108 protein-coding genes (2 of these 108 running past the window's edge) are annotated in these 113068 nt (G+C 68.5%); 54 read left to right on the plus strand and 54 right to left on the minus strand.

Going from position 1 to position 113068, the window contains the following annotated elements:
• Positions 1 to 1166 carry the final stretch of a DUF4062 domain-containing protein gene (locus HII28_RS10360; RefSeq protein ID WP_170025326.1) on the plus strand. It extends 1543 nt beyond the left edge of the window, so the window shows 1166 of its 2709 coding nt (coding positions 1544-2709); the start codon falls outside the window, past its left edge; its stop codon occupies positions 1164 to 1166.
• On the opposite strand, the gene HII28_RS10365 is transcribed toward HII28_RS10360, so the two are convergent.
• On the minus strand, positions 1153 to 1857 hold the full coding sequence (locus HII28_RS10365) for a hypothetical protein (protein ID WP_170025327.1): 705 nt from the start codon (positions 1855 to 1857) through the stop codon (positions 1153 to 1155). The genes HII28_RS10360 and HII28_RS10365 overlap by 14 nt on opposite strands.
• Before the next feature lie 71 nt (positions 1858 to 1928).
• Here HII28_RS10365 and HII28_RS10370 point away from each other — a divergent pair, with 71 nt between their 5' ends.
• The 7 genes from HII28_RS10370 to HII28_RS10400 all read left to right on the plus strand — a co-directional run bounded on the left by HII28_RS10370 (position 1929) and on the right by HII28_RS10400 (position 9038).
• Positions 1929 to 2768, plus strand: coding sequence for a TetR family transcriptional regulator (locus HII28_RS10370; RefSeq protein WP_170025328.1), 840 nt, complete (start codon positions 1929 to 1931; stop codon positions 2766 to 2768).
• An 80-nt stretch (positions 2769 to 2848) separates the two neighbouring features.
• On the plus strand, positions 2849 to 3526 hold the full coding sequence (locus HII28_RS10375) for a TetR/AcrR family transcriptional regulator (protein ID WP_170025329.1): 678 nt from the start codon (positions 2849 to 2851) through the stop codon (positions 3524 to 3526).
• Positions 3523 to 4356 carry a hypothetical protein gene (locus tag HII28_RS10380; protein ID WP_240977324.1) on the plus strand — a complete coding sequence of 278 codons (834 nt, stop codon included), beginning with the start codon at positions 3523 to 3525 and terminating at the stop codon, positions 4354 to 4356. The genes HII28_RS10375 and HII28_RS10380 overlap by 4 nt, the downstream gene beginning before the upstream one ends.
• A complete protein-coding gene (locus HII28_RS10385) occupies positions 4353 to 6248 on the plus strand; it encodes a YhgE/Pip domain-containing protein (RefSeq protein WP_170025330.1) in 1896 nt (631 codons plus the stop codon). Before HII28_RS10380 ends, HII28_RS10385 begins: the two co-directional genes overlap by 4 nt.
• Before the next feature lie 211 nt (positions 6249 to 6459).
• Positions 6460 to 7239 carry an SDR family oxidoreductase gene (locus tag HII28_RS10390; RefSeq protein WP_170025331.1) on the plus strand — a complete coding sequence of 260 codons (780 nt, stop codon included), beginning with the start codon at positions 6460 to 6462 and terminating at the stop codon, positions 7237 to 7239.
• Positions 7240 to 7322: 83 nt separating this feature from the next.
• Positions 7323 to 8174, plus strand: coding sequence for a metallophosphoesterase (locus tag HII28_RS10395; RefSeq protein WP_170025332.1), 852 nt, complete (start codon positions 7323 to 7325; stop codon positions 8172 to 8174).
• 108 nt (positions 8175 to 8282) lie between these two features.
• The gene (locus HII28_RS10400) at positions 8283 to 9038 is read left to right on the plus strand and encodes an SDR family oxidoreductase (protein WP_170025333.1); all 756 of its coding nucleotides are present in this window, start codon (positions 8283 to 8285) and stop codon (positions 9036 to 9038) included.
• A 106-nt stretch (positions 9039 to 9144) separates the two neighbouring features.
• Here HII28_RS10400 and HII28_RS10405 read toward each other — a convergent pair whose 3' ends face one another.
• Positions 9145 to 9795 carry a TrmH family RNA methyltransferase gene (locus HII28_RS10405; protein ID WP_170026074.1) on the minus strand — a complete coding sequence of 217 codons (651 nt, stop codon included), beginning with the start codon at positions 9793 to 9795 and terminating at the stop codon, positions 9145 to 9147.
• A 276-nt stretch (positions 9796 to 10071) separates the two neighbouring features.
• Between HII28_RS10405 and HII28_RS10410 the strand changes: the two genes are divergently transcribed.
• Entirely contained in the window at positions 10072 to 10872 is an 801-nt protein-coding gene (locus tag HII28_RS10410; RefSeq protein ID WP_170025334.1) for an HAD-IIA family hydrolase, read from the plus strand.
• A gap of 45 nt (positions 10873 to 10917) precedes the next feature.
• Positions 10918 to 11514, plus strand: coding sequence for a GNAT family protein (locus HII28_RS10415; protein ID WP_170025335.1), 597 nt, complete (start codon positions 10918 to 10920; stop codon positions 11512 to 11514).
• A 10-nt stretch (positions 11515 to 11524) separates the two neighbouring features.
• On the opposite strand, the gene HII28_RS10420 is transcribed toward HII28_RS10415, so the two are convergent.
• On the minus strand, positions 11525 to 12286 hold the full coding sequence (locus tag HII28_RS10420) for a hypothetical protein (protein WP_170025336.1): 762 nt from the start codon (positions 12284 to 12286) through the stop codon (positions 11525 to 11527).
• Between the two features lie 58 nt (positions 12287 to 12344).
• On the opposite strand from HII28_RS10420, the gene HII28_RS10425 reads away from it, so the two are divergent.
• Positions 12345 to 13385 (plus strand): hypothetical protein, encoded by a 1041-nt coding sequence (locus HII28_RS10425; protein ID WP_170025337.1) that lies wholly within the window; start codon positions 12345 to 12347, stop codon positions 13383 to 13385.
• Positions 13386 to 13457: 72 nt separating this feature from the next.
• Positions 13458 to 14252 carry a class I SAM-dependent methyltransferase gene (locus tag HII28_RS10430; protein ID WP_170025338.1) on the plus strand — a complete coding sequence of 265 codons (795 nt, stop codon included), beginning with the start codon at positions 13458 to 13460 and terminating at the stop codon, positions 14250 to 14252.
• A gap of 54 nt (positions 14253 to 14306) precedes the next feature.
• Here the strand turns inward: HII28_RS10430 and HII28_RS10435 are convergent, their stop codons facing one another.
• Complete coding sequence (locus HII28_RS10435; RefSeq protein WP_170025339.1) at positions 14307 to 16376, minus strand: hypothetical protein; 2070 nt, start codon at positions 16374 to 16376, stop codon at positions 14307 to 14309.
• Complete coding sequence (gene pyrE / locus HII28_RS10440; RefSeq protein ID WP_170025340.1) at positions 16376 to 16924, minus strand: orotate phosphoribosyltransferase; 549 nt, start codon at positions 16922 to 16924, stop codon at positions 16376 to 16378. Before pyrE ends, HII28_RS10435 begins: the two co-directional genes overlap by 1 nt.
• Before the next feature lie 263 nt (positions 16925 to 17187).
• Between pyrE and HII28_RS10445 the strand changes: the two genes are divergently transcribed.
• From HII28_RS10445 to HII28_RS10475, 7 genes are all read left to right on the plus strand, one after another.
• On the plus strand, positions 17188 to 19122 hold the full coding sequence (locus HII28_RS10445) for a DUF2207 domain-containing protein (protein WP_170025341.1): 1935 nt from the start codon (positions 17188 to 17190) through the stop codon (positions 19120 to 19122).
• Between the two features lie 123 nt (positions 19123 to 19245).
• On the plus strand, positions 19246 to 20097 hold the full coding sequence (locus HII28_RS10450) for an exodeoxyribonuclease III (protein ID WP_170025342.1): 852 nt from the start codon (positions 19246 to 19248) through the stop codon (positions 20095 to 20097).
• Between the two features lie 343 nt (positions 20098 to 20440).
• Positions 20441 to 23206 carry an FtsX-like permease family protein gene (locus tag HII28_RS10455; protein ID WP_346769326.1) on the plus strand — a complete coding sequence of 922 codons (2766 nt, stop codon included), beginning with the start codon at positions 20441 to 20443 and terminating at the stop codon, positions 23204 to 23206.
• On the plus strand, positions 23203 to 25611 hold the full coding sequence (locus tag HII28_RS10460; RefSeq protein WP_170025344.1) for an FtsX-like permease family protein: 2409 nt from the start codon (positions 23203 to 23205) through the stop codon (positions 25609 to 25611). The genes HII28_RS10455 and HII28_RS10460 overlap by 4 nt, the downstream gene beginning before the upstream one ends.
• Positions 25608 to 26849: an ABC transporter ATP-binding protein gene (locus tag HII28_RS10465; RefSeq protein WP_170025345.1), complete on the plus strand. Its 1242-nt coding sequence runs from the start codon at positions 25608 to 25610 to the stop codon at positions 26847 to 26849. Before HII28_RS10460 ends, HII28_RS10465 begins: the two co-directional genes overlap by 4 nt.
• Positions 26846 to 27529 carry an ABC transporter ATP-binding protein gene (locus tag HII28_RS10470; protein ID WP_170025346.1) on the plus strand — a complete coding sequence of 228 codons (684 nt, stop codon included), beginning with the start codon at positions 26846 to 26848 and terminating at the stop codon, positions 27527 to 27529. Before HII28_RS10465 ends, HII28_RS10470 begins: the two co-directional genes overlap by 4 nt.
• A gap of 267 nt (positions 27530 to 27796) precedes the next feature.
• Positions 27797 to 28351: a hypothetical protein gene (locus HII28_RS10475; protein ID WP_170025347.1), complete on the plus strand. Its 555-nt coding sequence runs from the start codon at positions 27797 to 27799 to the stop codon at positions 28349 to 28351.
• Between the two features lie 53 nt (positions 28352 to 28404).
• On the opposite strand, the gene HII28_RS10480 is transcribed toward HII28_RS10475, so the two are convergent.
• The 4 genes from HII28_RS10480 to HII28_RS10495 form a co-directional block, all read right to left on the minus strand.
• Positions 28405 to 28803, minus strand: a complete 399-nt coding sequence (locus HII28_RS10480; protein ID WP_170025348.1) for a VOC family protein — start codon at positions 28801 to 28803, stop codon at positions 28405 to 28407.
• Positions 28796 to 29629, minus strand: coding sequence for a phosphosulfolactate synthase (locus HII28_RS10485; protein ID WP_170025349.1), 834 nt, complete (start codon positions 29627 to 29629; stop codon positions 28796 to 28798). Before HII28_RS10485 ends, HII28_RS10480 begins: the two co-directional genes overlap by 8 nt.
• Before the next feature lie 93 nt (positions 29630 to 29722).
• Complete coding sequence (locus tag HII28_RS10490) at positions 29723 to 30472, minus strand: HAD family hydrolase (RefSeq protein WP_170025350.1); 750 nt, start codon at positions 30470 to 30472, stop codon at positions 29723 to 29725.
• A 51-nt stretch (positions 30473 to 30523) separates the two neighbouring features.
• Positions 30524 to 31441: an AEC family transporter gene (locus HII28_RS10495; RefSeq protein ID WP_170025351.1), complete on the minus strand. Its 918-nt coding sequence runs from the start codon at positions 31439 to 31441 to the stop codon at positions 30524 to 30526.
• 80 nt (positions 31442 to 31521) lie between these two features.
• On the opposite strand from HII28_RS10495, the gene HII28_RS10500 reads away from it, so the two are divergent.
• On the plus strand, positions 31522 to 32337 hold the full coding sequence (locus HII28_RS10500; RefSeq protein WP_170025352.1) for an alpha/beta fold hydrolase: 816 nt from the start codon (positions 31522 to 31524) through the stop codon (positions 32335 to 32337).
• 143 nt (positions 32338 to 32480) lie between these two features.
• Here HII28_RS10500 and HII28_RS10505 read toward each other — a convergent pair whose 3' ends face one another.
• Positions 32481 to 33317 carry an SDR family oxidoreductase gene (locus tag HII28_RS10505; RefSeq protein WP_170025353.1) on the minus strand — a complete coding sequence of 279 codons (837 nt, stop codon included), beginning with the start codon at positions 33315 to 33317 and terminating at the stop codon, positions 32481 to 32483.
• Between the two features lie 310 nt (positions 33318 to 33627).
• Complete coding sequence (locus HII28_RS10510) at positions 33628 to 35064, minus strand: FAD-dependent oxidoreductase (RefSeq protein WP_170025354.1); 1437 nt, start codon at positions 35062 to 35064, stop codon at positions 33628 to 33630.
• A gap of 214 nt (positions 35065 to 35278) precedes the next feature.
• Between HII28_RS10510 and HII28_RS10515 the strand changes: the two genes are divergently transcribed.
• Complete coding sequence (locus HII28_RS10515) at positions 35279 to 36595, plus strand: aminotransferase class I/II-fold pyridoxal phosphate-dependent enzyme (protein ID WP_170025355.1); 1317 nt, start codon at positions 35279 to 35281, stop codon at positions 36593 to 36595.
• 242 nt (positions 36596 to 36837) lie between these two features.
• Here HII28_RS10515 and HII28_RS10520 read toward each other — a convergent pair whose 3' ends face one another.
• The gene (locus HII28_RS10520) at positions 36838 to 38025 is read right to left on the minus strand and encodes an aminotransferase class I/II-fold pyridoxal phosphate-dependent enzyme (protein ID WP_346769266.1); all 1188 of its coding nucleotides are present in this window, start codon (positions 38023 to 38025) and stop codon (positions 36838 to 36840) included.
• 277 nt (positions 38026 to 38302) lie between these two features.
• On the opposite strand from HII28_RS10520, the gene HII28_RS10525 reads away from it, so the two are divergent.
• Complete coding sequence (locus HII28_RS10525; protein WP_170025357.1) at positions 38303 to 39160, plus strand: SAM-dependent methyltransferase; 858 nt, start codon at positions 38303 to 38305, stop codon at positions 39158 to 39160.
• Between the two features lie 70 nt (positions 39161 to 39230).
• Here the strand turns inward: HII28_RS10525 and HII28_RS10530 are convergent, their stop codons facing one another.
• A complete protein-coding gene (locus HII28_RS10530) occupies positions 39231 to 40706 on the minus strand; it encodes a pyridoxal-phosphate dependent enzyme (RefSeq protein ID WP_170025358.1) in 1476 nt (491 codons plus the stop codon).
• 317 nt (positions 40707 to 41023) lie between these two features.
• On the opposite strand from HII28_RS10530, the gene HII28_RS10535 reads away from it, so the two are divergent.
• From HII28_RS10535 to HII28_RS10545, 3 genes are read left to right on the plus strand one after another with little or no spacing between them, the layout of a single operon-like run.
• Entirely contained in the window at positions 41024 to 42235 is a 1212-nt protein-coding gene (locus HII28_RS10535) for an LLM class flavin-dependent oxidoreductase (RefSeq protein WP_346769267.1), read from the plus strand.
• The gene (locus HII28_RS10540) at positions 42232 to 43419 is read left to right on the plus strand and encodes an LLM class flavin-dependent oxidoreductase (protein ID WP_170025360.1); all 1188 of its coding nucleotides are present in this window, start codon (positions 42232 to 42234) and stop codon (positions 43417 to 43419) included. The genes HII28_RS10535 and HII28_RS10540 overlap by 4 nt, the downstream gene beginning before the upstream one ends.
• On the plus strand, positions 43416 to 44792 hold the full coding sequence (locus HII28_RS10545) for an NtaA/DmoA family FMN-dependent monooxygenase (RefSeq protein WP_170025361.1): 1377 nt from the start codon (positions 43416 to 43418) through the stop codon (positions 44790 to 44792). Before HII28_RS10540 ends, HII28_RS10545 begins: the two co-directional genes overlap by 4 nt.
• A gap of 270 nt (positions 44793 to 45062) precedes the next feature.
• Here HII28_RS10545 and HII28_RS10550 read toward each other — a convergent pair whose 3' ends face one another.
• The gene (locus tag HII28_RS10550) at positions 45063 to 45329 is read right to left on the minus strand and encodes a helix-turn-helix transcriptional regulator (protein ID WP_170026075.1); all 267 of its coding nucleotides are present in this window, start codon (positions 45327 to 45329) and stop codon (positions 45063 to 45065) included.
• An 84-nt stretch (positions 45330 to 45413) separates the two neighbouring features.
• On the opposite strand from HII28_RS10550, the gene map reads away from it, so the two are divergent.
• The gene (gene map / locus HII28_RS10555) at positions 45414 to 46172 is read left to right on the plus strand and encodes a type I methionyl aminopeptidase (RefSeq protein ID WP_170025362.1); all 759 of its coding nucleotides are present in this window, start codon (positions 45414 to 45416) and stop codon (positions 46170 to 46172) included.
• Positions 46173 to 46292: 120 nt separating this feature from the next.
• Here map and HII28_RS10560 read toward each other — a convergent pair whose 3' ends face one another.
• The 8 genes from HII28_RS10560 to HII28_RS10595 form a co-directional block, all read right to left on the minus strand.
• Positions 46293 to 47327, minus strand: a complete 1035-nt coding sequence (locus tag HII28_RS10560; protein ID WP_170025363.1) for a transporter substrate-binding domain-containing protein — start codon at positions 47325 to 47327, stop codon at positions 46293 to 46295.
• A 56-nt stretch (positions 47328 to 47383) separates the two neighbouring features.
• Entirely contained in the window at positions 47384 to 48127 is a 744-nt protein-coding gene (locus HII28_RS10565; RefSeq protein ID WP_346769327.1) for an amino acid ABC transporter ATP-binding protein, read from the minus strand.
• Between the two features lie 77 nt (positions 48128 to 48204).
• A complete protein-coding gene (locus HII28_RS10570; RefSeq protein ID WP_170025365.1) occupies positions 48205 to 49173 on the minus strand; it encodes an amino acid ABC transporter permease in 969 nt (322 codons plus the stop codon).
• 130 nt (positions 49174 to 49303) lie between these two features.
• Complete coding sequence (locus HII28_RS10575; RefSeq protein WP_170025366.1) at positions 49304 to 49879, minus strand: GNAT family N-acetyltransferase; 576 nt, start codon at positions 49877 to 49879, stop codon at positions 49304 to 49306.
• A gap of 82 nt (positions 49880 to 49961) precedes the next feature.
• Complete coding sequence (locus HII28_RS10580; protein ID WP_170025367.1) at positions 49962 to 50408, minus strand: carboxymuconolactone decarboxylase family protein; 447 nt, start codon at positions 50406 to 50408, stop codon at positions 49962 to 49964.
• 161 nt (positions 50409 to 50569) lie between these two features.
• A complete protein-coding gene (locus HII28_RS10585; protein ID WP_205864621.1) occupies positions 50570 to 51364 on the minus strand; it encodes a DNA alkylation repair protein in 795 nt (264 codons plus the stop codon).
• 51 nt (positions 51365 to 51415) lie between these two features.
• Positions 51416 to 52999: a multicopper oxidase family protein gene (locus HII28_RS10590; protein WP_170025368.1), complete on the minus strand. Its 1584-nt coding sequence runs from the start codon at positions 52997 to 52999 to the stop codon at positions 51416 to 51418.
• Entirely contained in the window at positions 52996 to 53520 is a 525-nt protein-coding gene (locus tag HII28_RS10595; RefSeq protein WP_170025369.1) for a hypothetical protein, read from the minus strand. The genes HII28_RS10590 and HII28_RS10595 overlap by 4 nt, the downstream gene beginning before the upstream one ends.
• Positions 53521 to 53593: 73 nt before the next feature.
• Here HII28_RS10595 and HII28_RS10600 point away from each other — a divergent pair, with 73 nt between their 5' ends.
• Positions 53594 to 54019 (plus strand): MarR family winged helix-turn-helix transcriptional regulator, encoded by a 426-nt coding sequence (locus HII28_RS10600; RefSeq protein ID WP_170025370.1) that lies wholly within the window; start codon positions 53594 to 53596, stop codon positions 54017 to 54019.
• A 599-nt stretch (positions 54020 to 54618) separates the two neighbouring features.
• Here HII28_RS10600 and HII28_RS10605 read toward each other — a convergent pair.
• Positions 54619 to 55467, minus strand: coding sequence for a phospholipase (locus HII28_RS10605; RefSeq protein ID WP_346769268.1), 849 nt, complete (start codon positions 55465 to 55467; stop codon positions 54619 to 54621).
• 518 nt (positions 55468 to 55985) lie between these two features.
• On the minus strand, positions 55986 to 57074 hold the full coding sequence (locus tag HII28_RS10610) for an ionic transporter y4hA (protein WP_170026078.1): 1089 nt from the start codon (positions 57072 to 57074) through the stop codon (positions 55986 to 55988).
• Between the two features lie 113 nt (positions 57075 to 57187).
• Here HII28_RS10610 and HII28_RS10615 point away from each other — a divergent pair, with 113 nt between their 5' ends.
• From HII28_RS10615 to HII28_RS10625, 3 genes are all read left to right on the plus strand, one after another.
• Complete coding sequence (locus HII28_RS10615; protein ID WP_170025371.1) at positions 57188 to 58117, plus strand: PD40 domain-containing protein; 930 nt, start codon at positions 57188 to 57190, stop codon at positions 58115 to 58117.
• Positions 58118 to 58218: 101 nt separating this feature from the next.
• Positions 58219 to 59403 (plus strand): hypothetical protein, encoded by a 1185-nt coding sequence (locus HII28_RS10620; protein ID WP_205864622.1) that lies wholly within the window; start codon positions 58219 to 58221, stop codon positions 59401 to 59403.
• Positions 59404 to 59596: 193 nt separating this feature from the next.
• Positions 59597 to 60961 (plus strand): DUF6421 family protein, encoded by a 1365-nt coding sequence (locus tag HII28_RS10625; protein ID WP_205864885.1) that lies wholly within the window; start codon positions 59597 to 59599, stop codon positions 60959 to 60961.
• Positions 60962 to 60986: 25 nt separating this feature from the next.
• Here HII28_RS10625 and HII28_RS10630 read toward each other — a convergent pair whose 3' ends face one another.
• The 6 genes from HII28_RS10630 to HII28_RS10655 form a co-directional block, all read right to left on the minus strand.
• On the minus strand, positions 60987 to 61184 hold the full coding sequence (locus HII28_RS10630; RefSeq protein WP_170025372.1) for a hypothetical protein: 198 nt from the start codon (positions 61182 to 61184) through the stop codon (positions 60987 to 60989).
• 53 nt (positions 61185 to 61237) lie between these two features.
• Positions 61238 to 61858, minus strand: coding sequence for a VOC family protein (locus HII28_RS10635; RefSeq protein ID WP_170025373.1), 621 nt, complete (start codon positions 61856 to 61858; stop codon positions 61238 to 61240).
• A gap of 137 nt (positions 61859 to 61995) precedes the next feature.
• Complete coding sequence (locus HII28_RS10640; protein WP_170025374.1) at positions 61996 to 62766, minus strand: ABC transporter permease; 771 nt, start codon at positions 62764 to 62766, stop codon at positions 61996 to 61998.
• Positions 62759 to 63574: an ABC transporter ATP-binding protein gene (locus HII28_RS10645; protein WP_170025375.1), complete on the minus strand. Its 816-nt coding sequence runs from the start codon at positions 63572 to 63574 to the stop codon at positions 62759 to 62761. Before HII28_RS10645 ends, HII28_RS10640 begins: the two co-directional genes overlap by 8 nt.
• Positions 63575 to 63730: 156 nt before the next feature.
• On the minus strand, positions 63731 to 63928 hold the full coding sequence (locus tag HII28_RS10650) for a hypothetical protein (RefSeq protein ID WP_170025376.1): 198 nt from the start codon (positions 63926 to 63928) through the stop codon (positions 63731 to 63733).
• Positions 63925 to 64836: an SPFH domain-containing protein gene (locus HII28_RS10655; RefSeq protein ID WP_240977325.1), complete on the minus strand. Its 912-nt coding sequence runs from the start codon at positions 64834 to 64836 to the stop codon at positions 63925 to 63927. Before HII28_RS10655 ends, HII28_RS10650 begins: the two co-directional genes overlap by 4 nt.
• A gap of 129 nt (positions 64837 to 64965) precedes the next feature.
• On the opposite strand from HII28_RS10655, the gene HII28_RS10660 reads away from it, so the two are divergent.
• Together HII28_RS10660 and HII28_RS10665 are read left to right on the plus strand one after the other, a co-directional pair.
• A complete protein-coding gene (locus HII28_RS10660; protein ID WP_170026080.1) occupies positions 64966 to 66033 on the plus strand; it encodes a low specificity L-threonine aldolase in 1068 nt (355 codons plus the stop codon).
• A gap of 107 nt (positions 66034 to 66140) precedes the next feature.
• Complete coding sequence (locus tag HII28_RS10665) at positions 66141 to 67598, plus strand: L-serine ammonia-lyase (protein WP_170025377.1); 1458 nt, start codon at positions 66141 to 66143, stop codon at positions 67596 to 67598.
• Between the two features lie 62 nt (positions 67599 to 67660).
• Here HII28_RS10665 and HII28_RS10670 read toward each other — a convergent pair whose 3' ends face one another.
• Entirely contained in the window at positions 67661 to 68254 is a 594-nt protein-coding gene (locus tag HII28_RS10670; RefSeq protein ID WP_170025378.1) for a TetR/AcrR family transcriptional regulator, read from the minus strand.
• 287 nt (positions 68255 to 68541) lie between these two features.
• Between HII28_RS10670 and HII28_RS10675 the strand changes: the two genes are divergently transcribed.
• The 4 genes from HII28_RS10675 (at position 68542) to HII28_RS10690 (ending at position 73126) form a co-directional block, all read left to right on the plus strand.
• A complete protein-coding gene (locus HII28_RS10675; RefSeq protein WP_170025379.1) occupies positions 68542 to 70074 on the plus strand; it encodes an MFS transporter in 1533 nt (510 codons plus the stop codon).
• A gap of 124 nt (positions 70075 to 70198) precedes the next feature.
• Entirely contained in the window at positions 70199 to 71008 is an 810-nt protein-coding gene (locus HII28_RS10680; protein ID WP_170025380.1) for an aminoglycoside adenylyltransferase family protein, read from the plus strand.
• Positions 71009 to 71238: 230 nt separating this feature from the next.
• Positions 71239 to 71829, plus strand: coding sequence for a nitroreductase family protein (locus tag HII28_RS10685; RefSeq protein ID WP_170025381.1), 591 nt, complete (start codon positions 71239 to 71241; stop codon positions 71827 to 71829).
• Between the two features lie 271 nt (positions 71830 to 72100).
• Positions 72101 to 73126, plus strand: coding sequence for a hypothetical protein (locus tag HII28_RS10690; RefSeq protein ID WP_170025382.1), 1026 nt, complete (start codon positions 72101 to 72103; stop codon positions 73124 to 73126).
• 36 nt (positions 73127 to 73162) lie between these two features.
• On the opposite strand, the gene HII28_RS10695 is transcribed toward HII28_RS10690, so the two are convergent.
• The gene (locus tag HII28_RS10695; RefSeq protein ID WP_170025383.1) at positions 73163 to 74830 is read right to left on the minus strand and encodes a DHA2 family efflux MFS transporter permease subunit; all 1668 of its coding nucleotides are present in this window, start codon (positions 74828 to 74830) and stop codon (positions 73163 to 73165) included.
• A gap of 64 nt (positions 74831 to 74894) precedes the next feature.
• On the opposite strand from HII28_RS10695, the gene HII28_RS10700 reads away from it, so the two are divergent.
• Entirely contained in the window at positions 74895 to 75308 is a 414-nt protein-coding gene (locus HII28_RS10700; protein ID WP_240977328.1) for a MarR family transcriptional regulator, read from the plus strand.
• A gap of 51 nt (positions 75309 to 75359) precedes the next feature.
• Here HII28_RS10700 and HII28_RS10705 read toward each other — a convergent pair whose 3' ends face one another.
• The 4 genes from HII28_RS10705 to HII28_RS10720 all read right to left on the minus strand — a co-directional run bounded on the left by HII28_RS10705 (position 75360) and on the right by HII28_RS10720 (position 77601).
• Positions 75360 to 75863, minus strand: coding sequence for an SRPBCC family protein (locus HII28_RS10705; RefSeq protein WP_170025385.1), 504 nt, complete (start codon positions 75861 to 75863; stop codon positions 75360 to 75362).
• Entirely contained in the window at positions 75860 to 76213 is a 354-nt protein-coding gene (locus HII28_RS10710; RefSeq protein ID WP_170025386.1) for a metalloregulator ArsR/SmtB family transcription factor, read from the minus strand. Before HII28_RS10710 ends, HII28_RS10705 begins: the two co-directional genes overlap by 4 nt.
• A gap of 73 nt (positions 76214 to 76286) precedes the next feature.
• Positions 76287 to 77066, minus strand: a complete 780-nt coding sequence (locus HII28_RS10715; protein ID WP_240977329.1) for an SDR family oxidoreductase — start codon at positions 77064 to 77066, stop codon at positions 76287 to 76289.
• A 43-nt stretch (positions 77067 to 77109) separates the two neighbouring features.
• Complete coding sequence (locus HII28_RS10720) at positions 77110 to 77601, minus strand: FBP domain-containing protein (RefSeq protein WP_170025387.1); 492 nt, start codon at positions 77599 to 77601, stop codon at positions 77110 to 77112.
• 411 nt (positions 77602 to 78012) lie between these two features.
• Here HII28_RS10720 and HII28_RS10725 point away from each other — a divergent pair, with 411 nt between their 5' ends.
• On the plus strand, positions 78013 to 78444 hold the full coding sequence (locus HII28_RS10725; protein ID WP_170025388.1) for a hypothetical protein: 432 nt from the start codon (positions 78013 to 78015) through the stop codon (positions 78442 to 78444).
• Positions 78441 to 78932 (plus strand): GNAT family N-acetyltransferase, encoded by a 492-nt coding sequence (locus HII28_RS20235; RefSeq protein WP_170025389.1) that lies wholly within the window; start codon positions 78441 to 78443, stop codon positions 78930 to 78932. The genes HII28_RS10725 and HII28_RS20235 overlap by 4 nt, the downstream gene beginning before the upstream one ends.
• Here HII28_RS20235 and HII28_RS10735 read toward each other — a convergent pair.
• Complete coding sequence (locus HII28_RS10735; protein ID WP_170025390.1) at positions 78868 to 80298, minus strand: MFS transporter; 1431 nt, start codon at positions 80296 to 80298, stop codon at positions 78868 to 78870. The genes HII28_RS20235 and HII28_RS10735 overlap by 65 nt on opposite strands.
• Before the next feature lie 163 nt (positions 80299 to 80461).
• Here HII28_RS10735 and HII28_RS10740 point away from each other — a divergent pair, with 163 nt between their 5' ends.
• Together HII28_RS10740 and HII28_RS10745 are read left to right on the plus strand one after the other, a co-directional pair.
• Positions 80462 to 80968 (plus strand): MarR family transcriptional regulator, encoded by a 507-nt coding sequence (locus HII28_RS10740; RefSeq protein WP_170025391.1) that lies wholly within the window; start codon positions 80462 to 80464, stop codon positions 80966 to 80968.
• A gap of 148 nt (positions 80969 to 81116) precedes the next feature.
• Complete coding sequence (locus HII28_RS10745) at positions 81117 to 81935, plus strand: PHB depolymerase family esterase (protein ID WP_170025392.1); 819 nt, start codon at positions 81117 to 81119, stop codon at positions 81933 to 81935.
• Positions 81936 to 82032: 97 nt separating this feature from the next.
• Here the strand turns inward: HII28_RS10745 and HII28_RS10750 are convergent, their stop codons facing one another.
• The gene (locus HII28_RS10750) at positions 82033 to 84189 is read right to left on the minus strand and encodes an AAA family ATPase (protein WP_170025393.1); all 2157 of its coding nucleotides are present in this window, start codon (positions 84187 to 84189) and stop codon (positions 82033 to 82035) included.
• Positions 84190 to 84459: 270 nt separating this feature from the next.
• Between HII28_RS10750 and HII28_RS10755 the strand changes: the two genes are divergently transcribed.
• From HII28_RS10755 to HII28_RS10765, 3 genes are all read left to right on the plus strand, one after another.
• Positions 84460 to 84855, plus strand: a complete 396-nt coding sequence (locus HII28_RS10755; protein ID WP_205864623.1) for a nitroreductase family deazaflavin-dependent oxidoreductase — start codon at positions 84460 to 84462, stop codon at positions 84853 to 84855.
• A 316-nt stretch (positions 84856 to 85171) separates the two neighbouring features.
• Positions 85172 to 86557, plus strand: coding sequence for an FAD-binding oxidoreductase (locus tag HII28_RS10760; protein WP_170025394.1), 1386 nt, complete (start codon positions 85172 to 85174; stop codon positions 86555 to 86557).
• 122 nt (positions 86558 to 86679) lie between these two features.
• A complete protein-coding gene (locus HII28_RS10765) occupies positions 86680 to 87255 on the plus strand; it encodes a hypothetical protein (protein WP_170025395.1) in 576 nt (191 codons plus the stop codon).
• Positions 87256 to 87267: 12 nt separating this feature from the next.
• Here the strand turns inward: HII28_RS10765 and HII28_RS10770 are convergent, their stop codons facing one another.
• From HII28_RS10770 to HII28_RS10780, 3 genes are all read right to left on the minus strand, one after another.
• Positions 87268 to 87657, minus strand: a complete 390-nt coding sequence (locus tag HII28_RS10770; protein WP_240977330.1) for a VOC family protein — start codon at positions 87655 to 87657, stop codon at positions 87268 to 87270.
• A gap of 107 nt (positions 87658 to 87764) precedes the next feature.
• Positions 87765 to 88274 (minus strand): ACT domain-containing protein, encoded by a 510-nt coding sequence (locus tag HII28_RS10775; RefSeq protein WP_170025396.1) that lies wholly within the window; start codon positions 88272 to 88274, stop codon positions 87765 to 87767.
• Positions 88275 to 88316: 42 nt separating this feature from the next.
• Entirely contained in the window at positions 88317 to 89288 is a 972-nt protein-coding gene (locus HII28_RS10780; RefSeq protein ID WP_170025397.1) for an alpha/beta fold hydrolase, read from the minus strand.
• A 79-nt stretch (positions 89289 to 89367) separates the two neighbouring features.
• On the opposite strand from HII28_RS10780, the gene HII28_RS10785 reads away from it, so the two are divergent.
• Positions 89368 to 89826, plus strand: coding sequence for a MarR family transcriptional regulator (locus HII28_RS10785; protein ID WP_170025398.1), 459 nt, complete (start codon positions 89368 to 89370; stop codon positions 89824 to 89826).
• Positions 89827 to 89910: 84 nt separating this feature from the next.
• On the opposite strand, the gene HII28_RS10790 is transcribed toward HII28_RS10785, so the two are convergent.
• From HII28_RS10790 to HII28_RS10800, 3 genes are all read right to left on the minus strand, one after another.
• Positions 89911 to 90264: a VOC family protein gene (locus HII28_RS10790; RefSeq protein WP_170025399.1), complete on the minus strand. Its 354-nt coding sequence runs from the start codon at positions 90262 to 90264 to the stop codon at positions 89911 to 89913.
• A 15-nt stretch (positions 90265 to 90279) separates the two neighbouring features.
• A complete protein-coding gene (locus tag HII28_RS10795; protein WP_170025400.1) occupies positions 90280 to 91074 on the minus strand; it encodes an isocitrate lyase/phosphoenolpyruvate mutase family protein in 795 nt (264 codons plus the stop codon).
• Positions 91075 to 91326: 252 nt separating this feature from the next.
• Positions 91327 to 92364, minus strand: a complete 1038-nt coding sequence (locus tag HII28_RS10800; protein WP_170025401.1) for an alkaline phosphatase family protein — start codon at positions 92362 to 92364, stop codon at positions 91327 to 91329.
• 318 nt (positions 92365 to 92682) lie between these two features.
• Between HII28_RS10800 and HII28_RS10805 the strand changes: the two genes are divergently transcribed.
• From HII28_RS10805 to HII28_RS10815, 3 genes are read left to right on the plus strand one after another with little or no spacing between them, the layout of a single operon-like run.
• On the plus strand, positions 92683 to 93279 hold the full coding sequence (locus tag HII28_RS10805; RefSeq protein WP_170025402.1) for a DUF1992 domain-containing protein: 597 nt from the start codon (positions 92683 to 92685) through the stop codon (positions 93277 to 93279).
• 51 nt (positions 93280 to 93330) lie between these two features.
• A complete protein-coding gene (locus tag HII28_RS10810; RefSeq protein WP_170025403.1) occupies positions 93331 to 94287 on the plus strand; it encodes an ABC transporter ATP-binding protein in 957 nt (318 codons plus the stop codon).
• Entirely contained in the window at positions 94280 to 96073 is a 1794-nt protein-coding gene (locus HII28_RS10815) for an ABC transporter ATP-binding protein (protein WP_170025404.1), read from the plus strand. Before HII28_RS10810 ends, HII28_RS10815 begins: the two co-directional genes overlap by 8 nt.
• A gap of 140 nt (positions 96074 to 96213) precedes the next feature.
• Here the strand turns inward: HII28_RS10815 and HII28_RS10820 are convergent, their stop codons facing one another.
• Positions 96214 to 96840 carry an alpha/beta hydrolase gene (locus HII28_RS10820; RefSeq protein ID WP_170025405.1) on the minus strand — a complete coding sequence of 209 codons (627 nt, stop codon included), beginning with the start codon at positions 96838 to 96840 and terminating at the stop codon, positions 96214 to 96216.
• 100 nt (positions 96841 to 96940) lie between these two features.
• Here HII28_RS10820 and HII28_RS10825 point away from each other — a divergent pair, with 100 nt between their 5' ends.
• Complete coding sequence (locus HII28_RS10825; protein ID WP_170025406.1) at positions 96941 to 97510, plus strand: class I SAM-dependent methyltransferase; 570 nt, start codon at positions 96941 to 96943, stop codon at positions 97508 to 97510.
• 217 nt (positions 97511 to 97727) lie between these two features.
• Positions 97728 to 99155 (plus strand): argininosuccinate synthase, encoded by a 1428-nt coding sequence (argG, locus tag HII28_RS10830; RefSeq protein WP_170025407.1) that lies wholly within the window; start codon positions 97728 to 97730, stop codon positions 99153 to 99155.
• 85 nt (positions 99156 to 99240) lie between these two features.
• Here argG and HII28_RS10835 read toward each other — a convergent pair whose 3' ends face one another.
• From HII28_RS10835 to HII28_RS10875, 9 genes are all read right to left on the minus strand, one after another.
• Entirely contained in the window at positions 99241 to 99630 is a 390-nt protein-coding gene (locus HII28_RS10835) for a PLD nuclease N-terminal domain-containing protein (protein WP_170025408.1), read from the minus strand.
• Positions 99631 to 99743: 113 nt separating this feature from the next.
• A complete protein-coding gene (locus tag HII28_RS10840) occupies positions 99744 to 100964 on the minus strand; it encodes a glycoside hydrolase family 3 N-terminal domain-containing protein (RefSeq protein ID WP_205864624.1) in 1221 nt (406 codons plus the stop codon).
• 128 nt (positions 100965 to 101092) lie between these two features.
• Complete coding sequence (gene gap / locus HII28_RS10845; protein WP_170025409.1) at positions 101093 to 102094, minus strand: type I glyceraldehyde-3-phosphate dehydrogenase; 1002 nt, start codon at positions 102092 to 102094, stop codon at positions 101093 to 101095.
• A gap of 249 nt (positions 102095 to 102343) precedes the next feature.
• Positions 102344 to 103333: a helix-turn-helix domain-containing protein gene (locus HII28_RS10850; protein WP_170025410.1), complete on the minus strand. Its 990-nt coding sequence runs from the start codon at positions 103331 to 103333 to the stop codon at positions 102344 to 102346.
• Between the two features lie 106 nt (positions 103334 to 103439).
• Complete coding sequence (locus HII28_RS10855) at positions 103440 to 103916, minus strand: hypothetical protein (RefSeq protein WP_170025411.1); 477 nt, start codon at positions 103914 to 103916, stop codon at positions 103440 to 103442.
• Positions 103917 to 104002: 86 nt separating this feature from the next.
• Positions 104003 to 104803, minus strand: coding sequence for a cupin domain-containing protein (locus HII28_RS10860; RefSeq protein WP_170025412.1), 801 nt, complete (start codon positions 104801 to 104803; stop codon positions 104003 to 104005).
• Positions 104800 to 105759, minus strand: coding sequence for an endo-1,4-beta-xylanase (locus HII28_RS10865; protein ID WP_170025413.1), 960 nt, complete (start codon positions 105757 to 105759; stop codon positions 104800 to 104802). The genes HII28_RS10860 and HII28_RS10865 overlap by 4 nt, the downstream gene beginning before the upstream one ends.
• The gene (locus tag HII28_RS10870) at positions 105756 to 106931 is read right to left on the minus strand and encodes a Gfo/Idh/MocA family oxidoreductase (protein ID WP_170025414.1); all 1176 of its coding nucleotides are present in this window, start codon (positions 106929 to 106931) and stop codon (positions 105756 to 105758) included. Before HII28_RS10870 ends, HII28_RS10865 begins: the two co-directional genes overlap by 4 nt.
• On the minus strand, positions 106931 to 107983 hold the full coding sequence (locus HII28_RS10875) for a PmoA family protein (RefSeq protein WP_170025415.1): 1053 nt from the start codon (positions 107981 to 107983) through the stop codon (positions 106931 to 106933). The genes HII28_RS10870 and HII28_RS10875 overlap by 1 nt, the downstream gene beginning before the upstream one ends.
• Positions 107984 to 108199: 216 nt before the next feature.
• Here HII28_RS10875 and HII28_RS10880 point away from each other — a divergent pair, with 216 nt between their 5' ends.
• The 4 genes from HII28_RS10880 to HII28_RS10895 all read left to right on the plus strand — a co-directional run.
• Entirely contained in the window at positions 108200 to 109216 is a 1017-nt protein-coding gene (locus tag HII28_RS10880) for a LacI family DNA-binding transcriptional regulator (protein WP_170025416.1), read from the plus strand.
• Between the two features lie 402 nt (positions 109217 to 109618).
• Positions 109619 to 110581, plus strand: coding sequence for an ABC transporter permease subunit (locus HII28_RS10885; RefSeq protein WP_170025417.1), 963 nt, complete (start codon positions 109619 to 109621; stop codon positions 110579 to 110581).
• 128 nt (positions 110582 to 110709) lie between these two features.
• Complete coding sequence (locus HII28_RS10890; protein WP_346769328.1) at positions 110710 to 111534, plus strand: carbohydrate ABC transporter permease; 825 nt, start codon at positions 110710 to 110712, stop codon at positions 111532 to 111534.
• Positions 111535 to 111658: 124 nt separating this feature from the next.
• Positions 111659 to 113068, plus strand: partial view of an extracellular solute-binding protein gene (locus HII28_RS10895; RefSeq protein WP_170025418.1) — the 5' portion only. The gene runs 273 nt beyond the window's last position; only the first 1410 of its 1683 coding nucleotides appear in the window; it begins with the start codon at positions 111659 to 111661; its stop codon lies beyond the right edge, outside the window.

The raw sequence follows: 113068 nt of genomic DNA on the forward strand, positions 1-113068 counted from the left end.
GCTCGCTGGTGAGGCAGCACGAATCCGGCGGGCATCCGTCGTACTCGATGCTCGTCACCGTGCGGGAGTACGCACTCGAGAAGTTGAGGGAATCGGGCGACGAGACGACGATGCGCGCAGCGCACGCTCGCTACTACCTCGCGCTCGCCCGACGCCTCGGACCCGAGCTCAAGGGCGCCGGGCAGGAGGATGCGCTCGCCCGCCTCGAGCGCGAACGCGCCAACCTCCGCGCCGCGGTGCGCGACCTCGTCTACACGGCCCAGTATGACGACGCGACCGAGTTCGCCTGGAACCTCCTCGTGTTCTGGTGGATCGGCGGGTTCTTCGGCGAGGTGCGCGTGTGGATGGAGGAGATCCTCGACTCGGGGGCCGAGCTCTCGGAGCGAGCGACCAACATCGCGCGGTTCTACGTGTTGTGGATGCGCATGTGGCAGGCGCCGACATCAGACGTCGTCGACGGTCTCGAGGAGGTGCGTGAAACGTTCGAGCGTCTCGGCGACGAAGCCGGCACGGCGGTGGCGCTGGGCTGCACCGCGATGACCCGGGCGCAGATCCAGGACTCCGACCGCGCGACGGCGAAGGCGGACCTCGAGCGCGCGATCGCGCTCTTCCAGAAACTCGGCGACGGCTGGGGCGAATCCGTCGCCTGGGTCACGTTCGGACGCATCGACATGCTGGAGGAGGATGACGCCGCCGCCCTCGAGCATTACCAGCGCGGCGCCGAGGTGTCCCGTCGCACGCACGACCCGTTCGCCATTACCATCACCGAGCACCACATGGCCCGGCTGCTGCTGTTCCAGGGTCGGCTCGACGAAGCGGAGCCGGCGTTCGCCGACGCCGCCTACGTCTCGGCGACGCTCGGCCATCTGGAAGGTGCCGCGTACGGCATCGAGGGCCTCTGCGCCATCGCGGCGGCGCGCGGGAACGCGGAGCGCGCCGGGATTCTCGCGGGCGCAGCCCAGGAGCTGCGACAGAAGTCCGGCATGTACGACGCCCCGATGTTCGTCTACCACCCGCGATACCTCGCGCCGTTGCGCGAGGCCTTCCCCGACCTCATGCACGACGCGGAGGAACGCGGCCGGCGGATGTCGGCCGCCGAGGTGATGCAGTTCGCCCTCGATGCCGAGCGCGGCGCTGCCGCCGCGGCGAGGCTCAGCGCGCCGTAGCGGCGGGCCTCCGCCGAAGTATCGCGATGCCGACGGCGGCCAGCCACAGAGCGGCGATGCCGTTGAACATCGCGACGGCGCCCCATCCGTTCGAGGCGTAGAACTCCGACGAGTTGTAGCCGAAGAACATCGACGGCACTCCTGCGAGGTGCAGCACGGCAACGGCGAACGACGACCAGCCGACCCAGCGCGGAAGAGCCTGCGTGCGCAGGACCGCGTACCCGAATGCGAGTCCGAAGACGAACAGCATCAGGTGCGAGATCGATCCGTAGAGCAGGTAGGTGGGCACGGTGCGGGTCGGATCGATCATCTCTGTTGCCTTGATCGCGCTGCCGCCTTCGAGCCCCTTGGCGACCATGTCGATGATCGTCCACGCAACCCCCGCGGTTCCGGCCACGGTTCCGAACCACTCGTAGCGTGCGTCGGCTCGCGCGATCAGGAACCGCACACCGGTCATGAAGACGAGGAAGAGCGTGAGCGCCAGGAAGTTGAAGAGCGTGCGGGTGAGGATCAGCCCATCCGGCATGGGCGAGCCCGTCTCGACCCCGCATACGGCCGGATCGCAGGCCGGCACCACGAAGTACAGCGGCAGCTCTGCCATCGCGAAGACGGCGCCGAGGATGGCGGAGATGCCGATCCAGCGGCGCGCGCTGTTCGGAAAGTGAATCTGTGTATGGGATAAAGTGTTCATACCACGCACAGTAATTCATAACTGTGTAAGCCGTCTACTGTTTTCTCCAGAATCCTGAGATGATGCCTGACATGGCGTCACGAATCGGAACCGGCGGCAGAGCGACGAGGGGATCGGAGCCGGCCGCTGGCTCTGGCCCGTCTGCGGATCCCCAAGCGCCTGCCGGCCCCGAAGCGATGGACCGCGCGGCGCTTCCGACGAGTCTCGCGGCGGCGTGGGGTGTCGTCGACGCCGAAGGCAGTCGAGGCCCGAAGCCGGCGCACAGCGTCGAGGAGATCGTCGCCGCGGCAACCGAACTGGCGGACGCCGACGGCATCGCTGCGGCATCGCTGCCCAAGGTCGCCGCGCGTGTCGGGGTCACGGCCAACGCCCTCTATCGCTATGTCAGCTCGAAGGACGAACTGATCGTGCTGGCGGCGGATGGAGCGTGGGGCGACCCGCCGACGCTGCCCGGCGGAGACTGGCGCGCCGCCGCTTCCGCCTGGTCGCACCGATTGTTCGAGCGGTTCCTCGCCCGCCCGTGGCTGCTGGACGTGCCGACGACCGTCCCCTTGACGCCGCACAACGCGGCGTGGCTGAACGCTCTGATCGCGGCGCTCGCACCGACGGGCATGACGTCGAAGGAGCTGCTCAGCTGCGCGTATCTGCTGGACAGCCACGCGAGGTACGACGCGAATCTGCGGCGCAACATCCCGACGCCCGCGGCGTTGCGCGGCTCCGGTCCCGAGCGACAGCGCACGGCGAATGCGGTGCGCTCGTTCCTCGACCTCCAACTGCGATCCCGTGGCCTGAACGCCGTCGCGGACGTGATGGACGATCCCGCCTTCCTCGCCGACAAGCCATCCATGGACGGTTTCGAATTCGGCCTTGCCCGAATCCTCGACGGGATCTCCGCGCACGTCGCACGGTGATCCCGCGCGTTCGCCCATTGAAGCCTGAGCATCCGCCGACCTAATGTGCACATGGCTGTGCAAGTTAGTACACTGGATGCATGTCCACCGTCACCGAGGCATCCGCACGCGCCAGGGCTCCCCGCAGGGACGCCGCCGAGAACCGGTCCGCTCTGCTCGAAGCGGCCGTGCGCGTGCTCAATCGCGACATCGACGGGTCGCTCGAGACCATCGCCGCCGAGGCCGGGCTCAGCCGCCGGGCGGTCTACGGTCACTTCGCGACGCGTGACGACCTCGTGCGAGAGGTGCTCGTACGAGGAGCGGCGCGCATCGGGGCATCCATTCTGCCGATCGAGCATGCGGATGCCCGCATCGAGATCGCCCTCTACGGCGCGACCCTCTGGCGCGAGGTGCAGCACGCGAGCGTGACAGCCGAGTTCGCCGTGCGCGGCCCGCATCAGGAGCTGGTCGGACGCGCGCTGGAGCCGGCGCGGGCGAAGCTGCGCGCCACCGTGCGGCGCGGTGTACGCGAGGGGGTGCTGCGGCGAGACATCCGTGTCGATCCGCTCGCCAGGCTCATCGAACGAACCGCCATCGACGTGCTCACGGAGGCCACGCACGCGGGTCTCAGCGACCGCGCGGGCCACGAACTCGTCATGATCACCACACTGAGCATCGCCGGCCTTGACTGGCGCGACGCCGACGAGCTCGTCGCCACGGCGCCCGAACTCGCGTTCCATCGAGCCGCACGTGGCGCCGAAGGCGAGGTCGACGCATGAGGATCTCGCTCAACGCCGTCGCGAAGCACCCTGCCCTGAACGCCGTCACACTCACCTACGGCACGGGCGAAGCCGTGCTCGCCCGTGCGGAGACCGAACAGCGCCCAACGGTCCTCGGCCTCATCGCCTCCGGTCGCATGAAGCCGGCAAGCGGCACCGTGCTGCTCGACGGCGAAGCGGATGCCGGTGCCGTCCGTCGCGCGATCGCCCTCGTCGACGCACCAGCCGTCAGCGACCCAGCGCCCAATGTCACGGTCGGTGGCGTTGCAGCGGAAGAGCTGATGTTCGCCGGGATGCCCTCCGGCCCACGCGCGGTCAAGCGCATCCTGGCGTCGCTCGGGCTGGCCGAGCACGCGCGGGACTCGATCGGACAGGTTCCGCCGCGGGTGCGCATCCGGCTGCTCGTCGAGCTCGCGCTGCTCCGCGACGGCGTTCGCGGCATCGTGCTCACGTCTCCCGACCGGCACGGCGGCGACCCCAATGCGTGGTGGCAACTGGCGCTCGAGGTGGCCGGCCGCGGATACGCCGTGCTCGTCATCGCCGGCGACGCCTCCGCCGCCGCGATCGCGGCCAGCTCGCTCGTCGCGCGCCTCGAGACGCCGTGGGAGGCGCCGGATCCCGACGACGACCCCACCCGCGACGACTCCGACTCGTCGCTGTACGACGACACAGCACTCTTCGACCTCCCCGACGTGATCACCCGGCCCGTGCCGGTGATGCGGAGGGATCCCGACATGCACACCCGCAGAGGCACCGACGATCCGGCGCCCGCTGCTGCGACGACCGATGCGCCCGTATCCGGCGACGCGTCCGAATCGAGTGACGAATGAAAGTCCCCCAGATGATCGCGGCCGAACTTCGCCGCCTCACCGCCAGCCGCATGGCCACCATCGCGCTCCTCGCGCTGATGTGCGTTCCGGTCATCTACGGCGCCCTCTATCTCTGGGCCAACCAGAACCCGTACGCGAAGCTGGACCAGATTCCGGCAGCGATCGTCGTCTCCGACACGGGTACGACCGTCGACGGCAAGAGCGTGAACTACGGGCAGAAGGTCGCCGACCAGCTCGTGGAGGACGGCACGTTCGACTGGCATGCCGTCTCCGCCACGACGGCGGCGAAGGGCCTGAACAACCAGAAGTACGACTTCGCGATCACGCTCCCCTCCGACTTCTCCCGGCAGCTGGCGAGCGCGTCGACGACCACGCCGCAGAAGGCAACCGTCACGCTCACCACGAACGACACGAACAGCTATCTCGCGTCCACGATCGGGCAGCAGGCGGCGCAGACCATCAAGGCGTCGATCGTGCAGGAGGTCAATCACGAGGCGGCGAGCCGGTTCCTGCTGGCCCTGGCGGACATCCGTTCGAGCCTCTCCGACGCAGCGGATGCCGCTCGGCAACTCGCAGACGGCGCCGCGACAGCGCACACCGGGGCCGCCACGCTGGCGGACGGCACGGCGCAGCTGACCTCGGGGTCGGCCTCGCTCCGTGACGGCCTCAACACGCTGGCCACCCAGACATCCGACCTGCCGTCGCAGACCGCGCAGCTCGCGAACGGCGCCCAGCAGGTGGCCGCCGGTAACGAGAAGGTCGCGGCCGTCGCCGATCAGGCGGGATCCCTCGCGCAGCAGGCGGCGGATGCCGTGCCCTCCGTTCGTGCCCAAATCATCGCCGACCTTCAGGCGAAGGGCGTCGACCAGGCGACGATCGACCAGGTGATGGCCCAGCTCGATCAGCTCGGCACGAAGGTGACCGACGGCAACCAGCAGGTGCAGACCGCCGTCGGCCAGCTCGACCAGCTTTCGAGCGGATCGCAACAGTTGGCGGCTGGGGCGTCGCAACTGGCGGCATCCGCTCCCGCACTCAGCGGCGGCATCCAGCAGGCGGCGAGCGGTGCGTCGCAGCTCGCGGACGGATCCGCCCAAGCCGCGACGGGCGCAGCCTCGCTGCGCGACGGCCTGAGCACGCTCGCCGACGGCACATCGAAGCTGCAGGACGGGCTGGATGCCGGAGTGCAGCAGATCCCGGCGACCACTGCATCCGAGCGCGCGGCGCAGGCGAAGACCATCGCCGACCCGGTGGCGCTGAAGAACTCGAAGGAGGCGAGCGCCGGCACCTATGGCGCCGGTCTCGCGCCCTTCTTCATCGCACTGTCCGCATGGATCGGCATCTACGCGCTCTTCCTCATCGTGAAGCCCGTGTCGCGTCGCGCGATCACCGCGCTGCGCACTCCGCTGCGGGTCACGCTCGCCGGGTGGCTCACGCCGGCACTGCTGGGAATCATCCAGATGATCGGGCTGTACGCGATCGTCGCTGGTGCGCTGCACTTCGGCGTCAGCAACCCGTTCGCGACGTTCGGGCTCATGGCGCTCGCGTCAGTGACGTTCGCGTCGATCATCCTCGCGCTCAACGTCTGGCTGGGCAGCGTCGGGCAGTTCCTCGGCCTCGTGCTCATGGTGCTGCAACTGGTGACCGCAGGCGGGACCTTCCCGTGGCAGACGCTGCCGGGGCCGCTCGCCGCGCTGCATCACGCGCTGCCGATGTCGTATGCCGTCGACGGCATACGACAGACGATGTACGGCGGCAACGCGAGCCTCGCGGTCGGCGACGCGCTGTTCCTGCTGGCCTGGCTCGCGGTGGCGCTCGTGCTCACGGCCATCGGCGTGATCCGGATGACGCACCGCCGCACCCTGCGCGACCTGCAGCCCAGCCTGATCGGCTGAGCCGGACCGCGGCTCACGACGCGCGACGTCAAGGACCGCGTCCCGCCAACCCGAAACGTCGAATCATGCGACGCCGGAGGGATGGGGACCACGCTTTCTGACGTTTCGAGCCCGCGCGTCACGCGAGCTTTCGCAGACCGAGCGAGATGGCGGCGACATCCGCGTACGGACGATGGTGGCCCCGCGGGGCGCGTCACGTTAGCGTGGCCCGATGAGATTCGACGACAGAGTGGCCGTCGTGAGCGGCGGCGCGAACGGGATCGGCTGGGCGACGGTGGAACGGCTCCTCGACGAGGGGGGTCGCGTCGCGATCCTCGACCGTGAGCCGGAGGCCGCCGCTGCGAAGGTGACGGAACGCACGGAACGGGATGCGACCACGTCGGACCGCGCGGCCGTGTTCGAGTGCGACGTGATGGATGCGGCATCCGTCGACCGCGCCGTCTCCGGGGCGCTCGACCGGTTCGGACGCATCGACGTGCTGGCGGCCGTCGCAGGCGGCGACCACTTCGTCGACGACGAGCTGGACGAGGATCACTGGAACGAGATCGTCAGTCTCAATCTGCACGGGCCGGTGCGTCTCATCCGTGCGTGCAGGCAAGCGCTCATCACCTCGCGGGGCGCCATCGTCATGGTGGGCTCGGTGAACGGCGTCGCTGCGTACGGTGAGCCGGCATACGGGTCAGCCAAGGCCGGCCTCACGCTGCTGGCCAAGAACCTCGCCGTCGACCTCGGGCCGGCGGGTGTGCGCATCAATGTCGTGGCACCCGGCACAGTCCGCACGCGAGTGTGGGAAGGGCAGGGCGGACCGGATCGGCTGGCCCCGCTCTATCCGCTCGGCCGTGTCGGCGAACCAGCCGACATCGCATCGGCCATAGCGTTCCTCGCCTCCGACGACGCGTCATGGATCACGGGGGTCACCCTCCCGGTCGACGGCGGCTCCCTCGCCGGCCCGCTCGTCGTGATGGACCACCTGCTGGGCTCCCAGGAGTGAGCCGCGTGGATGGGTCGGACGCGGACGCTGCCTGAGCTGCTCGCCGAACCCACAACGTCGGCAGCCGTCGATAGTGTGGCCGCGTGACGGCATCACATCGGGCGAGCGCCGACCTCAGAATCCTGCACATCAGCGACACGCACCTGTACGGCGACGGCACGCTGCACTACGGCATCGTCGACACGACGGCCGCGCTCGAGCGGGTACTGGCCGCCGCATCCGAGGTGGTCGGCATCGATGCCGTCGTGCTCTCCGGAGATCTCAGCGAGGACGGCACCACGGCCTCGTACGAGAAGCTGCGCGACCTCGTTGCGCCCTGGGCGGCCGAACGCGGGGCGGAGGCGGTGTACGCGATGGGCAACCACGACCATCCGGATGCATTCGCCGAGGTCCTCGGCGACCGCACCCGGGTGCACACGCTCGGCCACCACCGCATCGTCACACTCGACTCGTCGGTGCCCGGCGCCGCATACGGATCTCTGGATGCCGCCCAGCTCTCCTGGCTCGAGGGCGTGCTGGCCGAGCCGGTCGATCTCGGAACGGTGGTGGTCGTCCACCATCCGCCGACCCGCGCCGTCACCCCGCTGCTGCGCCGCCTCGAGCTCGATGATCCGCACGCCCTCCTCGGGGTGCTGGACGGCAGCGACGCGCGGCTTGTGCTCAGCGGGCACTACCACCATCCGCTCGTCACGCTGGAGCGCGGGATCCCGATCGTCGTGGCGCCCGGAGTGACGAACACGTCCGATGTGACCACACCAGACGACATCGAGCGGGCGCGGGTGGGCGCCGGATTCGCGCTCGTCGATCTGCCGGCATCCGGTGCACCGAGGGTCTCCGTGGTGCGGGCGCCGAGCGCCCAGGATGGCGAGCTGGTGTTCGAGCTCGATGCCGACGGTATCCGCCAGATCGCGGAATCGTTCGGGCGGTCGGAGTGAGCGGTCGCCATTCTTCCGGCTCGCGTAGGCCGTTGGTCACGAAAGCGCTGCCTGCCTTGTCGATATGAGTGGTAGCACGTGCGTGCCACCGAGGGAGGAAGGGAATCGATGAGAATCGCTGTCGCGGGCGGAACCGGGACCGTCGGACTACACGTGGTGGAGGCGCTGAAGGTTCACGGTCACGAGCCCGTCGTGCTCTCCAGAGCCACCGGGATCGACCTCGCCGCCGGGACCGGCATCGATGAGGCGCTGCGCGGAACGGATGCCGTCATCGACGTCACCTCGACCGGATCCCAGTCCGCGAAAGCCGGCGTCGCCTTCTTCGGCTCGGTGACCCGCAACCTGCTGGCCGCCGAGAGGCGCGCGGGCATCGGCCATCACATCGCGCTCTCGATCATCGGCGCAGCGAAGATGGACGCCGGATACTACGCGGGCAAGGCGGCGCAGGAGCGCATTCTCATGGCGCTGCCCGGTGGATGGAGCATCCTGCGGGCGGCGCAGTTCCACGAGTTCGCTCAGCAGATGGCCACCCGCATGCGGTTAGCAGGGGTGCACGCGGCGCCCGTGATGAACTGCCAGCCGGTCGCGGCATCCGAGGTGGGTGAGGCACTCGCCGAGATCGCCGTCGCGGCGCCGCGCGGTTTGGACACCGACCTCGCCGGGCCGCGAGAAGAGAAGATGACCGACATGGTGCGCGAGTACCTCAGGGCCGTCGGCGACAAGGGCCCCGTGATCAACGTCTCCCTGCCCGGCGCGTTCGGCCGAGGGCTCCGAGACGGCTCGATCCTTCCCGGGCCGGATGCCCGCCTCGGCACGCAGACGTTCGCCGAGTGGATCGCGGTACAGGCATCGGCCAAGGTCTGACGCTCCGGGCGTCGCGGCGGAGGTCGCCTGAGGTCTCAGGCAGCCGACGGCCGAGACGGCGGTCGGCGCTTCCGTCGCGGGAAAAAGCCAGAAATGGCCTCCTCTTTCAGCTCCAGCGCGAATGCTGCACGATCCAGGCGTGCATGGCGATGGCCGCGGCGGCCGACGCATTGATCGATCGGGTGGATCCGAACTGCGCGATCTCGACGATCGCATCCGCTGCCTCGATCGCCTCGGCCGAGAGGCCTGGCCCCTCCTGCCCGAACAGGAGGACGCACCGCTCTGGCAGCTCGAACGTCTCGATCAGGACGCTTCCGGGAACGTTGTCGACCGCGATGATCGGCATCCGCTCCTCGCGCGCCCACGCCACGAGGTCCGCAATCGTCTCGTGATGCACCACGTGCTGGTAGCGGTCGGTGACCATGGCACCGCGCTTGTTCCAGCGACGACGACCCACGATGTGCACGGTGTGGGCCAGGAAGGCGTTGGCGCTGCGCACGATCGAGCCGATGTTCATGTCGTGCTGCCAGTTCTCGATGGCGACGTGGAACGGATGCCTATGGGCATCCAGCTCCGCCACGATCGCCTCGATCCGCCAGTAGCGGTACCGGTCGACGACATTGCGCGTGTCGCCGTTCGCGAGCAGCTCCGGATCGTAGCGCTCGTCTGCGGGCCAGGCATCCCGTCCGCCAGGCCACGGACCGACGCCGTGGGTCGACTGCTCGTGGGTGGGAGCGTCGGTCGAAGACGGGGGCAGCGCGCGGTCGGGACTCGGATCCTCAGGATCGACGTCGTTCAGCACGTGCTTCAGACTACGGAGTCCGCGCGCCGATGCCGTGGGCGTCGCACTCGCCGTGCGGAGCGTGCGACCGCGTCGTGTCGCCACTGCTCGCCGAAGTCTCTGCGCGAGCGTTGCCACGTCGGGCAGCCCGCGTAGGCGAGCGGGCACCGACGGTGGCTATGGTGAGGCCGCCGAAACGAGGCGGACAACGGGCGCGGATACCCTTGAGGGACCGCATCCTGGAGGACGAACATGGCGAACCGCGACGAGATCGAGTGCTGGCTCACCGACATGGACGGCGTGCTCGTTCACGAGAACGAGGCGCTGCCGGGAGCCGCCGAGCTCATCCAGCAGTGGCGCGACACCGGCACGCCGTTCCTGGTGCTGACCAACAACTCGATCTTCACGCCCCGCGACCTCGCCGCGCGGTTGCGCACCTCAGGACTCGACGTGCCGGAGGAGGCGATCTGGACATCCGCTCTGGCGACCGCCGCGTTCTGCAAGTCGCAGATGCCCGGCGGCAGCGCGTTCGTGATCGGCGAGGCCGGCATCACGACGGCGCTGCACGAGGCCGGCTTCATCCTCACGGAGACGAAGCCCGACTACGTCGTGGTCGGCGAGACCCGCAACTACTCGTTCGAGGCGATCACGAAGGCGATCCGGCTCATCGGCAACGGTGCCCGCTTCATCGTGACGAACCCGGATGCCACTGGCCCGAGCGCCGACGGACCGCTTCCGGCAACCGGTGCCATCGCCGCACTCATCACCAAGGCGACCGGACGCGAGCCGTACGTCGTCGGCAAGCCGAACCCCATGATGTTCCGCTCGGCGATGAACAAGATCGGCGCCCACTCCGAGAACACCGGCATGATCGGCGACCGCATGGACACCGACATCGTCGCCGGCATCGAGGCAGGCCTGCACACGGTGCTCGTGCTGACCGGCATCAGCGACCAGAGGGAGATCGAGCGGTATCCGTTCCGCCCGGGCGAGGTGCTCGACGGTGTGTACCAGCTCGTGTCCACGGATCCCGTGGAGACCGACGCGATCTGACTCTGGGCGTCAGGACGGAGGCTCGGCGTCCACTAGCGTTTCGCCATGACCCGTTTCGCGGACAGCGTCCCGCTCACCGGCAGCATTGCGACCCTCGAGCCGCTCACTCTCGATCACGCCGAGGGACTCGGCCGTGCGGCGTCCGACGGCGAGCTCTGGAACATCTGGTACACGACCGTGCCGCGACCGGAGGAGATGGCGACCGAGATCGAGCGTCGGCTCGCTCTCCAGCGCGAGGACAGCATGGCGCCATGGGCGATCCGTGACTCGCGAAGCGGTGACCTCGTCGGCATGACGACGTATTGCAACATCGCGCAGGAGAACCTCCGGGTGGAGATCGGCTACACCTGGATGGCGCAGTCGGCGCACGGCACGGGCATCAACGCCGACGCGAAGCGGCTGCTGCTCGGCCACGCGTTCGACACTCTCGGATGCAACGCCGTGTACTTCCACACGCACTGGCACAACCGCCAGTCGCGCGCGGCCATCGAACGTCTCGGCGCCAAGCAGGACGGCGTGCTGCGCAGCTACCAGGTCTACAAGGGCATCGTGCGCGACACCGTGACGTTCTCGATCCTGAACAACGAGTGGCCCGCCGTTCGACAGGGGCTGGACGCCCGGATCGCACGGCACGCGCGCTGAATCGGTATCCTCAGCCCGACACGACGGCGTCGGGCCAGGGGAACCCGTCGGGATCCGCGGTGATCGCAGCGTGCATCCGCTCCTCGTCGTTGCCGCGCACGAGGTCGCGGAACGGAAAGTCGGCCGGCTCGACGAGGAGCGTCGCCGCCGGCAGGACGGGGACGGCGGATGCCGACTGCCGAAGCGTCACGGTGAGTTCACCGTACTCGAGGCACTCGTCGGGCTCGAAGCTCGTCGCTGGAAGCAGGTAGACGGCACCCGACTGCCACGGCGAGTCGGCGAGACCCACGGCATCCATCGCGAAGTACCAGGCGCGCAGGCTCGATCCATCTGGGCCGCCCGCGATGTCAGCCGCCATGTTGACGATCCTGCGCGCCTTCGCCCGGTCGATGGTGGCGTAGAACAACGGCCAGATGCCGTCCGTCGCGGCGTAGATCGCCATCCGGTTGCCGAATTCCCGCTGGTCGTTCGACTGGCGTGGCACGAACTCCGCGATGTCACGGTCCGCCGTGCCGTGCAGCACGAAGCGCCCGCTGTCCACAGCGTGCTGCAGGAACAGCCACTTGGGCGCGTCGAGGGCGTAATCGATCACGGTGACATCACTGTCCCGGTCGATCTGCGCGAGCAGGTCATCGAAGTCTGCACGCTCGGCGTCCGTCGCCGAGGTCTCGGGCATCGTCAGCATGAAGTCGGGGAGTCGCACGCCACGATCCTGCCAGCGACGCACGTCGTGCCGCACGGCCTGGTATCCGCGACCGGTGACGAATGTCATGGCACCCCAGTGACGGATGCCGCATGTCGGCCCTGCCCTGCGGCGGGACGCTTGCGGCATGAAAACGTTGCTGCACTCGTTGTCCCTCGCCGTGGCATCCGGCCTGACGGCCGAGTTCCTCCTCGGCGACCAGTATCTGGGCGGCATGGCGCCGGCCGGTCAGCAGATCGCCCAGATCATCCTGTTCACGGCGTTCTACGGATCCGCCGCGATCCTCATCCGCGAGCTCGCGCGGCGGGCGCGCGCCGGATGGCCCGGCATCCTCACTCTTGCGCTGGCGTTCGGAGTCCTCGAAGAGGGCGTGATCACGCAGTCCCTCTTCAACCCCGGATACGTCGGAGCCCACATGCTCGACTTCGGCTTCGTGCCATGGCTCGGCACGGCCGGCCCGTGGCTGATCTACGTGCTCACCCTGCACGTCGTGTGGAGCATCGGCTCGCCGATCGCCGTCATGGAGGGTGCATTCGGGCGCCGCTCGTGGATGCGCTCAGGATGGCTCGCCGTTCCTGCCGTGCTCTTCGTGCTCGGCGCAGCCGCGATCTTCTTCGTCTCGGTCGCCGCCGGAGGCTTCATGGCCAACGGGGTCCAGCTCGGCGTCTGCGTCGCCATCGCGGCCGTGCTCATCGTCGTGACCTTCACCGTGCTCCGCGGTCGAACGACTTCGGACGGCGACCCGCTGCCTGTCACGCGGTCGCGCCGGAGGTCGACGGTCCGTCGCGGCTTCGGGGCAGGAATCGCGGCCGGATTCGTGCTCGGCTCCCTCTTCCAGCTCACGTCGCAGATCCCACACACCGTGTCGCCGTGGGTGCCCGTCGTGCTCCTGGTCGTCATCATCGTTGCCGGCATCGTGTTCGCGTACCTCGTGCGTCCCGATGCCGTAGGCATGGGCTCCGGCGCGATCCTCACCTACTGCTGGGTCGGGCTCTCCCGGGCTGTCCAGACCGGACCAGCCGCCGTCATCGAGCAGGTGGTCCTGGTGCTGATCACGCTGGCCGTCCTGGCCATCGTCGCGGTGCGGCACCTGCGGGCGACGGGGTCCTCAGAGGCCCGGGCGCCTGAGAGCGGCTCGCCTGAGGTCGCGAACGACGCCCGCGCGTGAGCGCGGGCGCCGCGGGTTCGAGACCGGTCATCGGGACTTGTCACTGCCTGCTCTCTACGGAACGCTGGGACGATGACAGGGGCGTTCTCGGGCTGGACAGCCGATCAGTATGCGGCCCATCGGCGAGATCTTCCCGAGATCGTGGTGGCCGATCTGGTATCGCACTTCGGTCTCGACCTGGCATCGAGCGTGGTCGACCTCGGCTCCGGCACCGGCCAGGCGATCGCGCCCCTCAGCCGGCGAGTGGGCGTCGGCATCGCGATAGAACCCGAGCCCGACATGCTTCGGCGGCTGCGCGAGCGTACGGATGTCGGCAGCAACGTGTTGACGATCCTCGGTTCCGACCACGACCTGCCGCTGTTGCGCAACGTGCTCGGCGACCGGCGCGTCGATCTCGTCACAGTGGCGAACGCATTGCACTTCATGGATCCGGCAGCCGTCTTCGCGGATGCGCTCTCGGTGCTGCGTCCGGGCGGCGGCATCGCCGTCATCTCCCACGGCTGGCCTCTCTGGCTGGCCGACAGCGACTGGTCAAGGGCCGTAAGGGCATTCCTCGAACAGTGGCTCGGCCACGGGACCGCCAGGACCTGCGGCCTGGACGAGCAGACGCTGCACGAACGAGAAAGCCTGCTGACGTCGACGGGATTCGTCGACGTCACGGTGTCACGTCACGAATACACGACCGAGGTGACCCCCGACTACGTCGTCGGCAACCTCGCTTCCGCACTGTCGGATGAGCAGGTCCCCGCTGCACGCCGCAGCGAGTTCGAGGCCGGAGTCCGCACCGCACTCGCGCAGGGTGCGGGATCGCTGCCGCTGGAGGAACGCGTCCCGATCGTCGTGCTGGCTGCGCGAGCCCCGTCCTGAAGCGGGCGGCCCTTCGCCAGTGCGCGCCGCACCCGGCCCGCTCCACGGCGGCCGCTACTGCGGGCCGGATCCCTGGAGGCTGCCGGTGATCGGCTGTCCCGACGACCGGTTCACGAAGCAGAAATACGAGCGCTGGCCGGCCTTCCACTGCTTGTCCGTGACCGGGTAGCTGCCCTGGAGCTGGGCGTCGTCGTACTGACCCGCGGCATCGAGGTTGAGCACGCCCGGGCGGGAGCAGAGGGCGTTGATCTGCCCGGCGAGCGCATCCGCTCCGGGATATGCGGCATTCGCGTCAGTGGAGAACACGCCCGTGTAGACCATCTGGGCGGCGTGCGCCGTTCCGCAGTCGACGACAGTGAACGTGTCGGCCCAGGGAGTGGTGAACGGATCGATGCACTCGCCGCCGCGCAACGAATCCCACGGATGCTTCCCCGGCGCCTGGGGTCCGGTTGCGGCGGGCGTCGCCGTCGGTGTCGGGGTCGGGGTGGCGGTCTTCGTCGCGGTCGGCGTCGGCGATGGCGTCGTCGCGGGATGACTCACCGAGCGCCCCACGATGAAGAGCGCGATGAGCAGCAGCACGAGCAGCATGGCCCCGGCGACGATCAGCATGATGCGCTGGGCGCGCGGGGACGGACCTCCGGCGTCCTCGTCGTGGTCGCCCGGTCCGGCTGCTCCGCCCGAGCCGCCCGACGACCCGCCACCGGATCCGCCCGATGCCCCACCGCGGGACGATCCAGAGCCGCCGGATGCACCTGAGCCGCCGCCGTCCGCCGAGTCCCGCCATCCGCGGCCCCGCCGGTACGCCGAGTCATCGCCCTGCGCGTCGGAGGCGGCACCTGTCGCGGACGCGCCGAACGCGGATTCGGCCCCGCCCGCACCGAGACCGGCAGCCGCTGCGGCAGCGCCGCCTGCCGCAGCCGAGGCGCCCCACGGCCATCCCGGCGTCGGCACGGAGTCGGCCTCCGGCAGGTCGTAGGCGGCTGCCTCGCTCGCGGATGCCCCTGGCAGGGCCTCCGTGATCGACGTGGCGGTGATCGCGGCGAAGAGATCCGTCGCGGTGAGTTCCTTGGGCTCGCGCGGCTGATCCGCTTCGTCTGTCGTGGCGTCACGATCAGCGACGTCCTCGGTTGCGGAGGCCCACTGCGCGACATTCTGTCCGGCCGATTCCTGACCGTCGGCGTCTGGCCCGACGATCTCGTCCTCATCGCCGAAGAGGTCACCGAACAGTGACCACGACGACGAAGCCGCCGGCTGGGCGGCATCAGGGGCGGGATCGTTGGAAGCGGGCCACGCGGATGTCTGGTCCGGCGCGCCTGCAGCTGGTGCGGCATCCCACGGGAAGGCCGCCGTCGGCGGAACGACGGGCGGCGCGGCCGGCGGGACGACCGGAGGCGTGGCCTGCGGCAGCGACGGCCACGCCGGCTGCACGGGAGGCTGCGGCGCGGCAGCCGATGGATCCGGCTCTGGCGACCGACGCGTGGCGACCCACGGAAGCGACACGGTGCCCGGCGCGGGCTCGGGCTGCGTCGATTCAGGCTGCGCAGGCTCAGGCTGCGTCGGCTCGGGCCTCCACGGTTCGATGACAGGAGGCGTCGGAGGCACGATCTGCGCGGGAGGCGCCGGCGGTTCGGCCGGTGCCTGGGCCGTCGGCTGCTCGTACAACGGGGGGACGTACGGCGCCAGCGGCACCGACGGCGGCACCAGGCCGCGGTGCCTGCGATCGTCGTGGGTCGATGGAACGGAGGGATCGGATGCCGGATGATCCTGTTCGGCGCCGGACGTCCCGTGGATGCGCGGGTCGGGCGCCTCGTTCGGCGTCAGGCCCCAGAAGAAGCCGCCGCCCTCTGCCGGAAGGTTCGCGTCCCCGCCGCGCGGCGCAGGCGCCGGTCGCGGAGGGATCGGCATCGACAGTTCGGGGATGTCGTAGTTCGGCGGCGCCGCCCGGGGATCCGGTAGGTCGGGCCGCCGCTGCGAGGAGACTGGCGGGGGAGCCGGGAACATCGGCTCGAGGCCATCCGCTTCATCGTCGATGCCGAGATCGTCGTCGACGTCGCCGAACAACGACGAGAAGTCGTCGTCGGGTTGGTCGGACTCGTTCGGCCCGTGGAGGAAGCGGCCTGCCACTATGAGAGTCCCAGGTCGTCCAGTCCGATGGCGGCGAGGTACGGGTAGCCGGCCTGCTCGATGACTTCGCGAGCACCGGTGTTGCGGTCGACGACGACGGCGACGGCCGCGATCTCCGCTCCGACCTTCTTCAGGGCCTCGATCGCCTTGAGCGGCGAGCCGCCGGTGGTCGACGTGTCCTCGAGCACGATCACGCGCTTGCCTTCGAGCTCCGGGCCCTCCACCTGCTTGCCGCGGCCGTGGTCCTTCGGCTCCTTGCGCACGACGAACGCGTCGTACGCGAGCCCCCTGGCGGCGCCCTGGTGCAGCACCGCCGCAGCGACCGGGTCCGCTCCCATCGTCATGCCGCCCACCGCGACCACGTCGGGCACGTCGGCGATGAGGTCGAGCATGACCTGTCCGATGAGCGGGGCGACGCGGTGGTCGAGACTGACCTTGCGCAGGTCGACGTAGAAGGAGGCCTTCTTTCCGCTGGTCAGCGTGAAGTCGCCGTGGAAGACGGCCTCGTTCGAGATGTGGTCGATGAGCTGCTGGCGGGTGTCGGTCACGGAGAACCAGATTACCGGCGACTGAGGTGAGAGAAGACTGAGCTTGCTCGGTCTTCCGAACCGATGGAGTCGGTGAGTGGCTCAGCCGCGATACCGGCGACTGAGGTGAGATGAAGACTGAGCTTGCTCGGTCTTCCGAACCGATGGAGCGATGAGCGACGGTCCTGTGGACCGTCGCCGCGACGCCAGCGCCGTGGCGGCTACGCCGGCACGGTTGCCATGCGACGTCTCGGCCATGGACTGAGCCCCTATACCCTGGGGCGATGCAGCATCGCCTCGTCCGGCTGGTCGGCTCCGCAGCTGCCGTGATCGCACTCGTCGGGCTCGGCACGGCGGTGGGTACGACGATGTCCGCGGTGCCGGCGCGCGCATCCGTCCCGGCCGTCGCAGCGAACGCCACGTCGTCGAATGGCGGCGCCGCCCACGCGCTCGGCGGCACCGTTCGGCCGTTCGCGGACGACCCAGTCACCGCGCTCACCGTCGACCGTTTCGACTCGGTCTTCGACCTTCACCGGGATGCGAACAGGAACTCGTCGATGACGGTGAAGGAAACCATCGCCGTGCGGTTCCCGGACACCGACGTCAATCACGGCATCGAGCGCGCCATTCCGCAGTACGTCGGGGACATCCCGCTCGACCTCCAGGTGGAATCCATCACGGATGCCGCAGGCACGGATCAGCCGTACGTGACGGCCGACAGCACCTCGGCCGGCTACGGCGACGACATGACGGTGCTGCGGATCGGCGACAAGGACACGTACGTGCACGGGGCGAAGACGTACGTGATCACGTACACGCTGCAGAACGTGGTGCGCCACTTCCCGAACACGGACGACGCGGAACTGTACTGGGACGTGAACGGCACCGGATGGAGCTCGCGCATCGGCGAGGCATCCGTGCGCATCAATCTCCACGACGGTACTGCGGACGGGCTGAACGGCAAGAGCGCCTGTTATCCGGCCGCCTCGGAGACGTCGGCTTCGGATTCGCCGTGCGTCATCCACCGTGACGGCGACACCTTCACCTCCAGCGTGCAGGGCCTGAACTCCTACTACTCGCTGACCGTCGCGATCGGATTCGAGAACGACGCGTTCGCCGAGCCGCCGCACGCCACTCAGCAGTGGCAGTGGACCGTGGTGCCGTGGCTGTTCTTCATCCCCCTGCTGGCCGCGCTGGTCTGGGTGATCTACCTGCGCGTCGGGCCCTTCCGCGACGCCAAGGGCCGCGGCATCATCGTGCCGGAGTACGACGCACCGCGCGGAGTGTGGCCGATGCTCGCCGCCGACTTCCTGAAGAAGGGGGGCACCGCGTTCGCTGCGGAGCTCGTCGGCCTGGCGGTGGGCAAGTACCTCACCATCTCCGAGAACACGGATGCTCCCACCACCGAGCGTTACACCCTCACGCTCACGAACACCGACTGGTCCGCCCTCGACGACTCGGAGATCGCCCTGCTCGGCGCCCTCTTCCCGAGTGCGACGGTCGGAAATCAGCGGATCCTCGACCAGAAGAGTCAGGCGCTCGGCGACGCGATCGCCGCGCAGCGGGCATCCGCTCCCCGCAGGGTCACCGAGCTGGGGCTCCGCGCACGGCCGAAGAACCGTCCCAACCGCTGGGTCCGCCTGGGACTCGTGCTGCTCGTCGTGCTGCCGATCGTGCACCTCGTGCTGGCAGGCTTGAACCTGGCCGGCGTCTGGTGGGTCGCGCTGCCCGACATCGCGGCGACGCTGTTCGCGATCGTCCTCCTCGTGCTGAGCTCGCCACGGCTGCGGATCACCGACAAGGGCGCGGAGGTGCGCGACCATCTCAAGGGTCTGCGGGTGTACATCCAGTTGGCTGAGAAGGATCGCCTCGCGTTCCTGCAGAGTCCGAAGACCGCTGAGCGGATCGACGTCGCCGACTCGGGCGCCGTCATCAAGCTGTACGAGAAGGTGCTGCCGTACGCGATGGTGCTGGGCATCTCGGAGCAGTGGGTCAAGGTGCTGCAGGATCGCTATGCGACGACGGGCGATTCGTCGCCTGACTGGTACGCAGGGCCGTCGCCGTTCCTCACGCTCGCGCTGTGGTCGAGTGCGGTCTCCAGCTCGGAATTCGCCACAACCCCCGCGTCCACGAGCAGCAGTTCGAGCTCGTTCGGCGGCTCAGGAGGCGGCGGCTTCTCCGGCGGCGGTGGAGGCGGCGGAGGCGGAGGCGGCTGGTAAGCGGCCATCGCCCGCGCAGGGCAATGGCCGCCAGTCGAGGTGCGGTCAGGGCACGACCCTTCGACTCGGTTGCGCCTCACTCCGGCGCTCGGTGTGTCGTCGGCAGCCGATAGATTGATCGGCATGCGTGTGGCCACCTGGAACGTGAACTCCGTGCGCGCCCGAGCGGGTCGTGTCGTCGATTGGCTGGTGCGTGAAGACGTCGATGTGCTCGCCATGCAAGAGATCAAGTGCAAGCCGGAGCAGTTCCCGCACGAACAATTCGAGGCCGCCGGCTATGAGCTGGCCACCCATGGCCTGAATCAGTGGAACGGGGTCGCGTTCGCCTCCCGTCTTCCGATCGAGGACGTCGTCACCTCCTTCGACGGCATGCCCGGCTTCGCGAAAGGTCAGGAAGGTTCCGACCTGCCGCAGGAAGCGCGGGCTATGGGCATCACCGTCGCCGGGCTTCGTCTGTGGAGCCTCTACGTGCCCAACGGGCGCGCACTCGACGATCCGCACTACGACTACAAGCTGGACTGGCTGGCGACGCTCGCGGCCGAAACCCGCGGCTGGCTCACCCAGCATCCGGACCAGCCGCTGGCGCTGATGGGCGACTGGAACATCGCCCCGACGGATGCCGACAACGGCGACCCGACGGTGCTTCCCGGTGTCTCGACCCACATCTCCGCGCCGGAGCGCGCCGCGTTCGACGAGTTCCTCTCGCTCGGCCTGTCCGACGTGGTGCGGCAGTATCAGCCGGAGGGCTTCACGTACTGGGACTACAAGCAACTGCGTTTCCCGCGCAACGAGGGCATGCGCATCGACTTCATCCTGGGATCGCGGCCGTTCGCCGACCTCGTGACGCACGGCAGCATCCACCGCAACGAGCGCAAGGGCGATGCCCCGAGCGACCACGTGCCGGTGCTGGTCGACCTCGACCTGTCGCTGAACGGCCCCGGTGAGGACGAAGACCGCCCGATGATCTTCGGCTGAGCGCGCGCGCTGGAGCTAAGAGCGGAGGCCATTTCTGGCCTCCGCCGCGACGCCAGCGCCGACCGTCGTCTCGACGGTCGGTTACCTGGAGGCCACAAGCGCCTCCGCCGCGACGCTTCCTCTTGCACGGCCGGACCGCGGAACGACGCCGCCCCAGAACCGGCTCGTGCGGCCCCGCGCCGACCGGACCAGAGCGCCCTGACGCGCTCCGGCAGACAAGCGCGTCCGCTCTCCTGAGCACGCGGGTGAGCAAGGGTTTTCGGTCCCTAGACCGAGGGCTAGACTCAGGCGGATTCTGCCTGATCGCCCCCGCAGTGGTGCCCACCTCTTGCCTGCTCGCGTGATGGTCCGAGACGAGGAGATGGCCATCAGCGGCGAGCCATTCTGGCGGGCGCGTTCTGCGCGGCGCCGGCCCCTGCTCCTTGCGATCGGCGCCACGGTGTTCGTCCTGGCCGCGCTTCTCTCGGCCGCGGCCGGCCTGTGGGGGCGGGCGCCGACATCCGAAGTGCGCCACGCACTGACGAGCGCGTCGTTCACCGAACGTTCGGAGACCGTGACGGCGCACGAGTCTCGCGTGACCGCTGCGCAGCGCGATCATGTGGATGCCGTCATCGCGCGGGACTTCGGATCCGCGCCCGTGCACGTTGCACGCACGACCTCGGGCGACGCGCTGCGCTGGACCGTCACGCCCGTCGCGTCGAAGGTGCTCCCCTCCGATCTGGCCGCACTGCAACACGGGTTCACCGTCTTCGGACCGAACGTGGACGACGCGCTCACGCCTGCCGGCGGGGCGACCACGATCGGATCCGGCGCCACGACCATCGCCACCATCGCGCAGGCGGTGCAAGTGGTGGAGCAGACGATCGTGGTGCCGCTCGGGATCCTCGCCGTCGCCGGCGCAGTCGCCGTCGCCATGCTCGGGCACCTCCTGGTCGTGGCGCGCACGACGGAGGATCGCCTGCTGAGGCTTCGCGGCGCATCCCCTGGTCGCATGGTCGGTCAAGCGCTGCTCGAGGGCGTGGCCGTCGCGGTGCCGTCGGTGATCGCCGGCGCGCTCGTCGCTCAGCTCGCGCTCGCACCTCTGCTCGGTTTGCCCGTCGGCGTCGCCGAGGTGGCCGTCCCGCCGCTCGCGGCGCTGGTGCTCGCTGTGCTCGCGCTCGTCGCGACGGCCGTGCCCGCCGCCGTCCGTCCGCTTGCAGGAGACGACGCACGGCGGCGAGGCGCGTCGACGGTGGGCTTGATCGCGATCGTTCTCGTCGTGCTCGGCGCCATCTGCACCTGGCGATATCAGGAGGCGGCGGATGCCGCATCCCTCATCCGCGACCCGCTCGCCCTCGCCGCTCCCACCGTGGTGCTCTGCGCCCTGGCCGCCGTAGCGGCGGCGCTCCTCGCACCCCTCGGACGTCTCGTGGCTGCACGTCTCGCCCGCGGGCGGGAACTCGGCACCGCGCTGACCGGCAGGCAGATCGCACAGAGCTCGGGGATCCTCGCGGCCCCGGTGTTGCTCGTCGCGCTGGCGGTGGCCACCGGGACGCTCGCCGCGGGCGCGACGGCAACCTCGGAGTCGTTCCTCGACGACGCCGCACGGCTCGCCAACGGCGGAGCGGCCCGGATCACCGTCTCGGGCGACCCGCTGCTCTCCAGTTCCCAGGACCTGCTGCCAGCGGGCCTTCGCCGCGCGGCGAGCGGGGATCCGTCGTCGGCGCCGGTGGCGCCGGTACTGCGCTCTTCCGGCATGATCAGCAACGTCGCGACCGGCGTCGTCGGGGTGCGGGCATCCGAACTGCCGACGATCGTCCCGGTGAACGAGCGCCGCCTGGACTCGGCAGGCATCGAATCCGCCATCGCGTCGCGCACGCTGCCCGGCGTCGTCCTCGGCTCGGCGGCCACGTCCGGATCCACGTTGACGGCGGCACTGGAGTCGTCGGGCACATGGGCGACCGGCACGCCTGCAGCGTCTGCGCCGACGGCGACGATCACGCTCTGGGTCGTCGATCCCGCCGGCGATGCCGCTCCCGTCTCGCTGCCGCAGACACCCGTCGGGGGCGACAACACCCTCTCGGTTCGACTGCCCTCCGGCGGGCCGTGGACGGTGGCGGCAGCCGACGTCGGCGTGCAGTCGGACGTCATCGCGACCAACGTCACCGTCGCCTTGAAGGACCTGAAAGTGGATGGCAAAGCGGTCGCCACGTCGTCGGCGAAGTGGGCGGCGCGCCCTGACATCTTCGGCGACCGGGCCTCGACCAACACGACGACCACGATCGGTGCCGGCCTGCCCATGGTGGATCCGGAGTCCGTCGGCGGCGAACTGGTGCGTGTGATGCCGGTCGGACCCGCCAGCGCACCGGTCGCGATCAGCCAGAGCCTCGCGGACCAGACCGGGCTCAAGGTCGGCGACACGACGGCGGTCGACGGTCAGGTGGCGAGCTTCACCGCCAAGGTCGCGCGGATCATCCCGGTCGTGCCCGGCACCAGCGGCAGCGCGGCGATGCTCGCCGATCTCCCTTTACTGCAGGCGGCGTACTTCGCCGGGTCCCAGCAGCCGCCGACCGTGCTGGAGGCATGGACGGCGGATCCCGTCGTCGACCGTGCGGGCTGGGGCCTCCACGGCGTGACGATCACCCGGCCGTCTACTGTGCTCGAGGCGGGATTCGTGCGGGCATCTGCGACGGCGTTGTGGCTCGCAGCCGCCGGAGCCGCCGCGTTCGCCGCGCTGACGGTGGCCGCCACCGTGGCGGCGCTGCAGCGCGACCGCCGACCGGAGATCGAGGTGCTGCGCACGCTGGGCGTCGAGTCGAGACGCCAAGCCGGCATCAGGGTCGCTGAGTCCGGCGGTGCCGTCGCGTTCGCGCTCATCGCCGGCGGACTGGCAGGGATGCTCGCCACCCCCTTGATCGCTCCGGCCGTCGCACGCACGTCGGCGCCGGCCGCACCCGATGCGCTGCCCGTCGGCATCGCGATCGACGGGCTCGGCCTCGCGATCCTGGTCGGTGCACTCGCCGTCGCCGTCGCCGGTCTCCTCGCCGGACAGTATCGGCTCACACGACGAGCAGCCGAGGGCTCACGCGGCGCTGACGGCACGAACGACCTGCTGGGGGGAGTGTCGTGAGCGGGGAACGGGCATCCGCGTCCTCCGCAGCGACGGAGACGCTCGACCCGCACAGCCAGGAGAACCGCTCCACGGCATCGGCCGCCGAATCATCACGCACCCGATCGTCACGCACACGTGCACGCGCGAAGTCGTCCCGTCGCGCTCCGAGCGACCGTTCGTTGTTCCGCCGCTCACTGGGCGATCAGGCGGCCAGGCTCACCGTGCTCGGCGTGCTCGTTGCGGTGATCGCGCTCGCGGCCGTCGGAGCGCCTCGGCTCACGGAGCGCCTCATCGACGGCAACCTGCGGCACACCGTGTCGTCGGCATCCGCGCCGTCGCGCGACCTGATCTCCGAGATCGATGCTCAGCACCGGCTCCCGTCGAACTCCATCACCTCGGAGTACACGATCGCGCCGACCTGGAACGCGATGCCCGCCACCCTGCGTCACACCACGTCGAGCATGCCGTCGGAGTTGCGGGACATCGTCGGATCCGGCCGGTATTCCGGCATCGCCAGCCCCCTTCAGGGCGGTGGACTCGACCCGGGTTTCACCGCGTCGAAGAACCCAGGCGCACCCTCGGGCGGGCAGATCCTCTCCGTCGAGGCGTATCCGGACCTGAAGGCGGATGCCGCACTCGTCTCCGGCCACTGGCCTCAGACATCCACTTCGGCGAAGGCCCCTGTGGAAGTCGTGATGACGGCCGACGCCGCAAGCGCCCTGCACTGGCGCCTCGGGGACACGCAGCACATCTCCCACACCCCGTTCGACCGGGTGGTGAAGCTGGTGGGAACGATCCGCCCGCGTCAGACGGACAGCGACTACTGGTCCCTGGACACGACGCGAGCGCGTCTCGTCGTGCAGACCGACAACGACGGGCAGCAGTTCCGCCGGGCCGTGATCTGGGTGGATTCCGACTCGTGGGGCGATGTCGGTGGGCAGTTCCCCGGCAACAGCATCGAGTCCTGGTTCCCTGTGGACGGAAACGCCGTCGCGCTCTCCACGCTGTCCGACCTGCAGACCGGACTCGAGCTGTTCCTCGCCAATCCGGCGCCCATCAACGACGGCACCCAGGACGGCCACGTGCTGCGCTTGTCCTCGTCGCTGCCGGCGATCCTCTCCGCGTTCTCGGTGACGGCGCTCGCTTCGTCGTCGATCGTTGCGCTGACGATGGCGGCGTCCGCCGGCGTGGCGCTGCTGACGCTGCTGCTCACGGTGCGACTCCTCGTGGGGTCGCGGGCATCCGTACGCAGCCTGATGCGCACCAGGGGCGCCTCACTCGCCACACTGGGCTCGCTGACCGCCGCCGAGCTGGCCGTCGCGGCTGTTCCGGCGGCTCTCGTCGGAGGCGTCGCCGGGATCGCGTCGGTGGCGATTCCGGTCGGCGTGCATCCGTCCGTCCCGTTCGCGTTCGGCGCCCGGGAGGTGCTCACCGTCGCGGTGTGCGCCCTCATCGCACCGGTTGCGGCGGCATGCTTCGTGCTGGCCGCCGACGGACTCCCGGCTGCCGCGAAATCGGCGGCGCGACGACTCAGCTGGATCGGCCAGGTGGCCCTCGTCGTCCTCGCGGCCGCAGCCCTGGTCGTCGTCGTCGAGGGCGGCGCGGCGAGCGGCGACTCGTCCGTCGATCCGCTCGTCGTCCTGACGCCTCTGCTGCTCGCACTCGCCGGCGCCGCCGTCGTGCTGCGACTCTTCCCTCGGCTCGTGCGGTTGCTGCGCGGCGGCCTTCCCGCACGAGGCAGGGCCGCCTCCTTCGTCGGCCTGACCGAGGCGAAGGCCACGAGCGGCGTCGCCTGGATGGTCACCGCCGCCGTCGTCGCCACGAGCATGGGAGTGCTCTCCGTGGTGCTCGTGACCAGCGCCATGGGGGTCACGGTCGCGACCGGCGACACGACCGCGTCGAGCCGGTCGAGCACCGCCCCGATCATCGTGCCGGGACTGCTCGGCATCACGATCGCAGGCATCGTGCTGAGCATCGTATGCGCTGCCGCCGCCTTCGCTGCGTCATCGGTGGCGGATGCCCGTTCCCGACGCCTGCGGACCGTCACCATGCGCGCCCTCGGCTTCGACCGTTCGGCATCAGGAGTCGTCGCCGCGTGGCTGACGGTTCCCGTCGCGATCGTCAGCGTCGTCGTGGGATGCGCGCTCGGCGTGCTCATCGCGATCCCGACGCTGCCCGCGATCGTTGCGACCGGATCCGGATCCGCAGCGACCGTGGTCATCGGCTGGGTTCCCATCCTCGCGGCTGCGGGATCCATCCTCCTGCTCGCCATCGCCGCCGGCGTGGTGCCGGCACTGGCCGATCGCCGGGCGACGCGGGGCGACGGGGACAGGACAGGGCGAGGCGCCGCATCCGGTGGGAACTCGAAGACAGCCTCTTCGAAAACCGCCGACTCGAAGGCCGCCAGAAGGAGGCAGGCATGACGTCACGATCAGCGGCGCGAACCGCGCGGGCACAGGCATCCGCCGCCCCAGCCGGTCCCGGTGACGCACGCCGAGCAGGCGGCGCCATCGCGTGCCGCGGCCTGGTGCGCATCTACGCCTCGAAAGACGTCGAGGTGCAGGCTCTGCAGGGCCTCGACCTCGACATCGCCTCCGGCGAGCTGGTGGCGATCGTCGGGGCATCCGGGTCGGGCAAGTCCACGCTGCTCGGCATTCTCTCGGCGCACGACAAGCCGACGGCGGGCACCGCGACGGTGGCCGGGATGCCGGCGCACGCGCTGAGCCGCTCCGACCGGCTGCACTATCGGCGCCGCGTCGTCGGGTTCGTGTGGCAGAAGACCGAGCGCAACCTCGTGCCATACCTCACCGTCGCCGAAAACCTGCACCTGGCCCGGTCGCTGGGCAGTGCGGATCGCAGCGACGCGCGCACCGACGACCTCGTCGACCTGCTGCAGCTCGGCGAGGTGGCCGACCGGCGGCCGGCCGAGATCTCCGGGGGCCAGCGGCAGCGTGCGGCGATCGCGGTCGGACTCGTGAACGAGCCGTCAGTGCTGCTCGCGGATGAGCCGACCGGCGAGCTGGACGACGCGACGAGCGCCGATGTGCTCGAGATCCTGCGACGCGTGAACCGCGAGCTCGGCACCACGACGCTCATCGTCACGCACGACGCCACGGTGTCGGAGCACGTGGGGCGCACCATCCAGATTCGCGACGGACGGATCTCGAGCGAAGTGCTCCGCGACGACGACCTTCTGGGCACGGGGCTCCCGGCCCGGGAGTTCACGGTCGTCGACTCGGTCGGACGCATGCAGCTGCCGAAGGAGTACGTGTCGCACCTGGGCATCCGGGATCGCGCCCGGCTCGAACTGCACGACGACCACATCGGGGTCTACGCGGAGCACACCCCGAGCACGGGCGAGCCCCCTTCCGGCCAAGCATCCACGTCGGCGCCCGCGTCCGTCTCCCAGCCCGCCGCCAGTGCCGCGCCTCCATCCGCGACCGAAGCGGCAGGCCCGTCCGAAAGCACAACCGCGCCCGCGGTCGGAAGCGGGGCTGCGCCCAAGCACCGCAAGGCGAGCGCAAACGAGAGTCGCGGCGCAGCGGGCAACGCGGCGTTTCCCGACGCCGGAGCAGCCACCGCCGGCGACGCGATGACCGACGAGGCATCGGTACCTGCCGATGCCAACACACCTGACGACTCCGAGGACGACGACCGATGAACGGCGAACCCATCCTCGTCGCCGAGGGGGCGTCGCGACGCTTCCAGAGCGGCATCCAGACCGTGGATGCCTGCGCCGACGTCGATCTCGCGGTGAGGCCCGGCGAGTTCGTCGTGGTGCGCGGCCGGTCAGGCGCAGGCAAGACGACGCTCCTGTCGCTCCTCGCCGGCCTGGTGCGTCCAGCGGGGGGCCGGGTCGAGGCGCTCGGACTCGATCTCGGATCCGCCTCCGAGGCCGAACTGACCCGTCTGCGACGATCGGACATCGCGACCATCCCGCAGGACTTCGGCCTGCTCGGCGCGCTCACGGCCGCCGAGAACGTGGAGGTCCCGCTCCGGCTCACCCGAGAGGATCCGCGCGAGCGCGACCGCCTTGTCGCCCACGCCCTGGACGCCGTCGGGCTGGGTCATCAAGCCAAGCAGCGTCCCGACCAGCTCTCCGGCGGCCAGCAGCAGCGCGTCGCGATCGCCAGGGCGATCGTCCGTCCGCGCCGCATCGTGCTCGCCGACGAGCCGACCGGATCCCTCGACTCCGCCACGGCGGCGACCATCACCGACGTGCTGCACGGGCTGGCCCGATCCGGCGAGTCGGCCGTCGTCGTGACGACCCACGATCCCGTCGTCGTCGCGCGAGCGGACCGCGTGCTGCAGATGCACGACGGCCGCATCGCGGAGTCGTGAGCCCCACCGGCGCCCGCCCGTGCACCGAAAACAGCAGAGTCCGCGCTCTCGCGTCCAGAACAGCAGGATTCCTGCTGTTCTCGGCGACACCCGCTGTTCTCGCTTTGGCGTTGCAGGGTGCCCTAGGTCGTACGACCCCAGCGCCTACCGCGGTACTGTCGAGCGTCGGCTGCACCGTGCGCTGTCGTGCGTACGTCGAGCCTCGTCGGTGCCGGCCCGCGTTCTACGTTGAAACGACACTTCGCACACGCACGGAAGGAACACGGGATGCCGCATCACGAGGATCCGACGGGTCGAGTCCGGACTCGACGCACCAGGCCGGCTGCGCCGGTCGCGGTGATGCTGACCGGCGTCGCTCTCGCGTCCTTCCTCGCCGCGTGCGCGAGCGCGACGCCCGCCAGCACGCCGGTCGCTGCGCAGACCGACGGCCAGTCCGCGGCCCAGGCGGACAGCCAGTCGAAGGGCGTGATGCACACCATTCCGCCGCTCAAGCCCGGCGTGCTCGGTCCGTCGCCTGCGCCGACCGCCAAGAATCAGCCGCTCACTGCCGACCAGGCCTCCCTGCAGCAGCTCTGGGCTGGGGTGACGAGCGGCCCGAGCGGCACCCCGACCAACCGGGCGGCAGGTGAGATTCCGCAGTCGTTCACGGACTTCGCGGATGCCATCGCGAAGCGATGCGCGCCGATCCTCACCGCCGATCAGACCTCGACGCTCGCCACGCTGCGCCAGACGGTCACCACGACGGCGGCGAGCGCCGGCACGGATCTCGGCCCATCGATCACGGCCTACGTCGACGCGGCCACCAAGGACTGCATGAACTGATCCGGAGTGGGCGCGAGCTGCGCCCACTTGTGGTCCGGAGGCGGTCGAACCCGTCAGTACATCATCCGCGGGTCCGCGTAGTACTTGAACTCGAGCAGATTGCCCGAAGGGTCCTTCAGCATGAAGGACTCGTGCTCTTCGACCTTGCCCTCGAACCGGTGGAACGGCTCGACGAAGAACTCGAGCTCTCGGGTCCGCGCCAGTGCGACCAGGCGGCGCCAGTCATCCGCGTCCCGGAAGGTCACGCCGAAATGCCGCGGATACATGCTCGGGTTCGGGTCGTAGTTCTGCGAGAGGTGGCACACCACCTGGTCGCCGAAGAAGTCGAGCGTGATGCGGTCGTCGTAGCGGCGCGCCAGCTTGCAGCCGAGACCCTTGACGTAGAAGTCGTACGCCTCGTCGAGGTCCTTGGCCGGGATGGCGAGATGGAAGGCGTCGCGGGGTTCACGCATGGATGTCTCCTCGGAGTGCGGATTCGGTGGCGGTGGCGGGGTCGAACGACGGGTCGATGGCGGCGTCCAGCGCCAGGAGTGTGTCGCTGCGCAGCCCGAGGCGCAGCGTCTCCAGCGGCACCAGGTCGGAGTGCGCGATGTTGCCGACGTTCACGTTGGGTCCGACGCGACGGATGAAGTAGTTCTGCAGGTCTTTCGTCGGCGTCTCGAACATGAGGCGGTCCACGTCCACGCCGGACTCGAGGATCTCCTCGATCAGGCCGTATCGCAGCTCGCCGTTGGAACGGGCAATGCCGCTCTTGCCGCTCTCGCGCGCCTCAGTGATGACCGTGTGCGCGCCCGCGGCGAGGTCCTCGTTGATGTAGCGGACCCAGAGCTCGGGACGCATGGTCTCCGAACGTTCCGACTCCTTGTAGCCGACCTCGCTGTAGACGCGGTAATCGGATGCCACGCGCGCGATGTAGTCCGCCTTGCGCTCGTTCGAGAGGGCGATCGTGCCGTTGGAGATCTCGACCGTTCGCACCTCGTACTCATCGACGAAGCGACGCCATTCGTCGAACATGCCTTGCGAGACATACTTCTCGAACAGGGTGCCGCCGAAGTAGAAGTCCACGCCATTGGCCAGCAGCGCATCGATCTTGTACGTCAACTGGGCAGTGACCAGGGCCGTGCCCCAGCCGAACTTGACGACGTCGACCAGGTCGCTGTGGCTATCGACGGTGTCCACGAACTGCGCGGTCGGAAGTCCTCCGTCGATCATCATCGTGCGGCCGCGCGTGCGCGGCTTCGCCTCCCTGAGCGGCAGTCGGAGTGAGGTTTCCAGCATCGCGACTCCTTCCCGTGCACCCGTGAAGAGGGGATCGGGGCGGCACGTGCGGACTACCCTGGCCGCGCCGTCTGTGCTTTCTCACAGGTAAAGCTATGCCTCAGGTGCGGATTCCGCAGCACCTTCCAGCAGGCGGGGGAGCTCGGCGAGCGAGTCGACCACCGCAAGGCACGACGCTTCGACGGCCTCGTCGTGCTCGATGAGGCCCCACGGTCCCCTTCGGATCCGCACCGCGCGCAGCCCGGCGTCCAGTGGTGCGACGACGTCGTTGCGCAGCTGGTCGCCGACGTAGACGGTTCGTTCCGGGGAGGCGCCCGCCTCGGCGGCGGCACGCCGGAAGAAGTCAGGATGAGGCTTCGCAATGCCCCAGTCCGTCGAGGATGCGATGAACGCGGCGCCGAGATCGAGGGCTCGCAGACGGTCGCTCGTGCTGGACGGCTGGTTGCCGGCGATGCCGACCACGATTCCCCGCGCCGCGAGCGCTGCCAGGGTGGGCCGCACATCCGTATAGAGATCGTCCTCGGTGATGCCGACGTCCAGCCCGGCGGCGCGGCGGGCGGTGAGAAGTTCCGGGTAGGAGGGTCCGGAGGTGGACCGGCCACCGGCGCTGCGCTCGCCGCGGCCACCGGCGACGCCCGTGGTCGCGCCGAAGTACTCGATCACCTCCGCTACCTTGCGGCCGCGCGCGATCATCGCGCCGAAAACGGCGGAGAACGTATGCGCCGGAACATCGAAGAACTGCGCCCAGGCGGCGTACTCGCGCGTGCGGTCGAGGACCGTCTCGCCGATGTCGAGGATGACGGCATCAGCGATGCGGCCGGGACCGCTGGTCGAATCGGGCATGCCTCGATCCTTTCACCGCCGCTGCATGCCCGACGCGGAGCGGCACCGGGCTCACGCCAGCAGTGCCGAGATCACCAGGAGCATCGGAAGCGACGCGATCGTCGTGATCAGCACGGTGTCGCGGGCGATGACCTCGCCGCGCTGGTATCGGCTGGCGTAGTTGAACACGTTCTGGGCTGCGGGAAGGGCTGCGAGCGCGACCACCGCGAACAGCGCGTGACCGTGCAGCCCGAGCAGGAGGGCGACGCCCCACGCCACGAGCGGCATGAGCACCACCTTGCCCACGGATGCAGCGATGATCGGCATCCGTTCGTGTGCTGTCCGCAGGGGTCGGGCCCCGCGCAGTGAGATGCCGAACGCCAGGAGGACCAGCGGAACCGCGGCGCCCCCGATGAGTTCGAGGGGCTGGAGCACCGCATCCGGAATCCGCCAGCCGGTGAGGTCGATCAGGACGGCCAGCACCGATGCCAGGATGATCGGGTTGCGCACCGGCTGCATCAGCACGCTGCGCCAGGAGGCCCGGCCGTGCGACGTGATGTCGAGAACCGCCAGCGCGACGGGCGCGAACACGATGAGCTGCAACAGCAGGACGGGCGCGACTAGTGCACCGTTGCCGAGCACGTAGAAGGCGACGGGAAGACCGATGTTGTTGGCGTTGACGTATCCGGCGCCGAGCGCGCCGATCGTGGTCTCCGGTGCTGGACGAGGGAAGAAAAGCCTGCTGACCACCACGAAGGCCAGGGCCGCGATCACAGCCGACACCGCCGCGATGAGCAGGTTGGCCGAGAAGACGTCGTGCAGATCCGCTCGCACGAGCACGGTGAACAGGAGCGCCGGGCTCGCGATGAAGAAGGCGACCCGGTTGAGCACGTATCCCGTCGACGGTCCGCCGAGGCCGAAGCGTCCGGCGAGGTAGCCGACCAGGATGACGAAGGCGATGATCCCGAATCCGATCAGCACACCCGCCACCCGACAAGCCTATGGACTCCGACGCGTGCATCCGAACCGCGTCCTGGCCGAGGCGATCGGCGCACCGTAGGCTCGAACCCATGCCACACCTGAGCGTGCCGGGGGCCGAGTTGTACTACGAGGCCGATGGGCCGGCGTCCGCTCCGTGCGTGCTGCTGATCCACGCCGGATGCGCCACTCTGCGCATGTGGGACCCGCTCGTGCCCGCGCTCGCCCAAGACCACTATGTGGTGCGCTTCGACACCCGCGGCTTCGGCCAGACCCGCACCGACGATGTGAAGTTCAGCGACAGGGATGACGCCCGCGACGTTCTCGAGCACCTCGGTGTCACGCGCGCGACGGTCGTCGGGGCGTCCCGTGGCGGACGCATCGCGCTGGACCTCGCGCTCGAGTCGCCGGAGACGGTCACCGGTGTCGCGACGGTCGGATCCGGTCCGAGCGGCTTTCCGGACACCGAGCTCACCGACGAGGAGGACGCGGCGTTCGACGGCCTCGACGACGCCTACGAAGATGCCGACTGGGAGCGGATGACGCGCCTCGAGACAGCACTGTGGGTGGTCGGTCCGCGCCGCGACGAGTCGACCCTCGACCCGGCGTTCGTCGAGACGGCCTACGCCTTGAACCGTCCCAACATCGTGCACAGGGCCGAGGCGCCGGTCTCCGTTCCGCTCGAGCCACCCGCCTACGACCGCGTCGCCGACCTGCGGATGCCCGTGCTCGCCACGGTCGGCGAGTTCGACCTCTCCTTCGAGCTGGCTTCGCAGGCCTTCCTCATCGACGCGGTGCCCGGCGCAGAGGGCTACATCTTCAGCGACACGGCGCACCTGCCGAGCGTGGAGCATCCGGAGGAGTTCAACGCCGTGCTCACCGGCTGGCTCGCGGAGCACGGGCTGTAAGGCCGAGGCGCACTGCCATCCACCGGCTGTCGCGCCGGATGGCGCGGTTCAGGGCAGACCACCGGCCTCGCGCACAAAGCTCTGCGGGAGCTCTCCGAACCCTGAGTGCTGCGAACCGTTGCGACGGCACCAGCGGGGAGGTGTCAGCTGCGGCCGACGAAGTCGTCCATCGAGGAGTACACGCCGAAGACCGGGCCGGCGATGGCATCCCATGCTCGCGTCGGCAGGATGCCCTTGAGTGCCTTCGCGAGGCCGACCGACTTCGGCAGCATCAGCATCGGACGGCCGGCGAGCATGGCATCCCACACGCGGTCCACGACGTATTCGGGCTTCATGATCGGCGTGAGGAGCGGACCCCGCGCCCCCTCGAACATGCCCGTGTCGATGTAGCTCGGGGTCACCGTCGTGACCTTCACGTTGGTGTGGTCCTCGCGCTCGAGTTCCAGCCGGAGCGAATCGCTCCACCCGACGACCGCCCACTTGGATGCCGCGTACACGCTCATCCGCGGGTTCGACAGCAGCCCCGCGGCCGACGCGATGTTGACGATGCGCTTGGCGCGGTACGAATCCTCGATCATCGCCGGCAGGAACTCCCGCGTCACGTACATGGGCGCCAGAGCGTTGACCTGCATGATCTTGCGGGTGTCGTCGCCGTTGTCGTGCTCCCAGAACAGAGCGCCCCGCACGATGCCCGCATTATTGATGACGATGTCCGGATCGCCGGCGTGCCTGCGCACCTTGTGCGCGGTCTGCGCGATGGCGCCGAGCTCCCCGAGGTCGACCGCGTACGTGTACACCGCCGTGCCGGGCTCGGCGACGGCGCGCAGGACCTCCGCGAACTCCTCGAGGGATGCCTTGTTCACGTCCCACAGAACGACCGACTTGGCGCCCTCCAGCACGGCCCGCTCCGCGTAGAGCCTGCCCATGCCGCTCGCAGCGCCGGTGATCAGGATGCGTGCGCCTCGAACCGTTCGTGCCATGCCTCTATTGTCGTCGGTCGGCATGCTGCTGCCGCGCGGATACCCTCCGCGAGGGTGCCCCTTCCTCCGCCCGAGGGTGCCTCTTCCTCCGCCCGAAGGTGCGCGCTTCTCCGCGCGAGTGTGCGCCTTCCTCCGCGCGAGAGTGCGTCCTCCTCCGCGCGAGTGTGCGTCCTCCTCCGCGCGAGAGTGCGTCCTCCTCCGCGCGAGAGTGCGTCCTCCTCCGCGCGAGAGTGCGTCCTCCTCCGCGCGAGAGTGCGTCCTCCTCCGCGCGAGAGTGCGTCCTCCTCCGCCCGAGACGATCGGCCGGACGTTACGCCAGCGCCCCGAACAGATCGTTGAGCGCTTCCGTCATCGACGGATGCGTGTAGATCCCGTCCCGCAGCTGCGTCGCCGTGGCCCCGAACCGCATCGCGACGGCCACCGTGTTGATCACCTCGTGGGCGTCGTGCGCGAGCACGGTGACGCCGAGGATCTCGCCGGTTGCGGCATCCGCCACCGCCTTCATCACGCCTCGGGTGTCGCCGACGATGCGGGCGCGAGGCACCGTCGCCATGGCCTCCACCTCGCGCGTCGCCGTGAGCAACGCACGCCCGGTTGCGTGCGCCTGGTGCTCGTTCAGGCCGACGCGGGCCAGCGGCGGCGTGGTGAAGACGACGTGCGGCACGGCAACGCGATCCGCGGTGGAGCGGATGCCGGCTCCCGTGAGCTGGTCGAGCACGATCCGGTAGTCGTCGAGCGAGACGTAGGTGTACTGCGGCCCACCGTTGACGTCACCGACCGCGAAGACGCGCGGGATGCTCGTGCGAAGGTGTTCGTCGACGACCACAGCGCCACGGGCATCCGTCTCGATGCCGACCGCGTCGAGCCCGAGGCCGTCGGTCATCGGCCGGCGTCCGAGCGCCGCGAGCACGAGGTCGCCGTCGACGGAATCGGCGACGCCGTCGGAGCGTGTGAAGCTGACGGATGTCGCATCCTCTCCATCTGCGACCCCGCTGAGGGCCGCACCCGTGATGACGTCCACCCCGCTCTCGGCGAGCAGCACGGTGATGCGCGCCGAGATGTCGGGATCCTCGGCGGGGAGGATCCGCTCGCTCCGCTGGATCAGCGTGACCTCCGCGCCGAACGCGGCTTGCATCGAGGCGAACTCGACCCCGACGTATCCGCCGCCCAGCACGATGAGCCGGTCGGGTCGCTGCGGCAGTGCGAGCAGCTCTGTGCTCGTCACGACCCGGGAGCTCTCGCGCAGCCCGGGGATGTCCGGGATCGCCGGCACGGCGCCCGTGTTGATCACGATCGTGTCGGCGTGAACGGTGAGGCGATCGTCGCCCGCGGCGACGAGCAGCGTGTGCGGATCGACGAAGGTCGCGAATCCGGTGATGACGGTGGCCGTGTCCGGCGTGTCCAACATCGCGAAGTTCTTGTCGCGCAGCAGGGCGGTCAACTCGCTCGTCGCGCCGACTGCGGCGGTCCAGCGAGCGCTGTCATCCGCGGGCTCTCCGCCTGCGTCGCCGAGAAGTTCCGGATGCTCGCCCCGATAGACCAGCGCCTTCGTCGGCACGCACCCGATGTTGATGCAGGTGCCGCCGTACATCTGCGCCGACTGCTCGATCATCGCGACCCGCTTGCCCGCCTTCGCGAGCGTCGCGGCGAGGGTCTTGCCGCCCTTGCCGAACCCGATCACGGCGAGGTCGACGGTGAGAGAAGGGGACGCCGGAGTTGTCGAGGGTTCTTCGCGTTCGGATGCCATGGGCTCAGTCTGTCCGAGTCGGCCTCGGATCGGGAGGTCCCTTGCGTGCCGACCCAGTCCGCCCGTATTCAGGACATGCGACCCGTTGTCGGCGCTGGGTCGACAAGTCGCGCCATGTCCTGAATACGGCAGACGCCTCGATCGCCGCGTGCCGCACCGTCACACCCCGTCACTCGATGCGTCCCGCGACACCGTGTCCCCTTAGGGTGTCTCCATGTCCGAACCTGACTGTCGCCCGGGTGACGCCCGCCGCGCCGATTTCGAGACCCGCCAGATCCACGCGGGGAGCGTGATCGACGCGCAGACGAACGCCAGGGTCACCCCGATCTATCAGACCGCCGGATACGTGTTCGACAGCTTCGACGACGGTGAGGACCGCTTCGCGGGCCGCGGCGGACGCGCGTATTCGCGCAACGAGAACCCCACGAACCACGTCGCCGGTCAGCGCATCGCCGACCTCGAGGGCGGCGTCGACGGCATCGTCGTCGCGAGCGGGCAGGCGGCGATCGCTGTGGCGATCTCGGCGCTCGCCGGCGTGGGCGACCACGTACTCGTGACGCAGTCGCTGTACGAAGGCACGAACGAGATGTTCCGCGGAATCCTGAAACGCCAGGGCATCGAGGCGGAGTACGTCGCCGACGACGCGAGCGACGACGAGTGGGTCGCGCGCATCCGCCCGACCACGAAGGCGTTGTACACCGAGAGCCTGCCGAATCCGCTGGGCCAGGTCGTCGACATCGAGCGGCTGGCTCGCATCGCCCACGCGCACGGGGTTCCAGTGCTGGTCGACAACACGGTGCCGACCCCGTACCTGGAGCGTCCGATCGAGCACGGAGCGGATGTCGTCATCCACTCGACCTCGAAGTGGCTGGCCGGCCACGGCGCAGTGATCGGCGGCGCAGTCGTCGACGGCGGACGGTTCGACTGGGTGGCGAGCGGGCGGTTCCCGCAGCTGTCGGAGTCGCCGCGGGAGGGCGTGGGCGCGTTCGTCGAACGGTTCGGGAATGCCGCGTTCGGCGCCTACCTGCGCTCCGTCGTCGTGCTCGAGTACGGCCCGACCGTGCCGCCGACGAGCACGTTCCTGCTGTTGGCAGGCATCGAGACGCTGTCGCTGCGGATGGAGCGCCACGTCGCCAACGCGCAGCACGTCGCCGAGTGGCTGGAGGGCCGGCCTGAGGTGACGACCGTGTTCTACCCGGGGCTGGCATCCAGCCCGTATCGCGAGCTCGCCGACCGCTACCTGCCGCTCGGCCCCGGATCCATCGTCTCCATCGATCTGAAGGGCGGACGGGATGCCGCGCGCCGCTTCATCGACGCCCTGCAGCTGATCTCGCCCATGACGCACATCGGTGACGTGCGCACGCTGGCCATCCACCTCGGTTCGACGATCCACCTCAAGCTCACCGAGCAAGAGCGTCTGGCTGCCGGCATCACGCCGGGGCTGATCCGCCTGTCGATCGGTCTGGAGAGCGCCCGCGACATCGTCGAGGACCTCGAGCGCGGGCTGAACGCGGTCGCCTCAGCGTCCTGAGCGGATCCGCCCGGGATCGAAACGTCAGAGAGTGCGCTCCTTTCGCAGAAGGAGCGCACTCTTCGACGTCTCGAGGGGACTGCGGAGGCGACGCGCGGCGCTCGGAACTCGCGCGTAAAAGCGGCGCACGAGCACGGCAGGTTGTGAGCGCTAGACGGTTCACGCACGGGAGCGGCGCGCGAGTGCAGCCGCGGAACATGCGCGGGCGCGGCGCTCAGCAGCGGCGGCGCTTGGGCGACGGATCAGCGCGCCGCCGCCTCCGCGAGCTCCAGCGGGCGCCGCGCCCGCACCACGGACGCGATGCGCTGCACCGCCTCGACGATCGTCGACGGGTCGCACGCCAGGTTCACACGCACGAATCCCGCACCTCCGGTGCCGAACGTCGGGCCGGAGTTGAAGGCGACGCGTCCCACGTCGCGGAGCACGGCGGCTGGGTCGTCGCCGAGGCCGGCATCCCGCAGGTCCAGCCAGAGAAGGTAGCCGGCGTCGGGGCGCACCAGACGCGCCTCCGGAACGTGTTCGCCGAGTTCGGCGGCGAGCAGGTCGACGTTGGCCGTGATCTGGGCGAGCGCGGCATCCCGCCACTCCGTGTCGTCGAGCGCGGCGATGCTCGCGTGCAGCCCGAGGATGCTCGTGCGCGCCGCGACCTCCTCCGGAAGCCTCGTCAGGTCATCGGCCGCACGCTCGCCGGCCGCGACGATCCACGCGCACTTCAGTGCGGCGAGATTCCACGCCTTGCTGGCGCTGGTGACCGTGAAGCTCTCCACGCCCGCCGCCTCGGCAAGGGGAGCGAACGGGGTGAAGACCGCGTCCGGATGGCTCAGCGGCGCGTGCACCTCGTCGCTCAGGATCGGCACGTCGTACCGTGCGGCGAGCTCGGCGAGCGCCTCGAGCGACTGGCGCGAGTGACATCGCCCCGTCGGGTTCTGCGGGTTGCACAGCAGCATGGCGTCCACGCCCTCAGCGAAGACGCGCTCGAGGCGTTCGAGGTCGAGCGACCATTCGGATGCCTCCACCAACGGCACCTCGACCACGCTGCCCTGCACCTCGCCGACCATCTCGTAGAACGGGGCGTAGACGGGCGGGGTGAGCACGACGCGAGCGCCGACCGGCGGGACCAGCACGCGCAGGGTCTCGACGAGGCCGACCGTGACGTCGGTGGCGAGGTGGATCCGATCCGGATTCACGTGCCAGCCCCACGATCGCTCCGCGAACTCGGCGAACGCCGGTGCGAGCGGGCCGGGACCGTCCAGGTAACCGGTGTCGCCGGATGCCAGCGCCAGCGAGACCGCATCCACGATCGCCCCGCACGGCTCGAAGTCCATTTCCGCGACGAACAGCGGCAGCACGTCGGGCGCGTAGCGGCGCCACTTGATGCTGCTGCGCTCGGTACGCAGACGGGCGATGGGGCGAATGGACAGCTGGCTCACGTTGGGTCTCTCGATCAGGTGGGATCGAGAGTAACCCGCACGGCGTCGACGGCCCATTTCGCGAGTCGCCGCGTTACGACGACGTGGCATCCGTCCCGGTGCGAACACTGCTCCGCGTCGATCAGCAAGGCACGCTTGCTGCGCATTCGGGGACGGAGAGGAACCGAGCACCCGTCCTCACGGCCACGGACCGCAAGCCGCGACCTGGGCATCCGCTGGCTGCGAACACGGCACGGTCGCGCTCCTCGCCCGGAGAGACTGGTCGGCGGAGGTTGGCATGGATGGAGTGGGCAAGACGGCCGTTGCCGTCGCGGCAGGACGCGCGCTGGAGTCGTCCCGTTCGGATGCGCTGGTGCGTGATCCGTATGCGGCAGAGCTCGTGCGCCTTGCGGATGCCGGTCTCCCGTTTCCGCAGGCTTGGCCGGACGATCCGGTGGCGGCGGATCCGCTCGAGCAGTCCCTGCTGTTGAGCGCCGTCTACGTCGGCCTCCGCACGCGTTTCATCGACGACGAGGTGACCGACGCCGGGCTCGATCAGGTCGTGATCCTGGGCAGCGGACTCGACCCCCGGGCTTGGCGTCTGCCGTCGCTCGACGGTGCGGCGGTGTTCGAACTGGACTCGGCGGAGGTCGGGGCGTTCATGTCCTCGGCGATGGCGGGCGTCGCATCCGGAGCTCACCGCGTGCCGCTCGCCGCGGACGTCACCGAGCCCTGGGCCGCGGACCTCGTGCGCAGCGGCTTCCGTCCGGATGCGCCGACGATGTGGGTCCTCGAGGGCTTGCTCCCGTACCTGGGCGCCGACGACCAGCGCGCGCTCGTCGACGACATCGTGCACCTGTCCGCACCAGGATCGCGTGCCGTGATCGAGCAGGCCACAGCTCTCGATGCGTCAGAGGCGTCGGAGGAGCGACTCGAGACCTATAGCCGCCTCACCGGGCTGCCGATGGACGAGGTGCTCGCGCGCTCGAGTCCGCCGGATCCCGCCGCGCTCCTCGCCGACGCCGGATGGCATACCGCGCGCACGACGATCCGTGAACTCGAGCACCTCTATTCCCGCGCGCTCTCGCTCGACGGAACCGGCACGACCTCGGGCGACCGCGGCGGCTTCGTGACGGCGACGCGTCCGGCGCGGTAGGGGCGGCATCCGTCGTCCGACGTGCTCAGACGCGGTACCGGCTCCGCTCCCCGCGCTCGACCAGGCTCGTTCAGAGCATCATCTCGACGAATCCGTCGATCACCGCCGGCACCGTATGCCCGTCCCCGTTGACCGCACGCTCGAGGTCTGAGCGGCCGACGAGTGCCGCCACCCGCCCGTCCTGCAGCACGAGCGCGGCGCTCCACAGCGGGTCCGAGGCGCGCGCGAGGTCCAGAGCGGCCGAGGGTGTCAGTCCGATGCCGACCTCGGCGTGCACCGGATACGCCACCTCACCGACGGTGCGCCGCATCTCGACACCGGGGCGGCCTCGCTCGCCCTCCTGGGTGAGGTCCTCGAGCGACGCAACGGTCGTCCAGCCGACGACCTCGGACGGATGCGGCGCGAGCTCCCTCTCTCGTGCGTAGACCACGAGTACCGGGTCGTCGGGATCCGCCCCCGCCTCATCGAGAGCCGTGATGGCTTCGCCAGGCGAGACGTCCTTGCCCACGAGATACAGCCGAGGGGCTTCGGGAAGAAGGTCTCGCACGGTCGTCTCGCCGGATGTCGGCTCGCTGAAGCCTTTGAGGACGAGCCACTCGTCGTTGAAGTAGGTGGAGAGGTTCGCCCGTCCGGAGTCCGGCAGGATGACGGCCACGACGTCGTGCTCGCCCAGTTCCGCCGCCACGTCCAGGGCCGCGACGAGGGCGACACCGCTGGATCCGCTCGCCAGGATCCCCTCTTCCCTCGCCAGCCGCCTGACCAGTTCGATGGCGCTGAGGTCGTCGACGGCGACATATCTGTCGATCACGCCGGGGTCGAAGCCGGCCGGCCAGGCGTCCCGTCGTGCGTCGGGATGCGTGACGTGCCCCGCGCCCTCGATGTACGTCGGGCTGCCGTCACCGCCGGAGTACGACGACGTGAAGGGGTCGGCGCCGACGACCGTCACGCGTCCGTCGCTCACCTGTTTGAGGTAGCGAGCGGTGCCGGTGATCGTGCCTCCTGTTCCGACTGCTGCGACGAGGTGGGTGATCCGTCCGTCGGTGTCCGCCCAGAGCTCGGGACCCGTCGTGGCGAAGTGCGCCTCGGCATTGGCGGGGTTGTCGTACTGATCAGCGAACCAGGCACCCGGCGTCCTGGCCACGAAGCGTTGGGCGTGCGAACGAAGGCTGTCCGGATGATCCCTCGGCACGAACGCGTCGATGAGGTGCACCTCCGCGCCGAAGGCCGTCATCAGGCCCAGCTTCTCTGCGGAGACCGTGGAGGCGGCGAAGATGACGGATCGGTATCCGAGGTGCGCGGCGAAGGCCGCGAGGCCGATACCGGTGTTGCCCGATGTGGTCTCCACAACGGTGCCGCCCGGCTGAAGCGAGCCATCCGCTTCTGCAGCGCGGAGCATCCAGAGGGCCGCCCGGTCCTTCGCGCTGCCGGCCGGATTGGCGCCCTCGAGCTTGACGTACACAGCAGGGCGGAGACCTGTGGTCAGGCGGGTGAGACGGATGAGCGGCGTACCGCCGACGGCATCGGCCAGGGCTTCGTAGCGCGTCACGTGTGCCTCCAGGATGGTGTCCGGCTCGATGCAGGGTCCCGTGTGGACACGGTGGTCCGGGCCGGGCGGATCCGCTGTGCGCACCGGAGCGGTGCTGTCGTCGGCGTGGTCATTACATGCCCGGCCGATTCGCGGGCGCCAGGTCTGTCACCGCCACCGCGTCACAGACGGACCGACGACGTAACACCCCGACCGAGCGGGTAACCGTCTGACCGGATGCGTAACAGCACGGGCGCCGGGGACGTCTCATGGCGCACGCTGGGCAGACGCGTCCGACGGGAATCGGACCGCACACCACGACACGCAGGGAGGGATCCGTGACGCACGACACCGAGGTGCCCGACCCACGGTCGGAAACGCCGGAAGACGGGTGGGCGCAGCCCGCCCGCGCGCCGCTGTCGGTGCTCGACCTCGCGCCGTTCCCCAGCGGATCGACGCCGGCCGACGGCATCCGCAACACGATCGACCTCGCGAAGCACGCGGAGCGGTTCGGATACGCGCGGTACTGGCTCGCCGAGCACCACGCGAATCCGGGTGTCTCGGGCTCAGCGCCGCACGTGCTCGCGGCGCTCGTCGCGGCTGCGACGGACGGCATCCGGGTGGGCACGGCGGCAACGCTGCTCGGCAACTACAGCCCCATCCAAGTCGCGGAGGCGGCCGGCGTGCTGGGTGCCTACAGCGGCGGGCGCTTCGACCTCGGAGTGGGGCGTGCGGCATCCGTCCCGCGCCCGCCGTCGAACGCCGTGCCGCCGGCGTCCACCGCTGACGCCGCCGACCGCGTCGTCGACGGACTCGTCATCCCTGCACCGCGGGTTCCGCGCCTCGACTCCGAACGGTTCGCCGCCATCGCCCGGCTGCTGTCTCGCGACGAGGGGCGGGATTTCGCCGAGACGGTCGACGCCATCCTCGGCTTTCTGCGCGGCGACTACGTCGACCGAGACGGTGTTCCGGTGCTCGCGACCCCAGCGCACGACCACGGCGGCGTGCAGGTGTGGGTGCACGGCAGCACGGCCGGCCCGAGCGCCAGACTCGCCGGCGAGCGCGGTCTGCGCTTCGGCGCGAACTATCACGTCGCGCCGTCATTCGTGCTGGAGGCGATCGAGGAGTACCGCTCCGCGTTCCGCCCGAGCGAGCAGCTCGCCCAGCCGCACGTCATCGTCTCGGTCGACGTGGTCGTCGCCGATAGCGACGAGAAGGCACGGCGGCTCGCGGCCGGCTACGCGCCGTGGGTGCTGAGCATCCGTTCGGGGCGGGGCGCCATCCCGTTCCCGACGCCGGAGCAAGCGGATGCCATCGCCTGGTCCGACGAGGACCGCGACGCCGTGCGCGACCGCCTCGACACTCAGTTCGTCGGCTCGCCCGCGACAGTCGCCGAACGTCTCGAGACGTTGCAGCGCGTGACCGGCGCGCAGGAACTGCTTGTCACGACCATCACGCACGATCACGCGAACCGCGTGAACTCCTACCGCCTGCTCGCCGAGGCCTGGGGCATCACGGCGTGCGGCACCACCGACAGGAGAGCATCATGAGCCGAACCTTCGCCGTCATCGTCGAGCTCGACGACGACCTGCGCACCGATGCTCCGGCATCCGCGATCGTGCGGGTCGCGCGGGCCTCGGAACGCGCCGGTGTCACCGCGGTGAGCTTCGAGGACCATCCGACGGCGCCAGGCGCAGGCGCGGGTGCCGCGTCCCGTTCGGGTGCTCGGTTCGGGCGGCTGGATGCGACGCTGCGCGCGGCATCCGTCGCCCCGATCACGAGCTCGATCGGCCTGATCCCTGTGGTGCACGCCCTCTACAACGAGCCGTTCCACCTCGCGACCCAGCTGGCCACCTTGGACACCGCGTCCCTCGGTCGGGCCGGATGGATAGCGCGAGCCGACCCGGATCCGTCCATCGCCGCGCGCCACGGCAGGGGTCCGCTGCCCGCATCCGCCGCGGACGCCGAGCTCGCCGACGTCGTTGAAGCGATCCGCGGCGTATGGGACACCTGGGAGGACGACGCGGTGATCCGTGACGTCGCCACCGGCCGGTACCTCGACCGGACGAAGGTGCACTACGCGGACTTCGTCGGCGACCGGTTCTCGGTGAAGGGACCGTCGATCATCCCGCGGCCGCCGCAGGGCCAGCCGGTCGTCTTCGGCGAACCGGGCTCTGCTGCCGAGTTGGATGCCGTGCTCCTCGATCTGACGCTTCCAGGCCGCGACCGGCCCGCTGCGCACCTCAACGCATCGACGGACTCGACCATCGCCGGTGCCGCCGATCTACCGGAGCTGCTCGGCCGGGCAACGGAGGCGGTCGACGCCGCACGCACCCGACTCGCCCCTGGAACGCTCATCGTGGTGCAGCTCGGCTTCGCGCTCGACTCCGCCGGCCTCTCCGCGCTCGATCGTCTCGCGGACGAACGTCACCACACCCGAGCGGATGCCCGAGCCATCGTCACCGGCGACCCTTCCGTTCTCGTCGACCTCCTCACCGCGCTCGCCCGGGTGGCCGACGGCGTGCGCCTGTTCCCGGCATCGCTCGAACCGGATCTCGACGAGCTCGGCCGCGCCGTGCTGCCCGGGCTGCGCGCACGCGGCGTCTTCCACTCGCCGCTCGCCGGTGACTCCTTGCGTACCTCGCTCGGCCTGGAACGGCCGACCAACCGATTCGAGTCCGTCGCACCCGATCCGCTCGCCAGCAACGCTCAGACCCTGGAGGCCGCCCGATGAGCACACCAGTCCGCCGCATCCAGTTCGGCGTCTTCTTCCAGGGCGTGAACTCGTCGACCGTGTGGGACGCCCCCGAGAGCGGATCCCAGACCGACTTCGAGAGCTTTCGTCGCCTTGCCCAGACGGCCGAGCGCGGTCTGTTCACCGCGTTCTTCCTCGGCGAGGGACTGCGACTGCGCGAACACCTCGGTCGGCTGCACGACCTCGACATCGCCGGCCGGCCGGATGCCATCACGCAACTCGCGGCGCTGGCATCCGTCACCGAGCGCATCGGTCTCGTCGCCACGCAGAACACGACCTACAACGACCCGATCGACCTCGCCCACCGCCTGCAGAGCCTCGACGTGCTCTCCGGTGGCCGTGCCGCGTGGAACGTCGTGACGACGGACAACGCGTGGACGGGCGAGAACTTCCGTCGCGGCGGATACCTCGACCACGCCGACCGCTACACCCACGCCGCGGACGTGATCGCCATCGCCAGGCGGGTGTGGGATGCGGTGCCCGACAACGCCGCGGACGGCCTGCTCGCCGTGCTGCCCGACCCGTTCCGCTACGACACGGCGTACTACTCCGTCGAAGGCCGTGGGGTGCTGCCGCGCAGCACTCAGGGGCATCCGGTGCTCTTCCAGGCCGGCGACTCCGCAGAGGGCCGCGACTTCGCCGCGCGCAACGCCGAGGTGATCTTCTCCGCCCACGCCCAGCTGGAGCCGGCCACCGAATTCGCTGCGGACATACGTGCCCGAACGCTCGCTGCGGGCCGGCCGGCCGACGACCTGAAGATCTTCCCCGGCCAGGAGTTCATCGTCGTCGACGACGCGTCCGAGACCGAGGAGAAGGTGCGCTGGGTGCGCGAGCATCAGATCACGCCGCAGACCGCCGTCGCGTTCGTCGAGCAGCTCTGGGGCGCCGAGCTTCCCGATCTGGATCCGGACGGCCCGCTGCCGTCGTTCGATCCCGTGCAGAGCATCACGGGCGAGACCCGTGGCGCGGGATTCCGCGCCACGAAGGCGGTCGAGACGGCGCGCGCGTGGCGCGAGCTCTCCCAGGAGCGCGGGTGGAGCATCCGCGACCTGGTCATCAACGTCAGCACCCGCCGCGGATTCGCCGGCACGGCATCGCAGATCGCCGACGAACTCGAGCCTTTCGCGCGCACCGGCGTGGTCGACGGTTTCAACATCACGCCGTGGCTGATCCCGGGCGGCCTGGACGACATCGTGAACAAGCTCGTGCCGGAACTGCAGGAACGCGGCATCTACTGGACCGACTACCCCGGCGATACCCTGCGCGAGAACCTCGGCCTGCGCGAGCCTCTCACGCGGCGAAGCGCAGCGGATGTCGTCGCCACGGTGCCCGAAGCGGCGACCGTCCCGTGACTTCCCGGCGCCGGTCGCCTGCCACCCAGAGCACGGCTGGCGGGCGGCTGCGCCGAGTACGAGGCTCAACCGCCCGAATCCATCTCCTGGCCGAATCCGACGGCGGCGCTGCCCTGGTCAGCCGCGTCGGAATGCGGTTCGCTGAGGTCGTGGCGGCGACTGCTGAGAAGGATCGGGCGGTGCTTCGTCCACGATCGGCGATCTGGATCGCGGTGGTCGCGGTCTGAGTGATTGGCGCCGTGCCCGACGACGCCGTTCGCTGACGCCCGGCTATGCGCTCCGCGCCGCGCCGGTCGGCCCGGCCCACTCGGCGGCGAGTTCGTCGAGGGAGAGGCCGAGCGCCGATGCCAGCACCGCGACGACGCCGAACGCCGGGCTGGGCAGGCGTCCGGTCTCGATCTTGCGCAGGGTCTCGGGAGAGATCCCGGCCTCGGCTGCGACCTCGTTGAGCGATCGTGTTCCTCGAGCACGTCTGAGGGTTTCACCGAGCCTGCGACCGGCAGCCAGCTGCTCGGGAGTGAGCGGCGCACGAACCATCATCTGAGCTGTCTCCACATCTGCTCGATGCGCTCCGACTCGAAAGCCGAGGAACCCATAAACCAACGGTATTATTATACCGCCATGATCGAGCTTCACACCCCTGCAGAAATCGAGCAGCTGCGCGCCGCGGGCCGCTTCGTGCACGACACACTGGTCACCCTTTCCGCACGGGCGGCCGTTGGCGTCAACCTGCTCGAGCTCGAGGAGTGTGCGCGCACGGCCATCGCGGATCGCGGCGCCGTCTCGTGCTACTGGGACTATGCACCGTCGTTCGGCAACGGCCCGTTCCGCAACGTCATCTGCCTGTCGGTCAACGACGCCGCGCAGCACGGTCTGCCTCACGACTACGTTCTGCGCGACGGAGACATGCTGAGTCTCGACTTCGCCGCATCCGTCGACGGCTGGGTCGCGGATGCCGCGGTCACCGTCATCGTCGGCCGAGCGGATCCGGCCGACCATCGGCTCATCCGCTCGACGCAGGAGGCGCTCGCTGCCGGCATCGCGGCGTCCGAACCGGGCAATCGGATCGGCGACGTCTCCGCCGCGATCGGGCAAGTCGCGGCCGACTACGGATACCCGGTCAACCACGAGTTCGGCGGCCACGGCGTCGGCCGCACGATGCACGAGGACCCGTTCATCTGCAACGACGGACGCGCTGGACGCGGCTACCGCATCCGTCCCGGCATGGTCTTCGCGCTGGAGCCGTGGTGGGCGAAGACCACGGCCCGCATCCGAATGGATCCCGACGGCTGGACGGTGCGCTCGGCGGACGGCAGCCGCGCCGCGCACACCGAGCACACGATCGCGGTCACGGCCGACGGGCCCGTCATCCTGACCTAGCCCCCGCACTCGGATGAGGTCGCGTCCGCTCCAGGAACAGCAGGAACCGGACCTTCGCGGGGAGAGCAGCAGAATGTCGGCTGTTCTCGTCGACATCTGCTGTTCTCCCCGCGCCCAGCCCTACTGGTTGCTCAACGGCAGGCCGGGCGGGTTCACCTCTGCCTTGTCGACGGCCTCGTTCGAGAGGTTGTACGCCTTCAGCCACTTCGCGTACTGGCCGTGTTCGATGAGGTACTCGATGGCATCCGCGATGGGCTGCGCCAGACCGCTGTCCTTCTTCACCGTGGCGGCGATGAGGCCTTGCAACTCGGATCCGGCCCCGGAGAACGTGCCAGCCGTGCGCGTCGGGTTCGCGGACTTCGCGTCCTGTCGCTCGTGGTACGCGATGGTCGGGTTCGGCCCGAAGTAGGCGTCGATCTTGCCCGAGTTCAAGGCGAGATTCACGGAGTTCTGGTCGGGGTAGTACTTGACGGTGAGGTCCTTGCCCTCCGCCTTCAGCTTGGACTGCCACTCGAGCAGGATCTTCTCCTGGTTCGTCCCCGAGCCGACGGCGACGGTGAGCCCGGCGAGCTTCTTGTAATCGCCGCCGAACGTCCACGTGCTCTTCTTCAGCACCTCGAACGCGAGGTTGTCCTTGCGGTACGACGCGAAGTCGTACTTCTCCTTGCGCTGCTCGGTGTCGGTGATGTTCGAGAAGCCGACGTCGGTGCGTCCGGTGTCGATGCCCACGAAGAGGTTGTCCCAGGTGGCGTTCGACACCACCGGCTTGAGGCCGAGTACGGCGGCGACGAGGCGACCCAAGTCCGGTTCCGTGCCCGTCACCGTCTTCTGGTCGTCGCCCGTGTACGCGAGCGGGGCGGAGCCTGCGGGTAGAGCGCCGACGCCGATCTTCAGCTCCCCGCTCGAGCGCACGGACGCCGGCAGCTCGGCCCTGATCTTCTGAACGACGGGCACATCGATGGTCGTGGGGGTGGCGGCACCGTTGCTGTGCGCGCCGACAGCGACGCCTTCCTTCGCGGCCACGTCGGCGGATGCCTGGGTCGTCGCGCATCCTGCGAGAAGGGCGAGGGTCGCCGTGACCGCGAGGGCAACGGATGCCGCCCGAAGCCGTGGTCGTCGCCCGCGCTCTGCGCCGGGCTGGATCGTGTGTGTCATGGGATCTCCTGATGTGTGTGGGTTGGTGGAGGGGATGTGCGGATTGGTGGGGAGGATCAGAGGACGCGCCCGAGGAACTCCTTCGTGCGCTGATGCTGCGGGGCGCCGAGCACCTGCTCTGGCGGACCCTGTTCGACGACGACTCCGTCGGCTAGGAACACCACCTGGTCGGCGACCTCGCGGGCGAATCCGATCTCGTGGGTCACCACGACGAGCGTCCGGCCGCTGCGAGCGAGGGAGCGGATGGTGCCCAGCACCTCGCCGACCAGCTCGGGGTCGAGTGCCGAGGTGGGCTCGTCGAACAGGAGCACGTCCGGCTCGAGCGCCAGCGCGCGCACGATCGCCACGCGCTGCTGCTGCCCTCCTGACAGCTGCCGCGGATATGCCTGCGCCTTGTCGCCGAGGCCCACCTGCGTCAGCAGCTCGAGGGCGCGGGCACGGGCATCCGCTCTGCCGAGCAGACCGGTCGCGACGGGGGCCTCGACGACGTTCTCCAGCACGGTGAGGTGCGGGAACAGGTTGAAGTTCTGGAACACGAAGCCGATGCGCGAGCGCTGCTGCAGGATCCGCTTCTCCGCCAGCTCCTTCAGCCGATCGCGGTCGACGTGCACCCCGATGAGCTGACCGTCGACGGCGACGTATCCCTCGTCGAGCGACTCGAGGTGGTTGATCGCACGCAGCAGCGTCGATTTGCCCGCACCCGAAGGACCGAGGATGACCGTCACGCTTCCGCGCTCGACCGTCAGGTCGATCCCGCGGAGCACGGGCTTGCCGCCGAAGGACTTGTGCGCTCCTCGGATCTCGACGGCGGGTGCGGCATCCGCTCGAGAAGAGGCGCCGGCGACGCCCGGGTCGGCAACGGGACGGCTGACGGCGCTCACCGCGCGCCCCGCTCTCCGCGCCCGTAGTAGCGCTCGACGAAGTACTGCACCCCGGAGATCACGCTCGTGAGCACGAGGTACCAGATGGATGCCACGACCAGGAGCGGGATGATGTCGGTCGGATACGTGCTGCCCAGGTTCTGCACGACACCGAAGAGGTCGAGCAGGCTGACGTAGAACAGCAGGGAGCTGGACTTCAGCAGCCCGACGATCTGGTTCACGTACGCCGGGACGATGGAGCGCAGCGCCTGCGGCAGCACGATTCGCGTGAACTGCCTGCGCCGCGGAATGCCGAGCGCTTTGGCCGCCTCGTGCTGACCGCGGTCGACGGCGAGCAGCCCGGAGCGCACTACCTCGGAGGCGTATGCGATCTCCGACAGGCTCAGGCCGACGACGCCGAGCGTCAGGTCACTGAGGTACACCGTGGTCGGAACCTCCACCTGAGGCCCGAACGGGATCCCGATACCGATCGTCGGGTACAGGTTGCCGAGGTTGTACAGGAAGATCAGCACGAGAATCAGCGGCACCGACCGGAACACCCATGTGTAGAACCATGCGCCGCCCCACAGCACCGGATTCCGCGACTGCCGTGCGAGCGCCACGACGACACCGCCCACGAAGCTGACGACCGCGCTGATGGCCGTCGCCTCCAGGGTCAGGGTCAGGCCGGCCAGAATGGCCGGGCTGAACATCCACTTGCCGACCTTCGCCCACTCCCACGACGGGTTCGTGAAGAGCGTCTGCGCGAAGTTCACGGCCAGCAGCAGCACGACTGCCGTCGCCACCCACTGCCACGGATGTCGCAGCTTGCGCACACCACGCGACGCGAGCTTCTGCAACTCTGCAGTCGACAGCCCGCCGACGGCCGTGCCGTTCGTGGTTGCGCTCGCTTGGTCTGCGCCGGATCCGGGTCCGTCGCCCCCGCCCGCCGGCCTCGGGGAGAGGCGATCGATCACACTGGTCATGGGGGCACGTTAGGAAGCCCCGCGCACCCCGGTCAATCGAGGCGGCAACCTTGCGGAAACACATCGCCACACGATGATTTCCCTGGTCACAAGGCGAAACATGACGCCATGCGACGACACGCTCGCGAGCTCACGGACGTGCAGGAAGAGCCTTCTCGAAGGCGTGCAGACCCACCTCGTCCGCGGGCTTCGTCAGGTCGTACAGCGGGGTGTATCCGGTGTTCAGGTAGAGGCGCTGCGCCTCCGGCTGTCGCGGTCCGGTTGTCAGGTAGACGCGGCGGTATCCGCGGAGCACCGCCTCGGCTTCCAGCTCGGCGAGCACGAGACGGCTGAGGCCCTTCCGGCGGTGATCCGCATGGGTCCAGATGCGCTTGAACTCGGCGGTCTCGTCATCGAGGCGCTTGAACGCGCCGCCAGCGATCGCACCGTGAGCACCTGGTCCGCCCGAGTGCTCCTGGCCGTCGGCGAGCAGGAGCAGGAAGGCGCCGTGCGGAGGCGCGAACGCGGCATCCGGATACCGCGCCAGCTCCACCGACGCAGGCTCGCCGCCCAGGAACCCGTAGCGGCTGTCGTACTCGTTCGTGAGGTCGTCGATCATCGGCCGGGCGAGTGGGTCGCTCTGCAGCACGTACGCCCAGCGTGTGCCTGGCGGCGTGCTCGTGGCCTCGCGATCGGATGCCGCGCCGATCGTCTGCTCGATGCTCATGCCTCTGCCTTCTCGCTCATTGCCCATCCATCGTCCCGTGCCGCGCCTGAGTGATCGCTTGCGTGGAGCAGGGATGCCTGGCTCATGCGACAGGCTGGGCCACGGTGTGCACGTGCGGCGCACCTCCGGGCTGTGCCGGCGGGGCGGCCGAGGGGATGGGTGCGGCATCCGTCTCCGCATCCGCGCCCGCGTCCTCGAACAGCGGATCGGTGAGCTTCAGCGCGAGACGGCCGTGCGCGAAAGCGCCACCCGCCTTCAACGCAGCGGCGACCCATGCGGTCTCGGCCAGCTCAGCTCGCGTCGCACCGGCACGCACGGCGGCCGCGCTGTGCCCGTCGATGCAGTAGGCGCACTGGGTCGTGATCGCGACGGCCACGGCGATCAGCTCGCGGTACTTGAGCGGGATCTCCCGGTCATCCGGTGCGAACACCGCCGAGTTGAAGTCGTTGAAGGCTGCCAGGATGTCCGGCGTCTCGGACTTGTAGAGCCGGGTGTACCGCTTGTCGTCGGTGTCGAAGTACGAAGTCATGCTGCGTTCCTAACAGCACCGACGCTGATGCGTCCGGCCCGCGACGCGGCGCGACTCCCCGCGACGAACCGTGTCGTATCGCGACGGGCGGAGTCCTCCGACGACCAACTGTGTCGTCGGAAGGTGCCGGTTTGGCACCCTCGCGCGTCTGTGGGGGCGGGCTACTGCGTTCGGCGGCGCCGCGCCCGATACGCCGCGCGATCCTCCGCATCGAGGTGCTCCGTCGCGTAGGACAGCATGGTGGCGGGCATCCGCTCGACGTTCGCGTCGAGGAAACCGCCCAGCAGTCCGCGGTCGACGCGCTTGCCGACTTCGCGGAGCATCCATCCGGTCGCCTTCTGCGTGAGATCGCGCCTGTCGTCCGTCTCGAGCACGAAGGATGCCAGTTCGAGCGTTGTCGAGGCATCCCCGCGCTTGATGAACGCGAAAGTCGACAGCAGTGCGACGCGCCGCCACCACAGGTCGCCGGGCTCCGCCGAGTCGCCGCGGGCCAGTTCGAACAGGATGAACCGCGGCCGGTCGTACAGGTACTCGCCGAGCACGAACTCTGCCGAGGCGTCGACGAGGTCCCAGTTGTTCACGTGCCCGGCGCGCACCGCGGCCAGGTAGAACGCGGCCAGACGCTCTCGCTCGTCATCGTCGCGGGTTCGGGATGCTGAGGCCAGAGCGAACAGCCTATTCAGCGCCACGAGTCCGGCCAGCCTGTGCTCGTGCACCGGGCTCTCCAGCAACTCGCCGATCGCTTCCAGTGGCAGCGGGCCGGATCGCTTCACGACGGCGCGCACGTCGGGCACGCGCACGCCGATGAACACATCGCCATCGCCGTACTCGCCCGGCCCGGTCTTGAAGAACCGTTGCAGGATGACCGCGTCGTCAGGATCCGCCCGCGCATCGAGCGCCGCCATCACGGCCTCTGCCGCACTCTGACCCTGCACACTCACCGCGTCGGATGCCACGCCCCCAGTCAACCGCGCACGGAGCCGTTCCGCGCCGCGGCGACCCGAGAACTATGCGGACGTCACGAAGTTGGCCATCATCCCCATGTCCTCGTGCTCGAGGTTGTGGCAGTGGAAGACGAATCGGCCGACGTGGTCAGTGAAGCGCACGGCGATCTTCGCCTGCTCGCCTGCCCGCAGGTCGATCGTGTCCTTCCAGCCGGCGTCGAACTCACCGGGTCCGTCTGCACCGCGGGCGACCACCTGGAACGGATCGAGGTGGAGGTGCACCGGATGGTGGAAGTCCGCGAAGAGTTCCCACACCTCGATGTCGCCCAGCTTCGGATCCGCGGCCGACGTGCGCGGGCTGAACTCGGCCCCGCCGATGATCCATCCCTCGTGGTCGCCGATCGCGGACTCGAAGCGGAACCGCCGCGTGACGGTTGCCGCGGCGGGGTCCAGTCGCTCGATCGTGGACAGGCTGGCGGGTGCCTCGAAACGCGGGCCTGTGGCATCCGCCACGGTGAAGCGCATGATGGCGTTCATGTCTCCGGAGCCGAAGTCGTCGTACACGGTCACCCTGGTTCCGGGTCGGAACGCGGAGAAGTCGACCAGGGCATCCAATCGTTGGGCGGGCGCGAGCTCGAACGCGTCGTGCTTCAGCGGTTCGGCGAGGAGGCCGCCCTCGGTGCCGATCTGCACGATGCCGTCGCCGGGCGCCGGGTCGAGCCGGAGCCGGATGCGCCGCGCGTTGCACGCGTTGACGAACCGCAGCCGGTACGTCGCACGCTCGACCGTCGCCGAAGGCCACGGAACCCCGTTGACGAGCATGACGTCGCCGAGCACACCGGCCACGAAATCGCCCGTCACACCGGGAATGGTGGTCATGCTGGGGTCGGCGCTGGGGTAGAGGAAGGATCCGTCGGCATCGAACGCGCGGTCGGTGAGCACCAGTGGCAGTTCGTGCGCTCCTGCCGGAAGGCCGAGGGCATCCTCCTCGTCGTCGCGCACGATGTGCAGCCCGGCCAGCCCGCGCCACACGCTCGGCCCGGTGAAATCCATGCGGTGGTCGTGGTACCAGAGCATGGCTGCGCGCTGCTCGAGCGGATACCGGTACACCCGCTCGCCGTTCGTGGTGTCACCGGCGGGCATCGCCATTCCGTGCGCCATGCCCTGCATGCTCTGATGACGCCGAAGGTACGACAGGTCCTGCGGATAGATGTAGTCCGTCGGGTATCCGTCGCTGTCGTGCGGTGTGTGTCCGCCGTGCAGGTGCACGACCATCGGGACCGGCAGCCGGTTGCGGTGGGTGATCGCGACTTCGCGTCCACGCCGGCTCTCGATCGTCGGACCGGGGAAGACTCCGTTGAACCCGAAGATCTGCGTCGTGAGCCCTGGCAGGATGCTCGCCCCGACCTGTCTCGCCGTCATCGTGTAGCGGTCGACCCCGTCGCCGGTGTCGATGGGCTTCAGCACAGGCGGCAGCCGCAGCGGCAGGGAGAACCGGCGCGGCAGGGCGGCGCGGGAGACCAGTTGCGCACCCGTCGACCGTGCACCGGTCGAACTGAACGCGAGCGGGATCCCGGCCGCGAACCCGACGCCGACGCCGGCCAGCACGCCGCCGACGATGAACGCCCTGCGAGTCATCGGGCTCATCGGCGTGACCAGGCCCGACGGGCGCCGACGACACCGAGCACGATGATCGCGACGCCGAGCGGAATGTGCACGGCGAGAATGTGCCGCGTGCCGAGCATCATTTCCACGACGACGAGCCCGGTGAGCGCGGCGTAGGCGACGATCGGCCACCACGGGCCGTGGCCTGGGCGGAAGTAGAGCACGGCTGCGACCACGGTCACCAGCGTGGCGACGCCGGCGATTCCCGCATTGAGGTTGTGCAGATCCAGAGCCGGATACGCACCGGAGAGGAACTGTCCGGCCAGCACGGACTGGGCGAAGAGGATGACGGCCGTACCCGTGGCGGCGATGCGGAACACGATCACGGGCCAGCGGAGTGACATCCTGGATGCGTCGGTCGCGTCGTTCGACGCATCCGGCGCGGGCGTGCCGCTGACGGACTCGCGCGAAGCCGGGTCTTCGGCGGTGGCACGTTGGCTCGGTCCACCCGCGACCGGGTCGCCGGCCGGTAGAGCGGTCGCCGTCTGGTCAGCGTCCAACATGGTCTCCATATCGTTTCAAATGAAACTGTTCCAAATGAAACTAACATGACGGCGTACGAAAGGGAACTCCTCGATGCGCGAAGAGACACTGGCCGTCGGCCTGCTGTTGAGGCAATCGCACCGGTGGGCAGCGCAGATGCTCGACACCGCGCTCGCGCCTCTGCACATCGGCGGCCCGCACTTCGGCGTGCTGCTCCTGCTCGATCGGGACGGCAGTTCGACCCACAGGGAGCTCATCGCGCTCACCGGCCGCGACAAGGCCAACATGGCGCGCACCATTGCGGATCTGGATGCTCTCGGCGCGATCGCCCGCACCGTCGACACCGCGGATCGCCGGGTGGTGCACGTCAGTCTGACTCCAGCGGGGCAGACGCTCTACGCCGAGGCGCAGAAGCTACTGGACCCGGTCAGCCGCGAGTTCGAACGCCGCCTCGGAACGGATGGGATCGCGCAGCTCACCGCGCTGCTCCAGCGCCTGCTCCCTCCGTCCCCGCTCTGATCGCAACACCCCCTCCCGAGGGTGCCCGTTCCTCCCCCCGAGGGTGCCCGTTCCTCCTCGCGAGAGTGCCCGTTCCTCCTCCCGAAAGTGCCCGTACCTCCTCCCGAAGGTGCCCGTTCCTCCTCCCGAAAGTGCCCGTTCCTCCTCCCGAAAGTGCCCGTTCTTCCTCGCGAGAGTGCCCATTGCTCCTCGCGAGAGTGCCCGTACCGCCCCCTAAAGTGCCCGTACCGCCCTCCGAAGGTGCCTGTTGCTCCTCGCGAGAGTGCCCGTTCGTCCACCTGAAAGTGCCCGTACCTTCCCCCGAAAGTGCGCCCCCGGGGAACAACGCTCATGCGGCGAAAACTGGCACCTTCGGGAGGAGAAACACGCACCTTCGCGAGGAAGTAGACGCACCCTCGCACGGAAGAACGGGCACCCTCGCGAGGAAGAGCGGGCACCTTCGGGAGGAGGAACGGGCACCCTCGCGCGGAAGGAGACCCACCCTCGCGCGGAAGAACGGGCACTCTCGGGAGAGAGAACGGGCACTCTCGACGCAGAGACGCGCCCGCCCCGTGAGGGACGAGCGCGTCTTCGGAATGCTCAGCGCGATGCGCGCGGAATCAATACCAGTTGTACGACTGCGAGTGCGACCAGGCACCGCAGGGAGTGCCGTACGATCCGGCGATGTAGCCGAGGCCCCACTTGATCTGGGTCGCAGCGTCGGTGGCCCAGTCAGTGCCCACGCTGGCCATCTTCGAGCCGGGGAGCGCCTGCGGGATGCCCGTCGCGCCACTCGGGTTGTAGGCCTGGTAGTTCCAGCCGGACTCGCGGTTCCACAGGCTGTTCAGGCAGGAGAACTGGTCGCCGCCCCAGCCGTAGCTCGAGGCCATGGTGGACTGCGCGTAGGAACGGGCGCCATCGGGCGTGTTGACCTGAGCCAGCGCGGCAGCGGCGGCAGCAGCCTCGGCTGCGGCCTTGGCGGCTGCCTCTGCGGCCGCCTTCTGCGCTGCGGCGACGGCTGCGTCGTGCTCGACGGCAGCCTTGTTGGCAGTGGTCACGGCGTTGTCCGCCGCGACGGTGAGCTTGTGCAGCGTGGTCGAGTCGGACGAGTAGTTGCTCTTGAGCGCTGCGATGGCACTGTCGAGCTGAGTGACGTCGGCACGACCCTGCACCTGCTGCTCGGTGATCTGAGCGACGGCGAGCGCGTCGAACGAGTCCTGCGCCGCGGTGTGCTGCAGGGCCATCGGGGCGATGGGAGAACCCTTGACCACCTCGGAGAGAGGGCCGGCTGCCTGCTTGGCGGGCTCGGCGTAAGCGTTCGAGACGACGACGGGGGTCACGACCGCGGAGACCGCGACGACGGCGGCTGCAGCGACGGTCAGGCCACGCTTGTTCTTGACGGCCTTGGCGGTGAAGTTCTGGAAGGAGTGTCTGATGGAGCCGGGGGAAATACGGTTGGAGAAGGTCACGGGGTTCCAATGCTCGGGTCTGCCCCGCGTGGTCCACCCGGTGTTGCGCGCACGCTCCACCGGGAAACGGATGCCACGCGACACTCGACGGGTCGCGTCCATCCGGGCGGGTTGGGCACCCCGGGGTCATGCTCGTCCGCTCAACCGCGTTCGGGCACGGCGGAGCAACGGCGTAGGGCTACGCCGGCAAGACACCCCGCGGATGCCACACAGCAGTCCGTCGGGTCGGGGCGTTCATCGCGCTGCGGACGCCGCCCGTGTAGGTGCGGGCGAGGTCGTAGCGTGACGACTGGAAAACGGTACCCACTCGCTCTGGGCAGGCTGTGCACAGAGGCTCCAAGGCCTCTGGGAGCGGATCCGCCGCGGAATTCCGCGGATTTTCGACCGCAAATCAGAGTGTCCCCGATTTCGCAACCCGATGACGCGGTGCGATCTCAGACGAAAAGCTGCCCGGTCAGGCCTTTCTCCACCGTTCGAACCGCCGGCCGGATGCGGTCCGCCGGACGGTTCGCCGAACCCTACGGCGAGACGGACAGGAACAGGAATGCCGCGAAGATCACGAGGTGCACTCCGCCCTGCAGCTTCGTGGCCCGTCCAGGGACGATGGTGAGGATCGTCACCACGATGGAGAGCGCGAGCAGAACGATCTGGGTGCTCCCGAGGCCGAGGACCAGTTGCTGCGGCATCCAGATCGAGGCGACGGCGACAGCGGGGATGGTGAGCCCGATGCTCGCCATCGCTGATCCGAGTCCGAGGTTGAGGCTCGTCTGAATGTGGTTGCGCTGGGCCGCCCGCACGGCCGAGATGCTCTCCGGCAGCAGGATGACGAGCGCGATGATCACGCCGACCACGGATTCCGGCAACCCGAGCGCGACCACGCCGCCCTCGATCGACGGCGACTCCAGCTTCGCCAGCCCCACGACGGCGACGAGCGAGACGAGCAGGAGCACGAGGCTGACAAGCGTGGCGCGCAGCGAGGGCGGTTCGCCGTGCTCGTCCTCCTCCTCGTCCGCATCGTCGATGACGTTGACGGGCAGGAAGAATTTGCGGTGCGAGATCGTCTGCGTGATGACGAACAGCACGTACAGCGCGAGAGAGGCGATTGCGGCGAACGTCAGCTGAGTCGGCGAGAACCGCGGACCTGACGCCTCGGTGAAGTCCGGCAGCACCAGGCACAGCACGGCCAGCGTCGAGACAGTGGCGAGCGCGGCGCCCGATCCCTCCGAATTGAACCGCACCGTGCCGAACTTGAACGCTCCGACCAGGATCGAGAGCCCAATGAGTCCCGTCGTCGTGATCATGAACGCCGAGAACACCGTGTCTCTGGCCAGCGTCGCGGCGTGCTCGTCTCCGCCCGCAGAGAGCGTGACGATGAGGCCGACCTCGATGATGGTGACGGCCACGGCGAGGATGAGGGATCCGAACGGCTCACCGACCCGGTGGGCGATCACCTCTGCGTGATGCACCGCCACCAGGATGACGGCGATCAGGATGACCGCGAGCAGTATCGCGAGCCCCACCCCGGGCTTCGATCCCCAGGCGAGCACCAGGGTGATCGCAGCGATGACCGGGACCGCGAGGGGCACCCACCTGCCGATCGTCCGCATCGTCGTCACCCCTCCATCCTCGCAGGCGCCGAACGTCAGCCCGGTAGCGACCACAATGGAAGAGGCGGTCGAGCCGCTCGACCCCTCCACCAACGACACGGAAGCAGAACACGATGGCACTGCGCAGCTGGCGCTCCCTCGCATCCGGCCAGGTCAGCCGACTCGTCGTCTTCGACGTCGCAACGGGCGACCGCACGCTCGTGTACGAAAGTGGCGACGCCGTCTTCGAGGCCCCGAACTGGGTGGTCTCGCCGCACTGGGGCGACGACGAATGGCTGGTGGTCAACCAGGACGGCCTCATGTACCGGCTGCCGGTAGACGGCCTCCCCGACGGCACCTCGCCGATCCTGGTGCCCACAGGAGACATCGACAGCTCGAACAACGATCACGTCGTGTCACCGGACGGCCACCACCTCTACATCTCGGCCGAGGACAAGCACATCCACGAGGTGTCGCTGGCCGACGGCACGGCTCGCCGGGTCACCCACGATCACGATCAGCCGTTCAACCACTACCTGCACGGCATCTCGCCCGACGGCCGCACGCTCTCCTACATCGGCCTCGAGCCGCTCGGCCCGAATCCCGGTCCAGGCACGCCAGCTCTCACGAACGTGTTCACGATCGGGATCGACGGAGCGGATGACACGCAGCTCACCTTCTCGGACAAGCCGCACGATGGGGCGGAGCTCGATCCGAGCGGCGAGTGGATCTACTTCAACTCCGAGCGCGCATCGGATCGCCCGGGGCACGCGCAACTCTTCCGCTGCCGGCCGGATGGATCCGACATCCGTCAGCTGACGTTCGACGAGCGCGTGAACTGGTTCCCGCACGTTGCGCCCGGCGGGCGCGATCTCGTGTACGTGAGCTACCCGGCCGGCGTGCTCGGGCATCCGGCAGACGAAGAGGTGCTGCTGCGCCGCATCGACCCCGAGGGCGGCGCGCCGACGGACCTGGTCGCGCTGCACGGCGGGCAAGGCACCATGAACGTCGCGAGCTGGTCACCGGACGGCACCCGTTTCGCCTACGTGGAGTACCCGGCCTGACCGGCATCGCCGGTTGACCCGTTGCCGTCGGTCGCGACATCCCCCGAATAGCGCGGACAGGGTGAAGCGAGGTGGCCGGATGCGCGGTTACGCTCACGCGCATGAGCCTGCGTGAGCGTGTCAACGGCGTGCGCGATCGGGTGCGGGGCGCCGCCACCAGTCGCGAATCCCTCGCCATCGGAGTCGGCGCGACGGCGTTCGTCGTCGTCGGTGTCGTGGCCCTTTTCGTGTTCGGCACGTCTGAGCAGCCCATCACCGGACCGGGCTCCCTCGGTCAGTTCGCTGCCATCGCCGGCGCCATCACCGCCGTCGTCGTCTTCGTCGTCACCTGGCTGCTCGTCATACGCAGGCGGCTGCGTCAGCGCACCATCGTCGGCGCGCTCATCGACCTCGTGGCGCTCGCCATCGCCCACACCGTGATCTGCCTCCTGCTCTGGCTCGTGCTCGGTCAGATCATGGAGCTGAGTTTCAAGGGAGCACTCGTCTACGCCGTGCCCGCGGCGATGCTGGCCGGCGGTGCTGCTGCGATCAGCGGCTACTTCGTATTCCTCTCCGCATGGGGCATGAACGGGATGCGACTGGCGGGGGTGCTCGCCGTGTTCCTCGTGGTGGGGGCGGTGGCCAGCATGATGACGGCGTCGGACCCGCACTGGTGGCAGAAGAACCTGAGCGCGCTGGGCATGACGGACGACGTCTCGTCTTTCGCGTTCAACCTCACGCTCATCGTGGCGGGGCTGCTCGTGACCACCATCGCGCGCTATTCGACGGCGGCCCTGGTGCGCATCCCGCGCCGAGTGGGCGTCGAGGTCGTGCGGTGGACGCTGGTCGCGCTCGGCGTTCTGCTGGCGTGCGTCGGGATCTTCCCTGTCGACAAGTTCTTCATCCTGCACAACTCGGTGGCCTGCGGCATGGTCGTCGCCTACCTGGTGATCACTGTCGGGCTGCGCTGGTTCATCCCGGAACTGCCCAGGTCGTTCGTCGCGCTCGGCATCGTGTTCCTGGTCGTGATCGTCGTGGCGGCGATCTTCTTCGTCGTCGGCTACTACAACCTGACGGCTGTCGAGATGATCGCGGCCGTGCTCATCTTCAGTTGGCTCATCGTCTTCCTCCGCATCGTGTCGGCCACCTCCAACGACCTCGAGACAGCGGCGAACACGCAGGTGGCCGCAAAGGAGGCGCCGACGGTCGGCCGTCACGCACGCGCCGACGTCGACCTCACCGATCTCGACGATCCCGCTGCAGCCCTCGCGCTCGGCGATGCGGCCGATACCGCCGGCGCGAGCTGACGCAACGAACGAGCGCGAAATTGCGCTGATACGCAACAGTCCGCGACAACTCGGCAAACTCATCCCCGAACCTCGTCGTTACCCTCGAGAGAGACGCAATCCATTGCACTTTCAAGGGGGCCAGCCCGTGTCAACGATCCTTTCCACCGCGGCACGCGCGGCGACTGCACTCGATGCCGCAGCGACCACCCGTCTGAAGTCCGTGACGACGGACCCTTCGTGGCTCAGGCTGAAGGCGGCGGCCACGAGCATCCAGGCCGACCAGGTGAAGGACGGCTCGATTCCCGACGCCTCCCGTCACGCGGATGCCCGCGCCGAGGTCGACACCATCGTGCAGTCCATCGTCGACCTGACGCCACTCTTCCCGCACGACGCCGACTACCTCGCTACGCTGCGGCGCGACTTCGGTCGCTGGGCGGATGACTCCTTCGGCGTTCCGGACTTCTACGACTCGCTGGTGGCATTCCAGCCCCAGCAGCACCGCGTGGACGGCCTGCGTCACCTGGTCGTGTTCCCGATGTACACGCAGAACGGATCGGCGGATCGCCACGTCGAGGCCTTGATCGTCGAGACGATCTGGCCGGAGTTCGTGGCCGAGCTGGAGCGCACCGACTACGGCAACAAACTGTTCCTTTCGTTGCGGCTCATCGACTTCACGTCCGGATACGACACCAACTCGGCCGTGCTCTTCCCGGAGACCGTCGCCATGCGCGAGCTGCCCACCTTCACGTGGGGCGCGATCTTCCAAGACCGCGAGGCAGCACGGTACCGCGTGGTGGTGCGCGCGGCATCCGACATCACGAAGCTCGAGCTGCCGGAGGACGCCGCCCGGCTGCTCGACGATCAGAGCCTCATCGAGCAGACGTTCGTGATGTGGGACATCATCCATGACCGCACGCACATGCGCGGCGATCTTCCGTTCGACCCGTTCATGATCAAGCAGCGCATGCCGTACTTCCTCTACTCGCTGGAGGAGCTGCGCTGCGACCTCACCGCATACCGCGAGGCGTTCCGGCTGGAGCAGACGCTCGGCGCTCTGCCGTGCGAGGAGCTCTCGGTCGAGCAGTCGAGCATCCTCGAGCACGCGAAGCTCGTGCGGTACGCGATCCTGTTCGACCGCATCTTCCGGTTCCCGATCACGGGCAGCCGGGTGCGGAACTACGACGGCCTCGGCGGTCAGCTGCTCTTCGCATGGCTGCACCAGCACCACGTGCTCGACTGGACCGACACCCGTCTCTCCATCGACTGGGATGCCGTCGGCGACGCCGTCATCGCCCTCTCGGACGCCATCAACGAGTTGTACTGGCGCTCGATCGACCGCCCCAAGACAGCGCACTGGCTGGCCGCCTACGAACTCGTCAGCAGCGTGCTCGCGCCGAACCCGGCATCCGTCTGGGCGAAGGGTCTCCCGGATGAGGTCCTCGCCGGCGCTCCGAAGGGCTACACGGATGCCGTCCTCGATGACGAGTTCCCGCTCTCGATGTTCTACGAGGCGCTGAACAAGAAGATGGGCGACACGATCGAGTCGACCAAGGGGATCACGGCCGCGACGTCCTGACGGATCGGCCGGCGTCGCGCTCCGGTCAAGAGTCGTACGAGCCCGCGGTGGCCGCGACGGTGCCGAGGATCCCGACCAAGACGACGATGTAGAACAGCACGACGAGCACGACCAGTCCGAGCGACACATAGCCGATGATGACGGCCGCGAGCGCGAGGCCGTGACCGCCTTCTCCGGTGCGCCTGCACCCATATACAAGCAGAGCGATGCATCGCACCACCATGGGGCGTACTCCCCATCTCCGGGGGTGATGCGAACGGCCCCCGCACGTGCTCGCTATCCGGCGGCGACCGTGGACTCGGCGGTGACCCAGGCGTATCCGTCCGGATCGGTGAACGTCCCGTCCGCGACTACCGCGAGGCGGTGCGCGCCGGTGCCTTCCGGATCGACGCCGACCTGCTTGGCGAGCGCGGCGCGCTTGTAGAGGGCGAGCTTGACGGCCCCGGAGTCGAATTCGACGTAAGCGGGGAAGTTCTTGGTCGCCTTCAGGCCGTGCTCCTGGTAGAAGTGCTTGCTGGCCTTGACGCCGTCGACGCCGAGCAGCAGGACGAGCCGCTCGACCTCTCCGCCGGCCGGCCCGGTGGCGGTCTTGTTCGCGCTGGCGATCTGCCATGCGGTTCCATCGGGTGCACGGAACGAGCCGCCGTATCCCCAGAGGCTCTTCTCGACGGGCTTCAGGACCTGCGCGCCGCTCGCCAGCGCCCGTTCAACTGCCGCGTCGACGTCGCCCGGCTGCACGAAGATCAGGGACGGCGCGAAGCCGCGGAAGCCTGTAGTGGGCTGGGTGGATGCGCGTACGCCGACGCTGTCACCCAGGCGAAGCGCGTCGCAGTAGAAGGATTCGGCCGCCTCGACGGCCTCAGGATTCGTTTCGATGGTGATGCTGTGAATGTTCATGCTTCGACGATAGGAACCGGCTCACGGCGGAACTTCTCGAATCCTGCTCGATGCAGAAGCGGGTCCGCCCGCCGCCGAGCCGACGGACGATTCCGCTCCCGGACGCACGTGCGCAAGGGCGGCAAGCGCTCAGTGGATCAGTGCGTCTCCCACCGGAACCAGCGCACCCCGATGAACGTGAAGACGACGATGTAGCCGAGACAGGCGAGCAGGGCGTTCGTGTCCTGGCCGGTCCACGACGTCGTGCCGATCACGTCGGAGAACAGCGTCATCAGCGCCCCGACAGGCGACCACTGGGAGATGGTCTTCACCACGTCGCCGAGCACGCCGGTGCCCCCCAGGATGCCGAGCAGCACGAGCACGATGAAGAGGATGCGCCCGATGGCGTTCACCGCACCCGACGAGCTCACGAGCCCGACGAGTGCTTGTCCGATGGCGAGGAACACCGCGGCGCCGAGCGCGGCGACGACGATCGTGAGGAGGTACTGCACGAAGGATGGAGTCAGCCCGTGCAGAATGACGCCGACGATCACCACCACGATCGACGCGATGAGGTTGGTCACGACCTGCACCGAGATGCGGCTCGTCATGATCATCCAGGTCGCCGTGGGCGTGACCCGGAGCCGCTGCAGCACGCCCACCTCACGGTCGTGCGCGAGGGTGAGGCTGTAGCCGAGAAGGCACGAGGTCAGCAGCCCGAGGGTCAGCGCGAGGCCGATGACCAGGGCCGGTCCGCCGAGCCGCTGCCCGCTGTTCTTGCCGAAGCTCGTCGCCACCAGGATCACCACGGGCAGCACCAGGGCCAGCACCGTGGCGACCCTGCTGTGCAGCAGCACGATCGCGTCGGCCCTGAGCAGAGAGCGCATGGCCAGCCCGGCCGGCGGCCGCCTCGAGATCGCGTCAGTCACGGATGTCACTTCCCGTCAGTCCGATGAACACGTCCTCGAGCGTGACGTCGCCGTGCGCGACGGCGAGCACACGAGGGTCGTCCTTGTGCTTGGCGATGAGGTCGCTCGGAGTCCCCACGGTGAGCACCACGCCGTGGTCGATGATCGCGACCCTGTCGCACACCGCCTGCGCCTCCTCCATGGAGTGCGTCGTGAGCAGGATGCTGCTCCCGCGCTTGCGCATCTGCTCGATGCGCGACCACAGGGCGCGCCGCGACTGCGGGTCGAGGCCCGATGTGGGCTCGTCCAGCAGCGCCAGCATCGGATCGTGGATCGTCGCGATGTAGAGCGCGAGACGTTGCTGTTGTCCGCCCGACAACTGCTTGAACCGCTTGCCGCGCTCCTGACCGAGGCCGATCTCGTCGAGGCAGGAACGGATCCGCTCGCTCGTCAGCCGCACACCGTACAGCCCGCCGTACAGGGTGGCGATCTGCTCGATGCTCAGCTCAGGCTGGAAGCTCGAGGACTGCAGCTGCACGCCGAGGCGGCTCTTCACCTCGAGCGGATGCTGCCTGGCATCGATCCCGTCGACGGTCACCGTGCCCGATTTGGGCGTGATCAGGCCTTCTATGGCGCCGAGCGTGCTGGTCTTGCCTGCGCCGTTCGGTCCGAGCAGGCCGAAGATCTCGCCGCGCTCGATACGCAGCGCGACCCCGTCCACCGCCGTCTGCTGACCGTAGGCGACCGTCAGGTCGTCGACCTGCAGCGCGGCGACCATCGTCGCGTCTTCCGACGCCACGGGTGCGGCGGGCTCGTTCGCATCACTCATCGCCGTGGCTCTCCTTCGAGTGGATCGGCCGACCGCCCGCAGAAGCGAGGGAATCGGAATGCTGGGGGATGGCATCCGTCGTCTCACAGCTGCTGTTAAAACGATATCACTTTACACATTGTCGATTCGCACCTGCACCGAATCGACCGACACGATCTAGGTGCGCGGCGGGCGCCCTCTGCGCGGAAGAGGCGCGACCTCCTTCGGCAGCCGGCCGGCCTTCTTCAGCGCGTCGCGGAGCAGGATCTCGATCTGGGCGTTCACGCTGCGGAGCTCGCCGGACGCCCAGCGCGAGATGGCGTCGTGCACGGCCGGATCCAGCCGCAGCAACAGGTTCTTCCGCTCGGTGCTCATGACGTGTACAGCGTTCCCGCGTTGACGATCGGCGCCGCCGGCTGATCGCTGCAGAGCACGACCATGAGGTTGCTCACCATGGCGGCCCGACGCTCGTCGTCGAGCGTCACGTAATCGCTCTCGTTGAGCCGGTCGAGCGCCATCTCCACCATGCCGACCGCCCCCTCGACGATGCGCGACCTGGCCTCGACGACGGCACCCGCCTGCTGCCGCCGCAGCATCGCCTGTGCGATCTCGGGAGCGTAGGCGAGGTGACTGATGCGCACCTCGACGATCTCGACTCCGGCGAGCGCCACCCGCGTCGCGACCTCGTCCGACAGCTCCGTCGCAACGATGTCTGTGGAGTCGCGCAACGAGACTCCGTTGCCTGCAGACGCGTCGTAGGGATAAGCGGTCGCGATCTGGCGCAGCGCCGACTCGGCCTGCACCGTCACGAAGTCGACGTAGTCGTCGACCGCGTAGACCGCCTTGGACGTGTCGGTCACCTGCCACACGACGATGGCGGCGATCTCCACCGGGTTGCCGTCCGCGTCGTTGACGCGCAGCCTCTTCGTCTCGAAGTTGCGGATGCGAACGCTCATCCTCCTCCTCGTGGAAAGGGGCATCACCCACGCCATCCCGGAACGTCGAACGGTTCCGATGTACCGCCCGAATCGCTGAACGACGCGGGTCTCTCCCGGCTGCACGATCACCAACGACCCGATGACCACGAGAACGGCCAGCACGGGCAGCACCAGATACTTGGCCTGGCCGGTCGCGATGAGCACGATGCCGATCACGATCAGCACGACGATCGCCAGCACGCCGTATGCGCCGCTGATGGCAGCCGCCGGTCGCTCGTCGATGTCGACCCGGGATCCCGAGTGAGCGAATGGCGCGGAATCCGGGCGCCTCGGAGCAGTGTCCATGTCATCGCCTCCACCGACCATCATAAAGTGATATCACTCATTGGCTTCGAGCCATCGATGGTCACCGCCACCGCGCTCTACTCGATGACGCATCGACCACCGGAGCGCATCGGCGAAGATGGAAGCACCATGACTCACCGCCTGCACGACCCCGAATCCCGCGCCTTCGCCTCCGACAACTACGCGGGAGCGCACCCCGAGATCATCGACGCGATCGTCGCCGCGAACTCGGGTCACCAGATCTCCTACGGCGAGGACGCCTACACCGAGCGCCTGCACGAGGTCTTCGCCGAGCAGTTCGGCGAGCAGGTCGAGGTGTTCCCGGTGTTCAACGGCACCGGGGCGAACGTGACGGCACTGCAGTCGATGCTGCCGCGGTGGGGCGCTGTGGTGGCGGCATCGACTGCGCACATCAACACCGACGAGGGCGGCGCGCCCGAGAAGGTCGGCGGCCTCAAGCTGCTGACCGTCGACACGCCAGACGGCAAGCTCACGCCAGAGCTCCTCGACAAGCAGGCATGGGGCTGGGGCGACGAGCACCGCGCGCAGCCCCTCGCGGTCTCGATCACGCAGACGACAGAGGTGGGCACCTGCTACACCGTCGAGGAGGTGAAGGCGCTCGCGGAGCACGCCCACTCGCTCGGCATGCGCGTGCATCTCGACGGCGCACGCATCGCCAACGCGGCGGCTCATCTGGAGGTGCCGCTGCGCGCCTTCACGACGGATGCCGGCGTCGACCTGCTGAGCTTCGGCGGCACCAAGAACGGCCTGCTGCTCGGCGAGGCGATCGTCGTTCTGAACGCGGATGCCTCAGACGGCCTGCACTACCTCCGCAAGGTCAATATGCAGCTGGCGTCCAAGATGCGATTCATCTCGGCTCAGCTCATTGCCTTGCTCACCGACGACCTCTGGCTGCGCAGCGCGCAGCACTCCAACGCCATGGCCACCAAGCTGCGCACGCGACTCGAGGATGCCGTGGCGTCCGGATCCGCGCCCGCCCTCGGCTTCACCCAGGCAACGGAGTCCAACGGGGTGTTCGCCACGCTGCCGAAGGCCGCCGCCGACCGCGTGCGCGAGGCATACCGCTTCTACGATTGGGATGCCGCGCGCGGCGAAGTGCGCTGGATGTGCTCATGGGACACCACCGACGCCGACGTCGACGGCTTCGTCGACGCGATCCTCGCCGCACTCGCCTGAGCTGCGCCATCCCCGGTCATGCCGGGTGTCCTGCGCCGTCCGGGATTCCGGACAGAGGTGTCCCGGCGTGAGATCCGACCGGCGGCGCCTGGACGCACACTGGATTCGTGGCCGTTTACGTGTCAGCGCTGGAGCTGTTCTCGATAGGGATAGGACCGTCGAGTTCGCACACCGTCGGCCCCATGCGCGCCGCCGAGCGCTTCGCCGCTGCACTCGCTGAGGAGGGGATCCTCCCCGAGGTCACGCGAGTGAGCTGCGTGCTGCACGGATCCCTCGCCGCCACCGGCGTCGGCCACGGCACCCCGGACGCCGTCGTCGCAGGACTGAGTGGGATGCATCCGGAGACGTGCGATCCGCGGGTGGTCCACGGAGCCTGGGCACGCGCCACCGAGCGTGAGACCCTCACGCTGGCCGAAGGACCGACAGTGGCCTTTCAGGCATCGGACATCGCGTTCGAGCCGCGCACGAAGCTGCCCGAGCATCCGAATGCGCTCGTGCTGCGCGCGTGGACTGCGGCATCCTCTCGACAATTCGGCGGGGCGGGTTCGACTCGAGCCGAGCCCACCGGCGCTGTCACCGACATGGATACCGTCGCACACGCCGACGAACCGCCTGCGTTCGAACAGACATGGTTCTCCGTCGGCGGCGGATTCGTACGGATGCGCGGCGAGCCGGTGTCTTCAGCGACGCACGCGATCGACTCTGACTGGTCGTTCGACAATGCGGCGGAGCTGCTGGCGCTCTGCGCCGAACGCGACGTGCGCGTGTGCGATGTCGCGTGGCGCTCCGAGCTCGCCGTGCGCGACGAGCAGGACGTCGTTGCAGGCCTGGACGCCATCTGGCAGGCCATGCACGAGTGCATCGAGCGCGGCATGCGTCCTGGCACGCGCGAGCTGCCCGGCGGGCTGCACGTTCCTCGTCGTGCCGGTGGCATGCGGGAGCGCCTCGAATCCTGCGGCCCCGACCAGCCCGACCTTCCCGGCGAGTGGATGCGCGCCTTCGCGCTGGCCGTCAACGAGGAGAACGCGGCGGGAGGCAGGGTGGTGACGGCGCCCACGAACGGAGCGGCAGGCATCCTTCCGGCCGTGCTCGAGTTCCACCTGCGCTTCAATCCGAAGGCGAAGCCGGAGGACACGCGCACGTTCCTGCTCACGGCGGCAGCGGTGGGCAGCATCCTCAAGGCGAACGCGTCGATCTCCGGAGCGGAGGGCGGATGCCAGGCCGAGGTGGGATCCGCGTGCGCGATGGCCGCCGCCGGCCTGTGCGCCGTGCTCGGCGGCTCGCCCGCCCAGGTGGAGAACGCGGCGGAGATCGCGGTGGAGCACCACCTGGGACTCACGTGCGATCCGGTCGGCGGGCTGGTGCAGATCCCGTGCATCGAGCGGAATGCGATCGCCTCCTCGACGGCGGTGTCGGCGGCGCGCCTCGCGCTGAGCGGAGACGGGCACCACATCGTGCCGTTGGACGTCGCGATCAAGACCATGCGCGACACGGGCGCCGACATGAGCGACCGCTACAAGGAAACGAGCGCTGCGGGCCTCGCCGTGAACGTCATCGAGTGCTGAGTCGGCTCAGCTGTGCACGCCGGGGAGTGCACCGAACCGACCCGCAGACCGCTTCGACGAGCTCAGCCGGCGGTGTGCGACTCGCGGATGCCGCCAGTCGCGAGGGCGAGCATCCGCTCGAGGTCGTCGTCCGAGTCGCCACGACGCTGAGAGCCCCACGCCACTGACGACACGAGCAGGAACACGTCGCGATAGTCGATATCGCCGTGCAGGGCGCCGACGGCCTTGGCGCGATCGACCAGCACGGACGTCGTCTGCGTCAGCGGCTGGCAGGTGTTGCGCAGGGGCGAATCCTCTTGGCGGAAAGCCTCCGCGATCGACTCCGGCAGGTTGTCGTAGGTGCGCAGGTGGCCGGCGAGGGCGAGCATCCACTCGTCGAGGGCCGCGGAGGGATCATCGGATGCGCGCAGCCGTTCCGCCAGCGCGGCCAGCCTGTCGAGACTGCCGCCCAGTGCCGCTGCGATGAGTCCGTCGCGCGTCGGGAAGTGCCGGTACAGCGTGCCGGGACCGACTCCGGCCCGGCAGGCGATGTCATCGAGCGACGTGAGCACTCCGCGTTCGGCGAAGGCGTCGGAGGCGACCTCCACGATCCGGTCGTAGTTGCGCTGCGCGTCGGCCCTCATCGGCCGCTGCGCGATCGCGGTGGCGCTTCCCATTCGTCCTTCTTCTCGGGGACATCCGTTGCGGATCTCCCGCAGTTCCGCTGTTCGCCAGGGACGAACAGCACCGTCGTTGACAAAACGGAGACACTCTCCGTATTGTCGTAATCACTAACAGGAGAGCTCCTCCGGATAACCACACTAAGCCACACCGCCGCGAAATGCACCGTTCAGGTTGCGTTTTCCTGCGGTGCTTCGCCGACGGCGTACGACATCCGGATCTCCCTTAGCGACAGCAGAAGACGCTCCAGTACGAGCAGGACAGAACAGGGGACGCGCCAGACATGGCCGACACCGCACTCCTCCCACCCACCGACGGCATCCGGCTGCCCGAGCGCCCGGCAGCCACCACCACACGCCCCTCCTTCGCGACACGCCCCTCCACCGCGACGATCCCCTCCACCGAGACGGATGCCGCACCCCACCGCTTCCGCATGCTCGGCCTGGTCGTCGTTTTCGTGACGCAGCTCATGCTCGTGGTCGACGCGAGCATCGTGAACGTCGCGCTGCCCGACATCCAGAAATCCCTCGGATTCACGCCGATCGGACTCTCCTGGGTCGTCACCGCCTACGCACTCGCATTCGCCGGTCTGATGCTGCTCAGCGGCAAGGTCGGATCGATGATCGGCGCCAAGCGCGCGCTCATCATCGGCACGGTCATCTTCATCCTGGCCTCGGCGGCCGGCGGCCTCGCGCCCTCGGCAGCGGTGCTCATCATCGCCCGCATCGTGCAGGGCGTCGGAGCGGCGATCGCCGCGCCGAGCACCCTCGTGCTGCTCATGGCCAACACCAGCCCCGGGCGCCAGCGCAGTCGTGCAATGGCACTCTTCATGCTCGCAGCCGGCAGCGGAGGCGCGATCGGGCTGATCCTCGGCGGCGTGCTCACGACCGGATTCGGCTGGGAGTGGGTCATGTTCGTGAACGTGCCGGTGGGCATCCTGATCGTCGCGGGCGCCCTGCTCTTCCTGCGCGAGACGGATCGGGAGCAGACCCGGCTGGACTTCGGCGGCGCCGTGGCCTCCACGCTAGGCATGGTCGCGCTCATCTACGGATTCACGACGGCGGCCGGCACCGGATGGACCAACCCGGTCGCCCTGATCGCGTTCGCCATCGCCGTCGCGTCGCTCATAGCCCTCGTATTCATCGAGCGCAAGCACCGCAGCCCTGTCGTTCCGCTGCGGCTCTTCCGCGGAGCACGCAACGTGGCACCGCTGGTCGCGATGCTGCTCGTGCCGGCCGGAATGTTCGCGTTCTTCTACTTCATCACGCTGTTCACGCAGCAGGTGCTGCACTTCACGCCGCTCGAGACCGGACTCGGCCTCCTGCCGTTCGTCGTGACCATGGTGACCGTCAGCCAGCTGGTTCCGAGGTTGCTCCCGCGGGTCGGCGAGTGGATCGTCGGCGCTGCCGGACTCTTCTTCCTGGCAGGCGGACTGCTCTGGCTGAGCAGGCTCAGCGAGCACGACTCGTTCGTGACAGGCATCCTCGGTCCGCTCGTGGTGATGGGACTCGGCGCGGGCATGACGTTCGCCCCGATCACGGCCGTGGCCATGGACCGGGCACCGGAGGAGCACGTCAGCGCGGCATCCAGCGTGCTTCAGACCATGCAGCAGCTCGGCGGATCCATCGGAGTCGCGGCACTCACCACGGTGTTCGTCTCGGTGAGTGCGACGAGCGGTGAGACCGGTGGCGTCGCGGCGGCGGTTCTCGGAGGCGCGACATTCGTCTTCCTCGGATTCGTGCTCTTCGCCGTGTGGGGCAGCCGGGTGCGTGCGGACGGCGACCGCACTGACGCCCCTGCGCCGATCGCGCACTGATCGGCACCGCTCGAACTCGACGGCGGTCGAACGGCCCGCTCCCTTCTGAGGGACGGACGTTCGGCCGCCGTCTTCGTCGTTGGCCGTGGATGCGCCAGTGGCCGTGCGCGTCCACAATGGTGCCGTGACACCCACCGACGAGCCGCCGCCCGCTGGAGCGGCGACCGATGCGGTCGACCCGGCCTTCGTCCCGGTCGTGCGCGCGGTGAGCGACGCCCTTGGCGACCGGATCATCGCGGCCATCGTGCACGGATCGGCCACCTCAGGCGGCCTGCGCCCGGAGAGCGATCTGGATCTCCTCGTGATCGTCGCGGCGTCCCTTGACGAGCGGACTCGCGCGGTGCTGGTCGACCGCCTCCTCGACGTGTCCGGATCCCGTGCCCGGTTGGGACCCGCTCGGCCGGCCGAGGTCACCGTAGTCGTGAAGAGGGATCTCGATCCGTGGCGGTTCCCGCCCGTCACCGACCTCCAATACGGCGAGTGGTTGCGAGCGGAGGTCGAAGCTGGCACGCTCGCCGGGCCGCACGCGGATCCCGATCTCACGGTCGTCCTGACGGCCGCCCGGCAGCGCGGGATCGCCGTGATCGGCCCAGGTCCGCGAGAGCTGATTCCCGAGATCCCGGCCTCCGACCTTGAACGCGCGATCGTCGCGTCCCTTCCAGAGCTCGTCGGCAATCTGGCCGGCGACGAGCGGAATGTACTGCTCACGCTCGCGCGCATGCAGCACACGCTCGAGTCCGGGAGCATCGTGCCGAAGGATGTCGCCGCCGAACGCGTGGCGCGCAGGATCCCACCTGACGAGGGAGCACTCCTGCTGAGAGCCGCTGCGGCGTATCGCGGCGAGGTGCACGACGAATGGATGCCGCGTCCCACGGCCCTCGACAGCTACGTGCAGCGCGCGCGGCGCGAGATCGAAGGGCACCCCACGCACTGACCGGGACTGGCCGCGACGCGACCGCCGAGCAGACCGGCCTGTCCCGGCTGCAGCACTGTGTCGAGGCGTCGGACGACGGATCAGGAATGCTCGGGCAATCAGATGTGTTTGCATAGACATCGGCAGCGTCGCCCTGTCCATCATCCCGAGGACGCACTGCGACGACGGACGCCGAGCACCGGCTTCCGAGCGCCATAGTCAACGCCCTCATTGTCCCATCGAGGAGTCCCATGTCGACCACGCTCGCATCCGATCGCGTCGCCGCGACCAGCACCCCCATCCATCCCGTTCTCGCCGAGCGCTTCAGCCCGCGCGCGTACGACACGAGCACTCCGATCGACGAGACGAAGCTGACCGCAGCACTGGAGGCCGCGCGCTGGTCGCCGTCCGCCGCGAACACGCAGCCGTGGCGTTTCATCGTCGCGCGTCGCGGCACCCCCGAGTTCGACGCGATCGCCGCGAACCTCATGGGCTTCAACCAGGTCTGGGCCGTGAACGCCGGCGCCCTGGTCATCGGGCTGACTCAGCGCACCAACGCAGAGGGCCAGCCGATGCGCTGGGCGCAGTACGATCTCGGCCAGGCGTTCGCGCACCTCACGGTGCAGGCGCACCACGACGGCCTCCACGTGCACCAGATGGGCGGCATCCTCGTGGACGAGTTGCGCGAGGCCTTCGACGTGCGCGAGGACTACGAGATCCTCAGCGTCGCCGCCATCGGCGTGCTCGGCGACGTCGACGACCTTCCGGAGAACACCCGCGAGCGCGAGCGCGCTCCTCGTGTGCGTCTCCCCCTGGACGACCTGCTCCTCGTCAACGCGTAGACCGCGACCAGCGGGCGCGACCAATCGATCGAGTCCTCGGAAAGTGCGGCGCCGGTTCGTCCGGTGCCGCACTTTCTCTGTTTCGGCGCCGAAGACCGCGTGAGTCCCCGGCCTTGCCAGCGAGGAGAGCTAGTGCTGAGCTTGTCTCAGCGATCCGGCCGATCGGGGAGCGTCATGGGGGTGGTCGGCGATGCAGGACTCGGCGATGGGCAATGAGAGGGAGAGAGCGGGCGGCGGCGTCCGCGATCCGGGTCATGGGGACGAACCGGCGGTGAGCGACGCGCACGTCACTGACGGCCTGCGGTCGGCGACGGGCATCCGTCCGCCTGGTGGTGGTGTGAGACCGGAGCCGGGCACGCCGCCCGTCAACGCACCACCCGACCCTTTCGCGCAGACCGACGGCGAGTTCGCGCTGCAGACGGGACTCAAGGACCTCTTCGTCACGGCCGTCGGAGGCGGCGGGCGCATCACCGACACCATCCACACGACGGCCGTCGACCCTGGCTACCTCGAGACGTTCCGGCTGTGGACGGAGGAAGGATCGCCCTACTACGCCATCCAGACGATCGACGGACACTGGGTCACGGCTGTCGGAGCCGGCGGACGCATCACCGACACCATCCACACGGACGCGACGAACGTCGCGAGCTGGGAGCTGTTCACGCCGGTGCGAGTGGCCGAGACGGATCACGGGGTCTCCGGTTTCGCGTTCCAGACGACGAAGGGGTACTTCCTCACCGCGGTCGGCGGCGGTGGACACGACACAGGCGACACCATCCACACGGACGCCACCGTCGCACAGTCCTGGGAGACGTTCCGCCCGTACCGGCGCGGCGCGTTCGGAACGGGGACGACGTACGGCATCCAGGTGTGGGGCGGCAATCGCAGCGAGCAGGCCGATCTCCGAGGCTGGCTGGTCGCCGTGGACGGCGGCGGATATCCCACAGCAGGCGGCCTGTGGCTGGCGGAGGAAGGCCAGCTCGACGAGCTCTCCTGGACGCTGCTCAAGCAGCCGGACGGCCGCTACGCCCTGCAGACATCGCACGGTACCGTGCTCACGGCGATCGACGGCGGTGCGCCAGGATCCGGGTTCAGCACGAACACCCCGGTCGACGCGATCGGCGAGAACGAGAAGTTCACGCTGGTGGACAACGGGGACTTCACGGCCTGGATCCAGACGCCAATAGGCACCTACATCTCGAACGACACCAGCATCGTCGCCGACGTGTCGAACATCAGCCGAGCGCTGCGGTTCCGGCTGCAGATCTTCGATTGGGCGCCTGGTCCGACTGGCTGACTCGTCGCCTTTGCCCGGCGCCGAGCGGCTGGGCGGTCAGTGCCGCTCTGTGCCGTCGACCACCGGTTCGGCCTCGCCCGAATGCGGTTCTCCATCCTCTCGCCGCGGCTCGGTCTCGTCTCCACGAGAGGCCGTCTCGGGCGGGCGCCCGGACCCCAGGGACAGCGTCGCAAGGAAGCCGATGACGAGGAATCCGGCCGCCGACCACGCGGCGTACTTCGTCCCCTCCGAGAACGCCTCCTTCGCATCGGCCGCGACGGGCGCCGTCTGCGGATTCTTATCGAGTCCGGCGATGGCCGCTCCCGAGCTGTCCACCACGGCTGACACCAGCGCGTCGCGCTGTGCGGCCGGAACGCCGCGGTCGTCCAGCTTGGCGCTGAGCACGCCGGCGGCCGAGCTGAACAGGATGGTGCCGAGGATGGCGATCCCGAGCGCCGAGCCGATCTGGCGGCTCGTGCTCTGGGTGCCGGATGCCTGACCGCTGGAGACGACGGGAACGTCGCGCAGCACCACGCCCGTGAGCTGTGCCGTCGCGAGCCCGACGCCGAATCCGTAGACGAACAGGAACGGGACGAGGGCACCCCAGGCGGTGTCGGGCGCGATGACGAATCCGAGCCCCGCGACGCCGATGATCTCCGCGACGAGTCCGACGCGCACGATGAGGACGGGGCTGACGCGGTTGCCGAACGCGCCGGCGAATCCGCTGGCCACGAACGAACCGATCGCCAGCGCCAGCAGGATGAACCCTGTCTCGAGAGCGCTGAAGCCGAGCACGTTCTGCAACCAGATCGGCAACGACAGGATGATGCCGAACTCGCCGAGCGAGACGATCATCGCCGCGACGTTGCCGTTGCGGAACGACGGGATGCGGAACAGGTTGAGCGCGAGCATGGTGCTCTTGCCGCGGCGCAGGCGATGGATTCCCCACAGCACGAACAGCACGCCGCTCACGATGGCGAGCGCGAACGCGAGCGGAACGGGGGAGATGTCCCAGCTCCAGGTCCAGCCGCCGATCGTCGGGCGGTGATCGACTTTCCACCAGCCGTACGTGCGGCCCTCGATGAGCGCGAAGACGAGGGAGGCGCTGGCGACGATGGACAGCAGCGCGCCGACCACGTCGACGCGCCCGGCGTGCTGCGCATCCTTCGATTCCCGCACGGTGAAGAGCACGCCGACGATGATCACGATCGCGAGCGGAACGTTGATCCCGAACGCCCAGCGCCACGAGAAGTCGGTGGTGAGCCACCCACCCAGCAGAGGACCGAGGGCGGTCATGCCGCCGATAGTCGATCCCCAGGTAGCGAAGGCGATCGCCCTGTCGCGGCCGCGGAAGTTCGCGTTGATGAGCGACAGCGTCGTAGGCAGCACGGCGGCACCGCCGAGACCCTGCACAAGCCGCGCGGCGATGAGGAGCTCGCCAGTGGGCGCGAGCGCGGCCACGACCGACGAGAGCGCGAACACCGTCACACCGATGAGCAGCACGAGTCGTCGTCCGAATCGGTCGGCGAGAGTGCCGAACACGAGCAGGAAGGCGGCGAAGACGAGGGTGTACGACTCCTGCACCCACTGCACCTGGGTCGAACTGATCTTCAGGTCGTCGACGATCGACGGGATCGCCACGTTGACGATCGTGGAGTCCACGATGATCAACGAGACGGCGATGCTGATGAACACCAGTCCGGCCCAGCGGCGACGGTCAGCCATGAATCCTCGCTTGTCTAATAGTCAGCATGCTTACTATCGCCAAGCTAGCACTACGATGGCCTGCATGCAGGCGGAGGACCATCCGGAGTCGTGGCCGATGGGGCGACTGCTCGGCGCGGCATCCCGAGCCGTCGAGCGGCGCTGGGCGCGAGCGCTCGAGTCTCACGGACTCACGCACGCCGGAGTCATCGTGCTGCATCTGCTCACGCTGGGCGTGACCTCGCAGACCACACTCGCCAAGCACGCGCACGTCGAGGTGCAGACGATGTCGCGAACGGTCGACCGGCTCGAGCGCGACGGCCTGGTGACCCGCGAGCAGGATGCCGCTGATCGCCGCCGGCACATCGTCGCGATCACCGACGCAGGGCGTACTGCGTACGCCGAGTCGTACGAACTGGAACGAACACTGCTGCCGCACTTGGAGAACGAGGATGCCGTGCGCGCCGCACTGGTGCGTATCCTCGCCGACGAGGGCTGAGACCGCACCGCACGGCCGGCTCAGGCAGCGGCCGTGCGGGATCTCCCGAGGTCAGGCCGTGAGACGTTCGATCGTCGCCGCCCAGCCCTCGCGCATGCCGACGGCCACCCACGAGGCGATCTCCTCGTCGGACATGCCGGCAGGAAACGCGCAGGTGAATACATGCTCGGTCTGCGAGCCGTCGCCGACCGGCGCGAGCGCGACGGTGCAGTGCACGCGTTGTTCTGCCGGGATCGCGTCGAGATCCGGCCAGCCGCCGCGGACGCCCCATTCGAACACGATGCGCCGGCCCGGCACCAGCTCGAGATAGCGGCCACCAGCCCAGTAGCTCTTGCCTTCCTCCTCATCCATCATCACGCGGAACTCACCGCCTGGGCGGGCATCGACCTCGATGGCCTCGTCGGGCACGGGACGCCCGGGGTTGAAGAACCAGGTGAGGTGCTCCGCCTCGGTCCACGCCCGGTAGACGTCGGCGGGCGACGCGTCGACGACGCGACTGAGGGTGAAGCTGCGGGCGGTCTCGGTGAGTGTCTGCCCGGAGAGCGTGGTGGTCATGATGGTTCCTTCCGTGTGGTCGTCATCGACTTCAGGTGCGCCTCGAGTGCGTCGAATCGCTCCTCGAAGAAGACACGGTAGGGCGAGAGCCAGTCGTCGGCGTCCTGAAGGCGCGCCGACTCGAGGTGCACGGTCCGCCATTGAGCGTTCCGTTCCTTCCCGACGAGTCCTGCCTGCTCGAGCAGGGTGATGTGGCGGGAGATCGTGGCGAGCGAGAGCCGGAACGGCTCGGCGAGCGCCCCGATGGTGGCTGGGCCTTCCATCAGCCGCGCGAGGATCGCCCGCCGAGTGGGATCGGCGAGGGCGAAGAACACGGCACTGAGCGGGTCGCTCACTGTGGCATCCGGCATATTTGCAGAATAGCGTAATTACGCGATTATGTAAATAGATGAGCATATTCCATGACGACCAGGAGTCGGTCGCTCAGCGGCCCCCTGCAACCCGAAGCGTGGTCGCCGTGACATACGAAGCGTCAGGCGAGAGCAGCCACTCGATCGCCGACGCGATCTCGTCGGGATCAGCGGCACGCTGCAGCGGGATGCCCGGCGCCATCCGCTCCACCCGGCCCGCGTCGCCGGTGCGCGCGTGCAGCTCGGTGGCGACCAGCCCGGGAGCGACCCCGACCACCCGGATGCCCAGCGGCCCCACCTCCTTGCCGAGCCCCATCGTGAACGCGTCGACGGCCGCCTTGGATGCCGCGTAGTGCGCGTACTCGCCCGGACTGCCGAGCGTTGCCGCGCCAGATGAGACGGTCACGATCACGCCAGGCGCTCCCGCGCGCTCGAACTCCTGCACCGCTCGCCGTGCGGTGAGCACAGTGGCCGTGAAGTTCACGTCGATCGTCTGCCTGATCTCGTCCACCGGCGTCCGGGCGAGCGGCGCGAACCGGGTGGTGACTCCCACGTTGCACACCACGGCGTCCAGGCGCCCGAAGCGCTCGCGGGCTGCCGCGAAGGGTGCGTTGATTCCCGCGTCCGTCGTCGCCTCGGCCTGCACGGGCAGCGCATCCGCGCCGAGCTGACGAGCGGATGCCGCGACGCGCTCCGCCGCCGCAGCATCCGTGCGGTACGTGAAGACCACGTCGTGGCCCGCTCTGGCGACCCGCAGCACGGTCGCCGCGCCGATGCCGCGCGAGCCACCTGTCACGATCACGACGGGACGAGCGGATGCCATGGCATCCGCCTCACGGTCAGCCTCACTCATGGTTGAGAGCTTAAAGAGCCGCAGAGCACGCCGGCCCGGCGCTTCAGTCGCCCTCGAGCACCTTGGCGGCGAAGGCAGCCGCGTGCTCGCGCAGGGTGTCGATGCGCGCATCTCTCGCCGCCTCGACGTCGAAGCCCGAGTACGGCGCCGGATCCCGTCTGCGCACGTTGCCCGAGCACTGGAAGCCCTCGCACACCAGCGTGCCGACGCTGTCACCGTTGCGCCCCGCCTTGCCGGAGCGCTTGGCGCTGTAGAAGACGACGTCGTGCGGAATGGTGACGTCTTCGCACCACGAGCACTGCGACTTGAAGCGACTGCGCGCCTCGGCCTTGCGCAACAGGATGCCGACCACACCGTCACCGACGGGAACGATCAGGTACGCGAGGCCGTCGTACTTGCGGTCGCGCCACCCCAGGTAGTCGAGGTTGTCCCACTGGATGGTGTCGAAGTCCAGGGGCAGGTTCAGGTTGTTGCGCTCGCGGAGAGACGCGTTCACGAAGGACGCGCGAATCTCCCGTTCGGTGACGGGTCGCATGAAGAAGGTTCCATTTCGTTGTTCGCCCTGCCGGTTCGGCACGGGCCATTTCGTTCGAGTGGACGGCGCCGCAAACGCTGCGGTGCGGTCATCGCGTCCGCTGTGGGACACGTGCGGTCTGGCGCTCGCGGACGAGCGCTCGTCGCTATCTGCCGCCGGCGTTGCCGCCGACGACCTCCCGACGCCCCGCGGGCTGAACGAAGACGAAAGAACTCACCCGGCAACCCTATCCGGTGTTGCTGCGCGCCCGCCGGACGGCCGGCACCCCCACCCCGGATGTCGAGATCCGGCGACACGCCGACAACGTCCGAAAAACTCGTGGCCAGGGCCCGTTCACCTCTTCCACTCGACCCCGACCGCGTCCTAAGGTGTCACCCAGACTCTGTCGAACAACGCTGGGGGAGCGACGACATGGGACGACGAGACGTGGGGGGCGCGCGCTCTGCGACGCGGCGCACGGTCATTGTGGCCGGGGCGCCGCAGTATGCGGCAGTGGCGATGGCGACGACGATCCTGCCTGCTGTGGCACAGGCATCCGCTCCGACCAGGGACGGATACGCGGATGCCGTCGGCCGGCATTTCGACGCCGTCAGCGAATACGGTCGTTACGACCTCACGCTGGCCGCCGTCGAATCGCTGATGAGCGTCTCCGCCGATGCCCGCACTCGTTTCGGACTCCTGTTCTCCGCCGCGACCCCACCGCCGGCCGGCGTCTACAGATTGCTGGCATCCCAGGCGCCCGGCGTGCAAGACGCGCAGCTCTTCATCGCGGCCTCCGGCCGTGAGCGGCGTCGCGCATCCGGTCGTCGCCCCTCGTTCCGGTCCTCTGGCCAGCGCCCGTGATACCGCCGCACGAGCTGCACTACCGGCCCATCACCGCCATCGACGGCCCCGCCCTCTTCCGACTCTTCCGCCAAGTGCATGCGGCCGAGATCGCTGCGCTGGCGATCGACGTCACAGCACGTGAGGCGCTCGCCAGCATGCAGTACGTCGACGAGCGGATCCGCACCGACGCCGAGTTCCCTGATGCTGTCGACCTCGCCATCGAACACGACGAGACCCTCTGCGGACGCATGATCACCGTGCTGCGCGAGAGCGGCATCCAGCTCCTCGAACTGAGTGTGCTCGTCGAGCACAGGGATCAGGGCATCGGCGCGCTCGCGATGCGCCGGCTGGCACACATCGCCGAGACGCACGGATGCCCCATCTGGCTCCGCGCGGACGCCGGAGCGAGCGACTGCCGCAGGTTCCTCGAGCGTGTCGGATTCACCGTGACCGGGCGGGACGGCCGCCTGCTCGTCGCACCCGCCCGCCACTTCGCGGCGGCCTAGCGGCGCGCGAGAGCCGGCGTCCGCCGACTTGGGCCGCGTCGCGATCGGCAGGTGCCGAGTCTGCGGACGCCTTGGCGGCGAGCGCCCGGCCGATACGCCACGCCGCGAAGATCGCGGTGGCACTGATCACGACGTGGATGCCGAGGAACACATCCGCGAGTCCCGCCCCGAGCAGCACGCCGGCGACCAGCGGCCCGGCCGCCGAGAACGCGGTCTGCAGCGCCGCGATCGTGCCGAGCGTCTGACCGACCATTCCCTTCGGCGCCAGTGATGCCGTGAGCGGGTTGAGCACTGGGCTGTAGATCGTCTCGCCGACGGCGAAGACGCCGAACGTCATGACGAAGAGAGCGGATGCCACGCCCGGCATGAACTGCGCGGACGACAGGATGATCCATCCCACGACCCAGATGCCGCCGACGGCCATCAACAGGGTCGGCGCCGACGTCTTCGCCGTGAGACGCACCATGATCACCTGGAGCACGACGATGACGACGCAGTTCACGGCCGCGGCGAGGCCGATCGCGGAGGGATCCACCCGCAGCACGGTGATGCCGTACGCGGGCAAGCCGGATTCGAACTGGGCGTAGAAGCCGAGCGCGAGCACGATCGTGATGACGGCGGTCCAGCGCATGGCGGGCTCGGCGAAGATGGCGCGCAGCGCGCCACGGCGACGTGGGGATGCCTGCTGGTCGATCACCGTGATGGCGCCGGTCTCGGCGTCCAGCCCTGCATCCAGACCCGTTTCCGATCCGGCGTTCCGTGTCGCCGCGTTGCCGACGAGCGTGTCGCCGAAGGCAGTGGCCGGGCCGCTGCGCACGGGCAGACGTCCGGCGAGTGCGATGAGTGCCGACGACAGCACGAATCCCGCGGCCGCCATGAGGAATCCCACGTTGAGGCCGTCGGTGCGGTTCAGGTCGACGACGAGTCCGGCGAGGAACGCGCCGGCGGCCATTCCGAGGGACTCGCCGGTGAACTTGTAGGCGAAGATCTTGCGGCGGTCGCTGCCGGACGACCAGCGGAGGGCCAGCACTTGCTTGGCGGGAACGGCGGCGGAGAGTCCGAGGCCGAACACGAGCATCCCGGCGAGGAACAGGCCCGGCTGCCCGACGAACACGAGGGATCCGACCGCCGCAGCACCGAGCAGCTGCGAGACCACGACGACGTAGACCGGGTTGAAGCGGTCGGCGAGGCGTCCGGCGAGGGGAGCAGCAACCAGTGCCCCGACCGAGAACAGGGAGGAGGCGCCTGCCGCGACGAGGGCGCCCCAGCCGCGGGTATCCGCCGCGTACGCGTATTGGTATGGCAGCACGGCTCCCCAGCCGAGCGATCCGATAGCGGATGCGAGCACGAGCAGTTTCGCGCGCATGGTGACACCTCCCTGACGTTTGTCGTTCGTTTCGACCTCAGCGGCCGAGCGGCAGGCCAAGCCGCACCGAGTTCCTCGAACTTCTTCTATGCCGAAGTGTTCGGTATGGAACTGTTCGATATCGAAATATTAGCAACCGAAACCTGCGTGCGAGAATTCCCTCATGGCACGACGAAAGCCGACCGCTCCGGAGTTGCACCGGCAGGCCGTCGCCGCCTACGTGGCCGCGGGCGGCGAGGAGTCGGTTCAGCGCGTGATCACCGCGGTCGGCAGCCTCAGCAAGAAGCTCGAGCAGTGGTACGCCAGGCAGCTGGCGGATCTCGACCTGACGTCCGGCGAATGGGCCGTCATCGCCGCCCTCGCCAAGACGGGAGAGCCGCTCACCCCCAGTCAGCTCGCGGATCTGACCAGCGTCGCCCCTTCATCCATGACGCATCGCCTCGACAAGCTCGCCGAGCGCGGACTCGTGGAACGCGCTCCGGACACCACGAATCGCACGCGCGTGTTCGTGGAGCTCACCGACGCCGGCTGGGATCTCTTCGGCCTGGCGATCCGCGGATCCAACGTGGTCGAGTCCGACGTGCTCAAGGATCTCGGCGACACCGAGCGCGGCGAGCTCGCCCGGCTGCTCGAGGTGGTCATCGCGCGCCTCGACGACATCGACGCGTGATGGGGGCGGCGAGGGGCGCGACGCCATCGCCCGACCGCACCACCGGCATCCAGACGGGCGAGGAGCGCTCGGCGCCGGACGCTTGACGTCGCGGTTCCCGTTGCACGAGCCTTGTGCCCATGCCAACCCCCGTGAACGCAGTTCGGTGATGCGCACGACGTTGCGGGCGGCGGCGACCGCGTTGATGATCCTGCTGCTCGGCGCCGTTCTCGCCGGATGCTCGGCTGCCGCTCCGGCACCCGCACAGCTGAAGGCCGGCATCCACACCATCACCATGAAGGGCGACCGGCTCGTGACGATCCACGTGCCGGCTCATGCCATCGGCGCGGCGCCGCTCGTGCTGGTCCTGCACGAGTTCCCTGGGAACGGCGCCCTCGCGATGGGCTACGGCTTCGACCCGCTGGTCGACGCCGATGGATTCGTGGGCGTCTACCCCGACGGGGTCAGCGACGGATCCTGGAATGCCGGCGGGTGCTGCGGCGATGCGGCCTTGAACGACGCGGATGACGTCGCCTACCTCACCTCCGTGGTGAAAGCAGTCGAAGCGCGTACGAAGATCGACCCCAAGCGCGTGTACGTCACCGGATTCTCCAACGGCGCGATGATGGCCTACCGGCTCGGCTGCGACACGGATCTGTTCGCCGCGATCGCGCCGATGTCCGGTGATCTGGAGAGCGCCTGCAAGCATCCGGCGGCAGCCTCCGTACTGCACGTCCACGGGCTCGCGGACGCCGACGTGTCCTTCGACCCCGCATCGGATGCCCCGTGGCGCAAGGCCGGCGGCTGCGGGCCGCCGACGGTGACGCAGAGCGGGAGCATCCACACCTCGCTGGCGGACTGCGCGCACGGCAGCAGTGTCGAGGTCGTCACCATCGACGGCATGGCTCACGAGGTTCCCTGGACCACCTCTCAGGGGTTCGGCGCGCCGGACATCTGGGCCTTCTTCAAGGCGCATCCTCGGGGCTGACCGCGCGGCACCTTCCGCGAATGCAGACCCGTCCATAGCGCAGAAAACGCGCTTCGCACGTCGGCGAGGCGCGTTTTCTGCACGCTGAACGGGTCGGCTACTCGACCGGCGTGACCTCCAGATGGTCGCCGTCGAGCGCGAGGTCGACCCGCACTGTGCTGCCGTCGCGGATGCTGCCATCCAGCAGCGCTGTCGCCAGCCGGTCGTCGATCTCGTGCTGCATCAGGCGACGCAACGGACGCGCCCCGTAGATGGGGTCGTAGCCGCGCTCTGCGAGCCAGGCACGGGCATCCGGGGTCACGCCGAGCTCCAGTCGCCGCTCGTGAAGACGCGCCTGCAGCCGATCGATGTAGAGCGAGACGATCTCACCGAGCTCCTCTTCGCTGAGCGTCGAGAACACCACGATGTCGTCGAGGCGGTTCACGAACTCGGGTTTGAACGCCTGGCGCACGAGCGCCTGCACCTGATCCTCCTTCTCGCTCCACGACAGCGTCGGATCGACGAGGATCGGCGAGCCGAGGTTCGACGTGAGGATGAGGATGGTGTTCCTGAAGTCGACAGTGCGACCCTGACCGTCGGTGAGACGTCCGTCGTCGAGCACCTGCAGCAGGATGTCGAACACCTCGGGGTGCGCCTTCTCCACCTCGTCGAGCAGGATCACGCTGTACGGGCGCCGACGCACGGCCTCCGTGAGCTGGCCGCCCTGCTCGTAGCCGACATAGCCGGGAGGCGCGCCGACCAGTCGCGACACGGTGTGCTTCTCGCCGTACTCGGACATGTCGATGCGCACCATGGCGTGCTCGTCGTCGAAGAGGAACTCCGCCAGCGCCTTGGCCAGCTCGGTCTTGCCGACTCCGGTGGGGCCCAGGAACAGGAACGATCCGGTCGGCCGGTTCGGGTCGCTGATGCCGGCCCTGGAACGACGGACGGCGTCGGCGACTGCGTGCACGGCACGCTTCTGGCCGATCAGCCGCCTGCCGAGCTCGCCCTCCAAGTGGAGCAGCTTCTCGCTCTCGCCCTGCATGAGGCGCCCGACCGGGATGCCCGTCCACGCCGCGATGACCGCCGCGATGTCCTCCTCGGTGACCTGCTCGTTCACCATGCGCGGCTCGTCCGGGGCGTTCTCAGCCTTCTCGGCCTCCGCCAGGTCTCGTTCGAGCTGCTTGATGGTCTCGTACTCGAGTTTGGACGCCCGTGCGTAATCCGCTTCGCGCAGCGCGCGATCGCGCTCCGTCACGGCTTCGTCGAGCTTCTTCTTCAGCTCGCCCACGCGGTTGAGGCTCATTCGTTCGCGTTCCCAGCGCGCCTCGAGTCCGGCGAGGTCGCGCTCCAGGCCGACCAGCTCGTCGCGGAGCTTGGCGAGGCGCTCCTTGGAGGCGTCGTCCTTCTCCTTCTTGAGGGCCAGCTCCTCGAGCTTCATGCGGTCGACCTGGCGCTTGAGCTGGTCGATCTCCACCGGCGAAGAGTCGATCTCCATCTTGAGCCGGCTCATGGCCTCGTCGATCAGGTCGATCGCCTTGTCCGGCAGCTGGCGGGCGCTGATGTAGCGATTGGAGAGGGATGCTGCCGCCACGAGCGCGGCATCCGAAATGGTCACGCCGTGGTGGGCTTCGTAGCGACCCTTGAGGCCGCGGAGGATCGCGATCGTGTCCTCCACGCTCGGCTCGCCGACGTACACCTGCTGGAAGCGGCGCTCGAGCGCGGCATCCTTCTCGATGTATTCGCGGTACTCGTCGAGGGTCGTCGCACCGATCAGGCGGAGCTCACCGCGGGCCAGCATCGGCTTGAGCATGTTGGATGCCGCCACCGAGCCTTCGCCGCCACCGGCACCCATCAGCAGGTGCAACTCGTCGACGAACGTGATGACCTCGCCGTTCGATTCGTCGATCTCTTTGAGCACGCTCTTCAGCCGCTCCTCGAACTGGCCGCGATACATCGCGCCTGCGACGAGGGCGGAGATGTCGAGGGAGACGAGCCGCTTGTTCTTCAGCGACTCGGCGACGTCGCCCGCGACGATGCGCTGTGCGAGCCCCTCGACGACGGCAGTCTTGCCCACGCCCGGTTCGCCGATGAGCACCGGGTTGTTCTTGGTGCGCCTGGTCAGTACCTGGCTGACGCGGCGGATCTCGGAGTCGCGACCGATCACCGGGTCGAGCTTGCCCGCCTTGGCCAGCGCCGTGAGGTCGATTCCGTACTGTTCGAGCGCGCTCTTCTGCTCCTCCTGGCTGGAGGGTGCGCCCTGCATGTTCGCCATCTGTGTCCTGTCCTTCCCCCACGGTGGCGCGGCATCCGCACGCCTCGGACGATGTCGTTCCCGTCCACTTCACGCCCTGCGGATGCCCGTTCAAAGTTGAGTCTACATGACTCAACTTTGAAGAAGGCCAGTTACTTCCTCGTGCACGTCGCCTCGACCGCCCGTTGAGGGCATCCGGGGCGAATCGCTATGCAGAGGGATCGCGACCCGTGCACGAGGTGCACAATGACCAGCAGGTCAACGTGCGGCTACGCGTAGTCAGGTGGATCATTGTCGTTCCGGGACAGGTACTTCTGGGTGCTGAAGAACACCCTGAACCGTGCCACATTGCGCGCGGCTCGCTCGGGACGCGGGCCCTTCTCGCTCGTACGGCACGTGGGCCGCAAGTCCGGGAAGACCTTCGAAACGCCGATCATGGTGGCGCGAAGACCCGACGGCTTCGTCGTCGAACTCACATACGGTCCGCAGGTGAACTGGTACCGCAACATCGAAGCGGCAGGGCGGTGCGACATCGTCTACAAGGGCGTCGAACACCACATCGACCGCATCGAGCCCTGCACCGCCGAAGCCGGCCTCCAGGCGTATGGGAACCCCCGCGCGATAGTGCTCCGAATCCTGCACCGCCACGAGTTCCGCTTCCTGCACGAGTCGTCATCCGACCACTGAAAACGCGTCGCGGTCGTCAGACGTGCCGTGCACCGACCGGCGGCATAAGGCCCTGGCGCTCCTTGGAGACGGACGCACCGGCGGAGCAAGGATGCGGACGTCGGTGCCAGGGCCCAAAGGGGCCCCCTGCCGCGCAACTCTCTCCCATCGCCGACAGACCGTAGACGACGTCTTCGGTGAACAACTCGTCCAGTCATTCGAGTGCGCCCTGCATCCATCAGACACCGCCGCGACGCGAACACGCCTCCTGTTACGTTTCCGCTCGCGGGCGAGTCATTAAGTCGACACCTTCGAACGAGAGAAACGAGACAGCACGATGTCGACCGAATCAACACGAGACGTCCTTCGCACCGAACTCCGCACCCAGCTTCGCGGCGACCTGATCGAACCTGGGTCTCCCGAGTACGAGCTTGAGAGCCGCACACCCCTCGTCTTCGACAGCCCGGCGGCTATCGTGCGGCCGGCGAACACGGCCGACGTGCAAGCGGCCGTGCGGTTCGCGGTCGAGACCGGCCTGCAGCTGTCGGTGCGCGGCGGCGGCCACAGCTTCGCAGGGTTCGGCACCAATGACGGCGGGGTCGTCATCGAGCTGAGCAGGCTCGCGGATGTCGCACTCGTCGATGAGGAGCGTCACATCGTCCGCGTCGGAGGAGGTGCCACCTGGGGCCAGGTCGGCACAGCCCTCGCACCGTGGGGCCTCTCGATCTCGGCCGGCGACACCACGAGCGTCGGCGTCGGCGGTCTGACCCTCGGCGGCGGTATCGGCTGGAAGGTCCGCAAGCACGGACTGGCACTGGACAATCTGGTCGCCGCCGAGCTGGTCACCGCAGACGGCGAGGTCGTTCGCGCTGCGGAGGACGAGCATCCCGAGCTCTTCTGGGCGCTCCGCGGAGGCGGCGGCAACTTCGGCTTGGTGACCGCGTTCGAGTTCGCCGCGCACCCCGCGACAGAGGTCTTCCACGGCACGATCTCGTTCCCGGCCGGCGAGGCATCCGCCGTGCTCGCGGGCTGGGCGGATCACCTTCGCGCGGCGCCGGACGAGCTCACCTCGACCGTGGACTTCGCCAACCCGTTCACCGGCGGACCGGATGCCCCCGTCGAAGTTCACGTCGCGTTCGACGGCGACGACGCGGAAGACGCCGCGAGGGCGATCGATCCGATCCGTGCGCTCGGCACAGTGATCGCCGACGACGTCACGCGCAAGGCCGCGACGGAACTGCTTGTCCCGGGCGGGATGCTGCCGCCCGGCCTCAGCATCCGCACGCGCAGTGGATTCGTGCAGCGCGGTTCGGTGGACGACGTACTCCGGATGCTGGCCGAGGTCGGATCGAGGCCGGGCTCGCCCGCGATCTCCATCCGCAGCGTCAGCGGCGCCGTGTCGCGGATACCTGCAGCTGCCACCGCCTACGCCCACCGCACGGCTGAGCTGATGTTCGTCACGACGATCGTCGGTCCGCAGCCGGTCGTCGCAGCCGCCGGTCCGTCCTTGGACGCGATCTGGGACGGGCTCGAGCCTTACGTGGCGGGCGCGTACGTGAACTTCCTCAGCGCGGCATCCGAGCAGGACGTCGCTTCGGTCTACCCGCAGGAGACGTACGACCGGCTGGCCGCGGTCAAGGCCACGTACGACCCGGAGAACGTGTTCAGCAGCACGCTCAACGTGCTGCCGATCTCGGAGCGCGAGTTCGCCGGCGGTCGCTGAGCGCCGAACCATTGTGCCGTGCCGATGCACCGCTTCGCCTGCGACGAACGTTGGCGGAAGGCGCCTCGGCACGGCGTGCAGAAGCCTTTCCAGCGGCGGCCCCATCCCCCTATGCTGGCGCGGTGCTGACGCTCAGATACCCCAGGGACCTCGTCATGATCGGCGCCATCTTCGGTGTCGCCACGATGGCCTGGACCGGATGGGCTCAGGAAGGCCCGCCATCGGATGCCTGGGCCATCGTGCTTGGGATCCTCTCCGTCCTCGGGATCGCCCTTGCCGCCCTGTCGATCCCCCTCGCCATCCGCAACTGGCGAGCAGGCACCGCGATCGAGCCCAAGAGCATGGCATTCCGCGTGTATCTCGTGGTCTTCTGGGTCGAGATCGTGATCGCCGCGGTGGGAGGGATCATCCTGCCGCTCGTCGGTCTCGAGCGGCTCGTGGCTCCGTACATCCTGCTCATCGTCGGCGTGCACTTCTTTGCGCTCGCCGTGGTGTTCAAGCAGAACGTTCTGCACCTGGCAGGCGCCGTCCTCGTGGTGGTGGCCGTGATCGCCGCGATCATCCCGACGGGGGTGGCAGCCAACAGCTTCTGGTGCGGCATCGTCGGCGGGCCGGTGTTCCTCATCATCGGCGCCTGGTGCACGGTGGCCGGACGCCGGGTGCTGAAAGCGGCCAAGGCCGCCGCCACGCCGGCCTGATCCGGGCGACTCTCACATCGTCACGGAGCCGTCCGACCCGATCGACCATCCCGGATTGTGCGCGACCTCCCACACGTATCCCTCGGGATCGGCGAACGCTCCCGACGTGCCGCCCCAGTCCATGACGGCCGCCGCCCGCACAAGCGTTCCGCCGGCGGCGACGGCCTCCTCGAGGAGTCCGACGACCTCCTCCGGCGAGCGCACGTTGTACGCCAGCTCGATCCCCGGCGCACCGTATCCGCCGAGCTCGGTCCAGAGGCCGAACACGAGTCCGTTCGCCTGGAAGAAGCAGATCGTGGGATCCGGCTGGGTGCCGCTCCAGCCGAGCGACTCGTAGAAGCCGCGCTCCAGCTCGAGATTCCGAACGCCCAGCGTGATGAGACTGATCCGCGATTCCATCATGGGACAGGAATACCCGACGCCACCGACACCACAGCACTGGCAGCCCCTGCGGCGGTGGGCAACGTCGCCAGCACCGGAAGTCAGTGCCTGGAAGTCAGCGCCAGACGTCAGCCGACGCTGAGGTCGACCTGGATCTCGCCGGCCAGACGCTCCAGTTCTTCGATGGCCGCCTGCACGGCATCCTCGTCTGCCGACCGCGCCGTGATCGTCGCCTCGAACAGCGTGCCACCGGCCATCGGTGCCTCGCGCGTCTCGCTGGAGAACAGGTCGATGGTGAGACCGTGGCGATTCAAGATGCCGGTCACGTCGCGCACGATCCCCGGCCGATCATTCCCGAGAACGGTGAAGGCGAACCGCCGTCCCGACCGCATGCCAGCGGATTCCGCACTCCCGTGCACCGCGACCGTCAGCAGGCCGTCGAGGTTGTGCAGCGCAGCCTTCAGGTCGTCGAGCGACCGATCGGGAACCGAGACGAGCACGATTCCGGCGAAGGTGCCGGCGAGCTCGGCGAGCTCGCTCGTCTCCCAGTTGCCTCCGTGCGCGCCCACCACCTCGGCGACGGTCTGCACGAGTCCTGCACGGTCGTCACCGACCAGGGTGAGCACCAGCTTGGCCATGCAACGAGCATAGGGCGGCCGAGAGCGCGAGCCGAGAACCGGTCAGCGGTCGGCGAAGAACGTACGCAGAAGCGGGGCGACCAGCGCCGGACGACCGCGGTCCGTCGTGTTCTGCGTTGCGGAGTGGTCAGCTCCCTGCAGAATCCGCACGGTGGCCGCCGGGTTGCGGCGCTCGAGCTCCGCTACCGATCGCCGCAGGTACTTCGCCGACTTCGCGCCCGACACCAGCAGCAGTGGGTTGCGCATCGCGGCGAAGTCCTCGATGCGGTCGACATGCTCCCGGATGATCGCGAACTCGTACGGCAGAGATCCGGCAAGCTCGCTGAGGTGCGCCCCGGCCTCAGGAACCGGCTTGGCGGCATCCGAGGCCAGCATCTTCTCGGTGAGCGAGCGGAGCATCCGCCGCGGGAAGAGCCGAAGGAACCCGGGCCCCATCTGGGCCCCCAACATGGCGGTGACCATGAGCGACGGCACGTCCCCGCTCGCGACCTCACGGTCGAAACGAGGCATGAACGCGTCCACGTCCAGCGATCCGCCGACGATGAACGGCGGCTCGAAGAGCGCGACCCGCAGCTCGGGATGCCGCCTTCCGACCTCCGCCGCGATCACCGCGCCCGAGCTGATGCCGAGCAGGCCGACGGCGCCGGTCGCCGCGACCACCGCCTCGACATCGGCCACATCGATGCCGCTGTCGTATCGGTCGAGCTCCGGATACGGCCCACTGGCACCGCGGCCGCGTCGGTTGATCAGCTGCACGGTGAAGTCCCCGGCCAGCAAGCCGGCCAGATCGCGCTGACTGCCCGCCGACTGCATGGATCCGTGCACGATGATGATCGCCGGCCCTGTTCCGACGCTGAAGTACTCGATGGGGGTGCCGTCGGCGGACGCCACCAGGTGGGCAGACAGGGTGGTGCGAGCCGTGGCATCCGACGAGCGGGCATCAGCCGATTGCAGCGCAGCGGCGGCGTTCGCGCCCTCTGAGGCCGAGACGGGGGAGGATTCCATGGTGGACATGAGAGTGACCTTTCGTGATCCGATAATCTCTTAGATACTAAGATACTTAGTGTCTCAGACAAATGGAAGAGGCAGCAGTATGTCCGATGCGGATCGCCGCGAACTCATGGCCCGCTTGACGGACCTCGGCGCGCAGTCCGCGACGATGACCGCACTGTTCCAGCAGAGGGCGGCTGCCGGATACGGCGTCGGTGTCACAGACATGAAGGCGCTCGACCTTGTGATGCGCGAGGGCGGCAAGACGGCCGGACAACTCGCGGAGGCGCTCGGCGTGACCTCCGGCGCCGTCACGGGCGTCATCGATCGGCTGGAGAAACACGGCATGGCACGGCGGACTGCCGATTCCGCCGACCGCCGCCGCGTGCTCGTCGTCGCGAACCTCGAGAGACTCGCAGCCGGCCCGAACGTCTACCAGGGCATCGGCGAGGCCTTCGCGCGGCTGCACGACTCCTACAGCGACGAGGAGCTGGCGTTCCTCGCACGCTATCTGCAGGACTCCATCGACATCACGAAGGATCAGATCGACAAACTCGGCTGAGCTGTCCAGGCGCGCGCCCGCCGGCCCGAGGGTCGGCGAGGCGTTCCGCCCCCGAGACCCAGTCGAACCGCTGCTTCGTGCCGCCTAGTCGGCGTGTTCCACGACGTTGACCACGTTGCCGTCCGGAGCGCGCACGAAGAACCGCCGCACGCCCCACGGCTCCGTCTTCAGAGGAAGCACGATCTCGTAGCCGAGCCGCAGCGCTTCCTCGTACGCGGCATCCACGTCAGGGGTGTGCACGGAGATCACGGAGTCGACGGGAGCGTCGGCATCGCGCGTCACGAGCTGAACGTGCGCTCCTGTCTCCGGATCCGTGAGCCGTGCGACCCAGCCCAGATTGAACTCCTCCGTGCCCAGACCGAGGAAGTCCGAGTAGAAGGACTTCGCTGTCTCGATGTCGGGGACCGAGAGATTCGCCGTCACCTTCGTTGCACGCATCCCGCCACCTCCGTATCAGTTGAGCGCGGGCAGATCCACCGGGATGACGCCCTCTCCGTACAGGTCCTCGGCGAGGTTCTGCAGCGCAGCAAGTGCCGCACGCTGCGGAAGCGGCCCGTAGGAGATGCGGGCAACGCCGAGCTTCTCGTAAGCGGATGCCGGCAGCGCCCCGGGCAGGCCGATCACCGAGATCTTGCCCCAGCCGATGCCCTCGACGAGTCGTTCGACGACATCCGCTGTCACCGCCCCCGGCACGAAGACCAGCGCGGCGCCCTCGTCGAGGAAAGCTCGGCCGCGGGCGACGGCATCCGCGATCCGGTCGTCGAGCGACCGCTCTCCGCCGAGGAACATCGCGTCGGTTCGTGCGTTCAGCTGGAACTCAACACCCTCTTCCTGCGCAGCCCTCGTGATCGCTCGCACGCGTGAAACGGCCTCATCGAACGGGCGCAGGCGGTCCTCGACGTTGGCACCGACGATGCCGAATCCGATCGCTCGGCGAATCGTCTCGCCCGGCTCGTCGTAGCCGTCGTCGAGATCCGCGGTCACCGGCAGATCGACGGCGTCGGCGATGGTGCGCGCGCCCTGCAGTGCGAGATCGACGGACATGGTGCCGTCCGCATATCCGAAGCTCGCGGCGATCGAATGGCCCGCCGTTGCGATGGCCGTGGTCTGCGGAAGTGCCGCGACGACACGGGCGCTCACGGCATCCCACACGTTCACCACACGGACGATCTCCTGGGCTTCGTAGAGCGCCTTCAGCGTAAGGGCGCGGTCGGTGGTGCTGGTCGAGTGGGCAGCGGCATCCGTCATGGTTCCGACCCTAGGTCGGATGCGCTGGTTCGCGCTGGGCCAATGCGTGTACCGACTAGTGGCTCTGAGGATTCCGTGCAGAAGCGGTGGATCGTCGCAGCGACCGCCGACAAGAGAACGGGCTCAGGTCACGCACAAGGGGGATCCGGTGGCGTGCACTGTGCTGGCTTGTGCGTTACAGACACGACCTTGCTCCAGCGCCCGGGCCGAGGTCGCATGTTCGGTGACATTCCCTGCTTCGCCGCTGTGCCGTCAGTTCAGCATCGACGTCATCGCATTCGCGTGGGCGTCATTCGCCGTCTCGGTGGGCAGACCCCACAGCAGTTCGATCGTCCGCAGCAGCGAGTAGTGGGTGAACGACGCGAAGGAAACGAAGTGCGCCCGGGCGGCTGGGCCGGCGAAGATGCACGGCACGACGTTGTCCGCCGAGTCACCCTCGTCGAAGGTGATCACAAGCAGAGAACGCTGTCGCGTGAATGCCGGAGACTCGAGGATTTTCGGAACGTTGGTGCGCATCCACGTGTCTCCGGTCGAGACGGAGCAGTCGTGCATGTCATTGCACAGGTTCGGGCTGATGAAGGAGAAGTCGGGAAGGCTGGAAGTACTCCGGAGATCGGTCGCGAACTGGCTGTAGGGCACGTCGTGGGCCTGGCAGTACGCTGCATCCTGCGTCACGCTCGGCAAGTACAGGAACGGGTTGTGTTTCACGGCGTACAAGCCGGCGTTCGTCGACGTGCACGGGGCAGGCATACTCTCCGCGTACATTTTCCAGCTGTGCTGTGAGCGATCGAGCGCCTGGGCCAGGTTCGGACCCTTGTCCAGACAGCTGCCGCCAGGCGGATTGCAGTCGCTGGTGATGCCCGCCGTCGTGCCGGTCGTCATCGCGAGATAGTTCGGCAAACTCGGGTGGGTGATCGCAGAGTAGTCGGATGCCTGGGCGAACGAGTCGGCAAGGCTGCTCAGGTACGGAGCCTGAGAACTGCCGATGACGGAGGTGGCCGGCTTGTTCTCGTCAACGATGACCACCACATGCTGCACCGCCATCGAGGTGGTCGGGCCGGCGCTCGCTGCAGCGGATGAGGAGGCCGACTTTGCCGAGCTGACCTGCACCGTCGATGGTGGCGTCGTGGTACCGCCACCAGTGCACGCCGTGAACAGCAACGCCAGCAGCGCTGAGCAGGCAGCCCACAGGGCCCGGCTGCCGCGTGATGCCGGCCCAGCAACCTGTCGCACCGGCCGACGTCCGCCCGACTCCGTCTCTCGGCTGATCGCCTGAGTCACGCTCCCCATGACGTGCGCCCTTCCAGACCGGGTATAGGGATCAGTATCCGCGGATGAGCCGAGAGTGGGCAGCGGCATCCGTCAGGGTTCCGACCCTGGGTTGATTGCGCGGGTTCGCGCCGGGCCGACGCGTGTACGGCGAAGTGCGCTTGGCGATCCGGGTCGGCCGGTCGCGCGCCGATGGTGTCCTTCCCCTCGGCGGGCAGCTCTGCCCGCAATGCGGCTTCGATACGGTTGAGGTGCTGGTCCGGCTCACGGTGCGAGCTGGAACGCCGAGCGGTGATGGCGCCGACGCCGCTCGCTGTTGGTTGTGGGTGAGGAGCCACGATGACTGAAGACCCGAGGATCGCTGCGGTACGACGCGGATACCGCCGCCGCCGATCAAGCGACGGGTCCGTTCGGGACGAAACCAGCGCGCCTGATGACGACGGGCAGCAAGCCGTGACGGCGGCCCAGTATTCGGATCTGCGAGCGGCCATGGTCGAGACGGAGCTGCAGCTGGCGATCCGTCGTGGTGAGTTCGACAATCTGCCCGGCGCCGGCAAGCCGTTGACGGGACTCGGCCGGCCGCACGACGAGGACTGGTGGATCCGCCGCAAGATCGAGACGGAGAAGCTGAGCGGGTTGGGACCCCCGGCTCTCACGTTGCGCGTGGAAAGCGCCGAGCTCGAGGACAGACTCGACGCGCTGTTCGGTGAGGCTGAAGTACGCGAAGAGCTCGAGGACTTCAACCGGCGGGTGATCGAAGCACGTCGGCAGCTGCAGGGTGGCCCGCCTGTGATCACTCCGACTCGTGACGTCGAGGTCGAGGTGGCCGCCTGGCGTGAGCGTGCCGCGAAGAGACGGGAGGCGGCCCAGGCGGCGGAAGAGGAGCCGCCCACGACCGAGCGACCCGCTCGGTGGCGTCTGTGGCGGCGCCGGTGATGGTTCGTCGTTGAGTGCGGGCTGCCCGTCGCGGTACTGAGTGGAGCGTTCATGCAACGAGGTGGTCCGTATCCGGCGGGTCCGTGGCGCTATCTGTGGTGGCTGATCCGGGGCCAGGGATGGCGTGTCCTCCTCGGCGCGCTGCTCGGCAGCACGTGGATGGTCGGGTTGGCGGTGCCGCCGCTGTTGCTCTCGCTCGCCGTGGACGATGGCCTTCGGCGCAACCACGCCCTCGTCGCCGCTCAGCGCACGGTGGACTTCCTCGCGATCGGCCCGGACCAACACCCTGGTGATCAGCGGGCGGATGTCGCAGCGACTGTCTCCGACCCGGCATCCGGACTTCAGGTGAATCACGGAGAGTTCGCTGTGGTGGCCGCATCTGATCGTCGGGAGGCGAAGGCGATCCTCGAACGCCTCGCCGGCCTCGAACCGTCGGATGCCCGCTTAGGAGACACCCTCCTGTCGGATATCGACTCGGAGACGCTGAGGGCCAGCGTCCTTCCGCTAGAAGACAACGACTTCCTCTTCGCCGGCCGACTCCACGAGGTGATCTTCACCGATGGCAACGACACCGCCTCAGCCCGCGAACGAATCGCCGTCGCCTCAGGTATCGACGAGATCGTCCGCGGCCTCGACGAGGGCTGGGACACCGTAGTCCGCCTGCGCGGGGCGAACTTCTCCGGGGGTCAGCGGCAACGCCTGCGGCTGGCTCGAGCCATGGCTGCCAATCCGCCCGTGCTGCTGGGCCTCGATCCGCTCTCCGCGGTCGATGCGATCACCGAGACCCACGTGGTGCATCGTGTGCGGGATTCACGGCGTGGGATGACGACCGTGTTCTTCAGCGATTCCGCCACGGTGCTTGACGCAGCCGATGTCGTGCACTTCGTCGAAGACGGTCGCGTCGTGGCATCGGGAAGGGATCGGAGTCTTACCGCGTCGCACCCCGCCTACCGGGTCCTCGTGGCACGGGACACCTTGCGCGAGCCGAGGAGGCGAGCTGATGGCTGACCGAGAAGAGTCGGGATTCCCGATCGCGTCACCCAGGGAGCTGGTGAGGGCTGCAGGACGACTCATACGCGCACACTGCGGAATGTTCGCTCTGACGGTCGCCGTCGGTGTGGTTGCCGCCGCGCTCGCACTGGCACCACCGTGGCTGGCCGGAATCGTGATCGACAGTATCGAGTCCGGCAGCAGCGTTGCGGATGTCGACCGGTACGGGGCAGCACTGGTCGGACTTGCCGTGCTGCAGTTCGTCATCTCCCGGTACTCATTCCTCCTCACCGCACGATTCGGGCAGCGCGCGTCCCAACGCCTCCGGCGGTCGATGATCGATCGCGTGCTCGATCTCCCACCTCGCGTCGTCGACAACGCGGACACCGGCGACCTCTTGGTGCGATCCACTAGCGACACCGACAACGTGACCGGGATCCTCAGCAGCGCGGCACCACAGATGCTGATCTCGATCGTGCAAGTCGTGCTGACCTTCGTCTTCATCGCCATCCTGAGCCCTCTGCTGGCACTGGTGACCGTGATCGGGGTGCTCGGCATCGTGTTCGCAACCCGGTGGTACCTGGCCAGAGCGACATCCGCCTACCTGGACGAAGCCGCAGGACACGCGGGCCTCGCACAAAGCCTGATCGGAACCACGACCGGCGCTCGCACGGTCGAGCTCTACCGCCTCCAGCGTCAACGACGTGAAGACCTCGAGAAACGAGCCGCATCCGCACGCAGGTCGCAATTCGCGACGTTGCGACTGCGATCCGTGCTCTTCCCGTCGATCGACAGCTCCTACGTGATCGCCTTGGTGCTCGTGCTCGTCGTCGGTGCCGTGCTGTACCTGAACAACGCGATCGCGCTCGGGGCACTGATCGCGATCCTGCTCTACGTGCGTCAGATCAGCGGACCGTTCGACACCGTCCTGCTCTGGCTGGAGTCCCTGCAGAGCGGAATCGCATCGTTCGCCCGGGTCGAGGGCCTCGCCTCCGCCGGCGTTCGCACCGAATCCGCGGCCTCCGGTGCGCCGTCCGGATCGGACATCACCGTCACCGACGTGTCATACGCGTACGATCACGGCCCTGTCGTGCTGCAGGGCATCGACCTCGACATCCGGCAAGGCGAGCACCTCGTGATCGTCGGCGCCTCCGGTGCAGGTAAGTCGACCCTCGCCCGCCTTCTCGTCGGCATCGAAAAACCAACGACCGGTTCGGTCACGCTCGGCGGAATCGAAGCAAGCAGCCTGCCAGCGGATGTGCGCCGGGCCCACACGGCGCTCGTCACGCAGGAGCAGCACCTTTTCCACGACACCATCCGTACCAACCTCCTGCTGGCCCGCCCAACGGCCACCGACGAGGAGCTATTCACCGCGATGGAGAGCGTCGGCGCCGACTGGATCAACGACCTTCCAGCAGGCCTCGACACGACACTCGGTCCCGACAGCGACCTGGCCGGTGCTCACGCGCAGCAGATCGCACTTGCACGAGTGCTGCTCGCTGACCCACGAACGGTCGTGCTCGATGAGGCGACATCCCTCCTGACGCCTGGGGCCGCAAGCTCCATCGAGCTGTCGCTCTGGGCGGTGCTCAGGAATCGCACAGTGGTCTCGATCGCCCACCGTCTCAGCACCACACGGGACGCCGACCGCATCGCCGTCATGGACGCCGGCAGAATCCGCGAACTCGGCAACCACGACGAATTGCTCGATCAGGACGGGCTCTACACAGAACTCTGGAACTCCTGGAACTCAACGGCGACCACCATGGGTGGGCCGGTTGGGAGCGCCGACAACATCGGCTGAGGGCGTGCCGCCGACGAATCAGCGTGCGGAATGCCGTGCACCGCACGGTAGGGGACCGCACCCGCTTCGCCTGTGCTTCGATGGACCGATCACTCCGTCCGGACCCGAACGCTGCGTTGCCCTAGTCGTGCGCGATCTGCCTAGAGATACGACAGCAGAGCCGTCGCGAGTTCATCGGGATGCGACAGCATCGCGAGGTGACCACCCGGCACCGTGTCGGCGTCGATGCCGAGTCGATCACGAACGACACCGCGCATGAACCCCGACGGGAAGAACCGGTCGTCGGCGAAGATCAGCGCGTGCGTCGGCACGTCGGGCAGAGTGGGCAATGGCCAGGGCTGCGACCCTGGTGTCGCCGACTGGTGGCGTTCGAACACGGATGCCTGCCGAGGATCGACATCGGAGTAGAAGAGTGCGTTGAAGTCCCCGGATTCCGCCTGCCATCCGGTGTTCCCGAACCAGTCATCGCCCTTCTCTCCAGGTGACGGGATCATCGCTGAGGCGAACACGAGCGCCCGCACCCCCTGACGTGCCACGGCCAGCGGCGCGCTGAAGCCGCCGAAGGAATGAGCGACGATCACCGGGGCCGTGAGTCCGTAAGCGGCGTCCACGATGCGGTCTGCGTACTCCACGAGTCCGCAGCTGTCGTCCTCGCAGGGCAACTGCACGGGTACAGCGCGGTGGCCTCGATCGGCCAGTCGCTCTGCCAGTGGACCCCAGTATTCCGCATCGCATCCGGCGCCGGGCACGAGCACGAAATCCGCCATTCGACCACCCTTGCATGCCTTCCGACAATCCGATCGCGCCCAGTTGGCAGGGCGTGGTCGTCCCGACTCGGTCGAGCCGGCCCGGTCGTAGGGTTGCGGGATGAGCCAAGGGCTATGGGATCAGGCAGCGGAAGAGTTCGATGATGCTCCGGACCACGGGTTGACCGATCCGAGCGTGCGGGCCGCGTGGCGGGAGCTGCTCCTCGAGGTGCTGCCCGCTGGGCCGGCGCGGGTCGCCGACCTCGGCTGCGGCACGGGTACCCTGGCTCGGCTGTTGACGGATGCCGGCTACCGGGTCGACGGACTCGACTTCTCGCCCGAGATGATTCGGCGTGCACGAGAGAAAGTGCCAGAGGCTGAATTCTGGATCGGCGACGCCTCGACGCCGCCTCTGGAGCCCGGCACGTACGACGTCGTTCTGAGCCGACACGTTCTCTGGGCGATGCCCGATCCGACCTCCGCGTTCCACAAGTGGGTCGAACTGCTCAAGCCCCGAGGTGTCGTGGTCCTGATCGAGGGACGGTGGGGCTCGGCCGGCCTGACATCGGCCGCTGCGCGAAGGATCGTTCTCACGTCCCGTGCAGAAGCCACGGTCCGACCGATGACCGAGGCCATCTTCTGGGGCAAGGACATCGACGACGAGCGTTACATGATCACCAGTCTGCGGTAGCCAGGCGTATCCGCAACGCGATCGGCGACAGGGCGAGCGAATTCGGCACTCGTCTCGATCGCCCACGTCGCGCACGAAACCACGCAAGAGTCGGCTCCTGTTTCCGAGCCAGCGCAGCCGGCTCGGCGCTGGGGTCGCGGTGAAGGCCCACCGGGCCTTCACTCCAAGCTCCACCGCGCGTTCTTCCCAACCCTCAATCGCCCATAGTCTTTAACGCATGTCCAAAGTGCTCGCATCTCTTCCCGTCGGCGAACGTGTCGGCATCGCCTTCTCCGGGGGACTCGATACCTCCGTTGCGGTGGCATGGATGCGCGAGAAGGGTGCCGTGCCCTGCACCTACACGGCCGACCTGGGTCAGCCGGACGAGCCCGATGTGGATGTCATCCCTGGCCGTGCTGCGCAGTACGGAGCCGAGCTCTCCAGGCTCGTCGACTGCAAGCTTCCGCTCGTCGAGGAGGGGCTGGTGGCGCTGCAGTGCGGTGCCTTCCACATCCGCTCCGGTGGCAAGACGTACTTCAACACGACGCCCCTCGGACGTGCAGTGACGGGCACGCTGCTCGTGCGCGCCATGCTCGAGGACGGCGTGGAGATCTGGGGCGACGGATCCACCTACAAGGGCAACGACATCGAGCGGTTCTACCGCTACGGCCTGATGGCCAACCCGCGTCTTCGCATCTACAAGCCGTGGCTGGACCGCGACTTCGTCTCCGAGCTCGGCGGACGCAAGGAGATGAGCGAGTGGCTGCAGGCGCGCGACCTGCCGTACCGTGCATCCGTGGAGAAGGCGTACTCGACCGACGCGAACATCTGGGGCGCCACCCACGAGGCGAAGCTGCTCGAGCAGCTCGACACCCCGATGACCATCGTCGAGCCCATCATGGGCGTGCCGTTCTGGCGGGATGACGTGCAGATCGCATCCGAGGATGTCACCGTTCGCTTCGAGCAGGGACGTCCCGTCGCCATCAACGGAGTCGAGTACGACGACCCGGTGGCACTCGTGCTGGAGGCGAATGCCATCGGCGGCCGCCACGGCCTCGGCATGAGCGACCAGATCGAGAACCGGATCATCGAGGCGAAGAGCCGCGGCATCTACGAGGCACCGGCCATGGCGCTGCTGCACATCACGTACGAGCGCCTGCTGAACGCGATCCACAACGAAGACACCGTCGCGAATTACCACAACGAGGGCCGTCGGCTCGGGCGTCTGATGTACGAAGGACGCTGGTTCGACCCGCAGTCGCTCATGCTGCGGGAGAGCATCCAGCGCTGGGTCGGATCCGCCATCACCGGCGAGGTCACGCTGCGCCTGCGCCGCGGCGACGACTACTCGATCCTCAACACGCAGGGCCCTGCGCTCAGCTACCACCCCGACAAGCTCTCCATGGAGCGCGTCGGCGATGCCGCATTCGAGCCGGAGGACCGCATCGGCCAGCTGACCATGCGCAACCTGGACATCGCAGACTCGCGCGCGCGCCTCGAGCAGTACTCGGCGGCCGGCGTGATCGGCGGAGCGACCGCGCAGCTGGTCGGCAGGCTGGACACCGGCGACGCCGCGGAGATCGCGGCCGGCCTGCCGGAGACCACCGAGCAGGTCGAACTGGATGCCGCGAACGAGGGCGCCGCGTTCGACCTCGGCGCCGACTGACCCGTCCGCATCCGCGGGTCGCGCCCGCCCAACCGCTGCTCCGCGCCGAGGGGTGACCCCAGCGACTTGCTGCGCGGACGAGCGGTCAGCTCGCGGAGTCGCCCGGCTTGCGCTGTTCCAGCGCAGCCCTACGGCGGTGGTCTTCCTCGATCTCGCGCTCCAGATCCGCGAGCTGCTCCTCCGTCGACCGGCCGTCACGGGACGGCACGGGGTGCACCGTCACGTGCGCTGTGCCCATCGGCATGCGTCCGGGTGCGAAGCTCGCGGTGCGGCGGGGCATCCGGATGGGGCGCGATGTCGACTCGTAGGAACGCCCCAGCGCGAACCAGAGCACGGAGCCGATGAGCGGCAAGAAGATGATGAGGAGCACCCACGCCACCTTGGGCAGGAACTTGATGCGGCTGTCATCCAGCCGGATCACGTCGATGAGCGCGACCAGCAACAGGATCAGAAAGGCGATGGACAGCCAGGGCATGGGATCACCCTAGGGATGCGGACGCCGCACGTCGAGCGCCGGCGTGCCGACGCGGCACCGCGCCGGGTGCTGTGCGCATCCGGCGCGGTGCTGGAGCGCACCGATCACGAGACTCAGAACAGTCCAGCTCGGAGGGACTGCACCCTGGCGAGTGCCTGCTTGTAGTGCCCTGGGTTGAGCGTCTTGTCCTGGAGGGCGGCCGTCATCGCGTCGAGCGCATCCGTGCCCTGCTGCATGTCGCGTGAAGAGCACAACAGCACATCCATCCCGGCCTGCGCGGCCAGCAGGGACCGCTGGCCCGTGTCTCCGAACGCATCGATCGCACCGGCTTCGAGCGCATCCGTGATGGTGACCCCCGTGAAGCCGAGCCGACCGCGCAACTCGTTCTGCACGATCGTGGTCGACAGGCCGGCGGGGTAGACGGCATCCAGCGCAGGATACGTCGCCCACGACGTCATCACGAGTTGCACTCCCGCAGCGATCGCCGGCACGAACGCGGACTCGTCGACGCTGCGCAGTTCGTCAAGGGACTGGGTCAGCGTGACCGGTCCCAGGTCGGTGTTCTGGGCCTGCGTGGCCGCACCGAGGCCGGGGAAATGCTTGGCCGTCGCCGCCACTCCGGCGCCCTGCTGGGCCGTCACCATCTCGGCGCCGAGGCGTCCGGCGATGACCGGATCCGAGCTGTACGACCGCCCGAACTGGTCGTCGAAGTTCCCGGGCACGCGGAACACGTCGAGCACAGGAGCGAGGTTCAGGTTCATGCCCGCGCTGCGGAGGGACGCAGCTGCGCCTGCCCCGGCCGCTGTGGCCGCGGCATCCGGGTCGGGCTGCAGACCGATCTGCTTCTCGGAGAGGATCGGCTCCATGCCCTTGAGCCGACGGACGATGCCGCCCTCCTGGTCGGTCATGAGGAGGAGCGGCTCCTTGATCGGCGAGGCCGCCTGCGCTGCGCGAAGCTGAGCGACGACGCCAGCGATCTGGGCGAGGTTGAGGATGTTCTCCCCGAAGAAGATCACGCCGCCCACTTCTCCGGCCGTGATGCCGTCGAGGAGCGACTGCGGCGGGGTGGGGCCAGGGTACGAGAAGATCACGCGCTGGCCGGCCTGCTGGCGTGGTGTCAGTTTCGCCCACCATGGCGGTGCCGCCATGGACGGTGCAGCGCCCGCTGCGATGCCTGCCCCAGCGAGCGCGACGCCGGCCACTGCACCCACGCCCGCTGCAAGCACGGTACGTCTGGACATTTCGCGACCGCGAGCCGAGCGGACGAACGATCCGCCGTGGAGTCCGGACGCGGCTGCGGCCGATCGGTCGGATTCGGATGATGCGGAAATCATGCTCACTCCTTACTGCGCCGCAACGCTGCGGGCACGTTCTCGACCTTGGCCCTGCCCCCGGATGGGTGTCAAGGGCTTCTGGTAATCATCTTCATGGCCGGATACATCCATGGAGATGGTTTTTGCGCTCAGGCGGCGAGGAGTCCCAGGGTGTCGATCACGCGGTTGGAGAAGCCCCACTCGTTGTCGTACCAGGACGCCACCTTCACATGACGGCCGCGGACCATCGTCAGACCGGCGTCGAAGATGGACGACGCCGGGTTGCCGGTGATGTCGGTGGAGACGAGCGGGTCGGTCGAGTGCTCCAAGATGCCTGCGAGAGGCCCGTCCGCCGCCGCCCGGTACGCCTCGTTCACCGATTCGACCGTCACCTCGCGTTCGACAGTCACATTGAGCTCGACCAGGGATCCCACGGGGACGGGGACGCGCACCGAGTATCCGTCGAGGCGACCGTCCAGTCGGGGCAGAACCTTGCCGATCGCCTTGGCCGCACCGGTCGTCGTCGGCGCGATGTTCAGCGCCGCCGCGCGTGCGCGACGCGGGTCTCGGTGCGGGCCATCCTGCAGATTCTGCTCCTGCGTGTAGGCGTGGATCGTGGTCATGAAGCCACCCTCGATCCCGGCGAAGTCGTCCAGTACCGCGGCGAGCGGTGCGAGCGCGTTCGTCGTGCACGACGCGTTCGAGACGATGCGGTGCGCGGCGGGGTCGTACGCCTGCTCGTTGACCCCGTACGCGAGCGTCACGTCGGCGTCGGGCGAAGGGGCGCTGATCAGCACTCGGCGGGCACCGGCATCCAGGTGAGCAGCGGATGCCCCGCCTGAGGTGAGCCTGCCAGTCGCCTCGAGCACGACCGAGACTCCGAGCTCGCGCCAGGGCAGCTTGGCCGGATCGCGCTCAGCAGTGACCGCGATCGGCCTGCCATCCACGATGATGCTGTTCTCGCCGACCTCGACCGTGCCGGGGAAGCGTCCGAGCGTGCTGTCGAACCTGAGCAGCTGCGCGAGCGACGCCGGGTCGGTGAGGTCGTTGACGGCGACGATCTCGAACTCCGGATGCCGCTCAAAGGCCGCCCGGAACACGTTGCGGCCGATGCGACCGAATCCGTTGATGGCGACGCGTGCTGTGGACATGATGACGTTCCTCTCGTGGTGCCCGCGTTCCTGGCTCGGCTTCGTGTCAGCGGATGGATCCGAACGGGACGCCATCAAGCCTCTGCGGACGGACGCAGACCCACGATCGGCAGGAAAGACGCAGACCGAAGCTTTTCGGCCATGAGCTCCCGGCGGGCCGGCTCGCCCTCTTAGCGCCCCCTCGCCCCTGCGCAGCGTGCAGTAACCGGGCGGCCCGGCGGTAAGACGCGAATCGAAGGGCGAGTGCCCTCACACCGCGAGGGAGAGTTCCTCCGGCTCCTGGGCCGGGAATGGGGCGCGATCCGCGAAGGTCTTGCGATACGCGCTCGGCGAGGTCCCGAGGATCCGCTTGAAGTGGTCGCGAAGGTTCGTGGCGGTGCCGAGCCCGGTCTGCGCGGCGATCTGGTCGACGCCGAGATCCGTCGCCTCCAGCAGTTCCCTGGCCAGATCCACTCGGGCGCGGAGCAGCCACTGCAGCGGGGTGTACCCGGTGTCGTCGATGAACCGTCTGGAGAACGTTCGCGATGAGACGTTCGCGTGGCGTGCGAGATCCGTCACCGTGATCGGCTCGGTCAGGCGCTGGAGCGCCCACTCCCTCGTGCGGGCGAAGACCTCACCGCGCGGCTCGGGCAACGTGCGCGGCACGAACTGCGCCTGCCCACCGCTGCGATACGGCGCGGCGACGATCGCCCTGGCGACCCGGTTCGACGCGTGCACCCCGAAGTCGCGGCGCACGATGTGCAGGCACAGGTCGATTCCGGATGCCACACCCGCCGAGGTCAGGATGTCGCCGTCATCCACGAAGAGAACGTTGCGGTTGAGCCGCACCAGCGGATACGCCTGCTCGAACATGGCGGCCCGGTGCCAGTGCGTAGTGGCGGTGCGTCCGTCGAGCAGGCCGGCGGCGGCGAGCGCGAAGGCCCCGGTGCAGATGGAGACGATGCGGGAGCCCCGGGCGTGGGCATCCCGAAGCGCTGTCAGGATGCTCTGATCCCAGTCCCTCAGCTGGTCGTTGAATCCGGGCACGACGACGGTACCCGCCGTGGTGAGCGCCTCGAGGCCGTGATCGACGCCGATGCGGATGCCGGCATCCGTCTCCACATCTCCCGCGTGCCGCCCGCACACGACGCGCTCGTACGGCACGCCGTCCCGCGGCTTGAACACCTGGATCGGGATGGCGACGTCCATCGGCACTGCTCCCGGAAGAACGAGGATGGCGACGCGATGCGGATCGAGCATGATGACCCCCTTGGCAGCAATCCTACGCACATGATCTTTTCCGCCATGAGGCAAGCGGGCGCGCGGACACGGGCCTCGGGTGAAGTGCTCGTCGAGCGGCTTGTCGTCAGGACGCCGTCGGCGACGCCGTGCTGACTCCCACAGTCCCGAACGGGAAGGGGGAGATCCACGTGCCGGGGTTCGGCCAGCCCTCCAGCGGCAGAGCGAAGAACCAGGTGTCGGCGATCACGATCGCACCGATGGCCATCAGCACGACGACGAGGGATGCGCGCCGGAACATCCGCGAAGCCGCCTCCTCGTCCGCGGCCCTGGTCAGCACTCGGTGCACCGCGAAGAAGAAGGCTGCCGCGATCACCGCGTAGAAGAACGGATTCGGATGCAGCGAGAGGTTCACCACGGTGGCTGGCGAGGCGGATCCTTCGGAATCGGTGACGCCGCCGCGCGACGCGGTCGTGAGGGCCGAGTACCCGAGCGCGCTGAACAGGCAGACGATGAGCAAGCGCCGTGCTCCGATGAGGACCGACCTGCTCGGAAGCTCCGACCCGACGGCAGGTGCCTTCGGGGTCCGCGCAGTGATCGGCATGGTCTGCTCCAAGGGTGAGGTGCTCCCACCCTGGCAGAGACTGTCGTCGCGGGGAACAGTCTCCTCGATCGCCGGCGGCAGCCGTGTCAGTGCGCCCCGACGCCCCACACGGTGAGGCGTCCGCACATCCCCCAGCGCTCTGCGCCGTCGGGATGCACCGAGCGGATGCCGCTGAGCCCCAGCTGCCCTGGGTCGGCTGCGGCCAGCGACGCGAGTTGGCGTGCCGTGGCATCCAGGCCGGATCCGGGTCCCGCCGCGACGATCTCTCCCCACGAAGCGACCTTGGGGGCGACGAGCGCGGCCGCCGCGGAGTAGAGGTCGCGGAGCACGGCGTCGAGGTCGTGCTCTGCACGGTCGCGCAACTGCGCGAATCCCTCGAGCGCGAGGTCGCGGCGCGCCCGCGCTGCCGCTGCCATCGTCTCCTGGTCGCCGAGCGCGGGCAGCGTCGCGTGCTCGCGGTACCGCGCAGGGTCGCGCAGCACCTCGAGCGGGAACGTGAGCACCGCATCCCCTGCCTCGGGAAGGCCGGCGTTGGACATCAACGTGAGGATGTCCAGTGCTCCGTCCGCGTTGACCAGCCGGTGAACCGTCCCCGGCGTGAACCAGACGACCGCGCCCGGCTCGAGCGGGGTGCGCTGCAGTCCTTGGGAGCTGAGCGTCTCGACGAGGCCGCTGCCGGCGAGCACGACGTATCCCTCTGTGGAGGCCGTGTGCAGGTGCGGAGATCCGCCGCGCAGCCCGTCGGATGCCTTCCAGTCGTAGACGCGCAGGCGCGAGATCCCGATCCCGCCCGGCAGGCCTCTGGACAGGGCGGCCGCCGCCTCGGCGGCCCCCCGTGCCGGTGGCTCCGCAGGATTCCCGGATACCGCGCCCGACGCATCCGTCATCGCAGCACCGGCTCCTTCGCGTACGACGGACCGACCGTATCCGAGAAGACCGCCTCGAACGCGGGCTTCGGTCGCAGCGCTTCGTCGAACACGTGCGCGGCGCCGAAGCCGGCGAAGGTCTCAGGAATCCACGAGTGCGCGTCGCTGAGACCCCAGAGCACGAACGAAGTGCACGCGGGGACCGCCCGAGCTGCCTCGATCATCGTCCGATAGTCGGCCGCCTGGGCCGCCAGCTGCACGTCGGACGCATGCTCGACCTCGGTCACGGGCATCCGCACGTCCACCTCGGTGAGCGCCACCTCCAGCCCGAGGTCGGCGAAACGCTGCAGGTTCTCGCGCATCGAGGTCGGCGGATCGCCGACGATGCGGTGCCCCTGGATTCCGAACCCGTGCAGGGGAACACCGTTGGCGAGCAGCTGCTTCGCCAGCTCGTAGTACGCATCGCTCTTCGGGCAGAGGTCTTCGACGTTGTAGTCGTTGAGGAACAGTCGTGCCGAGGGATCCGCCTCATGCGCCCAGCGGAATGCATCGGCGATGTAGTCGATGCCCATCGCCTCGAACCACGGAGACTCGCGCGGCTGCGCGTCGTCGTCCAGCGCCTCGTTGACCACGTCCCACTGCTCGATGCGGCCTCGGTAACGCCCGACAACGGTGTCGATGTGGTCGCGCAGGATGCCTGCCCGCTCCTCGGCGGGTGCGTCGGCGACCCACTCGGAGAGCTGGCTGTGCCAGGCAAGCGTGTGACCTCGAACCGCCTTGCCTTCAGCCTCGGCGAACTCCATGATGCGATCCGCATTCGCGAAGTCGTACGTGTCGCGGTCAGGGCGCAGCAGCAGGAACTTCATCGCGTTCTCGGCTGTCACCACAGTGAAGAGCCGCGCGATCGCATCGCGGTAGGCGGGATCGTCGAGGGCGAACGCGTCGACGGCGCAGCCGATGCGGAGCGTGTCGGTCATGCCACCACCTCGGCGGCTCCAGCCGGCTCGACCTGGGCATCGCTCAGGGAGGGTGCGCCGCCCCACGGCGCACCCGACCCTTCCATGCTTCGGTAGAACGGCGAGGATGCGTCGATCGATCCGGCATCGATGCGGCTTCCCGTGAACGCGGACGCATAGATGCCCGCGATCAGCTCGAGCGTTCCGCGCGCCTGGTGCAGCGTCACGGGCAACGGAGCGTTCTGTTCGACGGCATCCAGAATGGCTTCGAACTGGGCGAAGTGCCCGCTTCCGGATCCGGAAGGACCCTTGGCCCAGGCGTCGGCGACGGCGTCCTCGTACCCTGGGGCCGCGGTGACGGTCCACGAGGCGTCCGAGTAGCCGTAGAGGTGCTCCAGCTCGACCGTCGCGTACTCGAAGTCGAACCGCAGATAGCTGGTCTCCTTCGGAGAGAGCAGGCTGTTCACCACGCTGACCACTGCACCATTGTCGAGCGTGACGATCGCGTGGGTGAGGTCTTCGGTGATGACCGGCCGAGCCTGGCGCGCGGCGACGGCGACGACTTGCGACCAGGACCCCAGCACCGAGAGCATGGTGTCCATCTGGTGGATGCCGTGGCCCATGGTCGGACCGCCGCCCTCGATGTCCCACTTGCCCCGCCACGGCACATCGAAGTAGGAGTCAGGGCGGTACCAGAGCGTGTTGCACACGGCGGTCATCGGACGTCCGAGCGCGCCATCGGCCACGCGGTCGCGCAGCCAGAGCGCCCTGGACCCGAACCTGTGCTGCGACACCGTGGCGAACTGGGCGCCTCCCGCCTGCTCCGCCTCTGCGATCTCGTCGAGCTCAGCGAGCGAGAGCGCAGGCGGCTTCTCGCTGAGCACGTGGATGCCACGCCGCAGCACCGCGATCGCCTGCTCCTTGTGCAGACCGGGAGGGGAGCAGAGGTGCACGATGTCGAGCTCGACGGAGTCGAGCAGCTCTTCCAGGTCGGTCGTGCCGACGGGCACATCCCACGCGGACTGGAAGTCCTGCACGCGCTCGGCGTCGATGTCGCACGCCCCGACGATGCGGGCGCGACCTTCGAGACGGCGCACATTGTCGGCGTGCACGCGGGCGATGCCACCCGTGCCGACGATGCCGATGCGGAACGGATTCTCCGCGGTGAAGCGTGGTGTGGTCGATTCGGACATCAGCGCACCTCCTCCAGTGCCACAGGGATCAGCTCGATGACATCGGCGACGGCATCGCGCGACGCCGCACGCTGCGCGAAGCCGGCCGCGATCTCGGTCGCCGCGGCGGCGGCATCCGCCAGCGCGGCCATGCGGTCGGCATCGGACGCGCCATCGGCGATCACGACGGCGTGACGCAGCTCGATCGTCTCCGCGGCGTCGACGACCCGCACGCGGTCGAAGAACGGGGCCGGGTTGATGCATGCGAACGGCTCGGAGCGCACGAACCACTTCGTGTCGAAGTCCTGCCGAGGGGTCTGGTCGACGAACACCACGGTGGAGGAATCGTCGACGGCGTCGTGGCGTCCGCTGAATCCGGTCCAGGGGCCGCAGGTGCCGCGCACCTCTTCGCCCGTCGTTCCATCGGAGCCGATCAGCTCACCGCCGGTGAACGAACGCGGTCCACGCCAGAACAGCCCGCCGTATCCGGCGTTGTCGCGGCCCTCGGTGGTCGGCGATCCCATCTCGATGGGCGCCCCCGACACGTTCGTGAGCCGTGTGCTCCAACCCAGGACCCATGCGTCGAGCTCCGGCAGAAGCGACACCGTGAGGGTCCGCTGCTCGCTGAACACCGTCTCCCCGATGCCGCCCACCACCGACGGCTCGCGACGCCAGGTCAGCTCGTGCGCGAAAGCGGCGAGTCCCGCATCGTCGCCCGACCCGACGGCGATGGCGGTGACCCGGTCGTGGTCCTGCGAACCGTTGTTCTTCAGATCCGAGTAGCCGCCGACGGCACGTGAATAGGTGGCGCCTCCCCAGAAGTTGTCGCGGCCGACATTCGGCAGCGCCATCGTGACGCCCTTGTGCCACACGTGGTCCCACGGCCGGAAGACCGTGACGAGGCGACCGCTCGGTGTCCGCACCGGATGCACGTACGGACGGGGCGATTCGAACTGCGCCTCGGCCGGAGTGTAGACATACTCGAGCAATTCGGTTCCCGCGGCTGAGGTCGCGCGAACGGCGCGATCCACATCGTGTTCGAGGCGGAGACTCGGAGGGGCTGATGCGCTCATGGTGCGGTGGTCCTTTGCGGAATCGTCGTTGATCGGTGCAGGAAGCGACGGTGAAGCCGCAACTTTTTCGATAGATTATCGGAAACGCAGCCTAGGTGCGGTCGCGGACTCCGTCAAGAACGGCGCTGTCGCACACCGGCTCGAAGGAATTCGCGCCACTCCCGACAGTTACGCTGTGCGCAGGGGTGGCGCATGGCGTCAGAAGGAGCGTCGTCAGTGACAGAGTCGAGGGGCACGTTGGCCGACGTCGCCGCAGAGGCGGGCGTTTCGGTGCCGACGGTTTCGAAAGTGCTCAACGGCAAGTCCGACGTCGCGGCGGCAACCCGCGCCAAGGTCTACGAGGCGATCGAGACCACCGGATACCTGAGCAGGCGCGGGGCGCTGCGCGACACCAGCGGTGTGCTCGAGCTCCTCATCGAGGGCGCGGACTCGCCGTGGGCGCTCGAGATCATCCGCGGCGCAGAGGCGGCGTCCGCATCCCGCGAGTCAGCGCTGGTCATCACGAGTTCGGTGCACGAGTCGTTCTCGCTCGACCGCTGGATCGACGCCCTGCGCACCAGGCGATCGGCCGGGGCGGTCATCGCTCTGCCGAGCGCCGGTCCCGAGCTCGTGAAGGCGCTGCAGGCGCTGCGCATCCCCATCGTGCTGGTGGATACCGCCGGACGCGACGCCGGAGACTTCCCAACGGTTGGCGCAACGAACTGGTCGGGCGGATTCGACGCCACCAACCGCCTGATCGAGCTGGGCCACCGCGACATCGGGCTCATCGCCGGCCCGAGCGGCCTGACGAACGCGGTCGAACGCCAGGAGGGCTACGCCGCTGCGCTGCGCAGGGCCGGCATCCCGTATCGCCCGGAACTGGTCACGGAGGGCGAGTTCAGACAGACCGGCGGATACGCGGCGGGCGGCATCCTGCTGGACGGCGAAGTGCGGCCCACCGCCATCTTCGCCAGCTCGGACCAGCAGGCAGCCGGCCTGTACGAGGCGGCGCGGGAGCGGGACATCCGCATACCCAGCGAGCTCAGCGTGATCGGATTCGACGACACGGTGCTGAGCAAGCACCTCTCGCCGACCCTCACCACCATCCACCAGCCGCTCAACGAAATGGCGGCGGAGGCCGTGCGCCTGGTCAGCGAGCTGGGGGCGGACCCGAAGCGCCGCGGCGCCAAGCGCATCGAGCTCACGACGTACCTCGTCGAGCGCCGAAGCGCCATCCAGCTCGAGAAGGACTAGCGCCGGCACACGTCCTGGCTGCATCCTCGCGTACCTGCGCGTTCCGACGAGGTATGGAGGCCGCGGCGCGGCGCCCGGATTCGGCGGTCGCGCCGGCACTCCCCGCGTGATCCCGGCTACCTGGCCCGATCACGACGACGTTCCGCCGACCGCGCTCGCGGGCACCACGCGGGACTCCTTCGCCGCGCCCCAGTTCAGGGGATGACGCGCGCCCACTGAGCTCCACACCCGTGCGAACGGGCCGGTAAGCGCTTCCCGGTTGACACGATCGCGAGAGTCGATTACGTTCACTTTTCGATAGTTGATCGAAACGAGTTTCGTAATCGATCGGACCCGAAACCACAGCGCGGTGGTCGACCGAGCGTCAACCCCCCGCGCGAGTTCCGAGAAAGGACCTCGCCGATGACCTCGACCCTGGTCAGGCCGGAGCGCACGGCGCCCAGCCGTGACGACCGGGCACGGCCCGCGCGCCGACGGCGCCCCTGGTGGCGCAACTGGCAGCTGTACTCGCTGCTGGTACTGCCGGTGGCCTACTTCGTGCTGTTCCGGTACATCCCGATGGCGGGCAACATCATCGCCTTCCGCCAGTACGTTCCCGGCGGCAACATCTTCGGCGACAGCTGGATCGGATTCCAGAACTTCCAGTTGTTCCTCGCCGACCCGTCGTTCTGGCAGGTCTTCTCGAACACGGCCATCCTCGGCGGTCTCGCGCTGGTCTTCGGCTTCCCGGTGCCGATCATCCTCGCGCTGCTGCTCAACGAGGTGCGCAACCGCGGCTTCAAGCGCTTCGTGCAGACCACGACGTACCTGCCGCACTTCCTCTCCGTGGTGATCGTGGCGGGCATGATCCTGCAGATCACCTCGCTGACCGGCTCCATCAACTTCGTGCTCAAGGCGATGGGCCTGCAGGCCGTCTCGTTCATCCAGGATCCCGCCTGGTTCCCCGCCATCTACGTGGGCAGCGAGATCTGGCAGACCATGGGCTGGGGCACGATCCTCTATCTCGCAGCGCTCACGCAGATCGACGAGAACCTCTACGAGGCGGCTCGACTCGACGGCGCGAACCGCTGGCAGCAGACCTGGCACGTGACGTTGCCCGGCATCGCCCCCACGATCGTGACCCTGCTCATCCTCAACATCGGCACGTTCATGGGCGTCGGGTTCGAGAAGATCCTGCTCATCTACAACCCGGCGACGTATGCCACGGCCGATGTGATCTCGACGTACCTGTACCGGGTCGGCATCCAGTCCGGCAGCTTCAGCTATGCAGCCGCGATCGGCATGTTCGAGGCCGTCATCGGTCTCGTGCTCGTGCTGTCGGCCAACTTCGTCTCCAAGCGTCTGGTGGGAGCAAGCCTGTGGTGATCAACACCGAATCCGCTACCGCTCTCGTGGCGGCCGAGGAGCGCTCCCAGAAAGTCGTCGGCAAGCGCCGCCACGGCGCACTCGCCCGCAGTCGCGGCGAGAAGGTCTTCGGCTGGTTCAACGTCGTCATCCTGCTGCTCGCCGTGGCCGTGACCCTGTATCCGTTCCTCAACGTGGTCGCCCAGTCACTCTCGAGCGAGAAGTACATCGACTTCGGGCAGGTGACCGTCTGGCCGCTCGGGTTCAACGTCGACACGTACAAGCTGGTGGCATCCGATCCGCTGTTCTGGATCAACTACCGCAACACGGTCGTGTACACGGTGGTCTCCACCGCCGTGTCGATGCTGCTGTCGACGATGTTCGCCTACGCCATCTCGCGCAAGGACCTGAAGGGGCGCGGATTCTTCATCGGCATGGCGCTGGTGACGATGTTGTACAGCGGCGGCCTCATCCCGACGTATGTGCTCGTCAACGGGCTCGGCCTCACCAACACCATCTGGGCGATCGCGCTGCCGAACGCGATCAGCGTCTTCAACGTGCTGGTGATGAAGTCGTTCTTCGAGAACCTGCCGAAGGAGCTCGAGGAGGCCGCGGCCATCGACGGTCTCAGCACCTACGGAACGCTGTGGCGGATCGTGCTCCCGCTCTCCAAGCCCGTGCTCGCCACGATGGTGCTCTTCTACGCGGTGGCGAGCTGGAACTCGTGGTTCCCGGCCTTCCTGTACATGGACAACTCGAACCTGTACCCGGTCACCGTGTACCTGCGGAACCTCATCGCCGGTGCCACGGGAGCCCAGGATGCCGGCGCCTCGGCGGACGCGAACCTCACGCAGATCACGGCGAACATCAAGGCCGTGACCATGGTGCTCACCGTGCTGCCGATCCTCTTCATCTATCCGTTCATCCAGCGGTACTTCGTGTCCGGCGTGATGCTCGGCTCCGTCAAGGGCTGAGAACGCCAGGCATCCGTCATCCGCACTCCCACCCGTCACCCGATACCAACCGCCCCATCGCGCACCATCCCAACCACCAAGCACCACCCCAACCAAGAACCCTCATCACTGGAGGCCTGAAGAAATGACACTGAAAGTCACCCGCCGCGAAGCGCTCGGAATGGGCCTGGCGAGCATCGCCGTCGGCCTGCTCGCCGGCTGCAGCACGACGGCGACCAACGCAACACCGATCGTCACCGGCAAGGTGACCGGCATGATGAAGACCTACGCAGCAGGCAAGCAGTTCAAGGCGACGAAGCCGCTCGATGTCACCATGCTGTTCCAGGACAACCCGGCGTACCCGTACAAGTCGTCGTGGGAGATCTTCAAGCAGATCAAGCACCTCACCAACGTGACACTCGACCCGACCGTCGTGCCGTTCGCGAACTTCACCGACAAGCGCTCGGTGCTGATCAACTCCGGCAAGGCACCCGACATCATCGCGAAGACCTACCCGGGCCAGGAGGCGCCGTTCGTCGGCGGTGGCGCGATTCTCCCCGTCAGCGACTACGTGAAGTACATGCCCAACTTCACCAAGAAGGTGCAGGACTGGAATCTCGACGCCGACTTGTCGACCATCAAGCAGTCCGACGGCAAGTACTATGTGCTGCCCGGTCTGCACCAGACGCTCAGCCCGGACTACACCCTGCAGTTCCGCGACGACGAGCTCGACAAGCTCGGCCTGAAGAAGCCGACCACGTGGTCCGAGGTCAAGTCGGTGCTGCAGGAGCTGAAGAAGGCGCATCCGGATGTCTACCCCTACAGCGACCGCTGGGGTGGCGCCAGCGCCATGAACTTCGCCGCCGCCACCTACGGAACGATGGCCGGCTACGACGCCGTGACGAGCTCCAACTGGGGCCTGAACAACGGCCTCATCTTCGACTGGAACAAGGGCACCTACTCCTACACGCCGATCGACGACAACTACAAGGCTCTTGTCGCGTACTTCGCCGGTCTGGTCAAGGCCGGGCTGATGGATCCGGAGACGTTCACCCAGACCGACGACCACGCAACGGCGAAGTTCACGACCGGTCAGTCGTACATGATCACCACGAACGCCCAGTACGTGCAGCTGGACCGCACCGCCATGGACAAGAACCTGGGTGCCGGCAAGTACCAGATCTCCAAGGCGCCGATTCCCGGCGGCCCGAAGGGCAAGATGCTCGCCGGCAGTCGCCTCGAGAACGGCATCATGATCTCGAGCGCGGCCGCCAAGCGCGAGGACTTCGAGGCGTTCCTGCAGTTCGTCGACTGGCAGTGGTACTCCGATGCCGCCCAGGTGATGGTCAAGTGGGGCATCAAGAACGAGACCTACACGTACAAGGACGGCAAGTACGCGCCGGCCGAAGGCTGGAAGCTCGCCGCCTACGGCTTCGGCGACCCGAGCGCGCCGAAGGACATCCGTATCGACGACGGCTTCAGCGGCGGTAACTTCATGTACGGCGGCACGACCGCGATCGTGCAGTCCACGATGCCCGCCGAGGAACTCGCCTGG

Origin of the sequence: Planctomonas sp. JC2975 (assembly GCF_012985205.1) — a bacterium.
GTDB lineage: Bacteria > Actinomycetota > Actinomycetes > Actinomycetales > Microbacteriaceae > Humibacter.

Bases quoted from the DNA above. Each gene is read 5' to 3' on its own strand.
- HII28_RS10365 (WP_170025327.1), bottom strand. From the start codon at position 1,857: ATGAACACTTTATCCCATACACAGATTCACTTTCCGAACAGCGCGCGC.
- HII28_RS10370 (WP_170025328.1), top strand. From the start codon at position 1,929: ATGGCGTCACGAATCGGAACCGGCGGCAGAGCGACGAGGGGATCGGAG.
- HII28_RS10375 (WP_170025329.1), top strand. From the start codon at position 2,849: ATGTCCACCGTCACCGAGGCATCCGCACGCGCCAGGGCTCCCCGCAGG.
- HII28_RS10380 (WP_240977324.1), top strand. From the start codon at position 3,523: ATGAGGATCTCGCTCAACGCCGTCGCGAAGCACCCTGCCCTGAACGCC.
- HII28_RS10385 (WP_170025330.1), top strand. From the start codon at position 4,353: ATGAAAGTCCCCCAGATGATCGCGGCCGAACTTCGCCGCCTCACCGCC.
- HII28_RS10390 (WP_170025331.1), top strand. From the start codon at position 6,460: ATGAGATTCGACGACAGAGTGGCCGTCGTGAGCGGCGGCGCGAACGGG.
- HII28_RS10400 (WP_170025333.1), top strand. From the start codon at position 8,283: ATGAGAATCGCTGTCGCGGGCGGAACCGGGACCGTCGGACTACACGTG.
- HII28_RS10410 (WP_170025334.1), top strand. From the start codon at position 10,072: ATGGCGAACCGCGACGAGATCGAGTGCTGGCTCACCGACATGGACGGC.
- HII28_RS10415 (WP_170025335.1), top strand. From the start codon at position 10,918: ATGACCCGTTTCGCGGACAGCGTCCCGCTCACCGGCAGCATTGCGACC.
- HII28_RS10420 (WP_170025336.1), bottom strand. From the start codon at position 12,286: ATGACATTCGTCACCGGTCGCGGATACCAGGCCGTGCGGCACGACGTG.
- HII28_RS10425 (WP_170025337.1), top strand. From the start codon at position 12,345: ATGAAAACGTTGCTGCACTCGTTGTCCCTCGCCGTGGCATCCGGCCTG.
- HII28_RS10430 (WP_170025338.1), top strand. From the start codon at position 13,458: ATGACAGGGGCGTTCTCGGGCTGGACAGCCGATCAGTATGCGGCCCAT.
- HII28_RS10445 (WP_170025341.1), top strand. From the start codon at position 17,188: ATGCAGCATCGCCTCGTCCGGCTGGTCGGCTCCGCAGCTGCCGTGATC.
- HII28_RS10450 (WP_170025342.1), top strand. From the start codon at position 19,246: ATGCGTGTGGCCACCTGGAACGTGAACTCCGTGCGCGCCCGAGCGGGT.
- HII28_RS10455 (WP_346769326.1), top strand. From the start codon at position 20,441: ATGGTCCGAGACGAGGAGATGGCCATCAGCGGCGAGCCATTCTGGCGG.
- HII28_RS10465 (WP_170025345.1), top strand. From the start codon at position 25,608: ATGACGTCACGATCAGCGGCGCGAACCGCGCGGGCACAGGCATCCGCC.
- HII28_RS10470 (WP_170025346.1), top strand. From the start codon at position 26,846: ATGAACGGCGAACCCATCCTCGTCGCCGAGGGGGCGTCGCGACGCTTC.
- HII28_RS10475 (WP_170025347.1), top strand. From the start codon at position 27,797: ATGCCGCATCACGAGGATCCGACGGGTCGAGTCCGGACTCGACGCACC.
- HII28_RS10480 (WP_170025348.1), bottom strand. From the start codon at position 28,803: ATGCGTGAACCCCGCGACGCCTTCCATCTCGCCATCCCGGCCAAGGAC.
- HII28_RS10485 (WP_170025349.1), bottom strand. From the start codon at position 29,629: ATGCTGGAAACCTCACTCCGACTGCCGCTCAGGGAGGCGAAGCCGCGC.
- HII28_RS10490 (WP_170025350.1), bottom strand. From the start codon at position 30,472: ATGCCCGATTCGACCAGCGGTCCCGGCCGCATCGCTGATGCCGTCATC.
- HII28_RS10500 (WP_170025352.1), top strand. From the start codon at position 31,522: ATGCCACACCTGAGCGTGCCGGGGGCCGAGTTGTACTACGAGGCCGAT.
- HII28_RS10505 (WP_170025353.1), bottom strand. From the start codon at position 33,317: ATGGCACGAACGGTTCGAGGCGCACGCATCCTGATCACCGGCGCTGCG.
- HII28_RS10510 (WP_170025354.1), bottom strand. From the start codon at position 35,064: ATGGCATCCGAACGCGAAGAACCCTCGACAACTCCGGCGTCCCCTTCT.
- HII28_RS10515 (WP_170025355.1), top strand. From the start codon at position 35,279: ATGTCCGAACCTGACTGTCGCCCGGGTGACGCCCGCCGCGCCGATTTC.
- HII28_RS10525 (WP_170025357.1), top strand. From the start codon at position 38,303: ATGGATGGAGTGGGCAAGACGGCCGTTGCCGTCGCGGCAGGACGCGCG.
- HII28_RS10540 (WP_170025360.1), top strand. From the start codon at position 42,232: ATGAGCCGAACCTTCGCCGTCATCGTCGAGCTCGACGACGACCTGCGC.
- HII28_RS10545 (WP_170025361.1), top strand. From the start codon at position 43,416: ATGAGCACACCAGTCCGCCGCATCCAGTTCGGCGTCTTCTTCCAGGGC.
- HII28_RS10550 (WP_170026075.1), bottom strand. From the start codon at position 45,329: ATGGTTCGTGCGCCGCTCACTCCCGAGCAGCTGGCTGCCGGTCGCAGG.
- map (WP_170025362.1), top strand. From the start codon at position 45,414: ATGATCGAGCTTCACACCCCTGCAGAAATCGAGCAGCTGCGCGCCGCG.
- HII28_RS10560 (WP_170025363.1), bottom strand. From the start codon at position 47,327: ATGACACACACGATCCAGCCCGGCGCAGAGCGCGGGCGACGACCACGG.
- HII28_RS10570 (WP_170025365.1), bottom strand. From the start codon at position 49,173: ATGACCAGTGTGATCGATCGCCTCTCCCCGAGGCCGGCGGGCGGGGGC.
- HII28_RS10575 (WP_170025366.1), bottom strand. From the start codon at position 49,879: ATGAGCATCGAGCAGACGATCGGCGCGGCATCCGATCGCGAGGCCACG.
- HII28_RS10580 (WP_170025367.1), bottom strand. From the start codon at position 50,408: ATGACTTCGTACTTCGACACCGACGACAAGCGGTACACCCGGCTCTAC.
- HII28_RS10590 (WP_170025368.1), bottom strand. From the start codon at position 52,999: ATGAGCCCGATGACTCGCAGGGCGTTCATCGTCGGCGGCGTGCTGGCC.
- HII28_RS10595 (WP_170025369.1), bottom strand. From the start codon at position 53,520: ATGTTGGACGCTGACCAGACGGCGACCGCTCTACCGGCCGGCGACCCG.
- HII28_RS10600 (WP_170025370.1), top strand. From the start codon at position 53,594: ATGCGCGAAGAGACACTGGCCGTCGGCCTGCTGTTGAGGCAATCGCAC.
- HII28_RS10610 (WP_170026078.1), bottom strand. From the start codon at position 57,074: ATGCGGACGATCGGCAGGTGGGTGCCCCTCGCGGTCCCGGTCATCGCT.
- HII28_RS10615 (WP_170025371.1), top strand. From the start codon at position 57,188: ATGGCACTGCGCAGCTGGCGCTCCCTCGCATCCGGCCAGGTCAGCCGA.
- HII28_RS10620 (WP_205864622.1), top strand. From the start codon at position 58,219: ATGAGCCTGCGTGAGCGTGTCAACGGCGTGCGCGATCGGGTGCGGGGC.
- HII28_RS10630 (WP_170025372.1), bottom strand. From the start codon at position 61,184: ATGGTGGTGCGATGCATCGCTCTGCTTGTATATGGGTGCAGGCGCACC.
- HII28_RS10635 (WP_170025373.1), bottom strand. From the start codon at position 61,858: ATGAACATTCACAGCATCACCATCGAAACGAATCCTGAGGCCGTCGAG.
- HII28_RS10645 (WP_170025375.1), bottom strand. From the start codon at position 63,574: ATGAGTGATGCGAACGAGCCCGCCGCACCCGTGGCGTCGGAAGACGCG.
- HII28_RS10650 (WP_170025376.1), bottom strand. From the start codon at position 63,928: ATGAGCACCGAGCGGAAGAACCTGTTGCTGCGGCTGGATCCGGCCGTG.
- HII28_RS10655 (WP_240977325.1), bottom strand. From the start codon at position 64,836: ATGGACACTGCTCCGAGGCGCCCGGATTCCGCGCCATTCGCTCACTCG.
- HII28_RS10660 (WP_170026080.1), top strand. From the start codon at position 64,966: ATGACTCACCGCCTGCACGACCCCGAATCCCGCGCCTTCGCCTCCGAC.
- HII28_RS10670 (WP_170025378.1), bottom strand. From the start codon at position 68,254: ATGGGAAGCGCCACCGCGATCGCGCAGCGGCCGATGAGGGCCGACGCG.
- HII28_RS10675 (WP_170025379.1), top strand. From the start codon at position 68,542: ATGGCCGACACCGCACTCCTCCCACCCACCGACGGCATCCGGCTGCCC.
- HII28_RS10685 (WP_170025381.1), top strand. From the start codon at position 71,239: ATGTCGACCACGCTCGCATCCGATCGCGTCGCCGCGACCAGCACCCCC.
- HII28_RS10695 (WP_170025383.1), bottom strand. From the start codon at position 74,830: ATGGCTGACCGTCGCCGCTGGGCCGGACTGGTGTTCATCAGCATCGCC.
- HII28_RS10700 (WP_240977328.1), top strand. From the start codon at position 74,895: ATGCAGGCGGAGGACCATCCGGAGTCGTGGCCGATGGGGCGACTGCTC.
- HII28_RS10705 (WP_170025385.1), bottom strand. From the start codon at position 75,863: ATGACCACCACGCTCTCCGGGCAGACACTCACCGAGACCGCCCGCAGC.
- HII28_RS10710 (WP_170025386.1), bottom strand. From the start codon at position 76,213: ATGCCGGATGCCACAGTGAGCGACCCGCTCAGTGCCGTGTTCTTCGCC.
- HII28_RS10715 (WP_240977329.1), bottom strand. From the start codon at position 77,066: ATGAGTGAGGCTGACCGTGAGGCGGATGCCATGGCATCCGCTCGTCCC.
- HII28_RS10720 (WP_170025387.1), bottom strand. From the start codon at position 77,601: ATGCGACCCGTCACCGAACGGGAGATTCGCGCGTCCTTCGTGAACGCG.
- HII28_RS10725 (WP_170025388.1), top strand. From the start codon at position 78,013: ATGGGACGACGAGACGTGGGGGGCGCGCGCTCTGCGACGCGGCGCACG.
- HII28_RS10735 (WP_170025390.1), bottom strand. From the start codon at position 80,298: ATGCGCGCGAAACTGCTCGTGCTCGCATCCGCTATCGGATCGCTCGGC.
- HII28_RS10740 (WP_170025391.1), top strand. From the start codon at position 80,462: ATGGCACGACGAAAGCCGACCGCTCCGGAGTTGCACCGGCAGGCCGTC.
- HII28_RS10745 (WP_170025392.1), top strand. From the start codon at position 81,117: ATGCGCACGACGTTGCGGGCGGCGGCGACCGCGTTGATGATCCTGCTG.
- HII28_RS10750 (WP_170025393.1), bottom strand. From the start codon at position 84,189: ATGGCGAACATGCAGGGCGCACCCTCCAGCCAGGAGGAGCAGAAGAGC.
- HII28_RS10760 (WP_170025394.1), top strand. From the start codon at position 85,172: ATGTCGACCGAATCAACACGAGACGTCCTTCGCACCGAACTCCGCACC.
- HII28_RS10770 (WP_240977330.1), bottom strand. From the start codon at position 87,657: ATGATGGAATCGCGGATCAGTCTCATCACGCTGGGCGTTCGGAATCTC.
- HII28_RS10775 (WP_170025396.1), bottom strand. From the start codon at position 88,274: ATGGCCAAGCTGGTGCTCACCCTGGTCGGTGACGACCGTGCAGGACTC.
- HII28_RS10780 (WP_170025397.1), bottom strand. From the start codon at position 89,288: ATGTCCACCATGGAATCCTCCCCCGTCTCGGCCTCAGAGGGCGCGAAC.
- HII28_RS10785 (WP_170025398.1), top strand. From the start codon at position 89,368: ATGTCCGATGCGGATCGCCGCGAACTCATGGCCCGCTTGACGGACCTC.
- HII28_RS10790 (WP_170025399.1), bottom strand. From the start codon at position 90,264: ATGCGTGCAACGAAGGTGACGGCGAATCTCTCGGTCCCCGACATCGAG.
- HII28_RS10795 (WP_170025400.1), bottom strand. From the start codon at position 91,074: ATGACGGATGCCGCTGCCCACTCGACCAGCACCACCGACCGCGCCCTT.
- HII28_RS10800 (WP_170025401.1), bottom strand. From the start codon at position 92,364: ATGGGGAGCGTGACTCAGGCGATCAGCCGAGAGACGGAGTCGGGCGGA.
- HII28_RS10805 (WP_170025402.1), top strand. From the start codon at position 92,683: ATGACTGAAGACCCGAGGATCGCTGCGGTACGACGCGGATACCGCCGC.
- HII28_RS10810 (WP_170025403.1), top strand. From the start codon at position 93,331: ATGCAACGAGGTGGTCCGTATCCGGCGGGTCCGTGGCGCTATCTGTGG.
- HII28_RS10815 (WP_170025404.1), top strand. From the start codon at position 94,280: ATGGCTGACCGAGAAGAGTCGGGATTCCCGATCGCGTCACCCAGGGAG.
- HII28_RS10820 (WP_170025405.1), bottom strand. From the start codon at position 96,840: ATGGCGGATTTCGTGCTCGTGCCCGGCGCCGGATGCGATGCGGAATAC.
- HII28_RS10825 (WP_170025406.1), top strand. From the start codon at position 96,941: ATGAGCCAAGGGCTATGGGATCAGGCAGCGGAAGAGTTCGATGATGCT.
- argG (WP_170025407.1), top strand. From the start codon at position 97,728: ATGTCCAAAGTGCTCGCATCTCTTCCCGTCGGCGAACGTGTCGGCATC.
- HII28_RS10835 (WP_170025408.1), bottom strand. From the start codon at position 99,630: ATGCCCTGGCTGTCCATCGCCTTTCTGATCCTGTTGCTGGTCGCGCTC.
- HII28_RS10840 (WP_205864624.1), bottom strand. From the start codon at position 100,964: ATGATTTCCGCATCATCCGAATCCGACCGATCGGCCGCAGCCGCGTCC.
- gap (WP_170025409.1), bottom strand. From the start codon at position 102,094: ATGTCCACAGCACGCGTCGCCATCAACGGATTCGGTCGCATCGGCCGC.
- HII28_RS10850 (WP_170025410.1), bottom strand. From the start codon at position 103,333: ATGCTCGATCCGCATCGCGTCGCCATCCTCGTTCTTCCGGGAGCAGTG.
- HII28_RS10855 (WP_170025411.1), bottom strand. From the start codon at position 103,916: ATGCCGATCACTGCGCGGACCCCGAAGGCACCTGCCGTCGGGTCGGAG.
- HII28_RS10860 (WP_170025412.1), bottom strand. From the start codon at position 104,803: ATGACGGATGCGTCGGGCGCGGTATCCGGGAATCCTGCGGAGCCACCG.
- HII28_RS10865 (WP_170025413.1), bottom strand. From the start codon at position 105,759: ATGACCGACACGCTCCGCATCGGCTGCGCCGTCGACGCGTTCGCCCTC.
- HII28_RS10870 (WP_170025414.1), bottom strand. From the start codon at position 106,931: ATGTCCGAATCGACCACACCACGCTTCACCGCGGAGAATCCGTTCCGC.
- HII28_RS10875 (WP_170025415.1), bottom strand. From the start codon at position 107,983: ATGAGCGCATCAGCCCCTCCGAGTCTCCGCCTCGAACACGATGTGGAT.
- HII28_RS10885 (WP_170025417.1), top strand. From the start codon at position 109,619: ATGACCTCGACCCTGGTCAGGCCGGAGCGCACGGCGCCCAGCCGTGAC.